Here is a 115,343-nt window from a genome sequence, read left to right as displayed (position 1 = left end):
GGCCAAACAGGCAACTGATTACTACCTAGTAGAGGCCTTTTCTATCCTCAAGGAAAAATTAGCGCCACTAAACCTAAATAAAATAGATGACGTGGATCTTATTTTTCTATCTACACACGAAAAATTGGACCAAGCCCTTTTGCCACTTTACTATAACAACCTACTGCCAGCTATTAAGCATAGGGTCCGACAGTCTGATGACCTATCACAATCAATGATTGACCAACTGGTTGCACAACACTTACCAACCATTGCCAAACCATTACAGGAAACCATTAGCATAGCGCTCTACAAGCAGATTACCGATGCCGTACGAAGCAAAAGAGAACGGGTTGCACAAGGATGGTACCTCTTTTTGCATACTGGTAAGCTGGAGAACTATGCAGATGGCACAGCCTTGTTGAATGATGTGATCACGCATCTTCCTACTTTTTCCTTAGCGCAACATAAAATACATGTGCGTCAACGGCTGATTGTACATTTTACCCATACGCAACTTATGCTATTGGTTCAAAGGCATAGTGAAATAGGCAAAACGTTAGCAGACTTTATAAAAGGGAGTTATCAATTATGGTGTACCACACAAGGTTCACTGGGCCAGCCCAATAGTACTAAAAATGTATTTTGGGATAGTGTATTGAAAACACTACCTCATACATCTATTTCTAAAGAGAATTGGCTTGCACAAATCACCACCGAATGGAGTAACGTTTTAGAAATCACCCCCACTACATTATTAGAAACTTTTCAACTCCTGGATACCGAGGGGATACCAGAAGAGTTAATCACTTCATTGAATAGATTACAAGAAAAATACCGACAAGAGATCCAACAACAAGCTATACAACGTGGCTACAAAGCACCTATTCTAACCAAGCTGTATCTACTGCTTAATGGTACCCTATCTCTTTGTGTCCAGCAGTACCATCTATCGATGCCTACATTAGGCAATGCATTGGTTCAGTTTATGGCGGACCAACCATCTACATTAGCAAATTTTTTAGAAGCGCAGGACAATCATCAATTAGTAGCCAGACGTATGGTGCACTACTTTAGCCAAGAAGTTACTACAAAGATTATAGCCTCTTTGGCAAAGGACAACGCTCGATTTGTAACGCATTACCTGGATCTGTTAAGCAATCCACTGCAACACGAAACTGTACCACTCTATCACCCATCAACCTGGAATAGGGCATTATACATTTCCATTATATATTATTTGATTACAAAAAAGCCATTTGAAGCAACGGAGTTTGTACACAGCACAGTATTGACCACTTGTTATCCCAAAGAAGCGATTTACAAAATCATTACTTCAATTGTGGCTACAAAAGCCATTAATCAAGAAGAAGATAAGATTATAACCTTGCTTAAGCCCCTTATAAAGCACATCAACCCACCTACCATGAGTCAGCCAGCTTTGGCCAATCATTCATTAGAAACGGTATCGGTAACCAAGCAAAAAGAACCATCCCCAAAAGTTAGTCTACCAGAAGAAGAGGTCCGGGTCTATACTAAAAATACTGGATTGGTCTTTCTATGGCCTTTCTTATACGATTTTTTTAAAGTGCACAACCTTATGGTTGGTAACCAATTTTTCTGTGACCAAGCAGCCCATAATGCGGTTTATCTCTTACAATACTTAGTTACTGGCCAGCTAAAGAGTCCAGAATGGCAGCTTACTCTTCCCAAGCTACTTTGTGGATTATCCTATGATGAAGTATTGTTACCCTATAGACCTATAAATGAAGGTTGCGATGCATATCGTCAAGAAGCAATGAAAGAAATGATAGCTGAGCCAGAACAACCGTCTCAACAGGCATCTACAGAAAAAATAGAAGAAAGTGGATCTATATCCAATAGTGCAATGGAAGTTATAGCTGTCAACAGCCAACTACTGATTAAAAAAGTAATAAAGCGCTGGAAAAGTTTAACAAAGCTTAAAGCAATGGCTTCATATCAAGGTTGTACTACGCAAGATATATTAAAAAGTTATTTCTTGAACAGACTAGGTATTTTAACTAGACAGAAAGCTAATGATGCTACCGAAAGCAAATTTTGGCATCTAACGATTATGCACCAGGAACACGATACAGGTGATTTAGTGCCTCCTTGGTCTATAACCAGCATTAAATTACCTTGGATGCAAGAAGCAATTATTTTATTTTGGATGCCTGCGTAGTATCATAATCCATGTAGTAATCCTATATAAAGAGGCCGTTTCAATAGAGTTTTAAGCTTTGGTATAAAAAGTGACTTTTAGTGTTATAAAATGGTTAAATTATGTTACTTCTTTAATCGTTTATACTTAAGATTTTTAATAGTATTGTTATGGTAATCAAAACAAATAATCAATTAAGTTTTGCAGATATTTCAGCCAGTCGACCTAAGGGCTCTGTCCAATTAAGTGTGTAGGTTCTGTCGCGTTTATTCTAAAAAATGATTATTTTAGTATCGGTATTTAAAAAAGTAGTTATTATGTTTAATATTTCTCCCGAGTTATTACCATATTTTAAAGGTTATTGTTCTTCATCAGAAGTCATCCTGTTATTTGTATACATGAAGTGTCGTTTTTCCTTGAGCTATAGAGATTTGGAAGAGATGATGCGTATGAGAGGCGCAAGAGTTGATCATTCTACGCTACAGAGATGGGTTATTAAGTTTGTTCCTCTGATAGATAAAGCAGTAAGAAAAAGAAAACGACCAGTTGGTAGTAGTTGGAGAATGGATGAAACCTATGTTAAACTAAACGGGAAGTGGATCTATTTATATAGAGCAGTAGATCGTTATGGTGATACAGTTGACTTTTTTCTATCTGAGCATAGAGACAAGTCTTCAACGCTTTCTTTTTTTCGAAAGGCGATCACAGAAAATAATATTCCTAAGAAAGTAGTAATTGACAAAAGCGGTAGTAATAAAGCTGCCCTTGATGCGATCAATACAGATCTTGATCAAGATCATACCATTCAAATATTGCAAAACAAATATTTGAATAATAGAGTTGAACAAGATCATAGGTTTATCAAAAAACGGATAAAACCTATGCTGGGTTTTAAGAATTTTTATTCTGCTTCCATTACTATTTCAGGGATAGAAAACATTCGTATGATTCAAAAAGGACAAGTAAGAGGAGCTAAAAATCATCTTTCTACTTTTGAGAACTTTGCTATCTTAATGGCCGCATAATATCCAAAATTTGACTTAAACGAAAAACCTATACTAAGAAAACTATAGACGCGACAGAACCAAAAATCAAGCCCCTTGTAAAAAGTTGCTGAAAGCCCCCCATACAGCTGGAAAAACAGAAGCCACCCTGTGCCCTCCATTAAACTGTTTTTCTGATCAGCTGCAATGGGGGGCTTTCAGCAACTTTTTACAAGGGGCGGTTTTTCTGTTTTTTCATAACATTGCCACAAGACTGAACGGTACATTCAGATTGCTAGTTTGTTAAAGGTAAACATTTAATTAGATACCATTTTTAAAATTGATTTTAATAACGTGAGTTCGGGATTTATTTGACTGATTTACAACAATTTAATATCAATTATTTAGTTAATATTTGCACCTATTTAACAAATTTTTATATCTAATTTTATAAATATAATATATATAATAAACTGATTACCAGAATTATTTGTTATTCAACTACCTATTTAACCGTCTAATAAAACAAATTTTATAAATTTTCATTGATATTGATTATCAAATGAAAAAATAATCTAATCCCGAACTCACGTTAATAAAACTATGATGAATGGTTTTGATATTTTACTCGTTATACCACTTATTTGGGGGCTTTATAATGGGCTTAAGAAAGGGTTTATTGTAGAACTGATTTCTTCTTCACTATTGGTATTGGGTTGCATAAAAGGTGTAACCTTATTTTATATATTTCTGCCCTGCATTCTAGAACGCAAATTACCTGCTTTAGCTACTTTTCTACCTATTTGTTTAGCCATTCTCATGCTTTTCATAGGCGGGCTGGTGATTTACTTGTTAACGAAATTGATTAAAGAAATTTTAGTGATTGGCTTTCTAGGTATATTTGATAACCTATTAGGGGGGGTATTGGGATTATGTAAAGTGGCATTTTTTATCAGTTTATTGATTTATTTTTTAGGTTGCGCAGGACTTACCTCCAGCAGGTATACAGATCATAGTCTCCTATTCCCACTATTAGAACCTATTGTTCCAAAAATCTTACAATCTTTCACATCTATACATCATATTTATCCATTCAAACCATGGTGTCAGCTTAAAACAGCGTGTCACTGATCGGCTGGTGGTGGGGATGAATGATGCGATTTAGCAGCTCTTTTGCGCTCATTAGGATCTAATATCGCTTTTCGCAAACGAATCGATTTTGGTGTCACTTCTACACGTTCATCATCCTTTATATAGGTAATGGCCTCTTCTAGTGTCATTACCACAGGTGGGCTTAATCGAATGGATTCGTCTGAGCTAGATGCGCGCATATTTGTAAGCTGTTTCCCTTTTAATAGGTTCACTTCTAGGTCATTATCCCTGTTGTGTTCCCCTACAATCATCCCACCATATACCTTCTCACCTGCACCGATAAACATTTTACCCCGATCAGCTAAATTAAAAAGTGCATATGCGACGGCGTTGCCCATACCCATAGAAATAAGTACCCCATTGCGTCGTCCAACAATCGTTCCACGGTAGGTACCATACCTATGAAAAGTCCTATTCATAATACCAGTACCCCTCGTTTCAGTAAGAAAGGTGCCATAATAACCAATTAAACCGCGTGATGGACCAATAAAAATAATACGTGTTTTGCCCCCCCCCATTGGACGCAGGTCCCTCATTTCTGCTTTTCGAAAACTCATAGATTCGATGACAGATCCTGAAAATGCATCATCCAATTCTATTTGAATCTCCTCTAGTGGCTCTAGTTTTTCACCATTAGGCCCTAGTTTAATTAATACACGTGGTCTGCTAATGGAAAGTTCAAACCCCTCCCTTCTCATCGTTTCTATTAAAACACCTAATTGTAATTCACCACGTCCAGCTACTTCAAAAGCATCCTTATTGGGACTTTCGGTTACTTGAATAGATACATTTGATTCCAGTTCACGCATTAGCCTATCACGTATCGCATTACAAGTAACCTTGCTCCCTTCTGTTCCAGCTAGTGGCGAATCATTCACTGAAAAGTTAATAGCCAACGTAGGTGGGTCTATAGGAATGGCAGGTAGGGCTTTTATCACCGTAGGTGCACAAATAGTATCGGCTACATTGGCGCGTTGCATCCCTGCAATAGCAACAATATCACCAGCATGTGCTGTTTCAATGGGTACTTGTTCCATACCACGGAAAGCCATAATCTTTGTAACCTTACCATTTTCTATTACTACATTGTCTTTATTGAGCGCTTTGATGGCTTGTTGAACTTTTAAGCTGCCTGTGAAAATACGTCCTGTTAGCATACGCCCTAGATAAGGGTCGTATTCCCTTGCCGTTATAAGCATGGAAAAGTCACTATTTAAATCGACTGTTGGAGCAGGTACATAGTCTAGAATGAGATCAAATAAGGGAGATAGGTCTTTTCGCTCCCCATCTAATGTTCTACTTGCCCAACCTGATCTTCCAGAAGCATAGACAACAGGAAAGTTAAATTGCGCTTCTGTAGCTTCAAGGGCCATAAAAAGTTCTAAGATTTCATCTTCCACTTCTCCTACACGCGCATCTGAACGGTCAATTTTATTGACTACTACAATAGGACGTAATCCTAGCTTTAACGCTTTACTTAACACGAACTTAGTTTGGGGCATAGTCCCCTCTGCTGCATCCACCAATAAGACCACACCATCTACCATACTTAAGATGCGTTCTACTTCTCCACCAAAGTCAGCGTGACCAGGTGTATCTACAACATTGATACGGGTATCTTTCCAAACTAAAGAGGTACATTTAGCCAGAATCGTAATGCCACGCTCTCGCTCTAAATCATTGGAATCCATGACCCGTTCCGCTACTTCTTGATGGGCTCTAAATGTTCCACTTTGTTTTAATAAGTTGTCTAATAAGGTTGTTTTCCCGTGGTCTACGTGTGCTATAATGGCAATATTGCGTAATGGCTGCATGAAATCTTTTAATTTAATGGGTTTTTAGGCTACTGGTATTTTAAATAATGCTAATCTAAAAAAGAGAAGTTGATGTATTAACGTGAGTTCGGGATTAGATTATTTTTTCATTTGATAATCAATATTAATAAAAATTTATAAAATTTGTCTTATAGACAGTTAAATAGGTAGTTGAATAACAAATAATTCTGATAATCAGTTTATTATATATATTATATTTATAAAATTAGATATAAAAACTTGTTAAATAGGTGCAAATATTAACTAAATAATTGATATTAAATTGTTGTAAATCAGTCAAATAAATCCCAAACTCACGTTATTATGTTGCTTTCTATGTTTAGAAAGGAAAGGGATAGACGCAAACATATAGACCAACTTCCTACAAGGATAACGAACAGATGACCACTTATCTATAGAGAAAGATGGTTGTTTGCATGTTATATATGGGGTCAAAGCATCCCTCCATCAGAAAAACTGAAGTATTTTCTATCTGTAAATATAATATGATCTAGAACCGTTACGTCAAGTAATTCCCCAGCCTTTGTAAGAGACTTGGTTAATTCAATATCAGTAGTGATTGGCGTAGTATTTCCAGAAGGATGGTTGTGTGCTAATACAATGGAAACCGTCTGATGATCTAGCACTAATCTAAATAGAAATTTAGAATCTACAATGGTTCTACTTGTACCTCCACTACTGATTTTTATTTTCTTGATTAGATAATTTGCCCTGTTGAGCAACAAGACCCAAAACTCTTCTACAGATTTATCGGTTAGATCTGGCTGTAGCAGCTTATAAGCTTTAAAAGAGCTGTTTACCAGTTCTCTTTTATGGGCAGGCTCATAAGGCCGCCTACGGGTAAGTTCCATGGCACAGACAATAGCAATCGATTTTACCTCCCCTATACCCCTAAACCGCCGTAATTCCTGCACAGAACGCTTGGCCAGTTCTTGAAGACTATTGCCATTCGTTTTTAAGACATGTTGAGCCAATACTACAACACTTGTGTTGCGCGTACCAGAGCCTATAAGCACAGCTAAAAGCTCTGCATCGGTTAAGCTAGAGGCCCCTTGTCGTAGTAATTTTTCTCTTGGCCGGTCTTCCGGTGCCCAGTCTTGGATTTTGAGTGGAGCAGTTACATATATCTCCCGTGCCATATCACTTAAATCATTTAGACTACAGCTACAGTGAGCCTATTTACATGTTTAGCAAGCTTAGCTTTACTATTGGCACTTTTGTTTTTGTGCATTATGTTTTTTGCTGCAAGCTTATCTAACATAGAAAAAACCTTAGGCAATAACTGCTCTGCAGCGGCTTTATCCGTACATTTACTAACCTTTTTCATAAAAGTTCTACATGTTTTTAGCTGATAACGATTGCGAAGATACTTGGTACGGTTCGATCTTATTCGTTTTTCAGCTGATTGATGATTGGCCATGTAAATATAATTGAATTAAATATTAAATATAATCTTATTGCATGCAAGATACTACTTTTTTATATATCATTCAATCATTTAATTACCATGATACGCCCAATCGAAACGCTGGTATTTCCTGATGACGAGCGCTGATGCCCACAAAGAAACGTTCTGTAAGCATATATTGCACATTTATAGAAAAATGATACTTCCTGTTCAATATACTTAATAACCTATCCTCGTTAGCAGTTTGTGTGGTAGGTTTTTTTAAATCGGTCATTTCATATCCTAGTTGTAGTTGCAACAAATAATGTCCGTAGCGTATTTCATAGCCCAATAATGCGGTAACCTCTATACCGCCTGCTGGCAGCATATTGTTTAACAAAGCTTTTTTATACCGGTTGTATCCTAACTCCATGGCGCATAATAAGGCATTATGGCTATTAATAGTAAAACTGAATAATGAAGATCCCCTAAAAATCAAATAGTATGCTTTGGTTGCTGCTAGCCTCCTACTGCTACCAGCTATACTACAGTCTACTCTACTGCTTTTTCGTTTTCTATAATGGATCGGGTGGTTACCCCGTCTTAAAAAAGGTTCTGTATGGGTTATATATCGTATCCCTATCGTGGCTATAGGAGCCAATTTTAATCTTATAGCATCATTTTCATTGTCTGCATTATGCAATGGCTGTGTGCGGGAATGAAGAGGATCAGTTGTGTTTGCTTGATTTATATTTAACCCTATGCCAAAGTTAAGTTGCCAAGATGGTGCCCATAACCAGTGATAGATAATTTCTTTTATGCCTATAAAACTATAGTGGGGTTGATCCTTTGTACCATCTTTGATTGCACCAATACTTATTCTATTCCCCCATGTAGACAGGGTAGGATGGGATTGATATAGTTCTATATAAGCCGAGATACCCCATATGTTCGGGAATCTAAGTGGCTGCTCTTTTTGAAGCGCATAGGGCATCAAAAAGGATAGTCCAACTCTTGGATAGGACTGGAATTGACTAGCAAAAAAGGAATGTATATATAAAATATCTAAATCAATGGTAGTTGGGATGACTATGATTGACTTTTCATTATAGTTGTGTACCATTAACCCAGACCGTAATTGTATAGAGCGCGGATAGGGATGGCAAGTCGTATTGATTGTAGTTGGAAATGTCGCTAACTTAACATTAGATTGCGCAGCAGCCTTTGTTACACAAGGAAGCAACCAGGTAATAAACAAAACAAAACGTAGTATATAATGATATAAGTTGGTTGGGTTCAAAGTATATACAATTAAAAATGAATAGGGCAATTGCATTATAAAATATGCTCCTGTCATCAGAGCAATGTATTAAGATTTTTTTGGTATCTGTTCAACTTTAAAACAGAGGAGTTAAAATTTTTAGAATATGTGTCATTTATCCCCTGCTAATATAATTATGCTAGAACAAGGGTTACAAATGTACAACTTAGACTAGATAAAAATTATAGTGCAGTAATAGCCATATTATTTAATGCTATGAAACATGAGCTCCTAAAATTAAGAAATAGTTCGGATGCAGATATAAAACAGAAAGGTATATTGTGGTGCATAACAGAGAAAAAAAAGTAATGATGGTGTACATTCTTACCGGGTTCTGTCGTTTCGGAAGTGTTCTATAAACTGTGTCACATCTCCTGTTCATCTCAACGTCTCTTTTAATCTACCGGAAAAAAAGATGTCTATCTGAGATATGGTCAACGCCCAGTTTCGCAGCGGCATAGTCCATTTATCCTCGATCTTCTTTATGGCACAATATACTAATTTATACAAAGCATTTATACTGGTAAACGCTCCTTTTGTCTTGGTAAACTTCCTAATCTGCCTATGCAAGCTTTCTATAGGATTGGTGGTATAAATTAGCCTTCTGACAGGATCTGAATACTTAAAATAACCAGACAAATGTTCCCAATTATTTTGCCGAGATTTGGTAACCATTGGAGGTTCTGTCGCGTTTATTCTAAAAAATGATTATTTTAGTATCGGTATTTAAAAAAGTAGTTATTATGTTTAATATTTCTCCCGAGTTATTACCATATTTTAAAGGTTATTGTTCTTCATCAGAAGTCATCCTGTTATTTGTATACATGAAGTGTCGTTTTTCCTTGAGCTATAGAGATTTGGAAGAGATGATGCGTATGAGAGGCGCAAGAGTTGATCATTTTACGCTACAGAGATGGGTTATTAAGTTTGTTCCTCTGATAGATAAAGCAGTAAGAAAAAGAAAACGACCAGTTGGTAGTAGTTGGAGAATGGATGAAACCTATGTTAAACTAAACGGGAAGTAGATCTATTTATATAGAGCAATAGATCGTTATGGTGATACAGTTGACTTTTTTCTATCTGATCATAGAGACAAGTCTTCAACGCTTTCTTTTTTTCGAAAGGCGATCACAGAAAATAATATTCCTAAGAAAGTAGTAATTGACAAAAGCGGTAGTAATAAAGCTGCCCTTGATGCGATCAATACAGATCTTGATCAAGATCATACCATTCAAATATTGCAAAACAAATATTTGAATAATAGAGTTGAACAAGATCATAGGTTTATCAAAAAACGGATAAAACCTATGCTGGGTTTTAAGAATTTTTATTCTGCTTCCATTACTATTTCAGGGATAGAAAACATTCGTATGATTCAAAAAGGACAAGTAAGAGGAGCTAAAAATCATCTTTCTACTTTTGAGAACTTTGCTATCTTAATGGCCGCATAATATCCAAAATTTGACTTAAACGAAAAACCTATACTAAGAAAACTATAGACGCGACAGAACCGAATGACTTCTGCTGAAGAACAATAGCCTTTAAAATAAGGTAATAATTTGGGCGAAATATTAAACATAATAACTACTTTTTTAAATACAGAAGAACGGAAATGCCTTATGTAGAGGAGAGTAGTCGGTTATAGACTGCCCAGTAACCCTCGTGATATTGGTCATCGTTTTCAACCCAAGGCAGCTCGTTTTCCTTAAATAAATCTTCGAATTCAATTGCATCCAGTGGTTCGCCACGCAATACTAGATCAGAATAGTCCATAGCAAGCTGAATGATGTTGCGAAAACCACCAGGGGTTAACCATACTACATCTTCCTGGGCAATACCTGCCTTTGCTATTTTTTCTGCCAAGCAGGGAAAATGGTACGAAAAAGTATTGTTATAGATGGTAAAAACCAGTTTGGCTTTTCTAAAAAGCAGATGGTCTTGGTAAAGTTTCTTCCAAAAAATAGGTATAAGACCCGTTATCCAATCATGACAATGTACAATGTCTGCCTCCCATTCTAATTTTTTGAGCGTTTCCATTACACCTGTGCAGAAAAAAATCATACGCAAGTCATTGTCCTCAAAAAAATTATTGTTCTGGTCCTCAAAAACCGATCTTCTACGCCCAAATAGATCATCGTTATCTACAAAATACACTTGTAACCGTGTACTAGGTATAGTACCTACCTTTACAGACATGTAATGATCTGTATCATTTATTGAAATAATAGAGCCTGACAAACGTAACACTTCATGTAGCCTATTCATACGGTCATTAATCGTACCAAACTTAGGTACTACAATCCGTACGTCAATCTGTTTGCTTTGCATGGCTTCGGGTAGCTTACGTACACAATTTGATACAAGGGAAGTCTCCAAAAAAGGAGCTATCTCACTTGCAACATATAGTATCCTTTGTAGAGGCATCATGGAAGATACTTTTGAATGATGGTATTAAAACAGGCGTCTTAGCAAACAGACCCTAAATTTAATCATTTTTTTGATTTTTAACAGAACTCATGTTCAATATTTTTTGTTTTAATTTTTTTGTAGATGTAGATTAAGTTGGTGTAAAATGTGTAAGAATTGTATAAAAACTGATTAAAAAATACACGTAAATGTACAAAGTAAAGCAAATAGGTGTGCAGAGAGTTGGCATGGTTCTGTCGCGTCTATATTTTCGTTAGTATAGGTTTTTCGTTTAAGTCAAATTTTGGATATTATGCGGCCATTAAGATAGCAAAGTTCTCAAAAGTAGAAAGATGATTTTTAGCTCCTCTTACTTGTCCTTTTTGAATCATACGAATGTTTTCTATCCCTGAAATAGTAATGGAAGCAGAATAAAAATTCTTAAAACCCAGCATAGGTTTTATCCGTTTTTTGATAAACCTATGATCTTGTTCAACTCTATTATTCAAATATTTGTTTTGAAATATTTGAATGGTATGATCTTGATCAAGATCTGTATTGATCGCATCAAGGGCAGCTTTATTACTACCGCTTTTGTCAATTACTACTTTCTTAGGAATATTATTTTCTGTGATCGCCTTGCGAAAAAAAGAAAGCGTTGAAGACTTATCTCTATGATCAGATAGAAAAAAGTCAACTGTATCACCATAACGATCTACGGTTCTGTCGCGTCTATATTTTCGGTTTCTGTCGCGTTTATTCTAAAAAATCATTATTTCAGTATCTGTAGTTAAAAAAGTAGTTATTATGTTTAATATTTCGCCCAAATTATTACCTTATTTACGTGAGTTGGGGATTATATTATTTTTTCATTTGATAATCAATATTAATAAAAATTAATAAAATTTGTTTTATAGACAGTTAAATAGGTAGTTGAATAACAAATAATTCTGATAATCAGTTTATTATATATGTTATATTTATAAAATTAGATATAAAAACTTGTTAAATAGGTGCAAATATTAACTAAATAATTGATATTAAATTGTTGTAAATCAGTCAAATAAATCCCGAACTCACGTGAAACTATTATAGATCAACTTAAAAATATTAGCCAGATAGAACATTCCAGATACAGAAGTATACCTAATTTTCTAGTCAATCTAATAACGTGAGTTCGGGATTTATTTGACTGATTTACAACAATTTAATATCAATTATTTAGTTAATATTTGCACCTATTTAACAAGTTTTTATATCTAATTTTATAAATATAACATATATAATAAACTGATTATCAGAATTATTTGTTATTCAACTACCTATTTAACTGTCTATAAAACAAATTTTATTAATTTTTATTAATATTGATTATCAAATGAAAAAATAATATAATCCCCAACTCACGTAAATAGCTGGAATTACAGCTTATGGACTAAAAGAGAAAAAACCTTCTATAACTAATATACATATGGCTGGGTTACAACAAGTTTAATCCAGAATTGACGTTATCTAGATCTAACTGTAGGTTATGCATTATTTTAGTCTTTTATTTTTTATATTAGCTTTTTGGCCACGCCAACACAGATAACTTTGTTTTGGTCTAAAACCAAGCCAACTTTATAGTACCACTAATAGCAAACAACCAAGAATATCCTTATTTTTTGAGTTGGGTTTGCATGCAACAAAATGGTTAGGTAAAGCCTGAAAGCATCATTTTTGTAAGAAGTATGAAAGCCATTGCAAGATTTTCAGCAGTGCTTATTGCCCTGCTCTCTATAGGCATCCATGGGGCCATTGTAGCAATACTCATGCTTACCGGGTATAAGCTTACCATGCTATTTATTGCCTTCTTACTTCCGTTTGTATCCATATTTCTTTAATAACCAAGCAAGTCTAGCATTTGTTTAATTAAATAGGTAGCAATAGCAAGAAAAAATTTTGAAAAAATGGAACCATTAGCATTGTAAAAAACAATTACAACCATAAAACATAGAATGTCAATTTTGTAAAAAAATCATTAATATGAAAGGTAATATGAAAAATATTGCAAGATTTTCAGCAGTGCTTATTGCCCTGCTCTCTATAGGCATGCATGCGGGCATTGTAGCAATACCCCTACTTGCTGGGTATAAGTTTATCATGCTATTTATTGCTTTCTTACTGCTATTTGCATCCATGCTTCTTTAAATAACCAAGAAAGTCTAGCATTCATTTAATAAATAGCTAACAATAGCAAGAAAAAATTTTGAAAAAATGGAACCATTAGCATTGTAAAAAACAATTACAACCATAAAAACATAGAATGTCAATGACCTATTATACAGAAGAAGGGCTAGAGCGCATAAAGAAAGAACTCAGTTGTTTAAAAAGCGAAGGTCGCATTCGAGTAGCCAATGATCTGGCAGAAGCGCATAAAAAGGGGGATTTAAGTGAAAATGCGGAATATGATGCGGCTAGGGATACGCAAGGCTTATTAGAAGCAAAGATTGCTGCCTTAGAAAGTTTAGTGGCTAATGCTAGAGTATTAAAAGAAAGTGAAATTGACGTATCCCGCGTTTCTATTCTCTCTAAAACACGCGTTAGGAATAAAAAAACAGGCAAAGAATCTGTTTTTATGCTTGTCTCGCAAGGCGAGGCTGACCTAAAGCAGGGTAAGATATCCGTTGAATCCCCTATGGGCAAAGGACTATTAGGTAAAAAGGTATCAGAGGTTGCTCAAGTTCATACCCCCTCTGGTATCATTGAACTGGAAATTTTAAAAATCGGTTTAGATCTTTGAAAGTTGTCAACCCAAACCTTACAAAAGGATTTGCTGTAATCTTTTATTTCTATTAATTTAGCCGGTAGATACAAACAACTTTAGAAGTTATGGCCTTACGGATAACAGAAGCATGTATCAATTGCGGTGCATGTGCAGTTGAATGCCCTAATACTGCAATATATGAGGGCGGAACAGATTGGCAATGGGCTGAAGGTACGCAATTGAAAACAGTCGAGGTAAAAGGAACAGCATTGGATGCAACCCTACCACAAGCACCCTATTCGGATGATACCTTTTATATTGTTACAGATAAATGTACTGAGTGTGTAGGCTTTTATGAAGAACCACAATGTGCAGCAGTTTGCCCGGTAGATTGTTGTGTATTGGACCTAGATCACCCAGAAACGAAAGAAGCATTGCTGGGAAAAAAGCAATTTTTACATGGGTGTTAAAGGCGTTAGCAGAATATATATAAAACTAATTATACAGTGGAATCACATAGAGGATTAGATGAAGTTTATTCGAAAAGAGTAAATGCAGGAAAAAGAGTTTATTTCTTTGATATAAAGTCAACCAGAGGTAAAGACTATTATCTGACCATCACAGAAAGTAAGAAAAGAACAGAAATGGATGGAATGGCTTACGAAAAACATAAAATCTTCCTATATAAAGAAGATGTGAATAAATTCATTCGTGCGCTTAATGAAGTGGTTGATCACCTTAAAACGACACTAATGGCTGATTATGCATTTGATCAATTTGATCGTAATGCAGAGCGAAATTCAAGCAAATAAAGGACCCAGATCTAGCCCGAGTATATTTAGATACTTGTAAGCACTCCATTCAGGTTTTTCATTCTATACATTTGATTCATGGCTTTAAGATGTGGTCTTGTTGGCTTGCCTAATGTGGGTAAATCTATGCTATTTAATAGCTTATCAAAAGGAAATGTAGCTTCGGCTAACTTTCCTTTTTGTACTATAGAGCCTAATGTAGGTGTAGTAGCTGTACCAGATCCACGTATGGAACTACTTGTCACATGGGTGCATTCTAAAAATGCGATACCTGCTGCTATCGAGTTTGTAGATATAGCTGGGTTGGTCAAGGATGCCCATCAAGGAGAAGGATTGGGTAATAAATTCCTTAGCCATATTCGAGAAGTGGATGCTATTGTACATGTAATCAGGTGTTTTGAAGATGAAGATGTAGTACACGTAGCGGGCAGTGTAGATCCTGTGTTTGACAAACAAGTTATTGACCATGAGCTACGGTGTAAGGATATTGATACCTTAACCAAAAGATTGGACAAAATGGAAAAACTTGCTAAACATGGCGCTAAAGCACAACAACGGACTTACGAACTGTTGAACCTATTTTTAACAGAGCTAAAACAGGGCCGTGATGCACGCACCATCCAAGTAGAAGCAACTGACCAGCCATTGATAGATGGTTGGCAACTATTAACCTTAAAACCTGTTATTTACTTTGCTAATGCAGATGAGGCAACTATAGTTGGCAACATAAACCCTCACTTGGCTGCCTTGAAACAGGCTATTGCAGAAGACAATGGTAAGGTGATCATTGGCTCCACGGCACTAGAAATGCAACTAAATGCATTAAATAGCGATGACAAAGCGTTTTTCCTAAAAGAATACAACCTTATGGAATCTGCATTAGATAAGTTGATTCAATCCGCTTATTCCCTCCTTCGACTTATTACCTACTTTACGGTAGGGCCACAAGAAGTACGGGCATGGACCATTCAAAAAGGCACAAAAGCGCCTCAAGCGGCTGGCGTGATTCATACAGACTTTCAACGTGGATTTATTAAGGCAGAAGTTATTACTTTTGACGATTATAAGACCTATAAAAGTGAAAATGGTTGTCGTGAAGCGGGCAAGCTACGCATAGAAGGTAAAGATTACATAGTGCAAGATGGGGATGTAATGCTTTTTCGTTTTAATGTGTAGGTTCTACATTGCTTATATAAAATGCATGCCACCTATCTTTTTTTCATGTCCACCATAGTGGCGGCTTTATCTTGTAAACAAAGAAGGCCTACTTACCTGTTGATAATGACTACCAATTTAGTAGGGTGGTACCAGGGTGTAATCAACACTATTGGAATCTGTTTTTTAGTGCTATTTACTTCTATTAATTATATCTATTTGAACCTTCGACTCAACAAGTTAGTAAAGATTTTATTACGTATAATAATATATGCATTTATATTAGCAGCTGCGCTTCATTGTCTCCCAGGTTTTTCTAATATACTGGTTATCAATGAAATAAAATTATCAACCTTATCCATACCCGTTTCAATGTATGTAAACTTTGATCAACCTATGGTTATACTAATGGTTTATTGTATGAGTGATCTATATTTTTTAGAAAAAAAAATAATCTAAGTTGTCAACAGTTCATAAAGCATACCGTTATTCCCTATGTATGGTCTATTCCATTAGTGTTTATTCCTGCATATATAAATGGCCATATATTATTTGAACCTCATCTGCCCAATATAGTATTGACGTGGGCAATGCATAATTTCTTTTTAGTCTGCATGGAGGAAGAAATAATTTTTCGTGGCTTCTTGCAAAACGCGTTACAAAATGCTTTAAAGAACTACACCAGTAAAAACGAGTTATGGGCCATTATAATCACTTCTTCAGTATTTGGTATGGTGCATTTTCAGGGAGGGCTTACCTATATTGGGCTTGCAACTATTGCTAGTGTCTGTTACGGATATACCTATTATAAAACAGGTAAAATATTATGCTCGATGATCGTTCATTTTGGGCTAAACTTACTGCACCTATTACTATTTACATACCCTATGGCAATTGGTTCTGCCGCGTCTATATTTTCGTCAGCTGTAGTAGTCAAGATTTAATCTGACAGGCAGTAAAAATGGTTCTGTCGCGTCTATAGTTTTCTTAGTATAGGTTTTTCGTTTAAGTCAAATTTTGGATATTATGCGGCCATTAAGATAGCAAAGTTCTCAAAAGTAGAAAGATGATTTTTAGCTCCTCTTACTTGTCCTTTTTGAATCATACGAATGTTTTCTATCCCTGAAATAGTAATGGAAGCAGAATAAAAATTCTTAAAACCCAGCATAGGTTTTATCCGTTTTTTGATAAACCTATGATCTTGTTCAACTCTATTATTCAAATATTTGTTTTGCAATATTTGAATGGTATGATCTTGATCAAGATCTGTATTGATCGCATCAAGGGCAGCTTTATTACTACCGCTTTTGTCAATTACTACTTTCTTAGGAATATTATTTTCTGTGATCGCCTTGCGAAAAAAAGAAAGCGTTGAAGACTTGTCTCTATGATCAGATAGAAAAAAGTCAACTGTATCACCATAACGATCTACTGCTCTATATAAATAGATCCACTTCCCGTTTAGTTTAACATAGGTTTCATCCATTCTCCAACTACTACCAACTGGTCGTTTTCTTTTTCTTACTGCTTTATCTATCAGAGGAACAAACTTAATAACCCATCTCTGTAGCGTAGAATGATCAACTCTTGCGCCTCTCATACGCATCATCTCTTCCAAATCTCTATAGCTCAAGGAAAAACGACACTTCATGTACACAAATAACAGGATGACTTCTGATGAAGAACAATAACCTTTAAAATATGGTAATAACTCAGGAGAAATATTAAACATAATAACTACTTTTTTAAATACCGATACTAAAATAATCATTTTTTAGAATAAACGCGACAGAACCGTCTATGTTGCTTTAGGTATAGATAGATCTGGCATAAAGGATGTTTTAGGGCTTTGGATGAGTGAAAATGAAGGGGCTAAATTTTGGTTAGGCAATTTAACAGAACTCAAAAATCGGGGTATGAACGATATGCTCATTGCATGTACAGATAATTTGTCAGGCATGTCTGAGGCCATTGCTGCTGTATACCCAAAAACAGAACATCAGCTCTGTATTGTTCATGCAATTAGGGGTAGTTTGCAGTATGTTTCTTATAAACATAGAAAGGTATTAGTTGCTGATTTAAAACCAATTTATACAGCAGTTACCGAGCAAGAAGCATTGATGGCCTTAGAAGCTTTTGCTACTAAGTGGAATCAACAATACCCACAAATAGCCCAATCTTGGTATGCTAACTGGGATAATCTGATGGTATTTTTACAGTACCCTAATGCCATACGTAAGGTCATTTACACAACAAATGTTTGGAATCTGTAAATAGCCAATTTCGTAGAGTTACCAAAAATAAAAAAGTGTTCCCTAACGATCTAGCTGTTTTTAAAACATTATATCTAACTATTAACTACATGACTAGAAAATGGACCACCTCTATTCATAACTGGAGCGAGACTATGGCACATTTTTTAATTAAATTTGAAAACAGAATTGAATAGAACCAAAAAAATAATTTACACACTTAAGTGGACAGAGCCATCTAGTATAGTATAATGCTGTATTTCAAAATTTTTTGGATTGTTTCGATAATAATTATAAATTAATATTGTTGCTTTTTATACAATGCTTTATTATTCTTTTGTCTATGATATCATTTAAAACAGGTTTTGCCATTGCCATAGCACTATACATGATTGCAATGAACTATTTGTTGTTTCATTACGTACGAGACAAGTACTTTCGTAAGTAGGTAAAAATTAAGGCAGGGTTGGTAATTATATGGCTTTGTGCTAGTACTAGATACTAGTTCTTTAGATCTATCCGTTCAACGAACGGTAGAGGTTTAAGGAAGTTATTCATGGCCATTGCAGGGTAACGCTACGAAAAAAGCGCTCCTTATAAAGGGTATCCTTGATTCAATGACCACACTGCCTAAAAAACAGAAAAACCGTCCCTTGTAAAAAGTTACTGAAAGCACACGGGGGAAAACAGAAGGTATCTGTTCAGGCTAGTAGTAAAAAAAGAATTTTTTGCACACCTTTTTCTTAATAAAAAAGGTGTGCAAAAAATCAAAACCTTACAGCTGGAAGAACAGAACTTGCCCGCTGCGCGGGCTTCAAGCATGCTGTCTTTCTGATCAACCGTAAAGTCTGCTTGCTCACCGCAACTTTTTACAAGGGACGGTTTTTCTGTTTTTTCATAACATTGCCACAATACTAAAAGGGCACACATAGCTACACTGCAATGATCATTGATATTTTTCCTTGAGGGTACTGTCTTAACGAATACAATTTTATTTCGGAAAAGGGCAACTTACTGCACTCCGTTCGTATACGCTTTCAACATTAGTTTTAAGCCATTTACCTTCTTTTAGGAAATTAGGTGCAACAGCATCCATACGCTTTAGCTCCTTAAATGAAAAAAACCTAAAATATTGAACGCTACCATCTTTGTCTGACCAATCTTTAGGGATAATATCAGACTTGATGCTGGCTGTAAAATACACCTCTACTTTGTGTGGGTAATTTTTACTACTGGCGTAGACCAAAAATGCCCATCATTACTTACTAAAAGGAGCTTACCTTCTTGTACGATCAACGCCCTAAGCGTTAAGCGTAACGTATACTTTTGTATAATGCATGCTTTGATGGTTATCCTTCTAGATAAAAATAACCTTCATTATTGAAAATGAAATTATTATCTATTATATCCATCTAAACATATGGAATATTGGTTTAAACTTTCTGTTGTAGCTAATTTTAGGTTAATTAAAAACATAGCCATATTTATTACCTAGCTTTCAACTACTAGAATAAAAATAGAAAGATAAAAAGGCACAAGATATTAAAAACCTTTAAAGAGCGCGCAAACAACATTTAAAACAAATGCGGTAAGAAGAGAGGGATAGCACTCACTCTATAAAAGAGATATTCCAGCCACACCTTCCGGTACGACTACCTTGTTACAACTTAGCCCCAGTCGCTGGTCTAACACTAAACAGCTCCTTTTACGGCCACTGTCTTCAAGCTCTACCAACTCCCATGGCTTGATGGGCGGTGTGTACAAGGTCCGAGAACGTATTCACCGCGTCATTGCTGATACGCGATTACTAGCGATTCCAACTTGATGAGGTCGAATTGCAGACCTCAATCCGAACTGAGACATGCTTTGAAGATTTGCATCTTGTTACCAAGTAGCTTCCCTTTGTACATGCCATTGTAGTACGTGTGTAGCCCTGGGCAATAAAGGCCATGATGACTTGACCTCATCCTCTCCTTCCTCCCGCTTACACGGGCAGTCTACTTAAAGTCCCCACCACTACGTGCTGGCAATTAAGTAAAAGGGTTTCGCTCGTTATAGGACTTAACCCAACACCTCACGGCACGAGCTGACGACAGCCATGCAGCACCTTGTATTCCGTCCCGAAGGAACCCTCAATTTCTCAAGGCAGCAAAATACATTCTAGCCCAGGTAAGGTTTCTCGCGTATTATCGAATTAAACCACATACTCCACCGCTTGTGCGGACCCCCGTCAATTCCTTTGAGTTTCACCCTTGCGAGTATACTTCCCAGGTGGATCACTTAACGCTTTCGCTTAGACACACATGAAGCATCATGTATATCGAGTGATCATCGTTTACGGCGTGGACTACCAGGGTATCTAATCCTGTTTGCTCCCCACGCTTTCGTGCCTCAGCGTCAGTTAAAGACCAGTAAGCTGCCTACGCTATCGGTATTCCTTATGATATCTAAGCATTTCACTACTACACCATAAATTCTACTTACCTCTTCTTAACTCAAGCCTAATAGTATCAATCGCAGTTCTAGCGTTAAGCACCAGGATTTCACAACTGACTTAATAAGCCGCCTACGCACCCTTTAAACCCAATAAAACCGGATAACGCTTGCACCTCCCGTATTACCGCGGCTGCTGGCACGGAATTAGCCGGTGCTTATTCTTACAGTACGCTCAAGAATCCCCGCAGGGATTTTTTTGCTCCTGTACAAAAGCAGTTTACAACTCAGAGAACCTTCATCCTGCACGCGGCATGGCTGGTTCAGGCTTGCGCCCATTGACCAATATTCCCTACTGCTGCCTCCCGTAGGAGTCTGGCCCGTATCTCAGTGCCAGTGTGGGGGACCTTCCACTAAGAACCCCTACCCATCGTAGCCTTGGTGAGCCATTACCTCGCCAACTAGCTAATAGGACGCACGCTCATTTTACACCGCCGGAGCTTTCATCTTTTTAGCATGCGCTAATAAGATTATATGGGGTATTAATTCCCGTTTCCGGAGGCTATCCCCCAGTGTAAAGTAGATTGCATGCGCATTACGCACCCGTCCGCCGGTCGCCGGCAACACTGAAGTGTCCCGCTGCCCCTCGACTTGCATGTATGAGGCCTGCCGCTAGCGTTCATCCTGAGCCAGGATCAAACTCTCCTTTTTATTATTTATTAACGTTATCCCTAATCATAAAACTAGGAATGATTTTTCTTGAGTCACACACTTCCCTCTCACTCATACTTAATGAGCTTCTTACCTACATCCATTTCAAAGAACTAAAGCTAAACCAGAACCAGCTTGTTTACCTTCTACTTGGCTACTAACTCATCCTGATCAACTCTGGTACAAAGGTACATACTTTTTTATAATTTGCAATACATTTATCAGAAATAAAGAAGGAAAAACCTTCTTTATTTTATAAACTATTTAATAATCAGATGATTAAATTTTATATATTTTAACGCAAACGTGCAAAAAGCACTTTATGGATGGTGGGTATGCCCCACCGCTGATGGCCTTCGATAAAACATTTGGCACGTAGTAAAATTATTATAAACCAATCTATTGTCCAGCGGGAAAATCATACACTCAGCCCGCTGCGCGGGTTGAAACAAAGGAATGCTAGGTTGATGGATAAACCGTGTGCGTGCATCCGTTGCAAATGGCATTTGAGCGCTTCAAGCAAAGTTATTTTTTGAAAATTAAATAAATTAACATACACTAACTAACAGTTTAGTATCCAGCTGAAGTAGTCGGAAATGTTGAACCTTAGAGTTGAGTAGCTATCATCTAAATGGTTAGGGGGTATGAAATATGAAAATAGTGCGCGCATTACAATCATTTCTAGGGTTTTAGTAGACTGATTATATGAAACATTGTAACTTACTTAGGAGGCATGATATGCTATAATCAAACAACCATTTGTAAATTGAGATGAAACTAAACCCATAAGATAACACAATAGGGTGAAGCGAAAGCGATGCTTAAGATAAGTTAGCATTTTCCTAAGCTTTATATTATGTGGTCTGGCATCATGCTATTATATAGTACTATTTTTTATTACAACAAACATTGGTATGGCAAAAAATCTAGTTATTGTTGAGTCACCTGCAAAAGCCAAAACGATCGAACGTTACCTAGGCAGTAACTATCAAGTAGCTTCCTCAAATGGTCATATTAGAGACCTTATGAAGGGCAATAATGCTATTAACATTGAGCAAGGGTTTTTGCCTAGTTATGAAATCAGCCCTGGAAAGGAAAGGGTAGTACAGTACCTTAAAAAGTTGGCCCATAGCTCTGATTGTGTCTATTTAGCTAGTGATGATGACCGAGAAGGAGAATCTATTTCGTGGCATTTAAAAGAAGCGCTGAAGTTAAAGGATGAAAAGGTGCAACGCATTGTTTTTAGAGAAGTTACTAAAATGGCTGTATTAAACGCATTCAAGCAGCCGCGTACCATCGACTTAGCTTTAGTTGACTCACAGCAAGCCAGGCGTGTTTTAGACAGATTAGTAGGCTATGATTTATCGCCATTATTGTGGAAAAAGATTAAACCAGGCCTTTCTGCAGGCCGTGTACAATCTGTTGCGGTAAGGATGGTCGTAGAGCGAGAAAGAGCGATTGATCGCTTTGTTGCAACTTCTAACTTTGCGGTGGCTGCTTTTTTTATTCTACCGACGGGACAATTATTGAAAGCAGATGGTGGAGAGAAGTTTAAAACGGAGGAAGAAGCTTTTGCATTTTTAGAAAAATGCAAAGGAGCAATCTTCTCCATTAAAGCATTGGATACGAAAGCATTAAAACGATCTCCCTCTCCTCCTTTTACAACCTCTACTTTACAGCAAGAGGCTAGTAGAAAGCTTGGCTATTCTGTCAACCGTACGATGGTACTGGCTCAACAGCTCTATGAAACAGGTAAAATTTCTTATATGAGGACAGACTCTGTAAATCTTTCACAAGAGGCCATACAAAATATATCGGAAATGGTCTCCACAACCTATGGAGCTGCCTATTTCCAGGCTAGAAGTTATACGACTAAATCATCCACTGCACAAGAAGCTCATGAAGCGATACGACCTACTGATTTTTCACTAAAAGTAGCCAGTAGCCGTAAAGATGAACAACGGCTATATGAACTCATTTGGTGTAGGGCTATGGCTGCTCAGATGGCTGATGCACAAATAGAAAAAACCATAGCAACCATTCAAATCTCTACTACAGACCAACCACTGATCGCAACAGGAGAAGTATTGAAATTTGAAGGCTTTCTAAAGGCATACATACGCGACCAAGTGAATGAAGAAGCGTCAGATGATGCCAAAACGATGTTGCCATCACTCCATATAGGCCAGGAACTTTGCTTAGAGAAAATGTTGGCCAGAGAACGATTCACTAATCCGCCTGCTCGGTATACTGAGGCCACTTTGGTTAGAGATTTAGAAGAAAAGGAAATTGGACGTCCATCTACCTATGCACCCATTATTGCCACTATTCAGAAAAGAGGGTATATTAAGATGGAGTCTCGTGAAGGCTTTCTACGCGCCTATAGGTTATTAACACTACAAAATAACCTGATTCATAAAGAAAAACTAACTGAAATCGTTCGCACAGAGAAACAAAAGCTTTTTCCCACCGATATGGCTGCGGTGGTCAATGACTTTTTGGTCAAACACTTTTCTGATATAACCGACTATAATTTTACCGCACATGTGGAAAAAGAGCTGGATAAAATTGCACAAGGTACTAAAATTTGGAATCAGATGTTAAGTGAATTCTATAGCGGCTTTTATCCTAAAGTTCAAGCTACGGCTGGTATAGACCGCTCTATGGTAAAATATACTAGACTTTTAGGAAAAGATCCAGTAACCCATGCTTCCGTAATGGTTCGATTAGGTAAATATGGTCCATTGGTTCAGTTAGGCATCGAAGCAGATGGCCATGAGGAAGCGCCTCGTTTTGCAGGACTACGGGCCAATCAGCGTATGGAAACGATTACGTTAGAAGAGGCCTTAGAACTTTTTAAACTACCACGTGTAGTGGGGACATTTGAAACGCTGCCACTGATGATCAACATAGGTAGATTTGGTCCCTACATTAAACATGGTTCCCTATTCTATTCCATACCCAAAACGGATGATCCATTTGCAATTAATGAACAGGGAGCCATAGCCATTATTGAAGCCAAACGGAAAGCAGATGCTGAAAAGCTGATCAAAACTTTCGCTGAAGCACCCACCATACAAATTTTAAACGGGAAATGGGGGGCCTATATTAAAAATGGTAAAAACCATACCCGTATTCCTAAAGACATTGCAGATCCTAGGTTACTCAGTTTCGAGGAATGTTTAAACATTTTGGGAAACAATACAAAATCAAAAAAAAGTAAAAAAAGCACTATGGCTTGCTGATAAAGCAGTGATTTTACTTTTATAATACATAAAACATTATATTAGGGTGTGTAGCAAAGAAAGCAAATTTAAAGTTGTTCAGCAACTCCAACAATACGTTTTATTTTTACCCACTATGAGACGCAATAGCAACTATATAAGAAGCATTATATTTATTTCACCTTATCGTTAAGTATTATGAGTAGCAACTGGGCATTTGCCCATCCAAAAGGAGGTCATGAATCGACTGCTGAAAAAATTTCAAGTTACTACCTAAGGTCTTTCCCCATTGGCTCGCGCGCTTCTACGTTATTGCCTTCAAAGATCAATCAGCAGACCCTTCTACAAATGGATAAAATAAAACTAGCTGAAAGTACGCAACGTAAAGTAGTACTACGTACGATATTTTCTGACATTGATGCCAGCATTCCGTCAGAACGTGGTGCTATATTGAACGATAATGTGTGGGTAGATTTGATGCTGTTTTGTGGTGGATCGAGTAATCCAACGCATCACTTCCTGTCACGCATTAACCGGACCGCTACTGTATTAGGTGAGTATGCGTTGGCTACACTCTTAGTAACCCCAACCAGCGATATTGCGACACTATCCAACCGTCAGCGCACTTTACAGGTATTATTGGAACACCCAACTTGGTTAGCAACTTTAAAGCAATCTTTAGAAGCCTACCGAAATGTAGAGAATAGTTTACTTTCTTCATGGACCCATACGGACCCACTTTATACCCATATATATAGAAGCTACGTGAATCAACGTTTCCTTTCATCCAATGCTGCTACAAATAAAATAGCTAATAAGCTTAAAGTTCGGATTCTCTTTAGAAACCTTCGAGACATATATGGAGAGTTTGTTGCACTCCCCATATTAGGTCTATTTTACTGCGAAGCCACTGCATGGATGGTTTCTATTACAAAAGGAGGTTATATTGAACGTGATAGACAAGCTACTTATGGTTCTTTTCCCTTATTTGTGCCCATTGTGTCCATCGGATGTGTTGTGGATAATTATAATCGTGCCGATGGAAAGCCATTGCTTTTACCCTTTTTAGGTGTGGCGGCTACGCATGCAGCGGCTATATGGAGAAGTTATCGTGGGATAAAAAGTTATCAAGAATACAGTGCTGTTGTTCACAATTTGGCCAACCGTATGCGAGATGTCCAAGTTTTTATGAAAATCATCCAACAGTTAAGTGCTATTATAGCAGGCCATCAAGCTTTAGAAGCCAATTACGGCTCCTCCTTGAAAGCGATAAGAGCCCTATTGGAAAAGCGTAAAGAATCGACAGAAATAGGAGTTATGGTAAGGAATCTTTTGGATATGAACCTTGCTAATTGGTCCTATATTCGTAGCAATAATGGCAAGTTATTGGCTACGTATAACCTGTTTATAGAACATAAAGATTGTTTAAAGGCTGCTATGTATGAATTGGGTCAATTAGACAGCTTTATAGGTATAGCTACTTTGGTACAGGAGGCACAAAAAGCTTTTCCAGCACACTGTTATACTTTCACTAAGTTCTTAGATCATTCTAAACAAAGCACACCATGCATAGAGTTAGAAGCTATGTGGCATCCAATGCTAAATCCTGCAACCGTTGTAGACAATGATGTAGACCTAGATGCGCATAAGACCCGCAACATGATCCTCTGTGGACCGAATGCAGGTGGAAAATCCTCTTACATTTGTGGTGTAGCCAGTAGTATCTTGCTTAGCCAAACATTTGGGATTTCGGCTACCAAAAATTCGGTTATGACCCCTTTTAATAAAATCAATACCTATATAGACCTCAAGGGCGATATTACATGTGGTGCTTCCCTCTTTATGGTAGAGGTAGCACGCATGCAACAGTATATGCATATGCTTGAGCAGTCTAAACCGGATGAATTTATTTTTACCATTGCCGATGAACCCTTTGCCCGTACCAATCCAGTTGAAGCTAGTACAGCAGCTTATAGTATACTCGCTTCTATATCTAAATACAGTAATACACTGCATATTGTTTTCACCCATTATCCCATTTTAATGAATCTAACCAATAAATTTAAGGAAAGAGGCATTAAAAATTTTAAGGTTTTTATAGATGAAAAACCTGATCAAAAGCTACATTACACTTATAAAGTTGTATCAGGTAAGACCGACCAAGCCATTGCTTTAAAAATACTTGCCCAGGAAGGGTATGATGCACCATTACTGGAACAAGCAAAAGCTATTGTTCAAAATCCCCAAAAGTGGCCTTTATGGAAGTACCTTCAAAATAAGAACAAAAAGAAGAGTTAATATAGTAACTGTATGATCTTAAAAAGTTCTTGGGGAGAACTCAAGGATATAGCTTACCGATTGTTAAACTATGCTGGTGATCATAGAATATGGCTACTAGAGGGTCCTATGGGATCTGGTAAAACCACCTTGATTAAAGAGCTTTGTGGGGCGCTGCAAACAGTTCATATCGTCAATAGTCCTACTTTTTCAATTATTAATGAATATGAAACGATAAACCATAGCCTTATTTACCATTTTGACTGCTACCGGCTGGGTCATGTAGATGAAGCGATTGCGTTAGATTTTGAAAGTTATTTCGCCTCTGGCTGCTATTGTTTTATAGAATGGGCCTCAAAAATTGAGGCGATTTTGCCTCTACATTATTTCTTGATTACTATAGAAGTAGAAACATCTACCAGTAGAAATTTGATTTGTAGACGTTATTAATTACTATTATCTTGCAATGCCATGCAATGACCCATCACTGGATGGAACAAAAAATGAAAGATGGCAACTACCTACTCTCCCGCGTATTATCGAAGTACCATCGGCGCTACTGGGCTTAACTGCTCTGTTCGGAATGGGAAGAGGTGCACACCAGCGCTTTCGTCACCTTTATTTTTAATCTTTTAACCTTATGGCCTTCTATACGACCATATATTATCCCAAAGGAAGTAATTGACTACTGTAAAAGCAAAACCAAGAAAAAAGCAAGAAACATTCGGGTAATTAGTATTGCTCAGCTTTGCCATTTCTGACTTTACACCTGCAACCTATCAAGGTCATCATCTTTAACCACCCTTATTGAAGTCTCATCTTGAGGCGAGTTTCGTGCTTAGATGCTTTCAGCACTTATCTCTTATAAACGTAACTACTCAGCAGTGCAACTGACGTCACAACTGATACACCAGAGGTTTACCCAACCCGGTCCTCTCGTACTAAGGTCAGCCCCTCTCAAACTTCTAACGCCCGCAATAGATAGAAACCGAACTGTCTCACGACGTTCTGAACCCAGCTCGCGTGCCACTTTAATGGGCGAACAGCCCAACCCTTGGAACGTGCTTCAGCTCCAGGTTGTGACGAGCCGACATCGAGGTGCCAAACCTCCCCGTCGATATGAGCTCTTGGGGGAGATCAGCCTGTTATCCCCAGAGTACCTTTTATCCTTTTAGCGATGGCCCTTCCATTCGGAACCACCGGATCACTATATCCGTCTTTCGACTCTGCTCGACTTGTTTGTCTCACAGTCAAGCACCCTTATGCTATTGCACTCTACGTACGATTACCATCCGTACTGAGGGTACCTTTGAAAGCCTCCGTTACTTTTTAGGAGGCGACCGTCCCAGTCAAACTACCCACCAAACAATGTCTCCTTCTTCAGAAGGATTAGACAACACATAGATAAAGGGTGGTATTTCAACGACGACTACTTGCGTAGTCTCCCACCTATCCTACACATTACCCACATATTATCAATGTTAAGCTATAGTAAAGGTTCATGGGGTCTTTTCGTCCCATTGCGGGTAGGCGGTATCTTCACCGCCACTCCAATTTCACCGAGCTCGTGGCTGAGACAGCGCCCAGATCGTTACACCATTCGTGCAGGTCGGAACTTACCCGACAAGGAATTTCGCTACCTTAGGACCGTCAAGGTTACGGCCGCCGTTTACTGGGGCTTCTATTCAGAGCTTTAATCTTACGACTTAACTCCTCTTATTAACCTTCCAGCACCGGGCAGGTATCAGACCTTATACTTCATCTTTCGATTTTGCAAAGTCCTGTGTTTTTGGTAAACAGTCGCCTGGGCCTTTTCACTGCGGCCTATTGACCCTCTTAGGAGGATCAATGAGGCACCCTTTCTCCCGAAGTTACAGGGCTATTTTGCCGAGTTCCTTGGCCACGAATCACTCGAACACCTTAGGATATTCTCCTCGACTACCTGTGTTGGTTTGCGGTACGGTTAGCTAGCACCTAACAATTAGAGGCTTTTCTTGGAAGTATGATTAGGGTCATTATCTACGCCCCCGAAGGATTGTAGTACTATCACCTTCGACAGGTATGGTGGATTTGCCTGCCATACCTATATCTACGGGCTTCAACCTCCTAAATTCGTCAGAAGGCAAACCTTTCACTCCTTCGTCCCCCCTTCTCTATTGCTAACTAGTATCGGAATATTAACCGATCTTCCATCGCTTACGCCGTTCGGCTTCAGCTTAGGGCCCGACTAACCCATGGATGACAACCATCGCCATGGAAACCTTAGTCTTACGGTGTAATGGTTTCTCACCATTATTTTGGTTACTCATGCCTACATTTTCTTTTCTAATCAATCCACCAAGCATCACTACTTAGCTTCAACTTTATTAGAATGCTCTCCTACCCCTTGCTACCTAAAGCAGCAAGGCCATAGCTTCGGTAATATACTTAATGCCCGTTCATCATCGACGCTTTGTCGCTCGATCAGTGAGCTGTTACGCACTCTTCAAATGAATGGCTGCTTCCAAGCCAACATCCTGACTGTCTAAGCAACTAAACCTTCTTAGTTCAACTTAGTATATATTTGGGGACCTTAGCCGATGGTCTGGGTTCTTTCCCTCTCGGATTAGGACCTTAACGCCCTAACCCTCACTCCTAAGTAAAACTGATAGTATTCGGAGTTCGTCTGGACACGGTAGGTTACCCCCCTAGTCCTATCGGTAGCTCTACCCCTATCAGTATAAACTTAAGGCTGTTCCTAAAAACATTTCGGAGAGTACGAGCTATCTGCCGGTTTGATTAGCCTTTCACTCCTACCCACAGCTCATCCAAGGACGTTACAATATCCACTGGTTCGGTCCTCCACGTTGTTTTACCAACGCTTCAACCTGGCCATGGGTAGATCACCGGCTTTCGCGTCTAACTCCTCTGACTAAAGCGCCCTATTCAGACTCGCTTTCGCTTCGGCTTTTCCTTTCAAAAGGATTTACCTTGCCAGAAAAGATTAACTCGTAGGCTCATTATACAAAAGGCACGCCGTCATTTTATAAACAAAACTCCGACTGCTTGTAAGCGTATGGTTTCAGAAACTATTTCACTCCGTTATTCACGGTACTTTTCACCTTTCCCTCACGGTACTTGTTCACTATCGGTCTCTTAGGAGTATTTAGCCTTACCGGATGGTGCCGGCAAATTCAGTCAGCCTTTCACCGGAACTGACCTACTCAGGATACTAACCAAATGCATACCAACTACCTTGACAGGGCTTTCACCTTCTATGGCTTACTTTTCCAAAGTAATTTAAGTTCTTGATATCAATTGTATTGTTAGTCCTACAACCCCATAACAGCCGAAACTGCTATGGTTTGGGCTAATCCACGTTCGCTCACCACTACTTATGGAATCACTATTTGTTTTCTCTTCCTCTGGGTACTTAGATGTTTCAGTTCCCCAGGTTTGCCTCTCTTATTTTATACCAAAGAGATACTCTACATAGGTAGAGTGGGTTGCCCCATTCAGAAATTTGCGGATCAAATCGTACAACCAATCCCCGCAACTTATCGCAGTTTATCACGTCTTTCATCGCCTCTAAGAGCCAAGGCATCCCCCATACGCCCTTAATTATTTCTTACTCACTCTTGAAATGGAAACAGGCTGAATCCTAAAAAAGGAATGCGCCTACCCTATTTTGCTTTTACAATAAGTCAAAGAACATCTTTCGAAACCTAACGCAGTTTGATGTAGCGCTTTTGTACCTTGATTTTAGTACTTGCAACACTTTGATCTTTTCTACGCCAAATCGTACTACAAAGGTATAACTTTTTTTTTTAACCGCAAATATTTTTTCAAATATAATGATCTATTTTTTGCCTCATACCGCTTTTTCAACCTTACCCCATCTATTTTTGAAAGTAATCGGCCAAAGGAATGTGTATCTGACTTTCTGCTTGATCAAAAATTAGGAAAAACATCAAGCCCTGATGCAAAAAGTTGCTGTAAATGTATGCTTAAAGATGACTAATCAGCATCCACCTGCCAATTTAACCAAGCTTATTTTCTAATCATCTTTAAGGGCACACTTCCTAATCACATGAGTTCGGGATTTGTTTGACTGATTTACAACAATTTAATATCAATTATTTAGTTAATATTTACACCTATTTAATAAGTTTTTATATCTAATTTTATAAATATAATATATATAATAAACTGATTATCAGAATTATTTTTTATTCAACTACCTATTTAACTGTCTATAAAACAAATTTTATAAATTTTTATTAATATTGATTATCAAATGAAAAAATAATCTAATCCCGAACTCACGTTAATCGCAACGTATTTTCAAAGCAAAGATGTAGAGATGAAGCGCATAAGCAATTTTTATACTCGAAAGATTATCAAAAAAAGCAAAAAGCTTGCTCCAAACTTGGAATTGGCATAAATTTCATGGCTAAACTAGCAAAGAATAGATCATATCGATGAAACAATATTTAAGATTGCTGCAACATATTTTAACAGAGGGGATTGACAAAAAAGATAGGACTGGTACGGGCACCAAGAGTGTGTTTGGCTACCAGATGCGTTTTAACTTAGATGAAGGATTTCCATTGCTTACAACCAAAAAAGTGCATTTGCGCTCTATTATCCATGAGTTACTCTGGTTTTTAAGCGGGGATACAAATGTATTCTATTTACAGCAACATGGAGTTACCATATGGGATGAATGGGCAACCAAAGAGGGAAGCCTAGGCCCTATTTATGGTTACCAGTGGAGAAGTTGGACTACAGCAACAGGCGAAAAAATTGATCAAATAAGCGCTATAATAAAGGAAATCAAAGAGAATCCTGACTCACGTAGACTATTGGTAAGTGCATGGAATGTGGGTGAAATGCCTAAAATGGCATTGCCACCTTGTCATGCTTTTTTTCAATTTTATGTAGCAAATGGAAAACTATCTTGTCAATTCTACCAACGTAGTGCGGATGTCTTCTTAGGCGTTCCTTTTAATATTGCCTCTTACGCACTGTTAACCATGATGGTGGCTCAAGTGTGCCAGCTAAAACCTGGTACGCTTATTCATACCCTAGGCGATGCGCACCTATACCATAATCACCTAGAACAAGCAAACTTGCAACTCAAACGTATGCCCTATGCATTGCCAACGATGCAACTCCGTGAGACCGTAAGGGGTCTATTTGATTTTGTATATGAGGATTTTACATTACTCAATTATATGCATCATCCAGCTATTAAAGCAGCTATATCTGCATAGATATAGGATCTAATTATAGATAAATAATACTGTATTAATGATTTAGATGAGCCTTTTCCAAAAACTTACTTTAATTTTAATGTAAAGTAAAAATATGGTTCTGTCGCGTCTATATTTTCGTTAGTAACGTCTTTTCTTTTAAGTGAAGTTTTGGATATATATTGGTTATTATTCGGCCATTAGCATAACAAAATTCTCAAAAGTAGAAAGATGATTTTTAGCTCCGATTACTTGTCCTTTTTGAATCATAGGAATGTTTTCTATCCCTGCAATGGTCCTAGAGTAAAGAAATGGTTGGACCACTTAAAATTAAGCATATCTATTGCTTCTGATTGCTCGCAATACAGTAGCTGACTAACTTGATTCTTCATTGTTTACCCATTCCCTTCTCATCCCACCGTACGTTCAGTTTTCCCGAATACGGCGGTCCGACAGTCTTCTTTATAAACCTTGCACAACTCTCTCAGGATACTTAATCATTCCACTACCAATGTACAACATCCCCATTGTATAGAGTTTGCTATTGGGACAGCTTTGCCACCCACATCCACGGCCTTTTCTTCTATGGGTTAAGTATCTGCGAAATCGGTTATTAATAAAGTCCTGCAATCTAACAAAAGCTTCACTCGCTCGTATGTTTAAAATAGTTAACCCATCCTAACACTACTGGTTTTATTTGCTCGATGAATGCTTGAGGTTTGATTGGTGCTCTTCTACAAGTCAGGTATTTTAGTCTGTTACGGATGCTTTGTTGGGATTGTTTCGTTGGAAATACATAAATGCTATTTCTGCCACTTGTTGGATTCTGCCACTTGTTGGACTCTTTCTTTTTACAAAGTAAAAACCTATGAACGTGAATTCGGGATTAGATTATTTTTTCATTTGATAATCAATATCAATGAAAATTTATAAAATTTGTTTTATAGACAGTTAAATAGGTAGTTGAATAAAAAATAATTCTGATAATCAGTTTATTATATATATTATATTTATAAAATTAGATATAAAAACTTGTTAAATAGGTGCAAATATTAACTAAATAATTGATATTAAATTGTTGTAAATCAGTCAAATAAATCCCGAACTCACGTTATGAAGTTAAAGCCTTCTTTCAGTTTCGTTATTCGTGTCTTTTGGTGGTTAATAATGAGCGATAACCTCTTTACTAATTCTGTGAATTTCTCCAGCGCTAAGCTAGCACTCTTACGACATACCAAAATTGCATCATCACAATACCTATGCAAGGTTGCGCTTAGCTTTTCTGGATACCCCCTTGAGTGCCACACTTGGTCTATAACATTTAGGTAGATATTACTATACAACGGTGATATTGGTGATCCTTGCGGTACTCCAACTTTCTTGCATGTAATTTTACCTTGTTTTGCTATTGACGTTGTTAGGGTTTGTTTAATTAGCTTCAACATACTGCCATCTGCTATCCTTTTAACGTGAGTTCGGGATTAGCTTGTTAAAAAATAGCTTTAAAAAGCTCCTTTGTGTTTTAAATTTGGAGATAAAAAAATACTAACCAGATTATCCAAAGGAGCCAGTTATGAATGTAGAAAAATTAGTTGAAATATATTGTGCTGTTAATGAATTTCTCATAAAGTTTATGCCGTATATGGAAAAACAACTGTTAACCAACTCTAAAAGAAAACCCACTAGAACTTGTTCATTAACTTTGAGTGAAATAATGACTGTTCTTATTGCCTTTCATGTGATTGGTTTTAGAAATTTTAAGTCTTATTATATTCATTTACAGCAATTTCATTCTGGTGAATTTGGAAAGTTAGTAAGCTAGAATAGATTTATAGAACTGATCCAAAGAACGTTAGTTCCCTTGTACTGTTTTACACAAAGTTTTTCTAAAACAAAAACAGGTTGTTATTTTATGGATGCAACAGCCATCAAGGTTTGCCATATCAAAAGAGCCTATACGCACAGGGTTTTTAAATCGATTGCTACTAAACTTGAGTTCGGGATTTATTTGACTGATTTACAACAATTTAATATCAATTATTTAGTTAATATTTGCACCTATTTAACAAGTTTTTATATCTAATTTTATAAATATAATATATATAATAAACTGATTATCAGAATTATTTTTTATTCAACTACCTATTTAACTGTCTATAAAACAAATTTTATAAATTTTCATTGATATTGATTATCAAATGAAAAAATAATCTAATCCCGAACTCACGTTACAAGGGAACTAACGTTCTTTGGATCAGTTCTATAAATCTATTCTAGCTTACTAACTTTCCAAATTCACCAGAATGAAATTGCTGTAAATGAATATAATAAGACTTAAAATTTCTAAAACCAATCACATGAAAGGCAATAAGAACAGTCATTATTTCACTCAAAGTTAATGAACAAGTTCTAGTGGGTTTTCTTTTAGAGTTGGTTAACAGTTGTTTTTCCATATACGGCATAAACTTTATGAGAAATTCATTAACAGCACAATATATTTCAACTAATTTTTCTACATTCATAACTGGCTCCTTTGGATAATCTGGTTAGTATTTTTTTATCTCCAAATTTAAAACACAAAGGAGCTTTTTAAAGCTATTTTTTAACAAGCTAATCCCGAACTCACGTTAAAAGAGAAAAAACCTTCTATAACTAATATATATATGACTGGTTCACAATACGTCTAATCCCGAACTGAGGTTAATAAGTTTTAATAACTTTTCGTGTGGGATGCCAGTAAAGTATGATTGAAAATCAATCTCAACTACGCCCCATGCCTGCTGGTATAGATCTTCTCGGATCACTAAACTCGCTTGTTTGGCTCCTCGTTTCGGTCTATAGCCGTATGAACATTCATGAAAATCAGCTTCGAAGATCGGTTCAATGACTATTTTCATTGCTGTGAGCACTATGAGATCTTCTACGGTCATTACCTCTAGTGGCCTTGTTCCACCTTTAGCTTTGGGTATTTCTACCAACCTGCTTGAGGTAAATTTGTATAGCTTTGCGCGTAGTTGCTGCTGCAATTTATTGATAATCTTTGCCTCACCTTGATCTATTATATCACTTATGCTTTTACCATCAATCCCTGCTGAACCTTGATTTGCTTTGACTTGACGCCAAGCTTCCCAAAGTACATCTTTTAGATAAATTTTATCATATATACTATAAAATCTGACTTCCTTACATTGCTTGGATTTGAGATATAGAGTTCTTTGGAGTTGCTGAACTTTTAATGTTCCGTTCATAGCTTTAGGGCAATCAGACATTCTCAACTCTTTTAAACTCGTTAACTGAAGTAGGGTCCCTTTCCTCTTGAGTGGTTTCCCAATCAATACGAACGGTATTATAGACCCCGCGGACTTCTGATATCACCCTTATTGATTTCGCTTTACTTATACAATAAAGTTTCCAGTGGCCTACTGGATTCATATCAGATCTCCCGGACTACGATGTGAAACATTCATAGCGTGCAACCCCTAACACCCCGGCACTTGTATGATGGTCATGGTCTATTTTTTCCATCCTACTATCAGCCTTCCTGTAGCCACTAGATAGTCGGCAAATGCGCTTAAACGGCTTAACGAGGCTAATTTAGGTTCACTTTTGTTGCAGCCCGCTATTTTGCAGATGCATTTAAAGGTAACTTAAACCTGTGAATCACCCCACAAATCCAACCTCCTGCTAGACTCCCGAAATAGACAAATTAGAGTCAGGGGACTTACACCCCATTTGTTGCACACCTGTGCCGGCGTGCAATGGCTGCAGACTTAAAACACTTAAAACTAAGCATAGGTTTTAGCCGTTTTTTGATAAACCTATGATCTTGTTCAACTCTATTATTCAAGTATTTGTTTTGAAATATTTGAATGGTATGATCTTGATCAAGTTCTGTATTGATCGTATCAAGGGCAGCTTTATTACTACCGCTTTTGTCAATTACTACTTTCTTAGGAATATTATTTTCTGTGATCGCCTTACGAAAAAAAGAAAAAGCTGCAGACTTGTCTCTATGCTCAGATAAAAAAAAGTTAACTGTATCACCATAACGATCTACTGCTCTATATAAATAGATCCACTTCCCGTTTAGTTTAACATAGGTTTCATCCATTCTCCAACTACCACCAACTGGTCGTTTTCTTTTGCTTACTGCTTCATCTATAAGAGGAACAAACTTAATAACCCATCTTTGTAGCGTAGAATGATCAACTCTTGCGCCTCTCATACGCATCATATCTTCCAAATTCTATAGCTCAAGGAAAAACAATACTTCATCTAGACAAATAACAGGATGACTTCTGCTGAAGAACAATAGCCCTTAAAATAAGGTAATAATTTGGGCGAAATATTAAACATAATAACTACTTTTTTAACTGCAGATACTAAAATAATGATTTTTTAGAATAAACGCGACAAAATCAATATTTTTCTTTATGAGATAAATAGTTAAATTTATATATTGTTCATACTTTGCTTATTATTGTAGGTATGTTATTTTAGGGCTATTAACGTGAGTTCGGGATTAGATTATTTTTTCATTTGATAATCAATATCAATGAAAATTTATAAAATTTGTTTTATTAGACAGTTAAATAGGTAGTTTAATAACAAATAATTCTGGTAATCAGTTTATTATATATATTATATTTATAAAATTAGATATAAAAACTTGTTAAATAGGTGCAAATATTAACTAAATAATTGATATTAAATTGTTGTAAATCAGTCAAATAAATCACGAACTCACGTTATTAGATATCATTTATATTTGCTTTATTTTGCAGCAGCCATATGTTACATAAAACCGGTCAAAAAACATGTTCATTTTTCGTACATTATTTTTTGGTTTATGCCATAGTTGTAGCCTATTTTCCCTGCGTAAGTTGCAGTGGAGTACGGCACGAACTTATGCCTAAGCGTAATAAACTTTTAGGTAGTCTACCTGGAAAGAGCAAAAAGGATTATTTAATTCTAATTCAGATGATGGATGATCGTGAAAGGGAACAGCTGGAACAAGAAGTTAAAACAATCAAAGACCTAGATGTTTTAAAAAACTTTATAAAAAAAAGTCTTCAAAATCGTAGAGCCTATGATAACTTACTGAAGCGCCTGCCCAAGCCTGAACGGATTGCGTTGGAACAAAAGCTTGCTAAAGTGGCTGACCCAGATGGTCAAGTAAAACTTATTGATCAACACTCAAATGAGCTGCAGGTAATCGAGAATGCGTTTATGCCAGATCGGCAGCACTATATCGATTTGGTTGAGGTATTACCAGACGATCAAGCCATTGCATTAAAAAATAAAATAGTCCAGGCGACTAGCCCAAACGAGGTAGGCCAACTCATTGCATCGTGGCTCCCTGAGTCATTCAAGCAGTTAAATGATCATGCTAAAGAAAAATTATCCAAGCTTCCAGATCATGAACGGCAAAAGATTCTTAAAGCTGCTATGAGCCAAAATGGTAAAAAAGGTGGTTTGGATATGCATACTGCAACAGTTACTGAGAAGACTTCAGTAGACCCAGCAGCGCTACCGCCTTCCTATGAGGAAGCTACTGGTCCAAATACTGATTCCATTTCTCAATTAGATATACATAAATTAATTGAACAAATGGATGGTGGTATACCACAAGATGGCTGGGGCCCCAAACTACCATTAGAGGGTGAGGAAAGAGAGGAATTTGTATTGCTTATAATGGAATTTTCTGAATCACATCAAAAAGTGTTAAAAGAGCTTTTTGATAAAGCAGATCGGCATAGTATTGCGAATTTCTTTGCTGTTTTCTTTGGAGGATTTAATGAGAAGGAACGTATTGAGCTGTTGGCTACAATTATTTACCTTTACAAGGTAGACCCGCTACTCACCATTAAATTGTGTAATAATCCTGCATCAGTGGGTTGGTGGGATAGGTTCAGTCTGTATAAAAAAACAAATCCTACCCAATTGAATCTATTAAAGAAACTTGATGAACTTTTAAGTCAGTGATATATTATAATCAACGTGAGTTCGGGATTTATTTGACTGATTTACAACAATTTAATATCAATTATTTAGTTAATATTTGCACCTATTTAATAAGTTTTTATATCTAATTTTATAAATATAATATATATAATAAACTGATTATCAGAATTATTTGTTATTCAACTACCTATTTAACTGTCTATAAAACAAATTTTATAAATTTTCATTAATATTGATTATCAAATGAAAAAATAATCTAATCCCGAACTCACGTAATCATGAAAAATATTGCAATCAATGGATTTGGCCGTATTGGCCGATTGGCCTTACGTAGGCTTTTATCTTATAGTGATGTAGCGGTAGTAGCGCTTAATGACTTGTCCAACAGTGCTACTTTAGCTCATTTATTTAAATATGATTCCAACTATGGTGCTTTCAAGGGTCAGGTTACATTTGATGATGCCAGCATAACCATAGATAACAAGCGCATGCATATCTATGCTTCAGCCCATCCATCTGAATTGCCCTGGAAAGCGCTAGGTGTGGATGTAGTTATAGAAGCTACCGGGCGTTTCTTAGACAGAGAAGGTGCCAGTAGCCATTTGACAGCAGGCGCCAAACAGGTAGTACTTTCTGCACCTGCTAAAGATAGCGCCATTCCTACCGTTGTACTCGGTATTAATGATGCTATTTTAAAAACAAAACCAGTGATTGTATCTAATGCTTCTTGTACAACCCATTGTTTGGCACCAGTTGCCAAAGTATTAGACGATCATTTTGGTATAGAACAGGGTGTGATCAATAGCATTCATGCCTATACAGCTGATCAATCGTTACAAGATGCGCCTCATAGTGATTTAAGAAGGGCAAGAGCGGCTGCGCTTTCTATTGTTCCTACTTCTACAGGTGCTGCCAAAGCAATAGGGCTTGTAATGCCTCATTTGGATGGAAAATTAGATGGGATTGCGATGCGTGTCCCTGTTTCGAATGGTTCAGCGGTTGACTTTACAGCTCTATTAAAACAGGAGACTACCAAGCAAGCTGTAAATCAAGTAATATGCCAAGCAGCGCAGGGGCCACTTAACCATATATTGGCCTATACGGAAGAGCCGATTGTTTCTGTAGATGTAATAGGCAGTACCCACTCTTCTATTGTGGATGGAAAGTTAACCTACGTTAGTGGTAAATTGGTCAAAGTCATAAGTTGGTATGATAATGAGGGGGGCTATGCCCATCGGTTGATAGATGTAGTAAGATCGCTCTAAAATGCTATTTTGTTCAGCCATCTCCTTGCAGAAAGTAGGTATCTGTTCAGCCTTCTGGCCACATTGCCTTCTGCGTTTAAGCTTCTGCTAAAGCTTCTGCGCCACTTGTAATTTGTGCTAGGGAATTGGTGATTAACGCTTGCCTGCTTCTGTTGTAGCGGACACGAAGTACTTTTAAAAGCTCATCTGTATTATCAGTTGCTTGGCTCATTGTGGCCATTCTTGCAGCATGTTCACTTGCACTAGATTCAACCAGCATATGCATGATTTTATGTTTCAATATTTCAGGAATAAGCTGCGCTATAAGCAGCGCTTGGGAGGGTTCATAAATGTAGTAGCGTGGCGGAGCAAGGGGTAATGGTGCATCTAGGTTAGGCAAAAAGGGTAAAAAGCGAACTATGGTTACTTCTTGCTTAGCGGAATTTTTAAAAGCAGTATAAGCCAATACAATTTCAGTATAACTATTTTTCTGAAAAGCTTCTATACAATAACTAGTAAGCTCAGCACTAGCCTGATCAGTTGGTTTTGCTGGCAGGTCAACATAGGCATCTATAATAGGTATATGATACTTTTTAAAAAACTGATGGGCTTTTTTGCCAATAACGAGTAGCTCTACAGCAGTAGATGCCCCTTGTTTGCGTGCGGTGATCTGTTCATAAGCTGCTTTGAGTACATTTTTGTTGAATGCACCACATAACCCTTGGTTGGAAGCCATGACGATCAATAATAACCGTTGACCTATTTTTTTATTTGTCAAAGAATGGGCTAGGTGTGCCTCATCCATATTTTGTAATGCAGTATGCAACAATACACTATATTGCGTGGTATACTCTTTTAGAGGTAATAGAATCTGTTGGACCTTATGCAATTTCGAAGCAGATACCATTTTCATAGCTTTAGTGATTTGCTGGGTGAAGGCTATCAGGCTAATTCGGTCTACTATTTCTTTAAGATGTGCCATAGCGATTGTTATTTGCTTGTATCTTTTAGTCTCCAACCCCATAAGGAAACTGCCTCTTTAAGCACTTCCTGAATACTGCATTAGAAGAGGCTTTGCTACCTCTATCAGTACCTGAGTCATTTGGTCTCCCCACGCGCCCTCTGCAATAGTTGCCAGCATAGTAGGATGTTGGATACGCAATAGTTCCAAAAATTGCTTTTCAAATATTTTTAGTTGATCTAGTGGAACGGTATCCAAGTACCCATTCATGGCTATATATAAAACAGCAACTTGCTCCTCTACAGCCATAGGGGCATGCAAGTTTTGTTTAAGTAGTTCTTGGTTTTTGCGGCCTCTCTCAATAGCTTTTTTGGTAGTAGTTTGTAAATCAGAGCTAAACTTTGAAAAAGCTTCTAACTCCGTAAATTGTGCCTGATCCAATTTTAAGGTGGCAGCCACTTTTTTGATCGCCTTAATTTGTGCGGCACCGCCGATTCGAGATACAGAAATTCCAACATTGATAGCAGGTCTGATGCCTGCATTAAACAAATTCATTTCTAGGAAGATTTGCCCATCCGTAATGGAAATAACATTGGTTGGAATATAGGCAGATACGTCACCCATTTGGGTTTCTATAATAGGCAATGCAGTAAGCGATCCTCCTCCTTTGACTTTTCCAATTAAAGCATCTGGAATATCATTCATAGAAGCAGCCATTGCATCATTGGCAATAATGTTCGCTGCACGTTCCAATAAACGAGCGTGTAGGTAAAAAATATCACCAGGAAAAGCTTCCCGGCCCGGTGGCCTGCGTAATAATAGCGATAACTCTCTATAAGCAACTGCCTGCTTAGACAGGTCATCGTAGATAATCAATGCATCTCTTCCAGTGTCTCTAAAAAATTCACCAATAGCTGCTCCTGCAAAAGGGGCAAAAGATTGCATGGGCGCGGAGGCAGAAGAGGGTGCGGCTACAATCGTGGTATAGGCCATAGCACCATGTCGGGTTAATGTTTCAAATACACCAGCTACAGCAGATGCTTTTTGACCAATGGCTACATAAATACAATAAATAGGTTTGCCTTGCTCGAATAATCTACGTTGATTGATAATCGTATCTATTGCAATGGATGTTTTACCAGACTGCCTATCACCAATAATAAGCTCCCTTTGTCCTTTGCCAATAGGGATCATTGCATCAATGGCTTTTAACCCTGTTTGGAGTGGTGCATCTACAGGTTGACGGTAAATGACACCAGGGCCATTGCGCTCTAGGGGCATCTCAAACGTTTCTCCAGCTATAGGACCATTTCCATCTATAGGTCGACTAAGGGTATCTACCACACGGCCTAGTAAGCCTTCCCCTGCTTGAATCGAAGCTACATGCTTGGTTCTTGTAACCACATCTCCTTCCTTAATGGCATTTGCATCTCCCAAAATAACAGCACCCACCATATGCTCTTCTAGGTTTAACGCTAAGCCTTTGCATCCATTCGAAAAAGAAAGCAACTCTCCTGCTTGTGCATTTAAGAGACCATAGATGCGCACTACACCATCACCAGATTGAATAACTAGACCTGTTTCTGTTCGTTCAGCTTCTGTTTTGAAGTTGGACAATTGTGCTTTGAGTATTGCAGTAACCGCATCTGTGTTTATTGGTTTCATTTTTTTAATTATCATTTTGTCTGCTTCATAGAAAACATATGTATTGTTTTCTATAGGAATGCTAAGCCATAAAAAATGGCTAGTGTAAAACGCTTTGTAGCACGTGCAGATGATGCTTTATACTTCTATCTAGTTTTAATTCGCCGATTTGAAGAATATAGCCTCCAATAATAGAAGGATCAATTTTCTGTTCCATCAAAACTTCTGTACAGGCAACCCACTTTTTTACCTCTTCTATCAATCGCTTGATCAAAACTTCTGGTAGCGCAACAGCGGTCGTTAAAATGGCAGATTGAATCCCTATATGGTTGCGATAGGCTATTGAAAAGGCAGTTAAAATTTTCTTCAGTAAACCGATTTGATATTGATCTATAATTATTTCAAGAAATCTCCAGAGCATAGGGCTGAGACCTTGGTTGCAAATTTTTTTAAGTAATTTCCGTTTTTCAGAGCCGGGTATGGTAGGATTATTGAGTAAGCTATCTAATGTAGGATGATCCCTAAACTGATTTTGCAAAAAAGAGAGGTCGCTATTGATGCGTTTAAGCCTACCACTCTGAATGGCTTGGGCTAATAAAACTCCAGCATATCGTTCTACTATTTTCTTTTTTTTGAACATAGATTAAGCTTTTGCATGCACTAATGTAGATGGGTTTTCACTGACCATAAGCCGTTCTACTAATGCCCATTGAGCCGGGTCTTGACTTAATTCTTTAACCAATAATTTTTCAGCCACTTGAACGACTAATGATCCCAGATGGGCTCTAACTGCTTCAAGTGCACGCGCTTCTTCTCTAGTAATTTCAATTCTAGCCTGTGTTAATAAATGTTCCTTTACCGTTAAGCTCTCTTGATGTGCTTGGTCAATAATGTCCTGTTTGGTGGCCAGTGCTTCACCAATAATACGCTTACGTTCTAGATGCGCTTCCCCTATTAATCTAGCTCGGTCATCTTCCACTTGCTTGATTAATGTTTGTGCTTGAGTAATTGTATCTATAGCATTGGCTACCGCATGCTCTCGTGCTTTCACGATTTCTAAAATAGGCCTCCAAGCGAATTTAGATAATACTAAAAGGACCATTAAGAAAGTGATAGTTTGCCAAAATATAATACCAAAATCGGGCGTTATTAAAGTCATGACAGCTATATGGTTGTGGGAAAAGAGGCTATGCAGGCTTAACTTAAAACAATACTACGACTAAAACAATATTACTTCATAGCGATCAAAGCACAAATCACTACACCAAAAATCGCAACACCTTCAATCAGTGCGCAAGCAATAATCATGGCAGTTTGAATCTTTGGGCTTATTTCTGGCTGTCTACTCATGGCTTCCATGGCCGCTGATCCAATTTTTCCAACGCCAATGCCTGCACCTAAGGCAATGATACCTGCACCAATACTAGCACCAACGTATGATAAACTTATGTCTAATAAAGTCAACATAGAAATTTTTGTTTAATCGTTAAAGACGTTAGGCAAATATATACAAAAAATAAATAATATTAACCTGAGTTCGGGATTAGCTTGTTAAAAAATAGCTTTAAAAAGCTCCTTTGTGTTTTAAATTTGGAGATAAAAAAATACTAACCAGATTATCCAAAGGAGCCGGTTATGAATGTAGAAAAATTAGTTGAAATATATTATGCTGTTGATGAATTTCTCATAAAGTTTATGCCGTATATGGAAAAACAACTGTTAACCAACTCTAAAAGAAAACCCACTAGAACTTGTTCATTAACTTTGAGTGAAATAATGACTGTTCTTATTGCCTTTCATGTGATTGGTTTTAGAAATTTTAAGTCTTATTATATTCATTTACAGCAATTTCATTCTAGTACATTTGGAAAGTTAGTAAGCTAGAATAGATTTATAGAACTGATCCAAAGAACGTTAGTTCCCTTGTACTGTTTTACACAAAGTTTTTCTAAAACAAAAACAGGTTGTTATTTTATGGATGCAACAGCCATCAAGGTTTGCCATATCAAAAGAGCCTATATACGCACAGGGTTTTTAAATCGATTGCTACTAAAGGTAAAACCAGCATCGGTTGGTTTTTTGGATTAAAGTTGCACTTGATAGTCAATGATTTAGGAGAAATTATGAATTTTAAACTGACCACAGGTAAAACTAATGATAGGCTTCCTGTAGAAAATTTGAGGTTGTTGCAATAGAGTTTTAAGCTTTGTTATAAAAAGTGACTTTTAGTGTTATACAATGGTTAAATTAGGTTGATTCTTTAATCGTTTAAACTTAAGCTTTTTAATAATATTGTTATGGCCGTCAAAACAAATAATCAATTAAGTTTTGCAGATATTTCAGCCAGTCGACGTAAGTGTAAGCATACTTTTTTCGATCAGCTTAATAAGCTGATTACTTGGAAAGTAATAGAAAAAGAACTTTTCTTGTATTATCCTAAAGGTTTGTGTTTATCAGGAAAGGCAGCTTATAGCCCGCTTCTTTTATTTAAAATGCTGTTGCTTCAAACATGGTATGCTCTGAGTGACTATCAAGTAGAAGAAGAAGTAAATGATCGTATCACTTTCAGCAGATTTTGTCGTATTTCCATGGATAGTTCTGTTCCAGATCATAGCGTATTAAGCAGGTTTAGGACTGCGCTTACGGAGAAGCAGGTCCTAGAAAGGTTATTGAAAATAATTAACGATCAACTATCTAGTCATGGTGTATTAGTTCAACATGGTGCAGTTGTTGATGCCTCTATTACGCCTACCCCTAGGCGCCCTAAAGGTAAAAAAAGCTATGATCTCCATGAAGATGGCACTATAACTGTAGCCGAAAGTTATCAAAAAGGTGTAGATCCAGAAGCGAGTTGGACAAAAAAAGGAGATAATCTCTACTATGGGTATAAGCGTCACATCCTTGTGGAAAGTAAAGAAGGCTTAGTCCTAGCAGTCAGTACCACAAAAGCATCTAGTCATGATAATGCTCATTTACAAGTCTTATTGGATAAAGTAGAGCTAAAAGTAGGTAGTAGGCTATATGCAGATAAGGGCTATAGCGGATCACCTAATGAAACCTTATTAAAGAATAAAGCCTTAAAATCAGCTATTCAGAAGAAAGCTACTAGAAATAATCCTTTATCACCTACTGCTAAACGGTTTAATACATTGGTAGCTAAAACCAGATATAAAGTAGAACGTGTATTTGGAAGTATTAAAAGTTGGTTCCGAAGCTCAGGAGCTCACTACATAGGACTTGCTAAAACTCATACGCAACACGTTATCGAAGCAATAGCCTATAACTTATACAGGTCGCCAAATATCATATTAAGAGGTCTTTAGGGGAATGGTCTGTCTAAAATGCAATAAAAGTACGTGAAAATCAATAAATAATAAAATTAATACCACTTTAATACCAAAAATCAGTCTAAACAACCCTAAAAATATTATAATAGAAATCTATCACAACGGCCTCAATTTATGTAAACACTTGATGGGTAAAATGTTTGCCGATAAAGGTTACATAAGCAAAGATTTATTTGAAAAACTGATCGAGAAAGGCGTGGAACTCATTACCCAGATCAGAAAAAATATGAAAAATGCTTTTATGCCACTCTGGGATAAACTGATGCTTAGAAAACGATCTATAATTGAAACTATTATAGATCAGCTCAAAAATATTAGCCAGATAGAACATTCCAGGCATAGAAGCATACCTAATTTTCTAGTCAATTTGATAACTGGAATTATAGCTTATGCACTAAAAGAGAAAAAACCTTCTATAACTAATATATATATGACTGGTTCACAATACGTCTAATCCCGAACTGAGGTTATAACCATATTAATGGGTTCCTTCATCAACAGTTTGCCCAAAATAAATAGCAGAAAGTAGTGTAAACACATAGGCTTGCAAAAATGCAACGAGTAGTTTTAGTAGGAACATAAAAGTTCCAAGTGGTACACTGACGACCAAGCCGATGCATGCACTTTTCATGCTAAAAATAATTCCTATAATACTTAATAAGATAATATGGCCTGCTGTAATATTGGCAAACAACCGAACCATTAGGGAGAAAAACTTAGTTAGAATGCCCAACATTTCTACTGGAATCACAATAGGCAATAACCAACTGGGCACGCCTTCTGGCTTAAATATATGGCGCCAATAGTGTTTGTTGCCATTAAAAATAGTAGTAAGAATGGTAAAAGCAGCTAGTACTAAGGTGATTGAAATATTTCCTGTTACATTGGCACCACCTGGTAGAAGCCCTAAAAGATTATTGAGCCATATAAAGCAAAAAATGGTTAATAGATAGGGAAGAAAGCTTGCATAGTGTTGCTTGCCTATATTAGGAATGGCTATTTCATTTTTTATAAACGATATGATAAGATCTACAAGTGCACAGCATCCTTTGGGTGGAGCAAGTGGGGCGCGCCGATACTTGCTTGTCATCCATAGCAGCCCGCTTACTAGTAGTATGATGCTTAAAAACATGGCCGCTATATTTTTAGTAATCGATAGGTCTAAGACCGATCTACTTGGATCTAAACAATGAATTTTTTGATACAAAAGGAGATAGCCACGATAGGACGTAGGCCGGTGGTTCTGATCATAAAAACGAGCAGAGGAAAAACACTCTATACCTTTATCTGAAGAATAAAGTATAATGGGTAATGGTAGTTCAATATGTTTCCCAGCAATGGTTGCAAAATGCCAGCTATGGGCATCTGCTATATGTTCCATGATACAATCCCCAGTTTCTTGTGGCGTAGAACGGGCGCTAAAAGGCGCGATAAAACCCAGTAGATATAACACCCAAGATGCCTTTTTTGCACGCATCGGCTGGCTCAGAATGGAATACAATAATCTAAATAATTTAAAATGCAACATAAGCACGTGAGTTCGGGATTAGATTATATTTTTCAATTTTATAATCAATATTAATAAAAATTTATAAAATTTGTTTTATAGACAGTTAAATAGGTAGTTGAATAACAAATAATTTTGATAATCAGTTTATTGTATATATTATATTTATAAAATTAGATATAAAAACTTGTTAAATAGGTGCAAATATTAACTAAATAATTGATATTAAATTTTTGTAAATCAGTCAAATAAATCCTGAACTCACATTAAGCAGTTAGATGCAACTATTTCACTGTGCTAAGGTACGCAGTTGCAAGGAATTTTTCAAAAGATGTTACATGATTGGGTATCTATTGGTCAGCAAACGCATAGGGCTGTTTTATTAGTCAAAGAAGGACCACTGTATACCAATATCAGCTGCTTTTTTGGGGCTAGGATAAAATGGTGTAGCAAAGTAGCCTCTTGGCTTATTAAAATATTCATTGATATAGCTCCATTTCAAAGAAAGCTTTAAATGATTGATGCGCACATTACAAAAAACGTCAACAATTGGTCTGCCTTGTACAGCGAATTTGTTTTGGCGGTAAAATTGCTGTGCTATTACATCGTAACCATCTCCATAGTAAAGGTCTTTAAAATGTATATTTAGACCCGTTTCTATATCCATATTTTTATCATAAGGTTGGTGTGCAAAATAATATCGGCCTGTATACATATAGGGAGGGACATAGCCTGTAAAAATTTTGCCCCCTTTGTTGCTTTCCTTTAGTATTAAAGTAAGGTTATGATCAAAATGGAAATAAGAGAAAAAGCAAAAATTTACATTGCCTTCTAAATAAAGCAGGTAAATAGGCGTCTTAGCTTGCATAGGCTCAGCTATACAATGGTCATCGTTATCCGTTCGAACGGCTTTCTTGTAGTAAATATGGTTATTTAGCTTTTTAAAGGATAGGATAGGATGAATGGCTATGTGAGACCAGTTATACCATACTTCTGCATCTATTGCACGTGTGGATGGTGTTACAAAATTTTTGTTCCATGGCCTGTGTCTGCTATAACCATAGGTTACTATATAAGGCGTTTTGTGCTTAATAGTATGGCAGGAAACCTTAAAAAATTTTTGTTGGTAAGCTACATTTAATTTATGATAACCTCCTTTCTGCAATAGATAGGCTCCATCTAAATGAAGCTTACTATGCTTTGCAAAGTACCATCGCGTATAACCACCTAGGTATTGTTCTTTTTCTTCTTTTTGCGCCTTTAAAAGACGATTGTATGGTAGGGTTTCAAGCTTAGAGAAATCATAGTTTAAATCAATAGCTTCAAGCCTATAATAGGCTGCATAGAATAGATGAGGGTGTTCTATAGCTCTTTTAATGCCTATTTCATTACCAAAGGATTTCATTACAACGCTGTTATCCTCCTTGTTATGCGCTTTATACCGTGGATCAGATATAAATCTCAGTAATTCCTCATCTGGTTTTTCAATGGTGCATATATTAGCTTTGCGATTGTAATCCAGTTCATGGTATAATTGTAGCGGTTTGCTAAACTCATAATGGTGGTAGAGGTAGAAATGACGTCTAAGGTCTTTATGCATGACTTGCTTTTCTTTGTCAATTTTGTTTTTCATGTGTTCTTCTTCTAATAGTGGAAAAGAAGATTTGTAACGCTGACTTGGATCTTGTACCTTAAATGCAAATTCTTTGTTATTGTTATGGAAACGTACGCCACCCGTCTCTCTAGTCACATACTGCATATTAGACCAACTTGTGAATAGATGATAGGACCCATCTGAGCTTTTGATATGCGTAAAAATGTCAAAAGAGGGGAAGGCGTTAACAATTTTATCATCTTTGTTATGCGACGGCCATTCTTTTTCTGTCATGGCACCATACCAATGGGTGCCTATATGCCAGTTTTCAAGCAGTCGTTGGGTATAACAGCCATTAAATACAAAACTACCCAAATTGGCTAGTACAATATTAAAATATGCATATGCTTTGTGTGTATAGTAGTAACGTATATCTTGGGGTTGCTGGAAGTAAAAATCATAGGCAGAGAGCCCATAGGTTGCACCTATATGTTGGGGTAACCTATAAAAGATGTGTTGAGCAGCTGTCCAGTGATTACCAAGATCTTGAAAGTTGTAGTTATGCCTTTCTGCCATCGTAAAACGGTCCATTTTGGTTATAGAGTGATCTATCCGATGATACTTTCTGTAATTTTGCTTTACATCTCGTGGTGTTATAAAAAAGGTAGAAGTTGCTTCAACTTTTTCTCCTTGAGGTTTTTCAAAGATATCTTCTGCGTTTGCCTTTCCATAAGTGCTAAGTGGTAGGCCAAAAGCTAAAAAAAACAAACTATATCGCCACCAAATTGAAAGATCTACCATTATGATTTACTACTTAAAAATTGTCTATCCGTTCAAGGAATGGCGTCAACTTAAGGGTGACACCCTTAGCAAATCCAAACTATTTTGTAAAGTATAATAAATTTTGTAGAAATGAGTTGTGTATATCATGCTAAAAAAGTACAGTGTCCATAATTTTTTTCTCAAAAACTTCTTGCGCTTCTTGTGCAAATCCGATCTCCATGGGAATATAAAATATAGATAATGGGAATAATAGCTTGCTCCAATGATGGCCTATTAATCTTACATAATCTTTTTCTGTTGTAACAATGGCTTTATCTGGATCACTTAATCTATCAAATAGACGGATGATATTGATTATATCAGCATCATTGAACCAGTGATGGTCTTGGAAAATCAGGTGTGTAACCTTGTGTCCATTTTTTTCTAAATAGATTCGTAAGGGTAGGGGATCTGCAATACCTGTAACCAGCAATAGTACAGTAGGCAATCTAATCTGTTTGCCGTCTCCCATCGCGATAGGGTTATGGTAGGTAATATGTGTAAAAAAAATCGGTATTTCTGTGGTACGGTATTTTTGTATGGCTGCTTTTATTGTATCCATTTTTGATTGGGTTAAGTTTGGTGGGCTTTTGGTTACCAATACTATATCAGCACGTGATGCCCCTTTACGTGGCTCACGCAATCGGCCTAATGGTAAGAGATGGTCTTTAAAAAAAGGCTGATGAAAGGTGGTCAATAAAATATTTAAATGAGGCGTCAGGCTAAGATGTTGAAACGCATCATCTAAAAGAATTACCTCGATGTTGGGCCTATATTCCATAATTTTTGCTACCCCTTTAGACCTATTTTCGCAAACTGCAATCGTCACATTAGGATTGTGTACAAAATGTTTATAAAAAAGGTAAGGCTCATCACCTACTGTTAAAGCAGATTCTAGCGCATCGATTACTTTAAAACCTATTGATGTGCGCTTATATCCTCTGCTAAGAACCGCTATAACGTGGTGCTTAGAAAGCAATTGGACCAAATAGCGCACTAAAGGTGTTTTACCAGTACCACCTAATGAGAGATTGCCTACACCAATCACTTTTGGTTTTTTGTAAAAAAAACTTCTTTTAATTTTTTTCTTGTAGAGAAAATTACGTAAGGCGACCACCCCACCATACCCCCAACTCAATACTTGTAGCCATAGCGAAAACATAAACTCTATCTTCTAATTAAAAATATACTGACTGTATTACACAAGTAATGATAAATTTCTTATATTCACTCCAATATAGTGTAGATCTAGCTGATTAGCCTATATATTGCATACTTTGTATATTGACCATCACGATGACCGTAAAAGAAGCGCCAAGTTATAGTAATACTGCTGTTGCTATATCCGATGTTATAAACTACTTAGAGCAAAAAGTGCAGTTGCCAAGCCAGAATGGTGTAGCCACATCTGGCATTGTAGTTGGTGATATAGGTAATATAGTGACTGGAATATTGATTGCTTTGGATATAACAGAAGCAGTATTGGATGAAGCTATTGAAAAAGAATGTAATTTTATAATTGTAAATCAGCCTATTTTTATTGAACCATTGGCGAAAATCATTCCAGAAAGTTATGCTGGCAAATGTGTAATCAAAGCGATAAAACATGAGCTTACTATTTACGTTTTAAATACCAATTTAGATCATCTGGGTCGGGGGGCTAGCCATAGAATCGCTAATTTGATTGAGTTACAAGAGATCTACCCCATTATTCCTCACAAAGCAATACTGTATAGGCTTACTACTTTTGTTCCACCTCATGCAGAAAAACATTTGGTTCAATCTTTATGTCAAGTAGGAGCTGTGTTGGCCACGCAAAAGCTAACTGGTGTAGCTCTTAATGTTCATTATGGAGCAGGATCAGAATCTTTACCACATTTTCCTACTGGGTCAAGATTAGAATTTTCACAAGAAAGCCAGCTTAATTTTATATTACCTACGCTTTGTAGGGAAAGAATCGTTCAAACTTTATTGCAGGTACATCCTTATGAAAAGGTTACCTATTATCTAGAACAGGCGGAAGTAGTTGTAAACAATGTGGGCAGTGGTGTAGTAGGTACTTTACCCATAGAGTTGCCAGGAAAATATTTTTTAAAGTATATCAAAACAAAATTAGCTTTATCCTATCTTCAACACACAAATTATTTCGACCGACCTATCAAAAACGTGGCCGTTTACGCTGGAAGTGGTGGTTGGTTGCTCAAGGAAGTACTCAGTAAAAAGATAGATGCGTTTATTACAACAGGTTTACAATATGAGCAATTTTTAGAAGCTGATGGTAAAACATTACTGATTGATATAGGCTATCATGCTGTTCGATTAGGTCTAAAAAACCTAATACTTGTACTATTATCAAAAGAATTTAATAATATTGTAATACTGCGCTGTAAGACTATTACCAATCCTGTTCATCATATTAACGACTAACTAATGGATAAAGATATTGCAATTAAATTAACAAAACTCTCTGAACTGCAGGAAACTGATACGCATCTTAATGATATCTTTAAGCTTAGGGGAACCCTTCCAGAGGAGGTATGTGCCTTAGAAGCGCATATAGAAACTTTATCTGCAACCATACAAGAGCGTGAATCACTATTGATTGCACTACGGGGGGAGGTGGCCAGTAAAGAATCATTTATCAAGCAAGCTGAAAAAAAGTTCCAGCAGTACGAAGCGCAGCAAATGGAAGTTCGTAATAATAGGGAGTATGATGCCATTACCAAAGAGCTTGAATTGCATAAATTAGATATCCAACTTGCAGAAAAATTTCTACATACTGCCTATGGCAATATAGAGCATAAACAGGCTAATTTAGAAGAGTTGTGTAAACTTTTAGAATCAAAAGAAGCTGATTTGGTTTTAAAAAAGGAAGAACTTCAAGTAATTTTAAAATCAAGTGAAGCAGAAGAGTGTGCCTTACATGAAAAAAGAAAAGCTATAATAGCAGTTTTAGGTGAACCTTTATATCTTGCTTACGAAAGGATTAGAAACAATGTGTCTAATAATTTGGCTGTAGTTCCTGTTAAAAAAGGAGCCTGTGGTGGGTGTTGTATAGTGATTCCGCCTCAGCAAAAAATAGGCGTATATGAGCGCAATAAAATAGTACTTTGCGAACATTGTGGTAGAATGTTAATTGCTTTGGAACAGCCTATAGATGCACTTCTATTCGTCCGCTAAAGCATAAGTGAATATTTTAAATTATTAAGGTAGTGTAATGTAATAGCCATTTTTAAAGCTGTTACGGTAGGTTACTTACCATTAAGATCAAAAAGTTATGGCAGAGGAAGCATACTCATCTGAAGATCTAAAGTTTTTTGAAAAGATTCTTTTAGAAAAATTAGAAAAAGCCAACCATGAACTCCAAGTATTGGAAAAGGTTTTGAGTCGTCAAGAGGCAGGCCTTGAATCTGCTGGTAAGCCATTTGAGGAAAATGCAGAAGTAATAGAGACAGAAAATGTAGGCCAATTGGCTGAGCGTCAACAAAAGTTTATCAAACAAATTGAGCTTGCCATTCAACGCATTAAAAATGGAACCTATGGCATTTGCGTGGTAACAGGTAAGGTTATAGATAGGGAACGTTTGAAAGTAGTACCGCATACGATGTATGCAGTGGATGCAAAGTTAAATACAAAAAAATAAGCGTAATGGCTAAGTTATATTAGTCATGTTCTTATGGAGGATCATTCTATTAAGCCTTGTCTTTCGTCTCTTATACGGTTAAACAAATTTATAAGTAATGCGGGTGTTTGTGCCAGAAGGGAAGCAGATCAACTGATTAAGTCAGGTTATATCGCCGTTAATGGTGCAGTTGTACAAAGGGTAGGTACAAAAATACCAATCGATGCAATAGTTACCTATAAAGGGGCTACTTTGCATCCAGAAAAGCTAAGGTATATACTTTTAAACAAGCCAAGCGGATATGTTACTACCGTGCAAGACCCGGAAGGTCGCAAAGCTGTTTTAGATCTTATTAGCAAAAGGTATTGTGCGGAGCGTATTTATCCCGTTGGCCGGCTGGATTATGATACCACAGGGCTATTGCTGCTGACCAATGATGGGGATTTGGCTCGTAACTTGTCGCATCCTTCCAATAAGGTTCAGAAGCTGTATCATGTAGTATTGAACAAGGCTATACAAATTGAGCATTTAAATGCTATACAACAAGGTCTTGTACTAGAAGATGGTCTGGCAAAGGTAGATCGGGCGGCTATAGTAGAAGAAGATGCAACACAAATAGGCGTGGTGATCCATATCGGTAAGAACCGAATTATTAGAAGGGTTTTTAAACATTTGGGTTATGTAGTCCATAAATTAGATAGAGTAGGTTATGCCCATCTCACTAAGCAGCATATCCCTCGTGGCAAATGGATCTTTTTGAAGGATAAAGAGATTCGTAAACTTAAAAATTTAGTATAGATACCCTTAAAGTTGGAAAATCAGAATCCGCCCTGAAGCCCCAATTAAGCTCATTTTCCGATCAGCTTTAGGGCTAGATTTTCTAATCGCAACTTTTTACAAAGGGGAGATGTTTTTTTTCTCAGCTATGCGTCTTCTTTGTTTTTTACAAGGGCGGGCTTGTTTTTAGGTAATCTTGTCAGAAAGCTGCATGATCCTAAATGGCTTTGTTTTTTTCTGCGTCTATGCGCACATTCAAACCACCTCATCCTGTTGTTTTATTGATCCTTGATGGTTGGGGCCATTCTTCAGAAACGCGTTATAATGCTATTGCAGGTGCAAAAACCCCATATTGGAACCATTTAATGCAGACCTGCCCACATACTTTATTGGATGCATCTGGTTGTTCGGTAGGTTTACCAGAAGGTCAAATGGGCAATTCAGAAGTGGGGCATTTGACGATTGGAGAAGGTCGCGTCCTGGATCAGGACTTAACACGTTTGAATAAGGCAATTGAAACGGGTGATTTCTTTACGAACAAGGTATTGTTATCCGCTTTAAGTAAGGCAAATCATGCGGAAGCATCCGTTCATATAATAGGGCTATTGTCACTTGGTGGTGTGCACAGCCATGAAAAACATATAGATGCCTTATTAGCATTGTGTGGGCAAGTGGCTATCAAAAGCTGTTATATTCATGCCATTCTGGATGGGCGGGATACACTACCGACTAGTGCAGCCACATCCATCCAGCTACTGCAAATGCAATGCCAGCAAATAGGATTAGGTCAAGTGGCTTCACTGACTGGTCGCTATTATGCCATGGATAGAGACCATCGTTGGGAACGTACCCAAGCGACTTATGATTGTATAGTAGCTGGTCAAGCAGCCTATAACGCTTCAACCCTTTTAAGGAGATTGCAAGCAGCTTATGCACGCGGTGAAACCGATGAATTTATACAACCTACTGATTTTTATGCACCAGGTAGGTCACCTGTAACGATTGATTCAGGGGATATTGTTTTTTTTATGAATTTTCGTTCAGATCGTGTAAGACAACTCAGTCGTGCTTTAACCGATCCTGATTTTAGACATTTTAAACGTACAGTTTTTCCCCGTTTAGGTGATTTCGTTTCATTAACCACATATGCAGCTGATATTCCTAGTCACGTGAGTTCGGGATTTATTTGACTGATTTACAACAATTTAATATCAATTATTTAGTTAATATTTGCACCTATTTAATAAGTTTTTATATCTAATTTTATAAATATAATATATATAATAAACTGATTATCAGAATTATTTGTTATTCAACTACCTATTTAACTGTCTATAAAACAAATTTTATAAATTTTTATTAATATTGATTATCAAATGAAAAAATAATCTAATCCCGAACTCACGTTAGTCGTATAGCCTTTCCGCCTCTATCTATACAAAATGGTTTAGGGGCCTGTCTGGCCCAAGCAGATTTGACGCAGCTGCGTATTGCAAAAACAGAAAAATATGCTCATGTTACTTTCTTTTTTAATGGAGGTATTGAACAGCCTTTTCCTGGTGAAACTCGTTTACTTATTCCTTCTAAAAAGGTAGCTACCTATGATGTAGTGCCCGAGATGGGCGTGTTAGACATTACCAATCAAGTGGTTAAAGCGATTGAACAACGGGCTTATGATGTAATCATTTGTAATTTTGCGAATCCTGATATGTTAGGCCATACAGGTAACCAATTGGCTACAGAAGCAAGTATTACAGTTGTAGATAGTTGCATGGGTAAAATGGTGGCTGCATTAAAGCAGCAAAGTGGTGAAGCCATTATTACAGCTGATCATGGTAATGCAGAATGTATGTATGATCCGCACATACAACAACCCCACACTGCACATACCCTAGCACCTGTGCATTGCTTTATATAGGTCGTCCCGCTAGCCTAACAGGGCCTGGTACATTGGCGGATGTTGCACCAACTTTATTAGCTGTATTAGGTTTACCGCCATCTAAAGAAATGACTGGAAAAAGTCTACTTGCTTTTAGATTGTAATGTTTTTTCAATACAATCGCTCCAACTGCCTATTTTTTGCATAAGCGCATTCGCTTTCTTTGTATCTGCTGCTTGCACTTTTAAATATTTTACCAGGCAATCAAATGCTACCATAGCCAATAGATCTTGTTGATCCTGGATGCCAAGGTTTTGTTGATAACCTCTAATCTGTTCTGTTAAAATTTTACTAGCTGTTCTTACAAAGGTTTCATCCTCTGGTTGCACCTTGATGGGATAGATGCGATCAATTATTTTAATTTTTATAGAGAGTGATTCCATATTTTTATGCTTGTTCAAAATAGGCTAAACAGAGATCTATTTCCTTGATATACTTATTAATCTGATTCACTAAATGGTTGTCGAATGGGAGAGCTTTATGGTTTTCTGCAGTGGAGCTGCTAAGGTTTGTTTTGGATGCTTCCAATAGGGACTTTAGTGTCTGATTTTCCTCTGTTAATTGGATGATTTGTTTTTGGTAGGCTGCATAAGCCTCTAGTAGCTGCATAAGCCTTTTTTCAAAGCACTCTATGATGCGTCGATCCTCTTGGTTATCTTCTAATGATGCCATTTAAGTCACGTTCAAAAGTTTGAATCAGCTTATGCATGATTTGGTCAATACTTTTGTCATCCAGTGTCTTTTCTCTATCCTGTATTGTAAAACGAATCGCATAAGATTTTTTATCTACTGGTAAATTCGGACCTTCATAGACATCAAAGAGATGGATCTCTTGAATATTTTTATCTCCTTGCTTTAGAATAAGCTCTTTTATGTTTTGGAATAAAACAGTCTTATCTACTATCAAAGAAAGGTCTCGTTTAACAGCAGGAAATTTAGAGATGGGTTCATAAACTTTTTCGGATCTACTGACCTTTAACAAATGACTCCAGTTAATATCTGCAAAAAAAACAGGTTGTTGAAGGGAAAAATAATCTATAATAGATGACTCCACCTGGCCAAAAGTTATTACCACTATATCTTTATGTACGCCTTGAACACCCTGTGTATAGAATGGATGCGTTACTGCTCTATAAGATAGATCTGTAATACCTAACTTTTCCATGAGTTGTTCTGTCGTGTTCCGCACATTCTGTAAGGTTACAGAACCCAGCTGACGTACCCAGTTGGGTGATTCTATCTGACCAGTAAGCCAAAGGGCTAATCTTTTTTCTTCGTTGTATGCTGCATTAGCTTGATTATAGATGGTACCCCATTCAAACAATTTCAAGTCATACTGGCGGCGTGTCAGATTATAGGCAATAACTTCTAGCCCACTAAAAAGCAGCGTAGGACGTAATATATTGGTAGATCCACTGAGTGGATTAAGAATAGGGACTGCTTTTTGAGTAGGCGCTATAGCTCCATAAGCCTCCTTGGTTAAAGAATTAGTGCATATTTCATAATAGCCATTGGCTACCAATACTTTACTAATTTCTTCTGCCACCTTATAGGCTTTATCTACTCTATTTTCAGGAGAGAGGTAAGGAGCAGCTAAGTGGCTGGGCATGCGATCATATCCATATATGCGTGCAATTTCTTCAATCAGATCAACTTTTCTGGTAACATCCACCCTATAAGGTGGTACCTTGGCCGTAAAACCTTTATCGGTTTCTGCTTCAATATCTATTTCTAAGTCTGTTATAATTTGTTTAATGAGGGTTGGACCAATCGTTTTACCCAAGCATCGGTTAATTTCTGCATAAAAAATGGGAATATTAAAATGTTCCAATGGCTTTGGGTAATATTCTATAACTTCATATGCTTGTGCAGATGGGACCAATTTTTGTAATAATAGCACAGCTCTTTTTAATGCATAAAGGGGAAGATTAGGATCTGTCCCGCGTTCAAATCGAAAAGAAGCATCCGTTTTAAGGTTATGCTGTTGGACAGCACGACGTATAACCGCTGGATTAAAATAGGCACTTTCTATAAAAACATGTTGCGTGACATCTGTAATACATGTGCGGAGTCCGCCCAGGATGCCAGCCATCGCTATAGGACCTGCTCCGTCGCAAATCATAAGCTCATGACCGGCCAATTTTCTTTCTATGCCGTCCAATCCTATAAATAAGGTAGCTGGAGCGCACAGCTGAACCTTAAGCGACTTTTCGATGATGGTGTCATAATCAAAAGCATGTAATGGTTGGCCCAGTTCATGTAATACCAAGTTGGTTACATCTACTACATTATTAATAAGTTTGACGCCAATGTGTGATAACCTGGTGCGCAGCCATTTGGGAGAAGGCTGAATGGAGATATTTTTAAGCAATAGTCCAGTATAACGTGGGCATAGCGCAGCATCTATGCTATCTATTTTTAATGGCGGGTCAGATCGTATGGGATGAAAGGCTTCAACGGAAGGAAGAGTGGTAGGAAGGTGCAAAATAGCTTTAAGCTCTCTGGCCACACCTAGGTGTGAGCAGGCATCTCCTCTATTGGGTGTAATCTCAATTTCTAAGATTTCATCTAGTAGATTTTTAAAGTAGTCTTTAGCAGGGGTGCCGGCAGGTAATGTAGTGTCCAATACTAGAACGCCATCATGTGCTGGGCCGATGCCAATCTCATCTTCTGCACACATCATTCCTTCAGATAATACCCCTCTAATGTTCACTTTTTTAATTTGAAAAGGAGATTGGTCTACATAATTATAAATTGTACTGCCTACTGGTGCAACCACTACCTTCTGCCCGACTTGTACATTAGGGGCACCACAAATAATGGTGCACAGCTTACCCGATCCAATATCCACTAAAGTTTGCTTTAACCTATCTGCATTAGGGTGGGGTAGGCAGGATCGTATGTCACCTATTATAAGCCGTTCTAAACCACCTTTAATAGTAGGATAGATGTGCGCCACTTCTAATCCCCTTTGGGTTAAAAGAGGTGCCAAATCAGAGGCCTTTAAAGAAAAATCAATATAGGACTTGAGCCAATTTAGGGATATTTTCATAGTGTGCAATCGTTCCATAAGGAATTTGTATCCTACTTTTTGCTCAAGCAAAAAGTAGGATACAAATCAAGCCCTGTGCAAAAAATAGGCCTACCCTTAAAGCTGGAAAATCAGAACCCGCTTTTCAGGTCTAAACAAACTGATTTTCTCGTCATCTTTAAAGATAGACCTTCTAATCGTAACCTTTTACAAGAGTGGTCTTTTTTTTTGTAGACTGCATCACTTTTAAATTTAATAATTTTACTTTCAATCTAAAACTAGATAAAAGAGCATGAATAGTTTGCCATTAATTTTGATGCCCTACGCGTTCTGATAGCTCTATTCTATAAGCATCCCAATCATGAATAGGATGTTTAGCCACACCAGAATCCATAGCGGCTTGCGCAACAGCTATAGAAACGGTAGAGAACAAACGTGTATCCATAGGCTTAGGGAGTAGATATTCTTTTCCAAAATGCATCGTTCCACCATAGTATTTACGAACATAAACGGGTACCTCTTCTTGTGCTAGTTGTTGAATGGCTTGTACAGCAGCTTGTTGCATAGCTCCATTGATGGCAGAAGCACGCACGTCTAAAGCGCCTCTAAAAATGTAAGGAAAAGCAAGTAAATTATTTACTTGGTTGGGGTAATCGCCACGTCCTGTGGCAAAGATCGCATCTGGTCTAGTAGTCATAGTATCTCGGTAAGAAATTTCTGGAACAGGGTTTGCTAATCCAAAAATAATAGGATCCTTAGCCATTGGCTCTATACTTTGACTCATTAATAGATTCCCAGAAGAGAGACCTATAAAAACATCTGCCCCAACCATTGCATCATGTAGGGTATGTACGGAACGGTCCGTAGCAAAGGGTGCTTTGATAGGCTCAAGATCACTTCTATCCTTACGAATGACCCCTTTTCTATCACACATAACGATATGGGCCGGATTGGCTCCTAAGGCAACTAAAAGTTTTGCCGTAGCAGTCGCTCCTGCGCCAGCTCCGCTAAAGACGATCTGTACCTGTGCAATATCCTTATTTACAATTAATAAGGCATTTAATAAAGCAGCAGCTGCTACAATAGCTGTAGCATGTTGGTCATCATGCATAATCGGTATATCCAATTGAGCCATCAATGCTTCTTCAATTTGGAAGCATTCAGGTGCTTTAATGTCCTCTAGGTTAAGTGCACCAAAAGTAGGTGCCAATGCTTTAATAACTTGTATTGCGTCTTCAGGACTAGTTGCATCAATTTCAATGTCAAAAGCATCCACGCCAGCAAACTGTTTTAAGATCATTGCCTTTGCTTCCATAACCGGTTTAGCAGCTAAAGGACCAATATAACCATAGCCTAATACAGCTGTACCATTGGATAGAATACCTACCAAGTTGCCTTTATTGGTATATTGGTAAACCTTTTCATTAGATTCAGCAATTTCTTCGCAAATAGTGCCCACACCAGGGGTATAGGCTGTAATGATATTACGAGGTGTATGGAGTGGCTTGGTAACGCAGGTACCTATCTTTCCAGCCGGAAATTTAGCGTGATAGGCTAAAATTTCTTCTTTAGTAACAACTGTTTTATTCATGATATTTGAACGTTTTTTGATAAATGTTGCATATTTTGGTTGCAATACCTTCTTGCTTTAAGCAAGTAGCTAAGCCAAGTTACTATTTTTTAACCATTTATACCAAAAGTAGCAGCGTGCATCAAGCCCCTAGCTTGTATGGCAGGTGCTTACTAACGTGAGTTCGGGATTAGATTATTTTTTCATTTGATAATCAACATTAATAAAAATTTATAAAATTTGTTTTATAGACAGTTAAATAGGTAGTTGAATAACAAATAATTCTGGTAATCAGTTTATTATATATATTATATTTATAAAATTAGATATAAAAACTTGTTAAATAGGTGCAAATATTAACTAAATAATTGATGTTAAATTGTTGTAAATCAGTCAAATAAATCACGAACTCACGTGACTACGCAATTGTTCACAAGCGGCGTCGATAGCTGTACCGTGTTCTGCACGCACGACTGCATGAGTCCCCTGTGCACGGGTTTTGTCGCGTTTATTCTAAAAAATCATTATTTTAGTATCTGTAGTTAAAAAAGTAGTTATTATGTTTAATGTTTCGCCCAAATTATTACCTTATTTTAAGGGCTATTGTTCTTCAGCAGAAGTCATCTTGTTATTTGTCTAGATGAAATGTCGTTTTTCCTTGAGCTATAGAGATTTGGAAGAGATGATGCGTATGAGAGGCGCAAGAGTTGATCATTCTACGCTACAAAGATGGGTTATTAAGTTTGTTCCTCTTATAGATGAAGCAGTAAGCAAAAGAAAACGACCAGTTGGTGGTAGTTGGAGAATGGATGAAACCTATGTTAAACTAAACGGGAAGTGAATCTATTTATATAGAGCAGTAGATCGTTATGGTGATACAGTTGACTTTTTTCTATCTGAGCATAGAGACAAGTCTGCAGCTTTTTCTTTTTTTCGTAAGGCGATCACAGAAAATAATATTCCTAAGAAAGTAGTAATTGACAAAAACGGTAGTAATAAAGCTGCCCTTGATGCGATCAATACAGAACTTGAACAAGATCATAGGTTTATCGAAAAACGGCTAAAACCTATGCTTAGTTTTAAGTGTTTTAAGGCTGCAGCCATTACCATTGCAGGGATAGAAAACATTCGTATGATTCAAAAAGGACAAGTAATCGGAGCTAAAAATCATCTTTCTGGTTTTGAGAATTTTGTTATGCTAATGGCCGAATAATAACCAATATATATCCAAAACTTCACTTAAAAGAAAAGACGTTACTAACGAAAATATAGACGCGACAGAACCCTTTGGCTACCCGAAAAGGACACAAATTGGTTATAGAGGCACTTAATGTTGTAAAAACAAAAAGATAATGCATGGATTTTTTTTTCTGATCTCTAAATAAAATTAACATTAATTGTACTATAAAAATTTAAATGATGCAAAAATATATTCGTACTTTTGTGCCAGTAGATTACGCTATCACAGACTGGGCTTCTATGCAACCTTTTTATAGTAATCTGCTGGCTAGAGACCTCTCTTCATTGGATGGTCTTACACAGTTTTTAGCCGATTGGAGCGAACTAGAAGGGGTACTAGAAGAAGATGCTGGATGGCGTTACATTCATACTTCTTGCGATACTACTGATGGAACGGCTAAAGATCGTTATGAGTACTATATTACCGCTATAGTTCCTCATGTAGCAGCTGTTACAGATCAACTACATCAAAAGGTTTTAGCCGCAAAAGAGGCGCATATCTTGCGTAAAGAAGCACAATATGATATCTTTTTTCGAAAGATTGAAAATCAATTGCGTTGCTACAAAGAAGAAAACATACCCATTCAAACTGAAATTCAGTTAAATACAAGACAATTCGGTGTTATTTCAGCTGTGATGGTGGTAGAAATAGCTAGGAAAGAATGCACCTTGCAGCAAGCTGAAGCCCATTTAGAATCGACCGATAGGGCCTTTCGAAAAGAGGTATATGATAAGATACAACAACGCAGGTTGCAAGATAAAGATGCACTCAATGCACTCTACTCCAAGCTGATTCAGCAACGTCATCAAGTAGCCCTGAATGCTGGTTTCAAGAATTTTAGAGATTATGCTTTTGTATCCATGAATCGCTTTGATTACACCCTAGAAGATTGTTTTACCTTTCATGCCGCTATTAAGGAAGAAATAGTACCGTTACTCAATGAGCTAGCAGAAGATCGCAAAGAGCAGCTTGGATTGACTATATTGCAGCCATTTGACCATGCAGTAGATGTACAGGGCAGAAAACCATTGCGTCCCTTTGTAGATGCGACAGAGCTGGTGGCTAAAACGATTACAGTATTTGAACGATTAGATCCTTTTTTAGCAGATTGTTTGCGTACCATGCAGCAGATGGGCCATTTGGAATTGGCTTCTCGTAAGGGCAAAGCGCCTGGTGGATATAATTATCCTTTGGATGAGACCGGGGTGCCTTTTATTTTTATGAATGCGGCTTCCACTGTAGGCGATCTATTGACCATGTTTCATGAAGGAGGTCATGCTGTTCATTCCTTTCTAGTGCATAGCTTGCGCCTAAATGCTTTTAAACATTGTCCATCAGAGATTGCAGAGTTGGCTTCCATGTCTATGGAGTTGCTTACCATACCGCATTGGGATGTTTTCTTTACCAATCAAGAGGATCTCAATCGTGCTAAAAAAGATCATTTGATCCATGTGATCAGTTGTTTGCCATGGATGGCTACCATTGATGCTTTTCAACATTGGGTTTATACGCACCCTGATCATACTTTAGCAGAAAGAGTAGAAAACTGGAACCGTATCTTTAGTAACTTTTCAGACAACCTAACAGATTGGACCGGTTATGAGCTAGTCAAAACCCATTTATGGCAAAAACAACTCCATCTTTTTGAAGTGCCTTTCTATTATATCGAATATGCTATTGCACAGCTTGGTGCGATTGGCGTATGGAAAAATGCGCAAGAAAACCCGAAACAAGCGTTGAATAATTACCTAAATGCATTAAGGTTAGGGCATACGGCATCCATGCATAAGGTCTACCAAACCGCTGGTGTTTTTTTTGATTTTAGCAGGCAACATATTCGTTCCTTGGCGCAATTTGTGCGTAAGGCTTGGAAGGAATTGTAAGGAATTTTTTTCTTACTTGTGGTTGGATCAACAAGTAGCCAAAAAATCAAAGTATCTTTTCAAGTCAGTGGTAAAAATTTATATCACACTTTTTTCTTGATAAAGCAGGGTTCTGTTGCGTTTATTCTAAAAAATCATTATTTTAACGTGAGTTCTGGATTTATTTGACTGATTTACAACAATTTAATATCAATTATTTAGTTAATATTTGCATTTTAAAGGCTATTGTTCTTCAGCAGAAGTCATCCTGTTATTTGTCTAGATGAAATGTCGTTTTTCCTTGAGCTATAGAGATTTGGAAGATATGATGCGTATGAGAGGCGCAAGAGTTGATCATTCTACGCTACAAAGATGGGTTATTAAGTTTGTTCCTCTTATAGATGAAGCAGTAAGCAAAAGAAAACGACCAGTTGGTGGTAGTTGGAGAATGGATGAAACCTATGTTAAACTAAACGGGAAGTGGATCTATTTATATAGAGCAGTAGATCGTTATGGTGATACAGTTAACTTTTTTCTATCTGAGCATAGAGACAAGTCTGCAGCTTTTTCTTTTTTTCGTAAGGCGATCACAGAAAATAATATTCCTAAGAAAGTAGTAATTGACAAAAGCGGTAGTAATAAAGCTGCCTTTGATACGATCAATACAGAACTTGATCAAGATCATACCATTCAAATATTTCAAAACAAATACTTGAATAATAGAGTTGAACAAGATCATAGGTTTATCAAAAAACGGCTAAAACCTATGCTTAGTTTTAAGTGTTTTAAGGCTGCAGCCATTACCATTGCAGGGATAGAAAACATTTGTATGATTCAAAAAGGACAAGTAATCAGAGCTAAAAATCATCTTTCTACTTTTGAGAATTTTGTTATGCTAATGGCCGCATAATACGGGTCTTTTGTTTTAAGTGTGTAAATATTTTTTAAGATTTATCTTTACCTAAATCATAACACTTAAAACAATGAAAAGAAAAGAGACAGTTAAAGATGGGATAAGCAAGGCCATAGATGTACTGATAGAATCAGGTGTAGATCTTTCCAGACTTTTTGATCAAGACGGCTTACTCAAACAATTAAGTAAGCGTCTTGTAGAAAAAACATTATAGTCAGAAATGGATGACCATTTAGGTTATAATAAGTATGTACGTAGTGATTCAGAGAATGTACGTAATGGATTATCCAGTAAGCAAGTTATTACTGATAATGGCGTTATATCGGTTGAAGTACCCAGAGGTAGAGCATCTACTTTTGAACCTATTTTATTGCCTAATCGTCAAACAAGAATTCCTGGTTTGGATGATAAGATCTTATCTTTATATGCTAAAGGTATGAGTCTGTCAGATATTCAGATTCAAATACAGGAATTATATGGCGCAGAAGTAAGTGAAAGCTTGATAAGTAACATCACAGACTTTGTTATTGAAGATGTTAAGATATGGCAAAATCGTCCCTTAGAATCAGTCTATCCTATTGTTTTTTTGATTGCTTTGTAGTTAAAGTTAGACAAGATAAGCGCATCATCAACAAGGCAGTCTATGTCGCTTTAGGTATAGATAGATCTGGCATAAAGGATGTTTTAGGGCTTTGGATGAGTGAAAATGAAGAGGCTAAATTTTGGTTAGGCAATTTAACAGAACTCAAAAATCGGGGTATGAACGATATGCTCATTGCATGTACAGATAATTTGTCAGGCATGTCTGAGGCCATTGCTGCTGTATACCCAAAAACGGAACATCAGCTCTGTATTGTTCATGCAATTAGGGGTAGTTTGCAGCATGTTTCTTATAAACATAGAAAGGTATTAGTTGCTGATTTAAAACCAATTTATACAGCAGTTACCAAGCAAGAAGCATTGATGGCCTTAGAAGCTTTTGCTACTAAGTGGAATCAACAATACCCACAAATAGCCCAATCTTGGTATGCTAACTGGGATAATCTGATGGTATTTTTACAGTACCCTAATGCCATACGTAAGGTCATTTACACAACAAATGTTTGGAATCTGTAAATAGCCAATTTCGTAGAGTTACCAAAAATAAAAAAGTGTTCCCTAACGATCTAGCTATTTTTAAAACATTATATCTAACTATTAACTACATGATTAGAAAATGGACCACCTCTATTCATAACTGGAGCGAGGCTATGGCACATTTTTTAATTAAAGTTGAAAACAGAATTGAATAAAACCAAAAAAATAATTTACACACTTAAGTGGACAGAGCCCATAATACCCAATATATATCCAAAACTTCACTTAAAAGAAAAGCCTTTACTAACGAAAATATAGACGCGACAGAACCTGATTTTTTGGCTACTTTTTGATCAAGCAAAAAGTAGCATATACATTCCATATTTACCACACTGACTTGAACAGATAAGGTAGCATGCACATTCTTTTTTACCACTGGCCTGAACAGATGTAATTGCTTCTAGTGCGTTTTTTGTTCCAATTGCCTTTCGATTAATTGCAACTCTTTTAAAATTTGTTGCGCAGAGTTTACCACATCCGTAATGACCTCTTTACCTGTGGTTTTAGCTTCGTTTACAATAGCATTTTTATTTCCTATAAGCTTTAGAATAAAAGCTTGTAACTGTTTTTTACATGATTTTAAGTTGTAAATCATTCCATCGCTAGTTATTTCCCCTTTTGTAGGTGCAGAAAGGATGCTTACAAAAGCACCTAAACAGAAACCTAAGCAAAGGATCATTAAATTTTCAGTTCTTTTTATCATGATTGAGCCGGTTAAGTAATTGGGTTCTTTTTATTTTTCATTTTCTAGTCCCTTTAAGATACCCTCTAGTACACCATTTATAAAGACACTGCTTTTAGCAGTGCCATACCATTTTGCTATTTCAATGTACTCATTTATAGAGACCTTAAAGGGTATTTCCTTACACTCAAGCAATTCTGCTAGGGCCAATTTGAGTATCAACTTATCTGTTAATAGGATGCGTTCACAATCCCATTTTTCAGTTTTTTCACCAATCATAGTCTCATAAAGAGTGCTGTTTTGTATAACAGTCGTTAAAAGGCGATTGTAAAACGCTGCTTCTATAGCCCATTTTTCCTCTAAGTTATGCCAAAATGTAGTAAATCTAGTAAAATCTTTTGTTGAGAGCATGATAAAGATACGGGTTAAAATTTTTTTTACCATGCGCTTATGTTCATCCCAGTATAGATCTGCCATAGCTAAAAAATCATTGATGGGACCTTCCTGGAATATAATATTTTGAAGGATGTACTCCAAAAATTTTATACTATTATTGGAATCTGATCTATATGATTTTGGCATTTCTGTAGGTTGGATGAATTGTTTATACCAGTTTTCTACTTGGTCTTGATCCTTAGCCCAGCTGACGCCATTTTTATAGATGGCATTAATCCAGTTGCTGTTGTGATACAACTCCTCTAGCAAGGGGTCTTGTGCCAGCTGGTTTTTAAGCAGATGATCTGCTGGTTTGGATGGGTCGTGCGATGCTTTTGCCAATTTATACCATTCTATCAGTAATAGCAAAGCATATAAAAGACCGATGTAGATAGATTCCTTAGACCGGTTAAATCCATTCTGTAAAAGGATTTGTGCTTCCTTCAATGCTGCTCCATAGTAGAAAAGATGCCTACGTACAGATTCCTCAATTTTTTTGTTTTCTCCATAAACAAAAGCATGAGTAGGAAGCATTGTGGCTACTGCTTCTGAGCAAAGTGCAACCGCTATACTTTGCTTTGCAGGGAGTAGCTCTTTTTGGTCCGGTGCATCTAGAAAGGGATCAAATATAAAGTCTTTTTTTACTTGTTCTACGGCCTCTTTTTGATAGACTTTTTGTGAAATAGCATAAGCATAAAAATTTTGTAGCGCTTTTATACGAACAAAACGCCGAGGAATAAGGAAATTTTCCATTATAATGGAGTGGTTTTATCGGCCAAGTTGCGCATTTTTTATGCTTTGAATGCGTGCTATAGCTATTTCTTGTGCTACTTCCTGGGTTGGGCGAAATGTTTTTGCAGCTTTATCTAATACATCCAGACAGATGATATAGAGCAGCTCTATACGTTTTTTGACCAAATCTTGCGACTTGGGTTCTAGTTCCGTAACGGCGTTGATTAAGCCGCCTGCATTGGCCAAAAAGTCTGGTGCATATATAATGCCTCTTTTAAGCAACAGTTTACCATCCCGGTCTTGATCTGCTAGTTGGTTATTGGCCGAACCGACTACAATGGAACAATTCAGCATGGGAATGGTTGCACTATTTAAGGTGGCACCCAAAGCACATGGTGCATATATGTCTAGTGGCCAGCTGTACAAACGTTCAGCTGCTACTACTTCTACTTTGCAGACTTCCGTTATGGCTTGAAGCCGTTTGGAGCAGATATCGGTTACGTAAACAATCGCTTGCTCTTGGCAGAGTAATTTGGCTAAAGAGTAGCCGACTTTACCTATGCCGGCTATACCAATTTTTTTGCCCGCTAAGCTATCTGTACCAAATGTTTTCTTTGCAGTGGCTTTCATGGCAATATAGACCCCATAAGCGGTATGCTCAGAAGGATCACCACTACCACCTAGTGTTACAGGAAGACCTATAACATGACGGGTTGATTTAGCAATATCTACCATATGCTCCATAGTGGTATTGTAATCTGGTGCAGTAATGTAATCACCGCCTAACCGCTCTATAAAAGTTCCATATTTTCTCAGCAGTGCTTCGGTAAGTTCCATGCCTTTTTTCTTCATAAGCACAGCTTTACCGCCGCCGAAGTCTAATCCAGCTATAGATGATTTGTAGGTCATGCCACGGGAAAGACGTAGTACATCCTTAAGCGCATCTCGCTCATCTTGGTATTCAAAAAAACGCAACCCACCAACAGCAGGCCCTAATGTAGTATCATGTATGGCCACAATGGCTTGCAAACCCGTTGCTTCATCTTGAAAATAGACCACCTGTTCATGTCCTTTTTGGGAAAAATGGGTGGAGTCATTTGGGTAGTTGCTAAAAATATAATTAGAAACAGTTTGTTCTGTTATTTTCATAGGGCCTAATCAAGGTTGTTGAGGTTAAAAGAATGGCTTCAATGTACAAAAAAGCCCTTAAATGGAAAGGGCTATTAAGTCAATAAGGTTCTGTCGCGTCTATATTTTCGTTAGTAACGTCTTTTCTTTTAAGTGAAGTTTTGGATATATATTGGGTATTATTCGGCCATTAGCATAACAAAATTCTCAAAAATAGAAAGATGATTTTTAGCTCCGATTACTTTTCCTTTTTGAATCATACGAATGTTTTCTATCCCTGCAATGGTAATGGCTGCAGCCTTAAAACACTTAAAACTAAGCATAGGTTTTAGCCGTTTTTTGATAAACCTATGATCTTGTTCAACTCTATTATTCAAGTATTTGTTTTGAAATATTTGAATGGTATGATCTTGATCAAGATCTGTATTGATCGCATCAAAGGCAGCTTTATTACTACCGCTTTTGTCAATTACTACTTTCTTAGGAATATTATTTTCTGTGATCGCCTTACGAAAAAAAAAAGCTGCAGACTTGTCTCTATGCTTAGATAGAAAAAAGTCAACTGTATCACCATAATGATCTACTGCTCTATATAAATAGATCCACTTCCCGTTTAGTTTAACATAGGTTTCATCCATTCTCCAACTACCACCAACTGGTCGTTTTCTTTTGCTTACTGCTTCATCTATAAGAGGAACAAACTTAATAACCCATCTTTGTAGCGTAGAATGATCAACTCTTGCGCCTCTCATACGCATCATATCTTCCAAATCTCTATAACTCAAGGAAAAACGACACTTCATCTAAACAAATAACAGGATGACTTCTGCTGAAAAACAATAGCCTTTAAAATAAGGTAATAATTTGGGCGAAATATTAAACATAATAACTACTTTTTTAACTACAGATACTAAAATAATGATTTTTTGGAATAAACGCGACAGAACCAATATATATCCAAAACTTCACTTAAAAGAAAAGCCTTTACTAACGAAAATATAGACGCGACAGAACCCCCCAAGCTATACCTAATTACTAACGTATCCATTCAGCTTGCTGGCAAGACTATTCTAAAAAAAAGAAAAAACGCTCCCTTGTAAAAAGTTACGATCAGCAAGTCTACGGTGAAAGAAGAGTAGAAAACCGGCTTGGTTGGGTTTGCAGGGTGCACGCTGATTTGCCATCTGTAAAGGTAGACTTTCAGCAACTTTTTGCGTCAGGGCTTGATTTTTTGCACATCATTTGATCAAGCCAAAAGGGCGATACATCATTCCTTTTTTGCTTACCCTTCACCTAAGCAGATATGTTATTGGATCAGGCTACTTCATTTGTAGAAGCGATTGTTTATCGATAATCTTCATGAGTTTCTCTTTAAGGTCTATCGCTTTAAAGCAGTTGGCAAAACCATTGGCTTCTGTTTGAAAACCATTTTCATCTGGGTTTTCGGCCGCATTTACACAAGTTACCAACATACCCAGTGCCAAATCTGCATTATTTGTAATAGATGTAAGCCACTTTTTAGCCTTCTTAAGCATTTCTTCCTTATAACTCACCACTTCACTCACCAGGCCCATGCGTTCTGCGTCTTCTGCATCAATACGCTTACCGGTCATGAGATACTCTAATGCTTTGGTCTTTCCTAATAATTGCGTCAACCGTTGTGTACCACCAAAACCAGGAATAACACCATAAGCAATTTCTGGAAAAGCAAAGGTAGCATTCTCAGAAGCAAATCGAAAATGGCAAGCCAATGCTAGCTCAAAGCCAGCGCCGAAAGCGTAACCATTCACAGCAGCTAGAATAGGTTTAGGACAATTTTCTATAAAAGCCAATACCTCTTGACCATTTTCTGCAAACTTTCTTGCATTCAACTCGCTTAACTTGAGCAGTTCAGAAACCTCTATTCCTAAGGAGAAAATTTCTTCTCCTTCTCCAGTAATAATTACGCCTTCTATGGCATCATCGTCATACACTTCTTGAATGACATTACGCAATTCCATAAGCCTTTTATCTGTTAAAGTAAAGGATTTTGAACCGGTTTGAAAAGTAATGGTTAAGATACCATCTTCTAGATTACTTTGTAATGATTCTGTTTTTTCCATGCTAGACGCAAATTTGTTTTATAGCTTAATTAACCAAACCGTATGCAATGCGCACATTGCACTTTTTCTATCTACGCAATTTAATATTCCATTTTATTCCAAAGCTAAAAACGATACTACCAAATATACAGGATATTTAAATAGTTCAACAATTTTTTTGGTCGTAGTTTGCATCCTATCGCAACCATTAAACGTGAATCACCTCTCCATAAGCAGCTGCCACTGCTTCCATAATGGCTTCTGACATGGTCGGATGGGGATGCGTACTATTTTGAATTTCATATGCAGTAGTTTCCAATTTACGTGCTACCACTACCTCTGCGATCATTTCTGTGACATGGGCACCCACCATATGTGCACCAAGCCATTCCCCATACTGGGCATCAAAAATCACTTTTACAAACCCTTCTGGTGCACCAGCTGCATGCGCTTTTCCAGAAGCAGAAAATGGAAATATACCTACTTTAATCTTATAACCGGCCTCTTTTGCAGATTTCTCTGTATAACCTACGGAGGCTACTTCAGGTTGTGCGTAGGTACAAGCGGGTAGATTATTATAATCTAACGGTTCTGGTGTAAGCCCTGCTATTTTTTCTACACAAATAATACCTTCTGCTGATGCTACGTGGGCTAAAGCAGGCCCTTTGATAAGATCGCCAACAGCATAGACCCCGTTGCAACTGGTCCTATAATAGGGATTTACTGCAATCTTACCTGTTTCCATAAGAATACCGTTTTCCTCTAAACCAATATTTTCTATATTAGGCTGCACACCAACAGCAGTAAGAACTAGGTCACTTTCCATCTGCAGATCGCCCGATTGAGTAGCAATATGTACTTTAGACGAGGTTTGCATCGCCTCCACTTTGGTAATTTCTGCAGCAGTATAGACCTGCATACCCTTTTTAGTAAAAGATTTTAGGATTTGTTTGGATACATCTTCATCTTCAAGTGGTAATAAATAGGGAGTATACTCCACCAAAGTAACTTTTGTTCCTATTGTATGGTAAAAGTAGGCGAATTCACATCCAATAGCGCCGCCCCCTACAATCACTATAGAGGCTGGTTGCGTAGTGCGTACCAGTGCTTCTCTATAGCCCATAATATGGGATCCATCAATAGGTAGATGGGGCAACTGACGACTTCTTGCGCCCGTTGCTAAGATAATATGTTGCGCACGATAAAGGTGGGTAGTACCTGCTGGTGTAGTAACCGAGGCAGTACTATGAGAGAGCAGTTTCCCACGCCCTTCTAGGATGGTAATGTTATGCTTTTTAAAAAGATGGTGAATGCCCTTGTTCATAGTAGCTACCACATCTCGGCTCCGCTTCATAATAGCCCCAAAATTGGGCCTAGCTTGGATGACCTCAATACCGTAAGATGCAGCATGGTTAAAATAATCAAATACCTGGGCACTTTTTAATAATGCTTTTGTAGGAATACAACCCCAATTTAGACAAACGCCACCAAGTGCTTCTTGTTCTATAACCGCAACCTGCATACCCAACTGAGCTGCTCTAATAGCGGCAACATACCCACCTGGACCACTTCCAATTATAATAAGATCATATTCTTGAGACATATTAGTTGTTTACTTGAGGCATATATATGCAAAAGCTATAGCTACCGGTATAGTAGACAATTATAGTTAAAAAACAGCTAATGTACTATACCCAGTTGCTCCTTTACGATATGAATGGCTTGCTTTTTTTCTGCTATAATCATGAGCAAGTCAAAGGCAATAATGACCGTATCACCTCTGGGAATAACATATGCACTATTGCGTTTTATAAGAGCAATCAATACATTCTCTGGCAAGCTTAACTGTACTATTTTTTTACCAATAGCAGGAGAGTCTTCTGGCACAATCACTTCTATTAATTCACTGTCCACCTCCTTGGATAACTGAATCGTAGGTTCATATTTTTCCACTTTTGGGGCTTCTAATTGTAGCCACTTGGCCAGCGGCGAAAGGGTTGTGCCTTGAAATAAAATAGAAGTAAGGACAACAAAAAAAACAATATGGTAGATGACATCTGCTTGGTGAATATTATCTAACAATGGGTAAGTAGCAAACACAATCGGAACAGCCCCTCTAAGCCCTACCCAAGAGATAAAAATTTTGTGGTTTACATTTAATGTTTTAGAAAAAAACAATGAAACAAACACACTCAACGGGCGGGCTACAAACATTAAAAAGATGGAAAGTAATAGGCCAATCCCAGCTATAGGTATGAGTTGACTGGGATAGACCAATAGCCCTAACATAATAAACATAATGATTTGCATCAACCAAGAAATGCCTTGACAAAATTGGATGATGCTTTTTTTATGTGGAAAATCTTTATTGCCTAAGATTAATCCGACCAGGTACACCGCAAGAAAGGCATTGCCATGCAAAAAGTGTGTGGCTGAGTAGGTAAAAATAACGACAGCCAGTATCAAACCTGGATAAAGCGAGCGATTGGCCAGGCGAAGGTTATCAAGCAATACAAGCATGATTTTACCAACTAAGAAGCCGGCTACCCCTCCTACAACCATTTCTTGAATAAAGGTAAAAATAGCTGCCATAGGACTGATGGCCTGTTTGTTGACGAGTAACCCTTTAAATAAAAACATTAAAAACCAAGCCATCGTATCATTACTGCCAGATTCTAATTCTAGCATGGGGCTAAGATTGGCCTTTAGGTTCATGTTTTTAGCCCGAATAATCGCAAAGACGGCAGCTGCATCTGTAGAAGCAACAATCGAACCCATGAGTAGGCCTTCTAATAAAGTGAATTGTATACTACTTCCCCAAAGGGCTGTAATACCCCAAATGAATAGGCCCACACTAAAAGTAGTAATTAAAATACCTACGGTTGCGAGTAATATACCATTCCAAAGAATGGGTCGTATATGCTTGTATTCGGTTTCTATACCTCCTGTAAAAAGAATCAAACTCAAGGTAATAGCACCCAATAATTGGGCAGCTACAGGATTGTGAAAGTCAATATTCCCTAATTTTTCATGACCTGCCGCCATACCTACCAATAAAAAAATAATCAACGCTGGAATTCCTAATCTGGTAGATAGCTTGGTAATGACAATACTCAGAAAAAGTAAAAAAGAGCCGGCAATAAGTAAGCTTTCTGGAACTAAATGCATGGATATCTATGTTACTACGTTAGTAATTATTACTTTAAGACCAAACAGATGCACTACACCTGGCATAGGTCGTATACTGGATGATGGCTAACTCCTCAAATCTAAGTAAAAACTGGCGCATCTTATTCAATAATACGTGAGTTCGGGATTAGATTATTTTTTCATTTGATAATCAATATTAATAAAAATTTATAAAATTTGTTTTATAGACAGTTAAATAGGTAGTTGAATAACAAATAATTCTGATAATCAGTTTATTATATATATTATATTTATAAAATTAGATATAAAAACTTGTTAAATAGGTGCAAATATTAATTAAATAATTGATATTAAGTTGTTGTAAATCAGTCAAATAAATCCCGAACTCACGTTAATAGACTTCGCTAATTCATTTAGTAGATTTCGATCTATACTTATTTGTTGTTGTTCCATTGCTTATTCTTCATTTAGCACTAGTGATTTAAGGCACTAGATTAGTTAATAATAAGCACTTACACAATTTTATTTACAGACTGAAATTAGTGAAAGTTTGTCCGGATAAATCAGTCCACTATAGTCTATCGCTTTACTTATCCCGTCTTTAGGTGTCTCTTTACTTTTCATCGTTTTAAGGGTAGGTAGTTAGATAAATAAATATACAACTTGAAAAATATTTACACACTTAAATCGAAAGACCCACTAAATAGGATCAAAGCAATCTCCATGAATCCTTAACTTGACGCCTATGGTTTACCGAACACTTCCAACGGATATGTATGGTTTAGCTTAGTTTATTATAGCTTCTTTTTCTTGGTAGCTTTAATGCTTTTAAAACATTTGCTTTGACACCTAAAGAAAAATCATATTTAGCTGGGTTTGATCGTGGATACCATTGATAACTCAATTGCCAGCAATGTAAATCTCGTTGAATGTAAATTTCTGTAGCAGATGGATCAGATTCATTTTTAGTAAAATTATAAGTGGTACGTAGGCTTACTTTCCACTTTTTAACCAAAGTAATAGTCCCATTAAAGGTTATATATTTTTCTGTATTATAATCTTTGTTACCTTGTTTATATTCATATAGTTTTTGATAGATCCAATTAAACTCTGAGCCAAAAGTCCAAGGTACTTCAAATTCTATCTTGTTCTCTTCCATTTTATGGGTCAAGTGATCACGATCATTGAATAGCTTTTTCTTTTTCTTTTTCTTTTTAACCGAATCGTCTGCAAAATCTATGGTTGCCTTGAATTTTACTTCTTTAACTTTCCCTAAATACTGACCATGGTTCCATGCAAACTCATTAGTAAATTCTTTTTTGATGTCACCACTATCTAATGGGTTAGGTAATGATCGATAAGGATCAAACTTTGTGGTTAAGTCAAAGCCAATCTTGCCCATTGCTCCTACTTTTGCTTCACTAGCGATATGCATATCAATGTCATCTAATGGGCGCTCTTTTGCTTGAAAATCATATTTTGTTTCAAAATCTAAGTTTTTTAATAAAAAGATTTTGCGGCTGGTTTGTTTTTTTTCTTTTTTTTCTGGATCTTCTTCTTTTTTTACCTTTAATTCAACCGTATTGTGTAGCTTACAGCTTAGAATAGATGTAGCATGACCGGCTAAATCTACGCGTGGCCGTAGTCCTTCAAATGCATATTTTTGTGCTTCTTTCCCTTGTGTTTTTTTTACTGTTTGGTAGTAGTATTTTCTAGAGAAATCAGGTGTATGGGTAAAGTCAACGCTAGGCTCCGTCTTAATACGAAAACCTTGCACCGATCTGGCTTCTTCAAAATAATGGGTGCAGTATAGTGTAGTGCCTAGCTCTGCACCGACATGCCAAGCATAGACTCTATTAAACCCTGGTACCGGTATAGGCCCTTTTGTGCCCTTTTTAAGCCAATACCATCCTTCATCATAGGTGAAATGAGGCTTTAAATTAATATATTCAAATAATTTACATTGCATGCTAAACGGTATGGTATGCTTTATACCAGTTTCTGTGTAATGATTCCATTGGTGGGTTGAAGGAACAACTAGTGAAGAAGAGCTATTAGATGATGGCTCAGGCTCTTTTTTTGCATTTTGAAAATGATTTTCAAAATCTATGTTATGCTTTAACTGAATGGCATGGAACCAACGGTTGACACCTTTAGATCGAACCATTCTAAACGGATACCAAGAAACACTACTTAGGGTACCCCTTGGAAGGGTCCAATCTTTAAAATTGGAAGTCATATTTTCTTTAAACTCTGCTCGTACAGTTAATCCATAGGGGAAGCCTATCAGTTGGTCCCGGTAAGATAAACTAGCAGCAGATTGTTCCTCCATCTTTTTTATATTTTTTTTATCCTCATAATCAAATTTTTCATAGGATTCGCTATGGAAGTCCACCTTTGCATTGAAACTTTTAGGGCCATGTGCAAGCGTTTTATGTGCCCATTTTAAAGACCACCCTTTCTTTTTTTCCTCTATATTTGTTGCATAATACACATTCCCACTGCACAGATATCTTTTTTTGTAACGCAGTTCATTATTGAGCTCTCTAATGCCAGTAGAATATATACTACCTAAAATAGAAATATCTGCATAATCATTAAAGTTTATGTAGTATCCCCCCTTACGGAGATAAAATCCATGGTCTCCTTCCCCTATTTCTGGTGGAATGATACCATGTGTGCGTTTTCCTTCTAGGAATAATGTGCCAAAAACACATCCCAGTGGGGTAGGCGAATGATCAAAGTAAAACTGAAAAGGTCCAGTAGTAATTTGTTTATCTTGAACCATTTTAGCGCGTTTGGTGCGTATGTAAAAATGGGGATGCGCTAATCCGCAAGTTGTATAAATGATATCTTCAGCATAAAATGTTTCTTCATCCTCTTTTTTTACCTGTTTACTTTTTACAATAGATTCTTTTTGCTTGGTCAGTAGGGTATCTACTAAAGCCCGTTTGGTTTCGATGTTATACCAGATTTTTTCCATAAAAAAAGTCCGTGTTTGGGTAGCACTATCTTTTCCATATTTGTTTTTTATTACATCCTTATAGGTAAAAATAGGGCTCCCTATTGATGTATTATGTAGATCCTTGGTTCCTTGTGCACGAATTATGTTGGCATTTAAATGCAAAGCGATTATATCTGCTTCTAGTGTCAGGTTACCATAAGTAAGCGCACTTGTGCCATGTAAAGCGAGTATATTCTTTTTAGCATCAAAAATAATTGAGTTACTTGACTGATAATGAGCAACATATTCTGGTTTTTCTTCTTCTTTTTTAGTACGAGGTGGTATGGCAAGCCACTGGTAACTTTTATTTAAAAAAAGGCGGTTGGTAAATTTTTTATAAGTGGCATAGGGCTTCTTTTTATTAAAGTAGCTATTTGGCAGTATCCAGCTTCTATACTCAGCGCTGTAGTCCTTATTAAAATAAAGACCACCATTAGAATATTCAGTTGCTTTTGATAAAATAGATACACCGCTAAGTATAAATGGCATTAAAGCAATGATACGCGGGAGATAAGACTTAGTCACACAAACAAATTTTACTTTTACCTTTTGATATAAGGATAGACAATTTCAAATATAAAAGTATGTATTTGTTTTTCATAGAGTAGGCTCCTAACTATTCTATTTATAGGGTGCGTTTTGCTACGGTAAATGGTAGAGCATCTAAAAAGGTTCTGTCGCGTTTATTCTAAAAAATCATTATTTTAGTATCTGCAGTTAAAAAAGTAGTTATTATGTTTAATATTTCGCCCAAATTATTACCTTATTTTAAGGGCTATTGTTCTTCAGCAGAAGTCATCCTGTTATTTGTCTAGATGAAGTATTGTTTTTCCTTGAGCTATAGAGATTTGGAAGATATGATGCGTATGAGAGGCGCAAGAGTTGATCATTCTACGCTACAAAGATGGGTTATTAAATTTGTTCCTCTTATAGATGAAGCAGTAAGCAAAAGAAAACGACCAGTTGGTGGTAGTTGGAGAATGGATGAAACCTATGTTAAACTAAACGGGAAGTGGATCTATTTATATAGAGCAGTAGATCGTTATGGTGATACAGTTAACTTTTTTCTATCTGAGCATAGAGACAAGTCTGTAGCTTTTTCTTTTTTTCGTAAGGCGATCACAGAAAATAATATTCCTAAGAAAGTAGTAATTGACAAAAGCGGTAGTAATAAAGCTGCCCTTGATACGATCAATACAGAACTTGATCAAGATCATACCATTCAAATATTTCAAAACAAATACTTGAATAATAGAGTTGAACAAGATCATAGGTTTATCAAAAAACGGCTAAAACCTATGCTTAGTTTTAAGTGTTTTAAGTCTGCAGCCATTGCACGCCGGCACAGGTGTGCAACAAATGGGGTGTAAGTCCCCTGACTCTAATTTGTCTATTTCGGGAGTCTAGCAGGAGGTTGGATTTGTGGGGTGATTCACAGGTTTAAGTTACCTTTAAATGCATCTGCAAAATAGCGGGCTGCAACAAAAGTGAACCTAAATTAGCCTCGTTAAGCCGTTTAAGCGCATTTGCCGACTATCTAGTGGCTACAGGAAGGCTGATAGTAGGATGGAAAAAATAGACCATGACCATCATACAAGTGCCGGGGTGTTAGGGGTTGCACGCTATGAATGTTTCACATCGTAGTCCGGGAGATCTGATATGAATCCAGTAGGCCACTGGAAACTTTATTGTATAAGTAAAGCGAAATCAATAAGGGTGATATCAGAAGTCCGCGGGGTCTATAATACCGTTCGTATTGATTGGGAAACCACTCAAGAGGAAAGGGACCCTACTTCAGTTAACGAGTTTAAAAGAGTTGAGAATGTCTGATTGCCCTAAAGCTATGAACGGAACATTAAAAGTTCAGCAACTCCAAAGAACTCTATATCTCAAATCCAAGCAATGTAAGGAAGTCAGATTTTATAGTATATATGATAAAATTTATCTAAAAGATGTACTTTGGGAAGCTTGGCGTCAAGTCAAAGCAAATCAAGGTTCAGCAGGGATTGATGGTAAAAGCATAAGTGATATAATAGATCAAGGTGAGGCAAAGATTATCAATAAATTGCAGCAGCAACTACGCGCAAAGCTATACAAATTTACCTCAAGCAGGTTGGTAGAAATACCCAAAGCTAAAGGTGGAACAAGGCCACTAGAGGTAATGACCGTAGAAGATCTCATAGTGCTCACAGCAATGAAAATAGTCATTGAACCGATCTTCGAAGCTGATTTTCATGAATGTTCATACGGCTATAGACCGAAACGAGGAGCCAAACAAGCGAGTTTAGTGATCCGAGAAGATCTATACCAGCAGGCATGGGGCGTAGTTGAGATTGATTTTCAATCATACTTTATTAGCATCCCACATGAAAAGTTATTAAAACTTATTAGTAAAAGGATAGCAGATGGCAGTATGTTGAAGCTAATTAAACAAACCCTAACAACGTCAATAGTAAAACAAGGTAAAATTACATGCAAGAAAGTTGGAGTACCGCAAGGATCACCAATATCACCGTTGTATAGTAATATCTACCTAAATGTTATAGACCAAGTGTGGCACTCAAGGGGGTATCCAGAAAAGCTAAGCGCAACCTTGCATAGGTATTGTGATGATGCAATTTTGGTATGTCGTAAGAGTGCTAGCTTAGCGCTGGAGAAATTCACAGAATTAGTAAGGAGGTTATCGCTCATTATTAACCACCAAAAGACACGAATAACGAAACTGAAAGAAGGCTTTAACTTCATAGGTTTTTACTTTGTAAAAAGAAAGAGTCCAACAAGTGGCAGAAATAGCATTTATGTATTTCCAACGAAACAATCCCAACAAAGCATCCGTAACAGACTAAAATACCTGACTTGTAGAAGAGCACCAATCAAACCTCAAGCATTCATCGAGCAAATAAAACCAGTAGTGTTAGGATGGGTTAACTATTTTAAACATACGAATGCGAGTGAAGCTTTTGTTAGATTGCAGGACTTTATTAATAACCGATTTCGCAGATACTTAACCCATAGAAGAAAAGGCCGTGGATGTGGGTGGCAAAGCTGTCCCAATAGCAAACTCTATACAATGGGGATGTTGTACATTGGTAGTGGAATGATTAAGTATCCTGAGAGAGTTGTGCAAGGTTTATGAAGAAGACTGTCGGACCGCCGTATTCGGGAAAACTGAACGTACCTTGGGATGAGAAGGGAATGGGTAAACAATGAAGAATCAAGTTAGTCAGCTACTGTATTGCGAGCAATCAGAAGCAATAGATATGCTTAATTTTAAGTGGTCCAACCATTTCTTTACTCTAGACCATTGTAGAGATAGAAAACATTCCTATGATTCAAAAAGGACAAGTAATCGGAGCTAAAAATCATCTTTCTACTTTTGAGAATTTTGTTATGCTAATGGCCGAATAATAATCAAAATTTAAGGTAAAGAGAAGAGCTATACAAAAAGAAAATATAGACGCGACAGAACCACTAATGTCCTTTAATAGGCAGCATATCATCTGTTGCCACACTAATACGCATTTGGGTATCTGCTTTGATATTTTGCATACGATAATAATCCATCACCCCAAACTGGCCATTTCTTAAAGCAACCGCCAAAGCCTGTGGTACTTCTGCTTCAGCTAAAATAACCTTAGCCCTTGCTTCCTCAGATTTAGCCTTCATTTCTTGCTCTAAGGCTACCGCCATAGTTCGCTTTTCCTCTGCTTTAGCTTCGGCTACACGCAAGTCGGCATTGGCTTGATCAATTTGGAGCTTGGCGCCAATGTTGTCGCCCACATCGACGTCAGCAATGTCAATGGAAAGTATTTGGAAAGCAGTGCCTGAATCCAAGCCCCTATTCAATACCAACTGCGAAATGGTATCAGGATTGGCCAATACTTCCTTGTGACTCGTAGAAGAACCAATCGAGGTAACAATCCCCTCCCCTACACGGGCCAAAATGGTTTCTTCTCCAGCACCACCTACCAATTGCTGAATATTGGCTCTAACCGTAACCCTTGCCTGGGCAATAAGCTGAATGCCATCCATCGCCACAGCTGCTACAGAAGGCGTATTGATCACCTTTGGATTAACAGAAATTTGAACGGCCTCAAATACATCCCTACCCGCTAAGTCAATAGCAGTAGCTTGCTTAAACGAAAGGCTAATATTGGCTTTGTCTGCAGAAATAAGCGCTTTAATAACAGATGGCACATGCCCACCAGCTAAATAATGGGTTTCAACCTCAATGAGGGTTAACTTAAGCCCAGCCTTAGTCGCTACTACAAGCCCATCTACAATAACAGCAGGCGGAACCTTACGAATACGCATAAAAACCAACTCAAACAACCCAACTTGCACGCCAGAAAAACGGGCTGTAATCCAAAGACCAACTGGAAAAAAATAAAAAAATATAAAACACCCAACGATAAGAAAAAGATACAAATAGAGCTGCGCAACGACCATGATGATACAATAAAGATTCCAAAAACAAATACGCCCCTACACCTAAGTTTAGCCTAAGCCTACATCAAGAGAAAGGCAATGGATCACCTGAATTTAATGCTTTATCATGAACCATCAAAATGTTTAACCATGAATTATGTATTAACGTGAGTTCGAGATTAGATTATTTTTTCATTTGATAATCAATATTAATAAAAATTTATAAAATTTGTTTTATAGACAGTTAAATAGGTAGTTGAATAACAAATAATTCTTATAATCAGTTTATTATATATATTATATTTATAAAATTAGATATAAAAACTTGTTAAATAGGTGCAAATATTAACTAAATAATTGATATTAAATTGTTGTAAATCAGTCAAATAAATCCCGAACTCACGTTAATACCAACATAATCAATCAGAACTCCTGTTGTATAACTAAGAAGCGCTCTACCTGAGCACTTATACCCCTAACGGGTTTAGTTCAAATAAAGAACATCCTATAAATCCGAGTCTTAAAAAATAGTATGATTGAAATAAACCTATTGATTAAGAATACTTCAGGGACGACTAAATAGTCAAAGCTTCATGATACGTCTTTGATTTCTTATAAAAAGTTTTGATTCATGCTTAGTTTTTTTTAAACTTGGGGGTTCAAATACCGAAAAGGAATTTGTATGATACTTATATCTTTTTTCTTGATAAGAAAATAGCCCACATATCCAAACCCTATGCAAAAAGCTGCTGAAAACAGGTCAGGAAAAACAGAAGCCGTCATGCGGTCCCATTAAACTGATTTGCTCCTCAGCTGTAAGGTCCATTTTCTCGTCGCAACTTTTTACAAGAGGAGGCCATTGTAATAGAAGATTCTACATGGTTTTACTATAATAATTCGGACATATTTGTAATGTTTCTAGACTAGAAATATTATTGTTTATGTATTTTTAATACTTAAAAGTAACTATTAGGCGATAATTACCTCTATCTTATAAAAACTTAGTTTTCTATTGCAACGGCCTCAAGAGGTATTTTTCTTGTTTCATGTTGCTAGAAGGCTGAACAAATGTAATCTGTGAGTTGGGCACCATTGATTGAACGGATACTGGCTTAAAGCAAAGCAGTAGATAGATAAAAAACAGAGGATGTGGTCATTGGTATACCACATATAGTATAAATATAAATAATGGAAACCAAGCAATTTAAAGTTGAGTATATAGGGTCCACCATGCTTACACCTAGCGTAGCACAGTTGACCTTTATACGTTCTGATAAGCTGCCTTTTCTATTTATACCGGGCCAATTTATTACTTTTTTGTTGCCACACGAGTCTGGTAAAATAGTACCACGTAGCTATAGCTTAGCCAATAGTCCTGAGCAAGGCAACAAATTGGAAATCGCAATCGCACCTGTTGAGGGTGGGTTTGCTACTAAAATCCTCTTTAATTTAAAAATCGGAGATGAGTTATGTTGTGTAGGGCCTAAAGGTAGATTCATCCTTCAAGAAACAGAAAGGCCCTCCCAGTATATATTAGTAGCGACTGGAACAGGTGTAGCGCCCTATCGTTCTATGTTGCCTACCATTGCCAAATGGCTAGAAGAAGACGAAACACTAAAAGTAACGTTGCTATTAGGTGTACGTTACGCCAATGACCTACTCTATGCAGAAGATTTTATAGCTTTTGCTAAAAAGTATAAAAATTTTCATTTTCGTAGCCATTTAAGTAGAGCAGATGCATTGACCACATCTTATCAATATTCAGGATACGTACAATCAGCCTTTGAAACACTTAACTTAAACCCAATCACTGATCTGGTATACCTCTGTGGTAATTCATATATGATTGATGATAGTATGGAAAAGTTGCAAAAAATGGGTTTTAATCCACAACACATAAGACGTGAAAAGTATATTTCTCGTGGTGTGTAAAAAAGAAATGTTTACCTTACTTTTGTCTTGATAAAAAAGTAGGCAAAAAAATCAAGATCTGATGCAAAAAGTTGTTGAAAATGTACCCTTAAAGTTGTAACATCAGCATCCGACCTGCAGATCTAGCGGTTCTGTCGCGTCTATAGTTTTCTTAGTATAGGTTTTTCGTTTAAGTCAAATTTTGGATATTATGCGGCCATTAAGATAGCAAAGTTCTCAAAAGTAGAAAGATGATTTTTAGCTCCTCTTACTTGTCCTTTTTGAATCATACGAATGTTTTCTATCCCTGAAATAGTAATGGAAGCAGAATAAAAATTCTTAAAACCCAGCATAGGTTTTATCCGTTTTTTGATAAACCTATGATCTTGTTCAACTCTATTATTCAAATATTTGTTTTGAAATATTTGAATGGTATGATCTTGATCAAGATCTGTATTGATCGCATCAAGGGCAGCTTTATTACTACCGCTTTTGTCAATTACTACTTTCTTAGGAATATTATTTTCTGTGATCGCCTTGCGAAAAAAAGAAAGCGTTGAAGACTTGTCTCTATGATCAGATAGAAAAAAGTCAACTGTATCACCATAACGATCTACTGCTCTATATAAATAGATCCACTTCCCGTTTAGTTTAACATAGGTTTCATCCATTTTCCAACTACTACCAATTGGTCGTTTTCTTTTTCTTACTGCTTTATCTATCAGAGGAACAAACTTAATAACCCATCTCTGTAGCGTAGAATGATCAACTCTTGCGCCTCTCATACGCATCATCTCTTCCAAATCTCTATAGCTCAAGGAAAAACGACACTTCATGTATACAAATAACAGGATGACTTCTGATGAAGAACAATAACCTTTAAAATATGGTAATAACTCGGGAGAAATATTAAACATAATAACTACTTTTTTAAATACCGATACTAAAATAATCATTTTTTAGAATAAACGCGACAGAACCATTGTCCTTATTTTCTTCCATGTCTAAAACCTTTAATGTTTATTTAATTAATTTATAACTTTTTATCGCCTTGACACAGTTTATAGAACACTTCCAACTTTACATTAGGGCTTGATTTTATTCCTACTTTTTTATCAAGTAAAAAGTTAGGCGCAACCATTCCTTTTACCAAACGAAAAGTAAACATACAAACTCCTTTTTTTAGGTTTCCACAAAACACTTACCCATCTATTCACTTATAAACGATCTCTTAAAGATCAACAATCTAAAAACACCTCTATCAATATTTATACTAGAGATATAACCAAAGTTATCAAGGACCTAGTTGCACACACTTTTATTCACATTTCCTACTATTTATTTACCATAGTATAGCACCGTACTAAAACACATTAATCCCAATATTGGCCCAAGACTAATTACATACTATTGATAATCAACCTATTCAGGAAAAAATGAATAAGGCGGTTTGCATCCAGCTATATCTTTTACAGAGTAATTGAAAATCAATATATATAATAGTATACTTAAACTAAATAGTTATTAAAATTGTAACCATTTAGGTATACAACTATCCTTAAAATCAACTACATTTAAAATGTTTTAGCTTCTAAACTAATCATAAGCTTACATACTTACTTCTAACATAAACCAATCGGTGGATAAACAAAGTATATTAATAAATAGATATCCACAATTCTGTTTTTAACTTATATCTTTCCACAAATCCACTTAGTAATAAAAGTAAGTTTTTTTTCATTTGTATTAAATTACTTATAATATCTTTTAAAATAGGTGTGGATAAATAGGAAAGGATCAATGTATCCTGAACAGATCTTATTATGGATAGTTTTTTCTCTAGAGATATAGGACTCCTTACAGAATTGGACAAAGCGCAATTGCTTAAGGATGAATTAGGTATACATACCTATGAAGACCTTTTAAAACATTATCCATTCCGATATGAAGATCGAAACAATCAGTTTACTATTGCCGCATTAATTCCTACTACCTCTAGTGTACAACTGCAAGGGTATATTAAAAGACTGCAAAGAATAGATAAAGGGAAAAAAAGATTGGTAGCGCTATTTGAAGACGGTACAGGACAAATAGAACTTATATGGTTTCATAACTTTTCTTGGATCATAAAGAAGATCAAGCCAAACGTACGCTACCGTATTTGGGGAAAGCCTCTCTTTTTGCCACAAGGCCAGAAACAACTTATCCACCCGGAAATTACTCTTGCAATTGGCAATCAAGGAAATACAATCAATTTGGTTCCTTTATATCATAGCACAGAAAAATTAAAGCGTAATCAGCTGGACACTAAGGGGATCGCTTTCTTACAAAAGAAGCTGTTGAGTCAGCTTGGTGCAATTGTAGAAGAAACATTACCGGACTATTTATTGACGCGCTATCAACTTGTTTCTTTAAAAGAGGCCTTTGGAAATATTCATTTCCCGAGTAGTCAAACCGTACTTAATCAAGCTCAAAGAAGGCTTAAGTTTGAGGAGTTATTTTACACTCAATTAAAACTACTTAAGGTAAGACAAGTTCGTGTGGAAAAGCAAAATGATAAAATTTTTAATAAAGTAGAATTGTTAAATGTATTTTACCACAACCATTTACCTTTTAATTTAACGAATGGCCAAAAAAAGACTATTAGAGAGATTTATCGAGATTTAAGTTCCGGTAAGCGGATGAACAGGCTTTTGCAAGGTGATGTGGGAAGTGGAAAAACGATTGTTGCTTTTCTTGCCATGCTAATCGTTATAGGAAGTAAAGCACAAGTGGCTATTATGGCGCCTACTGAAATTTTGGCTAAGCAGCATTTTGAACGTTTTCATGTCTTTGCGCGACAATTGGGTTTAAATATTGCTTTGCTTACAGGGAGTACTAAAAAGAAAGAGAGGGTACATATTTTATATCGACTCAAGGTAGGCCTATTGCATATTATAGTGGGTACACATGCTTTACTGAGTGATGACGTTTCGTTTAATGAATTGGGTTTTTTTATAATAGATGAGCAGCACCGTTTTGGTGTAGCACAACGTGCTGGCCTTTTAACTAAAAATCAAGTTTATGCGCCCCATATACTTACTATGACTGCTACACCTATTCCAAGGACCTTAGCTATGACTTTTTATGGTGACTTGGATCTTTCTACTATTTATGAATTGCCATCAGGCAGGCAGCCTATTAAGACGCAACACTACTATGAAAATGCTCGGTTAAAGGTTTTTCAGTTTATAAGAGAACAGCTAATCTTAGGTAGGCAGATATATATTGTTTATCCTCTTATTGAGGCCTCTGTTGCGTTAGATTACAGTAATCTAATGGCTGGTTACACATCTGTTTGCAGAGCTTTCCCAGATGTTCCTGTTGGAATTGTGCACGGTAAGATGGATAGTGCTGCCAAGGATATGGAGATGAAGCGTTTTGAAAAAAATGAAACACATATTTTGGTTGCTACAACTGTTATAGAGGTAGGTGTGAATGTACCCAATGCAACGGTAATGGTTATAGAAAGTGCGGAGCGATTTGGGTTGTCTCAGTTGCACCAGTTACGTGGAAGGGTTGGTCGTGGTAGTGCACAATCCTATTGTATTTTAATGACAGATTATCGTTTGAATAAAGCAGGAAAAAAGCGGATGGAAACTATGGTTAAAACAAATAATGGATTTGAAATAGCAGAACTGGATCTTAAACTCCGTGGTCCAGGGGACCTAATGGGATTGCAGCAGAGTGGTACCCTAAATTTAAAAATAGCTGATTTATCTAAGGATACTGCTATTTTGGAGGTAGCACGTAAACTAGCTAAAAATATTATCCAACAAGACCCAGACTTTCAGCATCCTGCTCACTTGCCAATTTATAAAGAATATGTTAGATTGCTTACTGTAGCTGGAGATTGGAATAGAGTAGGATAAGGTAGTTTCGTTTTAGTTTGCTTATGATGTCACCATACGAAAGTTGGTTCTGTCGCGTTTATTCTAAAAAATGATTATTTTAGTATCGGTATTTAAAAAAGTAGTTATTATGTTTAATATTTCTCCCGAGTTATTACCATATTTTAAAGGTTATTGTTCTTCATCAGAAGTCATCCTGTTATTTGTATACATGAAGTGTCGTTTTTCCTTGAGCTATAGAGATTTGGAAGAGATGATGCGTATGAGAGGCGCAAGAGTTGATCATTCTACGCTACAGAGATGGGTTATTAAGTTTGTTCCTCTGATAGATAAAGCAGTAAGAAAAAGAAAACGACCAGTTGGTAGTAGTTGGAAAATGGATGAAACCTATGTTAAACTAAACGGGAAGTGGATCTATTTATATAGAGCAGTAGATCGTTATGGTGATACAGTTGACTTTTTTCTATCTGATCATAGAGACAAGTCTTCAACGCTTTCTTTTTTTCGCAAGGCTATCACAGAAAATAATATTCCTAAGAAAGTAGTAATTGACAAAAGCGGCAGTAATAAAGCTGCCCTTGATGCGATCAATACAGATCTTGATCAAGATCATACCATTCAAATATTTCAAAACAAATATTTGAATAATAGAGTTGAACAAGATCATAGGTTTATCAAAAAACGGATAAAACCTATGCTGGGTTTTAAGAATTTTTATTCTGCTTCCATTACTATTTCAGGGATAGAAAACATTCGTATGATTCAAAAAGGACAAGTAAGAGGAGCTAAAAATCATCTTTCTACTTTTGAGAACTTTGCTATCTTAATGGCCGCATAATATCCAAAATTTGACTTAAACGAAAAACCTATACTAAGAAAACTATAGACGCGACAGAACCCCACCTCTATTCATAACTGGAGCGAGGCTGTGGCACATTTTTAATTAAATTTGAAAACAGAATTGAATAAAACCAAAAAAATAATTTACACACTTAAGTGGACAGAGCCCGTAGCGAATAGATTCTTTCGCAGAAGGTCTAAAGTATGACATAAGTGCCTTTTTTACCACTGACTTAAAACAGATACCACTAATCTTGGCAGTATACCAAAACATGCGGCCGTAGAACGGTATCTACGATTTGCTCGTAGCCCATTGCATACTTTGTTTGATTCAAATGGGCTACAATTTTTCCTTTAGTTTGTAAATAAAATGGTTCTATAAAAATATCCTTACAGGTAGAGATCTGTTGCTTATCTAAACGTTTATAGAGTGCTTCTTTAGCGCACCAATAGATGGCCAGCTTTTCAAGGCAATGATTGGTGTCTTTCGCTTCTTCTTCTGTTAAAAACCTTCCTTGTACTATATGCAAGCTAGGTTGAACCATCTCTAGGTCGATACCTATAGGCGCAGAGGTAGATAATGCTACAGCCGCTACGTAACGGGTATGCGTAAAGCTGATATGAAGCCTACCATCACCCAAAATAGGCCTACCTTGTTCATTTTTAGAAAGTGGTAAAATGGGTAAATCTAATTTTTTTAGCAAAGCGTAAAGCGCTATTCTTACGGCCATAGACTGCCGTATCCTATCCTTAGAGGATAAGCCCCCACTGTGGAAATCAGCTAAAAATTGAGAAGGTAATTGAGCGCATAGTGTTGCCAAACTTTCTTCGATCTTCCAAATAAGATAAAAGCTAGTGGCAGCATACATCGAAAAACTATAAACAGGCATAGACAAAAAGGACTATGTATCTGTTCAAACCAGCAGTAAAAAAGGAACCTATATCACACTTCTTTCTTGATAAAAAAGTGTACAAAAAAATCAAGCCCTGCGCAAAAAGTTGCTGAAGCCACACCTTACAGCTGGAACAACAGAACTTGCCCGCTGCTCGGGCTTCAAACAAGCTGTTTTTCTGATCAACTGCAAGGTGTGCTTGCTGATCGCAACTTTTTACAAGGGGCGGTTTTAATGTGCCGCATACAATCTAAGCAGTAGCTTTGCGATCCACAAAACTTTTACGTATCGCTTCTACATCTAAACATTTAATAATAGGCATAAACATCAAACGCTTAATGGCAGCTTTACGTTGTGCTGCTTTGACTTTATTTCTTCTTGCTTTACGTTGTAATCTAACGGGCATAGCATTTAAATGTTAAGTTCAATAGAGGGCAACCCTAGATTCATATTCAGTTACCTATTGTTATAGCTTCTTTGAAGCTTTTGCACTTTAGAAAATCCACAAGCAGCGTGGGCCCTGCAGGATTCGAACCTGCGGCCTTCTGTGTGTAAAACAGATGCTCTAACCAGCTGAGCTAAGAACCCCATTAAGGGAACAAATATAGTTATTTTTTTCTAAAAAAGCATTGATACCATGCTACACCTATTACTTATTAGGGCCATTTAGGTGGCTTCTCGGGTGATAATCTTGCATGATTTGTCTAAGATAGTTGGTATCTAGGTGGGTATATATTTCAGTAGTAGTGATAGAACTATGTCCCAACATTTCCTGTATGGCACGCAAATCCGCTCCCCCTTCTATTAAATGCGTAGCAAAAGAGTGCCTAAAAATATGAGGCCCAACGTCCACATGGATTTTAGCCTTTCTAGCAAGCGCCTGCACCATTAAAAAAATCATCACCCTGGTTAAGCCGCTGCCACGCCGGTTTAAAAAAAGCGTATCTAAGTATCCTGATTGTATACCCATATGGCTACGAACCTCCTGTACATAAAGTTTAATATACTTTAAGGCTATGGCACCAATAGGTATCAAACGCTCTTTATTACCTTTTCCAATTACGCGTACAAAACTTTCTTCGAAATAGATATGGCTTAGCTTTAAAGAAATGAGCTCAGAAACACGCACACCTGTACCATAGAGCGTTTCTACAATGGCCCGATTGCGCATGCCAATCGGTGTAGAATGGTCTATTGCATGAATGATCGCCTCAATTTCCGATACAGACAAAACAGATGGCAGATGTTGCACTAACTGAGGACTTTCTATAAGCTTAGTAGGATCCTTAGTGATATGCCGACCCAACCATAAAAATTTGTAAAAAACACGCAACCCAGAAAGGATCCTTGATTGACTAGTAGCCATCATACCCACATCATGTAGCACCGATAAAAACTCTTGAATATGAATGGAATCAACTGCAAGTGGGGAGACCCCCTTACCCAACAAAAACCGGGTAAACTTGGTTACATCAGAAAGGTAAGCTATAATAGAATGTTCAGAAAGCAAACGTTCTAAACGGAGATAGACTTCAAAATGAGACAAAAAAGATTTCCATTCTTGTTCCATTATAAGCGTTGGCAACCAATCATCATTTTAAGATACCAGCTGGATCACAAAAGGGAAAAGAACTAACCAATGCATCACCCACATAGACAAAGCTCCTCCTGCTGGACTCGAACCAGCGACCCTTTGATTAACAGTCAAATGCTCTAACCAACTGAGCTAAGGAGGATTATAACCAACACAATTTTACCATTTTTTTCTTTCATAAACAATAGATCGTCACAAAAACAATCCCATTAGCCTGTTGTGCATAAATGGTGCATGTATCATTACATGCACTTTAATCACTTGAAGCTGCTGGCTTGGGTTTTTAAATTTTTTCAAAAACAAAAGAAAATCATAACACTTGACTAAAATGATTGAATGATGCAACAACATACCTATCTTTAGATTAACTTTTTTATACTAAATTAGGCCCGATAACATAATGGCCGATTTGAACAAAGCGTATAAAATTATGGATTCCGAAGGTAGCGCAACCCAGCAAGCACATAGTTGGACCCAAAAGTGTGCCATTGCGCTCATTAAGTTTTTGGGTTGGAAAATTAACAACACTACCCCCCCCATCATTTGGAAAAAAGCAGTCCTGGTATTGGCGCCACATACCAGCAACTGGGACTTTTTTTATGGTATGTTATTTAAACTGGGTCATCCAGATGTGCCGATTAGGTTTGCCATAAAAAAAGAAGTAATGTTTTTTCCACTTTCCTGCTTCATGCAAATGTTGGGTGCTATCCCAATAGATAGAAATAAAACAGCCAAGCGCACCAATATAGTAGCGGTCATGGCAGAAATGCTCCATCAAGCAGATAGGCTTCTACTTGCGATTGCCCCAGAAGGAACAAGAAGCTATGTAAAGCGTTGGAAAACAGGTTTTTATAGGTTAGCTGAAACGGCAAATGTTCCGATTATTTTGGGATACATCAATTATGCAAAAAAAGAAATGGGATTGGGTCCAACCTTCCATCTTACAAGTGATATGGAGAAAGATATAACAAATATTCAAGATTTTTACCGAAAAATACCTGGAAAATATCCAGAACAGGGTGTGGTTTAATATGACAATTTGACATTATTAAAAGCATTTGGCAAAAAAATTGCATAAGCTGTAGTGTTAGCATTGTTCATTGCTTTTATATTGCCATAATGAGGCCATCTCATCATTATTTTATACCAGAAAACATGAAATTACAAGATACAGATACAAACAGAGCAGGTTGCTGCAAAGGGCCAGTAGACGAAAGCCAAACAAGTTGCTCTAATGAGGAGGCAACAACCCGCCAGCCATGCTGCTGTAGCGGTGAGGAAACAGAACCTCAACCATGTTGCTGTGGCCAGCAAGCGGCAGCGCCACAAGCAGATTGTTGCAACCAGCAAGCGGAAAATCCGCACACGAGTTGCTGTAAGTCAGCTGATACCCTAGACGACCGTCATAAGCAAGTGTGCACCCCTGATGTAGGTTCATTGGAACAGCTGCAAACGCTACTCATGGAGGCAAATGACAAATACGTTCGTCTTTATGCTGAATTTGATAATTTCAAGAAGCGTGCAGCCAAAGAACGTATGGCTTTTACCGATAGAGCCAATGAGCAAACATTAAAAGAACTTTTGCCGATTATAGATGATTTTGAGCGATGTATAGCGGCCCTACAAGGGACACAAGAAGCACTTCAACATATTGAAGGCATAAAACTGATTTATGATAAATTATGTGGCGGTTTAAAAAGATATGGTGTAAAAGAAATAGCCATAGAGCAAGGAAGTGTATTTAATGCCGATTTACATGAAGCCATTATGCAGCAGCCGGTAGATAATCTAGAAATGCAAGGGAAGATTGTAGCAGTAGTAGAAAAAGGATATATGATCCATGAATATGTGTTACGGTTTGCGAAAGTTATAATTGGAGTATAAATGGAAAAAGATTATTATAGTGTTCTGGGTATAGAACGTAGTGCTACTGCAGACGAGATTAAAAAAGCCTATCGAAAGATAGCCATGCAATACCATCCTGATAAAAACCCAGGAAACAAAGCAGCAGAAGAGAAGTTTAAAGCTGCTACAGAAGCCTATGATGTTTTAAGCCACCCAGAGAAAAGGAATCAATATGATCAATTTGGTACAAGTGGGTTCCAAGGGGGGGATAGCCCCTATGGAGATGACTTTTTCGAAGGTGATTTGAATGATTTATTTCAAGATTCTCCCTTTAGCAGTTTTTTTGCTGGTGGAAGGAGAACACGACGGGCATCTCAATATGGCGAAGATTTACGCATAAGAATCAAACTAAACCTTAAGGAGATTGCATTAGGTACTGAGAAAAAAGTAAAAGTAAAACGCTATACAAGTTGTGATGTATGTGGCGGTAATGGGGCAGAAAATGGACTTTCTGTAGAAAAATGTGGGCTATGTAAAGGGCATGGTGTGGTTCGTAAAACCACCCAAACTATGCTGGGCAACATGCTGACAGAGTCTATTTGTAGCTCCTGTGCTGGAACGGGTAGTCGTATTAAAACACCTTGCAGGGATTGCCATGGAGCAGGCAGGAAGTTTATAGACGATTTGATTACCTTTCAAGTACCTAAGGGGGTAAAAAAGAATATGGAACTTACACTACGTGGCAAGGGTAATGCACCACCCCGTGGCGGTATGCCAGGTAGTTTGATTGTCCAAATAGAAGAAGAAGAAGACGATCTTCTAAAACGTAAAGGCAATAATATTTGCTATACCTTACACGTCAGCTTTATAGATGCCACACTGGGTTGCGAAATGGAAGTACCTACTATATATGGAAAAGTTCGGCTTAAAATTCCACCTGGAACATCATGTGGCGAGGTCCTTAAATTAAAAGGAAAGGGTATTGCAGATATAAATAGTTATAACAAAAAGGGTGACCAATTGGTTTTTATTCAAATTTGGACACCACAAGAACTCACAAAAGAAGAAAAAGAACTTTTGCTTTCACTGCGCGACTCGCCTAACTTTATACCGAGGCCCAATAAGAAAGAAGAGAACTTTTTTGAGCGGATTAAATCCTTTTTTCAAGGATAGTCTAATGCGCCATCGTTTAAAATGCTAGCATGAGCCAATTTGTAGTTTCTGCAAGAAAATACCGCCCTACTACTTTTAAAGATGTGATTAGTCAGCCCCATATTACTACCACATTAAAGAATGCCATAGCATCTGGTCAGCTTGCACATGCTTTTCTTTTTTGTGGTCCGCGTGGTGTGGGGAAAACTACTTGTGCGCGTATACTGGCCAAGGCCATCAATTGCTTACAAGTTACGGAAGCAATAGAGCCCTGTAACCAGTGCACCAATTGTATAAGCTTAAGCAGCAACAGTTTTATGAATGTCCATGAGTTGGACGCAGCTTCTAATAATTCTGTAGAGGATATTCGTGATCTGGTGGGACAGGTTCGCTATGCCCCTCAACTGGGTAAATATAAGATATACATTATAGACGAGGTCCATATGTTGTCTAATGCGGCCTTTAATGCGTTTCTCAAAACGCTTGAAGAACCCCCTAGTTATGCCCTATTTATATTGGCTACCACAGAACGCCACAAAGTTTTACCTACTATTTTATCTCGTTGTCAAATCTTTAACTTTAATAGAATTAAATTAGAAGATATTGTCACACAACTCAAAACAATTTCCAGGCAAGAGTCTATTCCTTATGAAGAATCTGCGCTGCAGCTAATTGCACAAAAAGCAGAAGGTGCCATGCGGGATGCACTCTCTATGTTTGATCTGCTCACTACTTCTGCAGGCAGAGGAGGCACTATTACCTACGCCCACACATGCGACCATCTCCAAATTCTGGATTATGACTATTATTTTAAATGCACAGAAGCTTTCTTACAAGGAAATATTCCCGCTGTCCTCTCCCTCTATGACGCCGTCCTACGTGCAGGTTTTAATGGGCACCATTTTGTAGTAGGACTTGGAGAACATTTACGCAACCTATTGGTCTGTAAAGACAATGCTACCATCCCTCTTTTAGAAGTCACGGACAACATTCGTCCACGTTATGCTGAATATGCTTCTAAATGCACGATGCCTTTTTTATTACAAGCGTTAGGACGCTTAAACCAATGTGATGTAGGCTATAAATCTAGCCAACATCAAAGGTTGCATGTAGAACTGGCACTAATTGAACTAGCCACTAGCCATTTGTCTGTTCCAGAAAGCACTGTAGAACCATTACCAGATACACCGTTACCAAAAGCAGATGGTCAAAAAGAGCCTGTTATAGCAAAGTCTAAGCAAGCAGATGTTGTTGCCACTGGGTCATCTACGCCACTGGCTAAGTCAAGCCCTATTGCGGTCCATTCATCCTCCAAGCCAGTAGGGCCTGCTCAGAAACCAGAAACGATAACGATTCCTACCTTAGCAAACTTAAAATCTGGATTGACTGCAAGGAAAAAATCGAATGATACCGATAAAAAAATAGCAAGCCAATATGATATAAAAGTAAAAGAACCAGTTTCAGAAACAATGGTTCAATCTTTCCTTGCTGATTATAGCGAGCAACTTAAAAAAAATGGCCACATAACAGCTTATCACCTTATGAATCAGCCCATAAAGATTCAAGGTGCGGTGATTACCATTTCATTGATCAATCCCGTTCAAGAGCAGATGCTACAAAATCTCAAAGAGGAGCTTTTACCTGCACTTCGAAAAAAATTACATCACCCTGATATAACCATTCAAAGTGCTTTGATCGAGCAGACATCTGCCCAAACACCCTATACAGATCAAGAAAAATTAACCTACTTGAGTAAAAAAAACACTGCTATAGCACTACTCCAAGAACGACTTATGTTGGAGGTGGTGTACTAAAGGTATTTTTATCTTACTTCTTGTTTGATCAAAAAGTAGGTAAAAAATCAATCCTTGTGCAAAAAATTGCTGAAAGCACAATAGAAAAAACAGAACTTGCCCGCTACGCGGGCTGCAAACATACTGTTTTGCTTTTCAGCTGTAAGGTGTACTTGTTCACCGCAACTTTTCACAATGCGCGTTTTCTTTATTTCGTAAGCACCTCAGTTCTGGATTAGACGTATTGTGAACCAGTCATATATATATTAGTTATAGAAGGTTTTTTCTCTTTTAGTGCATAAGCTGTAATTCCAGCTATCAAATTGACTAGAAAATTAGGTATGCTTCTATGTCTGGAATGTTCTATCTGGCTAATATTTTTGAGCTGATCTATAATAGTTTCAATTATAGATCGTTTTCTAAGTATCAGTTTATCCCAGAGTGGCATAAAAGAATTTTTCATATTTTTTCTGATCTGGGTAATGAGTTCCACGCCTTTCTCGATCAGTTTTTTAAATAAATCTTTGCTTATGTAACCTTTATCGGCAAACATTTTACCCATCAAGTGTTTACACAAATTTTCTACAGGAAGCCTATCATTAGTTTTACCTGTGGTCAGTTGAAAATTCATAATTTCTCCTAAATCATTGACTATCAAGTGCAACTTTAATCCAAAAAACCAACCGGTGCTGGTTTTACCTTTAGCAACGTGAGTTCGGGATTAGATTATTTTTTCATTTGATAATCAATATTAATAAAAATTTATAAAATTTGTTTTATAGACAGTTAAATAGGTAGTTGAATAAAAAATAATTCTGATAATCAGTTTATTATATATATTATATTTATAAAATTAGATATAAAAACTTGTTAAATAGGTGCAAATATTAACTAAATAATTGATATTAAATTGTTGTAAATCAGTCAAATCAATCCCGAACTCACGTGGTTAGTATTTTTTTATCTCCAAATTTAAAACACAAAGGAGCTTTTTAAAGCTATTTTTTAACAAGCTAATCCCGAACTCACGTTAAAAGGATAGCAGATGGCAGTATGTTGAAGCTAATTAAACAAACCCTAACAACGTCAATAGCAAAACAAGGTAAAATTACATGCAAGAAAGTTGGAGTACCGCAAGGATCACCAATATCACCGTTGTATAGTAATATCTACCTAAATGTTATAGACCAAGTGTGGCACTCAAGGGGGTATCCAGAAAAACTAAGCGCAACCTTGCATAGGTATTGTGATGATGCAATTTTGGTATGTCGTAAGAGTGCTAGCTTAGCGCTGGAGAAATTCACAGAATTAGCAAAGAGGTTATCGCTCATTATTAACCACCAAAAGACACGAATAACGAAACTGAAAGAAGGCTTTAACTTCATAGGTTTTTACTTTGTAAAAAGAAAGAGTCCAACAAGTGGCAGAAATAGCATTTATGTATTTCCAACGAAACAATCCCAACAAAGCATCCGTAACAGACTAAAATACCTGACTTGTAGAAGAGCACCAATCAAACCTCAAACATTCATCGAGCAAATAAAACCAGTAGTGTTAGGATGGGTTAACTATTTTAAACATACGAATGTGAGTGAAGCTTTTGTTAGATTGCAGGACTTTATTAATAACCGATTTCGCAGATATTTAACCCATAGAAGAAAAGGCCGTGGGTGTGGGTGGCAAAGCTATCCCAATAGCAAACTCTATACAATGGGGATGTTGTACATTGATAGTGGAATGATTAAGTATCCTGAGAGAGTTGTGCAAGGTTTATGAAGAAGACTGTCGGACCGTCGTATTCGGGAAAACTGAACGTACGGTGGGATGAGAAGGGAATGGGTAAACAATGAAGAATCAAGTTAGTCAGCTACTGTATTGCGAGCAATCAGAAGCAATAGATATGCTTAATTTTAAGTGGTCCAACCATTTCTTTACTCTAGGACCATTGCAGGGATAGAAAACATTCCTATGATTCAAAAAGGACAAGTAATCGGGGAAGTGTTCTATAAACTGTGTCATATCTCCTGTTCATCTCAACGTCTATTTTAATCTACCGGGAAAAAAGATGTCTATCTGAGATATGGTCAACGCCCAGTTTCGCAGCGGCATAGTCCATTTATCCTCGATCTTCTTTATGGCACAATATACTAATTTATACAAAGCATTTATACTGGTAAACGCTCCTTTTGTCTTGGTAAACTTCCTAATCTGCCTATGCAAGCTTTCTATAGGATTGGTGGTATAAATTAGCCTTCTGACAGGATCTGAATACTTAAAATAACCAGATAAATGTTCCCAATTATTTTGCCAAGATTTGGTAACCATTGGATACTTCCCCCCCCATTTTTCTTCTAATTCCAATAGATAATGCTCAGCAACTTCCTTACTTGAAGCTTGATATATTTGCTTTAAATCAGTTAAAAAACGTTTTACGTCTTTGCTAGCTACATACTTGAGTGAGTTTCGTATCTGATGTACTACACAGACCTGCACTTGTGCATTAGGGAAAACGCTATTTATGGCTGAAGGAAAGCTTTTTAGGCCATCAACACAGGCAATAAGGATATCTTCTACACCTCTTTCCTTAAGCTCGTTAAGTACACCCAACCAGAAGTTAGCCCACTCACTTTCAGACAAATAAAATCCCAATACTTCTTTTTTACCCTCTTGATCTATGCCTAATAAGGTATACATGCATTTGCTTACACATCTGCCATCTTCTTTTACCTTAAAAAACATCCTATCCATGAAAACTATCGGATAAACTGATTGAAGAGGGCGGTTACGCCATTCATTTATTATCGGTAACAAGCTATCTGTAATAGATGATATTTCAGCAGCTGATACTTTATGATCATAGATCTCTTCAACATGAACGGCTATAGATTTATAGCTCATACCACTAGAAAATATGCTTAAGATCTTGCTTTCCAGCTCAGGATGTAGGCTTGTTTGACGCTTTTTAACTATTTGTGGATCGAAACTACCTGTCCTATCCCTAGGAATTAGCAGATCAAAGGAACCAGAACTTGTACGTAAAGTTTTAGAGCTTTTGCCATTTCTTCTATTATTTTCTGTTGAATCACTAGATAAATGGTGTGCCATTTCACCTTCTAGACTTGCCTCTAGAAGCTTTTTTATCAGAGGCGTTAAAGCACCACCTTTTCCTGTTAAAGGCTTACCTAAACGGATAGAGCACAAAATATTTTCCTCCAGAAATTTGTAATCTACTAAACCAACATAGGAATTGTTCTTATTTTCTTCCATGTCTAAAACCTTTAATGTTTATTTAATTAATTTATAACTTTTTATCGCCTTGACACAGTTTATAGAACACTTCCCACCTGCTCTAAAAAAAGCACTAAAAACGTGAGTTCGGGATTTATTTGACTGATTTACAACAATTTAATATCAATTATTTAGTTAATATTTGCACCTATTTAACAAGTTTTTATATCTAATTTTATAAATATAATATATATAATAAACTGATTATCAGAATTATTTGTTATTCAACTACTTATTTAACTGTCTATAAAACAAATTTTATAAATTTTTATTAATATTGATTATCAAATAAAAAAATAATCTAATCCCGAATTCACGTTATCTGATTGTATTTAATCAGCACTGCATTCACTAAATTTTCTTCTATGCCCTTCTTTAAGCGTACGGGATTGGTCACAAATAGATCATCCCCTACTAATTGTACCCGGTCCCCCAATGCTTGCGTAAGTTGCTTCCAACCTATATGATCGGTCAATGGCGTCAACTTAAGGGAAAATATGAGTAATTATTTGTTTAGTATTGTTTGGTTTTTCCCTTCAAGTATCTACCTATAATTGTCTTTTAATTCTATAAAAAATACTTTCCTTCTGTATTATTTGATGAATAAAGTTTAAAATGTACTTTTTTATATAAAGACATGGTAGAGAAAGGGAAAAATATTATTTTACGAATTAAAGATACCATACACTTGCGTAAGTTTCCAGTGAAGCATTGTTTGGCAAAAAATAGTTTCACACGCAGGAGAAAACTTACATTTCCAGTGGTATTTTCTATGATTTTGAGGTTAGTTAAAAAAGTTTAGGTATAGAGTGTGAACTTATGGAACCATCAACTTTTAAAATTCCCCCATCCAAGCAAGCTTTTTCAAAAGCAAGATATAAAATTGCTCATACAGGATTTAAAGAATTATTGGATTTAAGCCTTCAAACAGCTTATCAAGGTGATACCTCATATGGAACATGGAGAGGTTATAGAGTTATTGCTAGAGATGGCTCCTCAGTTCGCTTGCCTGGTTCTCAAGAAATCGTCTCTAAGTTTGGTCGCCTTAACCCGAATGGAACTACAGGTACTATGCCTTCATTGGCTAGAGGTTCCCTTTTCGTTGATTTATGTACTTCTCTGATTATCAGTGCACGTTTTGCACCTTGGCATGTGGGAGAGCAAACAATGGCAGAAGAACAATTACCTGAAGTAATTAACCAACTGCGTTCATTAGAGCAAGAAAAACTATTATTCATCTATGATCGTGGTTATATTTCAATAAAGTTTATTGAGCAACATAATGCTTGCCAAACAGACTTTATTTTTCGTGTGCAAGAAAAAAATTATACCAATCTATGGAAAATGGTTTCATCTGGTAAATCAGATTTTGATTTTATGTTGACAAATAATTCCAAGACAATCGGCCAAAAAGTAAGGGTCATAGCCCTTAGTTTACCCAACGACAAACTGGAAGTATTGGTTACCTCTCTTTTTGACCGAGAAGAATTTACTGCAGACGATATCAGCAAAGCATACCTATTAAGGTGGCACATAGAGGAGTGTTATAAACGACTTAAGATAGGTTCAGAATTAGAGAATTTCTCTGGAAAAAACTTAGATGCCGTACTACAAGAGTTTTGGGCACACTTAGTGATGTGTAATATACTATCACTTCATATGTGTGATAGACAAGGCGCTTGGAACCCAGACCAAATTGCTCAATATCGGTTAAACTTTTCCGTTTTATTTGGTGTAATGAGGCAGAAACTGTATCAGGTTCTTGTTGGCGATTGCTCTCCCAAGAGCTTTCAGAGACTTTTTAATAGAGCCAGTATACGTGCTAAAATTAAAATCCGGATAAGTCGATTATATAGTCGAGATAAGGTCGATAAACCTAGACGGAATCATGTTTTTAGAAGAGTTTGCTAACCAATAAACCCTTAAGTTGACGCTATTGAGTGAACGCCCCCCTTACAGCTCAAAAAATAGAAGCCACCCTGTGGCCTCCATTAAACTGTTGTTCTGCTCAGCTGCAAGGTGTGCTTTCTAGTCACAACTTTTTACAATGCGCGTTTTTGCTTGTTTTGTGTGGTTAGAAAGCAGAGCTGCATATAATCCTTAAGTTGACACCATTGGCTAAACGAATATCTACAGATAAGTCATGCAATTAGAAGCACAATACCTTTCAGGTCTTTTACTGTTTAAACCTACTATATATTACGATAGCAGAGGTTATTTTTTTGAATCTTACCATAAAGAAAAATATAAGGCAGTAGGCTTGGATGTTTCTTTTATACAAGAAAATCAATCTTTATCTAAAAAAGGAACCCTTCGTGGGCTCCATTATCAATTGGCGCCCTATGCACAAGCCAAATTGGTTCGTGTGGTACAGGGCGTTATATGGGATGTGGTAGTAGACTTGCGTAAGGCAATGGATACCTTTGGAAAATGGCAGGGCTTTTTACTTTCTTCAGAAAACCAGCATCAGCTTTTTGTGCCTAGAGGCTTTGCCCATGGCTTTATAGCCTTAAGCAACGAGGCTATAGTCGCGTATAAGTGCGATGCATATCGTTATCCAGACGCAGAGCAGGGCATTCATTTTCAAGATCCTACCTTAAATATTCCTTGGGAAGATTATGAAACACCCCAAATTATTTCAGCAAAAGATGAGGCGTTACCACTATTGCAAGAGGCAATCTATAACTTTTAACCTTGGAGGAAGTGTTCAATGAACTGTGTCACAGTACGGTTCTGTCTCGTTTATTCTAAAAAATCATTATTTTAGTATCTGTAGTTAAAAAAGTAGTCATTATGTTTAATATTTCGCCCAAATTATTACCTTATTTTAAAGGCTATTGTTCTTCAGCAGAAGTCATCCTGTTATTTGTCTAGATGAAGTGTCGTTTTTCCTTGAGCTATAGAGATTTGGAAGAGATGATGCGTATGAGAGGCGCAAGAGTTGATCATTCTACGCTACAAAGATGGGTTATTAAGTTTGTTCCTCTTATAGATGAAGCAGTAAGCAAAAGAAAACGACCAGTTGGTGGTAGTTGGAGAATAGATGAGACCTATATTAAACTAAACGGGAAGTGGATCTATTTATATAGAACAGTAGATCGTTATGGTGATACAGTTAACTTTTTTCTATCTGAGTATAGAGACAAGTCTGCAGCTTTTTCTTTTTTTCGTAAGGCGATCACAGAAAATAATATTCCTAAGAAAGTAGTAATTGACAAAAGCGGTAGTAATAAAGCTGCCCTTGATGCGATCAATACAGAACTTGATCAAGATCATACCATTCAAATATTTCAAAACAAATACTTGAATAATAGAGTTGAACAAGATCATAGGTTTATCAAAAAACGGCTAAAACCTATGCTTAGTTTTAAGTGTTTTAAGTCTGCAGCCATTACCATTTCGGGGATAGAAAACATTCGTATGATTCAAAAAGGACAAGTAATTGGAGCTAAAAATCATCTTTCTACTTTTGAGAATTTTGTTATGCTAATGGCCGAATAATACCCAATATATATCCAAAACTTCACTTAAAAGAAAAGACGTTACTAAAGAAAATATAGACGCGACAGAACCGTTATAGACAAGGATAATTGCAACTTATGGTCCCTAATATCTAACTATTAACTACATGACTAGAAAATGGACCACCTCTATTCATAACTGGAGCGAGACTATGGCACATTTTTTAATTAAATTTGAAAACAGAATTGAATAAAACCAAAAAAATAATTTACACACTTAAGTAGACAGAGCCTCCCTATCTGTTGTAAAGCACAGTTATGCATAACTTTTTTCTTTGGCAATTTCTATATTTATTATATAGATTGATTACCAATATATATTTTATAAACTTAACGATTTCCTTGCGTTATAGAAGAACACTAAGCTGGCCTACTTAGATCAGTTTGGGAATGGTTGCTTATCCTTAAAAAGCTATGGCTCAATTGCTTATCTATCGTGCTTCTGCAGGTTCTGGCAAAACCCATATATTGGTAACCCGTTATATTCAATGGGCTTTACGTTATCCAGATGCTTTTAAACATATCTTGGCGGTAACCTTTACCAATCGTGCAACCCAGGAAATGAAGCAGCGGATTCTGGCCTATTTGCATAGCCTATCTATTGGGGAAGAAACGACTTTACGAGAAATGCTGCGCCAAACAGGGTGGGCGCCTGCTCAACTACAGCTGCGCAGCAAGGAAATATTATCCATGATGGTACATCAGTATGGTGATTTGTCAGTTGTGACCATCGATGGTTTCTTCCATAAGATCCTTCAATCCTTTGCCCAATCACTCGGGTTACCCCACCATTTTGCTATTGAGATGGATGAGCCACTGGCTTTAAAAGAAACCATAGAGGAACTATCTATCTTAGATGAACCGTTGCTTCAACAATGGATGGTGGACTTTGCACTTACGAAACTATTGGTTGGTAAAAACTGGCATGTTAAAAGCCACATTCAGGAGCTGGGTAAAGCACTCTTTGATGAGTCATTTAAGTTACATGAAAAAGCATTATTAACTGCTTTTCAGCAGAAAGAGGAATGTCCTCACTTCGCATTAGCGACACAAGCGTCTTTGTGCTCCTTTGAACAAAGGATGCAAAAGATAGGGCAAACTGCCCTAAACATAGTGCAACAAGAGGGACTTACACCCAAAGATTTTACCTATGGTACCAAAGGAGTAATAGGCTATTTTTTAAAATTAGCCAGCAAAAAAGATCTGAAGCCCACCAAACTGGCTGCTATAGGCAACAATGATCTAACAAGTTGGTACCACAAGCAAAAAACCAATAAATCCGCCCATATCGCTAAAGTAGTAGAGACTTTACTCCATCCTTTACTGATGCAGGCAATGAACTTGTATGAAAAAGAAGGCTTAGCATATAGAACCACCATAGTGGGGAACCGTTTTACTTATGCCTTTGGTATGATCGGCGCATTACTTATAGGATTAGAGCGGTATAGATTCAAAAACAATCTCTTGTTTATGTCAGATATTGCCGCCTTACTCTACCAAGCCATTCAGGGCAGCGATACACCCTACCTATATGAAAAAATAGGCAATCAATTTCATCATTTTCTAATAGATGAATTTCAAGACCTTTCTCTTTTTCAATGGATGAATATCAAGCCATTATTACGCAATAGCCTGGCACAAGGATATACTAGCTTATTAGTAGGAGACGTCAAACAATCTATTTACCGTTGGCGTGGTAGCAATTGGAAACTCTTGAACCATCAAGTAGAAGCAGAATTTAAGGAAAGTACCATTTATGGTTTAACTACCAATAGACGTAGCCAAGAGGCCATTATATTATTTAACAATCATTTCTTTAAAAAAGCCGCCAACCAATTGGTTGATTATCTCGAATCTACCTTTCCCTCTATTGATCCACTCTCTTATGACTTGGCCCAAATGCGACGGGCTTATGATGACGTAGCACAACAAACAAACGCTACAAAAGGAGGTTATGTAGAACTTTTTTTACTTCGTTCTGACCAAACAGAGGGTTATCCTACTTCTTGGAAAGCGCATGCACAAAAAACCTTTATAGCCTTGCTAGAACGGTTACAACAAGAGGGCATTCCAGCAAAGGATATCGTTGTATTGATTCGGAATAATAGTGAAGCCGCTTTACTAACCCATTTGTGCAACCATACCATTGGTTCATATAAGTTAGTATCGGATCATGCCCACTCTTTATGGAGCCATATAGCCATAAAAGTATTGATACATGCATTATATTATCTTAATAATGAAGATGATTTAATTAATAAAGTATCCTGGATACAAGCTTATTGGCATGGTATAGATAACCATTCGGGGAATGGGCACCATGATAGATACTACCAAGCAGTAGATGGCGATATGCAAAAGCTATTGCCCCACTCGTTTTGGGCACAAAAAGACTTTTTAAAAAATGTATCGGTTTATACCTGTGTGCATCTACTGATCGCCTGTTTATTTAAATCTCCTCATGACTTTGGCGATGTTCTAGCTTTTTTTCAGAGTATTGTTTTAAACTTTTGTCTTACAGAATCGTCTTCTATAGAAGCATTTTTAGTTTGGTGGGAAAAAAGAGGTCGAGCGATACAACTACCTGCCAGTCATCATGAAAATGTGATCCGTGTAATGACCATTCACCAATCTAAAGGATTGGCATTTAAAGTAGTCATTATGCCTTTTTGTAATTGGGGATTAGACCATCCGCCACAAAATGGCCCCATATTATGGAGCCTATACCATCCACAACACCGATATTTTCCTATATGGCCAATAGGCTATGGTGCAGATTTAAAAGAAACCCATTATGCAAAAGACTATTACCTAGAACAGCTCCAAATACATCTAGATAACCTCAATCTACTCTATGTAGCCTTTACAAGAGCCGAAGCGCAACTCTATGTTATGGCCCCACTTCCAGAGAAAACAGAAGGTATGGCTACGATTGCTGATTTACTATATCAATCATTGGTAAAGCAGAAAATAGATCGTCCATGCGAGGAAACGCTACCATGCATAGCTGATATGCAAGAAACGGCTGTAGGCACTAAGTTTTGTTTTAGATGAACCGCTACCCTATTTTTATGTATTTGTTCAAGTCAGTGGTAAATAAGACATTTTTATCACACTTTTTTCGGTTCTGTCGCGTTTATTCTAAAAAATCATTATTTTAACCTAAGTTCGGGATTAGCTTGTTAAAAAATAGCTTTAAAAAGCTTCTTCGTGTTTTAAATTTGGAGATAAAAAAATACTAACCAGATTATCCAAAGGAGCCAGTTATGAATGTAGAAATAATTAGTTGAAATATATTATGCTGTTGATGAATTTCTCATAAAGTTTATGCCGTATATGGAAAAACAACTGTTAACCAACTCTAAAAGAAAACCCACTAGAACTTGTTCATTAACTTTGAGTGAAATAATGACTGTTCTTATTGCCTTTCATGTGATTGGTTTTAGAAATTTTAAGTCTTATTATATTCATTTACAGCAATTTCATTCTAGTGAATTTGGAAAGTTAGTAAGCTAGAATAGATTTATAGAACTGATCCAAAGAACGTTAGTTCCCTTGTACTGTTTTACACAAAGTCTTTCTAAAACAAAAACAAGTTGTTATTTTATGGATGCAACAGCCATCAAGGTTTGCCATATCAAAAGAGCCTATACGCACAGGGTTTTTAAATCGATTGCTACTAAAGGTAAAACCAGCACCGGTTGGTTTTTTGGATTAAAGTTGCACTTGATAGTCAATGATTTAGGAGAAATTATGAATTTTCAACTGACCACAGGTAAAACTAATGATAGGCTTCCTGTAGAAAATTTATGTAAACACTTCATGGGTAAAATGTTTGCCAATAAAGGTTACATAAGCAAAGATTTATTTGAAAAACTGATCGAGAAAGGCGTGGAACTCATTACCCAAATCAGAAAAAATATGAAAAATGCTTTTATGCCACTCTAGGATAAACTGATGCTTAGAAAACGATCTATAATTGAAACTATTATAGATCAGCTCAAAAATATTAGCCAGATAGAACATGCCAGGCATAGAAGCATACCTAATTTTCTAGTCAATTTGATAGCTGGAATTACAGCTTATGCACTAAAAGAGAAAAAACCTTCTATAACTAATATATATATGACTGGTTCACAATACGTCTAATCCCGAACTGAGGTTACTAAGCCAACGTAGTCATTATGCATTGTTTCTTCCATGTCTAAAACCTTTATCTGTTAAGTATGTAAATTATAACTTTTTAAAGGTTTGACACAGTTTAGTGAACACTTCCCAGCCATGACTAAATCCTACAACGCGTCTTAGGTGTTTAGTCCCAAAGTGTAGTGATATATTCTACGAAAGTGGTATATTTTACTTATCCTTAGCAAGTAGAGAACAATTATGGGACAATTATTACACGGCTGCGCCAAAACGACAATTAGAGTTCGTAAGACATACAAGAGAGTACACAGAGTCTAGCTTCCCTTGCACGACATTACGGCATCAACATAAAAACCGCTTCAAAATGGAAAAATCGTTCATTTTTTGAAGATGTAGTCATGGGACCTAAAGAGCGAAAATCAACAGTTTTAACCAGAGAGGAAGAAAGTATAATTATTCCTGTCGTAGGCATGCCCTTCTACCGTTAGATGACTGTCTATATGCTCTGCAAACAGTTATTCCGCATTTGACTCGTTCGAGTTTGCACCGTTGTTTACAACGGCATGGAATAAGTTTTTTGCTTGAATCTGTAGAGAAAGAACATACAGCTAAAAAGAAGTTTAAAGTATATCCTATTGGTTATTTCCATATCGATATTGCAGAAATGAGTACTGAAGGAGGCAAATTATATTTATTTGTAGCCATTGATCGAACCTCTAAATTTGTTTATGTGGAGCTACATCCCAAAATGACTAAAATGATAGCTGCAACTTTTCTCGAAAATGTGATTAAATCGACTCCTTATAAAATACATACTATACTCACAGACAATGGGATCCAGTTTTGTAATAGGCAAAAAGATCGCCACAGTTTTGTACATATTTTCGATCTAGTCTGTTTAGCCAATGGAATTGAGCATCGTCTCACAAAAGTGAACCATCCCTGGACAAATGGACAAGTGGAACGAATGAATAGAACTCTTAAAGATGCTACGGTGAAAAAATACTATTATCAATCTCATGAGCATCTAAAAACGCATCTTTATCATTTTATTATAGCTTATAATCACGCTAAACGGCTTAAAACACTTAAGGGGCTTTCACCTTATGAGTTTATTTGTAAGCAGTGGAAGAAAAAGCCTGAATTATTTCATACTAATCCTTGCCACTACACTTTGGGACTAAACACTATCTAATATTCAACGTATGATTAAAGTATTCTCTTCATTTACTGATCCAAATGAAAAGAAGTTCACCTCTGAAACTATTCAAATGCTAGATGCGGCACCAATGGCATCTATGAATGACAGATGATCACATCATAATTATATAACATAAGGACCTGTTTCCTAAAAAAATTAGTACCCGTCGTACGTTCATCGGTATGGCCATACTACGAAAAAAATAAAAACCCGCCCCTCGTAAAAGGTTGCGATCAGAAAGCACACCTTGCAGCTGATCAGAAAAACAGCTTAATGGAGGCCACAGGATGGCTTCTGTTTTTCCAGCTGTAAGCGGGAATTCTAGCAATTTTTTGCATCAGCGCTTGATTTTTTGCACACTTTTTTATCAAAAAAAAGTGTGGTATACATGCTTTTTTACCAGTGACTTAAACAGATACCGCAATTTATACTAAAATATAGTAAACAAAGTCTTACCAAGTAGTTTTTTAGTTATAAATTTAATACTGACACCTGTAAGCTGTTATAAGCTAGGTCAATCCCCTGGTTTCCAATGCATTAGTTAGTTCTACAAATTCAGCTACACTAAGTTCCTCTGCACGTTTATTCAACAAATCAGTGCAACCTATATTGGACACATTGAAAGCACGCAAAGCATTTTGCAACTTCTTTCTACGTTGCTGAAAACCACTTTTGACTATTTGAAAAAAAAGCAACTCATTACATGGTAGTTTTTGTACGTTATTGCGATGCATGGTAATAACCGCAGAATCCACTTTAGGTGGTGGCAGAAAGAGATGAGGCAGTACTGTAAAATGGTATTCTATGACATAGAATGCTTGTAAAAACAGACTAAGCATACCATAAGTCTTACTACCTGGTTGAGCAGCCATTCGTTCTGCTACTTCCTTCTGAACCATCCCTACTACTTCATGTACCATATGACGATTGTCTAAAATTTTAAAGAAAATTTGAGAAGAAATATTATAGGGGAAATTGCCAATAATAGTCAACCGTGCACCTTGAAACTGTTCTGTTAGGGACAGTTTTAAAAAATCTGCCTCTATGATACTATCCCTTAATTGAGCATATTTTTTTTTTAGATAGGGTACAAGGTCGCTATCTATCTCTACAAGATATAAACTAGCAATAGGCTTACAGAGCAACATTTCTGTTAAGCTACCCCTACCAGGTCCCACTTCAATTACCGTACCTACTAAGCTTGCATCTGTTAATAGATTGGCTATTCGACTGGACACAGCAGTGCCTATTAAAAAATGCTGGCCCAATGATTTTTTAATCCTTATAGACGTTGCCATAGTGGGCTGCACTTAAAAAGAAGAGGAGTTTATAAATTCTTTAATTTGCTTATGCAAGGCATGTTGATCAGCCTCATGTGATTTCTTCAGCAAAAACTTCAACAACCAATTATATCTTTCCAATAAACTTTTATATTTCTCCTCAAGTTGAAATAATTCTGCACGGACATCGTCTGGAAGCGCTTTATCTGACTTCATCTCAGGAAAATGTACAGCAAAATTATAGTGTAGCACCATCCCCAACGTCAATATAAAGTCATAACTCAAATTTTTCTCCTTAAACCTGTTGTAGAGTGTATTTGTACTTATACCCATTTTTCCAGCTAATACTGAAAGAGAGATACCGCTTCTTCTCACTACATTTTCAATAATTTCTCCTCTGTGTTGCATCTGGCATTAGCAAATTAATAAGTAGAAAAAGAACATGCTTATCAGTCCCTTCCATTGATTTTTTATGTTTGAATTTTTCAACATTCAAAAGAAGTACTAACCAATGGGAACCCTAAGCACAATATAAATATTTGGTACTTTATTTTAAATAAAAGCTTAATACAAAAATTATACAGTATTTAACTTATTTAGAATAATTTGCTCTAAAATGTATGATACAGCCATTATAGAAATAGATTTGTTAGATTCTTGTTGCATAGATGTGACTGCTTTAGGTATACCACAGGGTATAATTTGACCAAAAGGTGCCAGATCATTATTTACATTCAGGGCCAGCCCATGCATGGTTACCCACCTGCTTACTCTAATGCCAATGGCACAAATTTTCCGATCAAATTGTCTTGTAGTTGTATCTGCTTTTAACCATACACCGGTTAACCCAGGGCAACGCATTGATGGAATATTGAAATAGGTTAATGTTTCTATCACAGATGCTTCAAGTAAGCGAAGATAACGGTGTATGTCTGTAAAAAAACATTCCAAATCAACAATAGGATAGACCACTAATTGACCTGGACCATGATAGGTAATATCCCCCCCTCTATTTATATGATATACGGCAATCGCCTGTGTTTGCAAGGTAGCTGCATCTACCAATAAATGGCCAATAGATCCGCTTCGTCCCAGGGTGTATACAGGAGGATGTTCACAAAAAAGCAAGTAACCAGAAGGTGAGGATTGGGTAGGTTGCTGAACCGTAAAGCGCCCGCACTTTCGATCCACAATGGTGCTATAGCAGGCTTCCTGAATCGCCAATGCTTCTTTATAATCTATTAAACCCAATTTTTTTACAACTATTTCCCTATTTTGTACCATCTGTGCGAATTTATATTGCAATATAACCTATTTTTGCCACTTGGTTGAACCAGCCCCTTCCTAATGCGCCCTATTTAGCGCCTCCCTTTTGCACATAAGTCATGCACTGATCATTAGATATAAAAAAGAAGACATATAATATAGATATTAATATGTCACACCATTGTGCGCTACATCTGTTGCCCAGTGTTACAGAACCATAAATGGCATCAACTTATAGGGGAACGATCAGAGACCGTTGTGATAGATCGATAGTATAATTTTTACTATTTTTCTAGGGTTATTTTTTTGATTTTTAGTGTTATGGGTCTAAATATTCTTATTATTTATGGATTTTCAGGTTAATTTTATTCATTTTTTGACAGAGCATCCCCCTAAATACCTTTTAATATGATGTTTGGGGATCTATATAAGTTGTAGGCTATTGCTTCCATAATGTGTTGCGTATAGGCCTTAGCAAGGCCTATATAGCGGGCTCCTGAGCTTCGGAACCAACTTTTAATACTACCAAATACGCGTTCTACTTTATACCTGGTTTTAGCTACCAATCTATTAAACCGTATAGCAGTAGGTGATAAAGGGTTATTTCTAGTGGCTTTCTTCTGAATAGCTGATTTTAAGACTTTATTCTTTAATAAGGTTTCATTAGGTGATCCGCTATAGCCCTTATCTGCATATAGCCTACTACCTACTTTTAGCTCTACTTTATCCAATAAGACTTGTAAATGAGCACTATCATGACTAGATGCTTTTGTGGTACTGACTGCTAGGACTAAGCCTTCTTTACTTTCCACAAGGATGTGCCGCTTATAGCCATAATATAGTGTATCACCTTTTTGGGCCCAACTTGCTTCTGGGTCTACACTTTTTTGATAGCTTTCGGCTACAGTTATAGTCCCATCTTCATGAAGATCATAGTTTTTTTACCTTTAGGGCGCCTAGGGGTAGGAGTTATAGAGGCGTCAACAGCTGCTGAACCCTGTTGAACCAATACAACATGATTAGATAGCTGATCATTAATGATTTTCAATAACCTTTCTAAGGCCTGCTTCTCCGTAAGCGCAGTTCTAAATCTACTTAATACACTATGATCTGGAACAGAACTATCCATGGAAATACCACAAAATCTGCTGAAAGTGATACGATCATTTACTTCTTCTTCTACTTGATAGTCACTCAGAGCATACCATGTTTGAAGTAACAGCATTTTAAATAAAAGAAGTGGGCTATAATCTGGCTTGCCTGATAAACACAAACCTTTAGGATAATACAAGAAAAGTTCTTTTTCTATTACTTGCCAATTAATCAGCTTATTAAGCTGATCGAAAAAAGTATGCTTACACTTACGTCGACTAGCTGAAATATCTGCAAAACTTAATTGATTATTTGTTTTGATGGCCATAACAATACTATTAAAAATCTTAAGTATAAACCATTAAAAATGTAACATAATTTAACCATTTTATAACACTAAAAGCCACTTTTTATACCAAAGCTTGAAATTTTATTGCAACGGTCTCGATCAGTAACTACTGCAAGATATAGTTATATTGAAAACACTTCTTGATGAACATATGAATTTGATGGATAACCGGAGCAAGTTACCCACAAATACACATCATAGTTACCATTTAACCTGAGTTCGGGATTAGCTTGTTAAAAAATAGCTTTAAAAAGCTCCTTTGTGTTTTAAATTTGGAGATAAAAAAATACTAACCAGATTATCCAAAGGAGCCAGTTATGAATGTAGAAAAGTTAGTTGAAATATATTATGCTGTTAATGAATTTCTCATAAAGTTTATGCCGTATATGGAAAAACAACTGTTAACCAACTCTAAAAGAAAACCCACTAGAACTTGTTCATTAACTTTGAGTGAAATAATGACTGTTCTTATTGCCTTTCATGTGATTGGTTTTAGAAATTTTAAGTCTTATTATATTCATTTACAGCAATTTCATTCTAGTAAATTTGGAAAGTTAGTAAGCTAGAATAGATTTATAGAACTGATCCAAAGAACGTTAGTTCTCTTGTACTGTTTTACACAAAGTCTTTCTAAAACAAAAACAGGTTGTTATTTTATGGATGCAACAGCCATCAAGGTTTGCCATATCAAAAGAGCCTATACGTACGGGTTTTTAAATCGATTGCTACTAAAGGTAAAACCAGCACCGGTCGGTTTTTTGGATTAAAGTTGCACTTGATAGTCAATGATTTAGGAGAAATTATGAATTTTCAACTGACCACAGGTAAAACTAATGATAGGCTTCCTGTAGAAAATTTATGTAAACACTTCATGGGTAAAATGTTTGCCGATAAAGGTTACATAAGCAAAGATTTATTTGAAAAACTGATCGAAAAAGGCGCGGAACTCATTACCCAAATCAGAAAAAATATGAAAAATGCTTTTATGCCACTCTGGGATAAACTGATGCTTAGAAAACGATCTATAATTGAAACTATTATAGATCAGCTCAAAAATATTAGCCAGATAGAACATTCCAGGCATAGAAGCATACCTAATTTTCTAGTCAATTTGATAGCTGGAATTACAGCTTATGCACTAAAAGAGAAAAAACCTTCTATAACTAATATATATATGACTGGTTCACAATACGTCTAATCCCGAACTGAGGTGTTTACCATACAAAACACCATACGTAATGCAACCACACCATCTACCTAATGCTTGGCTAAGGCCTAAAAAGTATTATATTTGTCTTCCGAAGTATACCCGGAAAATGGTACCTTTGTAAGCATTTAACCTATTCAGATAGGCTGAATATACATTAGGGTTAATAAGATGTTTTTCAGTTATAACTTCTAAAAAACTTCAGGCCATGAAGCTTCTTCTTAGGGTATAGCCCACACTGTGGATCCGAGCTAGCAAACATGATCCCTTATAAATCACACTTAAATTAAGTTAAGAAAATGAACGGAAGATACACATTTTCAATGATTAAGCCTGATGCAGTGCGTAACAATTATATTGGTTCTATTCTTTCCATGATAGAAAAAGCAGGTTTTGCTATACACGCACTCTCTATGCTTGAGTTAACCCAAGCCGCCGCGGAACACTTTTATGCAGTACATGCACACCGTCCTTTTTATACAGACTTATGCAAATTTATAGCTTCTGGCCCTGTAGTGGCCATGGTATTGGAAAAAGAGCATGCAGTAACAGATCTACGCAAACTAATGGGTGCTACCAATCCAGCAGAAGCTGCTGAGGGTACCATTAGGAAGGTATTTGCTACTTCTATCGATTATAATGCTATTCATGGCTCAGATTCAGACGAAACAGCTGCTACAGAAATTTCCTTTTTCTTTCCCGGTCGTGATCTGCTTATAAAAAACACCTGTCATATAGGATTGCATTATATAAATGCACCACCACTAGAATATTGAAAATAGAATTATTCATTCAGCAATTATGCTGCCTATTAGTCTTATTGCGAAAGAGAAGCTCCTTTCTAAAAAGTTTCGATCAGAAAGCACACCTTATAGTTGGACAATGTTGTAAAAACAACGCACTTTGAAAAAAGTTGTGATAAGTAAGTGTGTCCTTAAAACTGATTAAAAAATCAGTTAAGTGGATTTGCAGGGTTGATTCTGATTTTCCAGCTTTAAAGGTGCACTTACAGCAACTTTTTTCATCAGTGCTTGATTTTTTTGTTTCTTCTTGATCAAAAAAAGTAGATACAACCATATCTAATGATGCGTGGGATGTTTCACGTGAAACATTTTTAAATCTATGTTACTTGAATACGATATTATTGTAGTGGGCGGTGGACATGCAGGTTGTGAAGCTGCTACAGCTGCTTCTAAACTAGGTGCTAAGGTTCTACTGATTACCATGAGCTTGCAGGCGATTGGTCAAATGTCCTGCAACCCAGCTATGGGAGGCATTGCAAAAGGACAACTTATTCGGGAAATAGATGCTTTAGGAGGATTTTCTGGCATTATAGCAGATCAATCAGCCATTCAGTTTAGAATGCTCAATACCTCAAAGGGACCAGCGATGTGGAGTCCGCGCACCCAAAATGACAGAAGGTTATTCTCAGAATGCTGGAGAAGAGCCCTAGAATCATTGCCCAATCTAGATTTCTGGCAAGATATGGTTGTATCCCTATTGATAAAAGATGGAAAGGTTAGGGGGGTACAAACCGAACTGGGCATCACGATAGAGAGTCAAGCGGTTATTTTGACCAATGGCACCTTTTTAAATGGAATCATTCATGTTGGCGCAAAAAAAATGTCCGGCGGTCGTTCTGCAGAAAAGGCTGCCACGGGTATTACTGAACAACTTCAAAAACTGGGCTTTCAAACAGGAAGAATGAAGACAGGGACCTCTCCTCGTGTAGATGGTAGAACATTAGATTACAACAAGATGGAAATACAACCAGGCGATCCACGGCCAGGCAGTTTTTCCTTTTTAAATACGGAGCCGCTTACGCGACAAAAAAGTTGTTATATTACCTATACCAACCCAACTGTACACAACCTTATTAAAGATAACGTAGCAGACATCCCCAGGTATAATGGCCAAATTCAAAGTACCGGTCCTCGTTATTGTCCTTCTATAGAAGATAAGGTGCATAGATTTGCAGAAAAAGAACGCCATCAAATCTTTGTGGAGCCAGAAGGTTGGCATACTATTCAAATCTATGTAAATGGATTATCTACTTCATTAACAGAAGCTATTCAATTAAAGATGCTAAGGGCTATAGTTGGTTTTGAAAAAGCCAAAATGATCTGTCCTGGTTACGCGATCGAATATGATTATTTCCCTCCTACGCAGTTGTACCATACACTAGAAACCCAACTGATTCACAACCTTTACTTTGCAGGACAAATCAATGGCACCACTGGTTATGAAGAAGCTGCTTGTCAGGGCCTAATGGCAGGGATTAATGCCTACAGAAAGATTAATGCATTGAGTCCAGTGGTATTCAAAAGATCTGAGGCCTATATTGGGGTCTTAATAGATGATTTAGTAAGTAAAGGAACAGAAGAACCCTATCGCATGTTTACTTCCCGGGCTGAATTTCGCATTTTACTAAGACAAGATAATGCAGACCTGCGTTTAACAGAATGGGGACATTCGATAGGATTAGCTGGTGACCAGCGGCTTCAAAAAGTATATAAAAAGAAAGAAGAGATGGCTTATATTTTTCATTTTTTAAAAAAATGGAAGATACAACCAGAAACCATTAATCCAACCTTAGAGGCAAAAGGTGCAAGCTTAATAGATGAAACACAATTTGCTGACACATTGTTAAAAAGACCAGAGGTTGACCTTAATGACTTGCTTCCATTAGATAGGCAGCAAGAAAATGCCCTATCTACTTATGGACAAGAGGTGCTTCAACAGGTGAGCATCGAGCTCAAATACGAAAGTTATTTTCTAAAAGAAAGGGAACTTGTAGAGAAAATGGAACGATTAGAGCATTATGCCATTCCACCTGATTTTGATTATACAAGGTTAAAAGCACTCTCTGCAGAAGCATTAGAAAAGCTTCAAAAGAAAAGACCTACTACGCTAGGACAAGCTTCGCGCATTAGTGGTGTACGTCCAACTGATATTTCCATTTTAATGGTTTACTTAGGGCGATAACCACAACCGTCATAGATCAAAATAGCTCAAAACCTCGAAATAATAGAAGCTATGCGTCCAGTTTCATTAAGGATAATGCCTTAAGTTGACGCCATTGTCCGTTTAGGCCCCCGGTTATATTTCAAAAAAGAAAAAATGCACCCTACAAAAGGAAGAAAGTAAGATACAAACGCTTTATGGATATACC

General features: G+C 36.9%; 79 protein-coding genes, 2 tRNA genes, 3 rRNA genes and 24 pseudogenes (1 of these 108 running past the window's edge). 54 read left to right on the top strand and 54 right to left on the bottom strand.

The features are described from left to right. The 3 genes from NBW36_RS00525 to NBW36_RS00515 all read left to right on the top strand — a co-directional run. Window positions 1–2,182, top strand: the 3' portion of a protein-coding gene (locus NBW36_RS00525) for a contractile injection system tape measure protein (protein WP_250238395.1). Its footprint begins 2,420 nt before the window's first position; the window shows 2,182 of its 4,602 coding nt (coding positions 2,421–4,602); its start codon lies beyond the left edge, outside the window; its stop codon occupies window positions 2,180–2,182. A gap of 296 nt (window positions 2,183–2,478) precedes the next feature. Beyond that, complete coding sequence (locus NBW36_RS00520; protein ID WP_250239030.1) at window positions 2,479–3,186, top strand: IS6 family transposase; 708 nt, start codon at window positions 2,479–2,481, stop codon at window positions 3,184–3,186. Between the two features lie 561 nt (window positions 3,187–3,747). After that, on the top strand, window positions 3,748–4,275 hold the full coding sequence (locus NBW36_RS00515; RefSeq protein ID WP_250238392.1) for a CvpA family protein: 528 nt from the start codon (window positions 3,748–3,750) through the stop codon (window positions 4,273–4,275). Here the strand turns inward: NBW36_RS00515 and typA are convergent. The 5 genes and pseudogenes from typA to NBW36_RS00490 form a co-directional block, all read right to left on the bottom strand. Further along, complete coding sequence (gene typA / locus NBW36_RS00510) at window positions 4,269–6,110, bottom strand: translational GTPase TypA (protein WP_250238391.1); 1,842 nt, start codon at window positions 6,108–6,110, stop codon at window positions 4,269–4,271. The two genes, NBW36_RS00515 and typA, sit on opposite strands and share 7 nt — an antisense overlap. A gap of 452 nt (window positions 6,111–6,562) precedes the next feature. Next, complete coding sequence (radC, locus tag NBW36_RS00505; protein WP_250238390.1) at window positions 6,563–7,270, bottom strand: RadC family protein; 708 nt, start codon at window positions 7,268–7,270, stop codon at window positions 6,563–6,565. Window positions 7,271–7,284: 14 nt separating this feature from the next. Then, window positions 7,285–7,551 carry a 30S ribosomal protein S20 gene (rpsT, locus tag NBW36_RS00500; protein ID WP_250238389.1) on the bottom strand — a complete coding sequence of 89 codons (267 nt, stop codon included), beginning with the start codon at window positions 7,549–7,551 and terminating at the stop codon, window positions 7,285–7,287. Window positions 7,552–7,633: 82 nt separating this feature from the next. Then, the gene (locus NBW36_RS00495) at window positions 7,634–8,854 is read right to left on the bottom strand and encodes a hypothetical protein (protein ID WP_250238388.1); all 1,221 of its coding nucleotides are present in this window, start codon (window positions 8,852–8,854) and stop codon (window positions 7,634–7,636) included. A 363-nt stretch (window positions 8,855–9,217) separates the two neighbouring features. Beyond that, window positions 9,218–9,526: pseudogene (locus NBW36_RS00490) on the bottom strand (transposase); the annotation flags it as partial. Window positions 9,527–9,582: 56 nt separating this feature from the next. Between NBW36_RS00490 and NBW36_RS00485 the strand changes: the two are divergent. Next, window positions 9,583–10,290 (top strand): annotated as a pseudogene (locus NBW36_RS00485) (IS6 family transposase). A 166-nt stretch (window positions 10,291–10,456) separates the two neighbouring features. Here NBW36_RS00485 and NBW36_RS00480 read toward each other — a convergent pair. Together NBW36_RS00480 and NBW36_RS00475 are read right to left on the bottom strand one after the other, a co-directional pair. Next, complete coding sequence (locus NBW36_RS00480) at window positions 10,457–11,263, bottom strand: glycogen/starch synthase (RefSeq protein WP_250238387.1); 807 nt, start codon at window positions 11,261–11,263, stop codon at window positions 10,457–10,459. Between the two features lie 293 nt (window positions 11,264–11,556). Continuing rightward, window positions 11,557–11,970: pseudogene (locus NBW36_RS00475) on the bottom strand (IS6 family transposase); the annotation flags it as partial. Between the two features lie 357 nt (window positions 11,971–12,327). Here NBW36_RS00475 and NBW36_RS00470 point away from each other — a divergent pair. From NBW36_RS00470 to NBW36_RS00435, 8 genes and pseudogenes are all read left to right on the top strand, one after another. After that, a pseudogene (locus NBW36_RS00470) lies at window positions 12,328–12,420 on the top strand (IS982 family transposase); the annotation flags it as partial. Window positions 12,421–12,975: 555 nt separating this feature from the next. Continuing rightward, complete coding sequence (locus NBW36_RS00465) at window positions 12,976–13,128, top strand: hypothetical protein (protein WP_250238386.1); 153 nt, start codon at window positions 12,976–12,978, stop codon at window positions 13,126–13,128. A 154-nt stretch (window positions 13,129–13,282) separates the two neighbouring features. Then, window positions 13,283–13,435 carry a hypothetical protein gene (locus tag NBW36_RS00460; protein WP_250238384.1) on the top strand — a complete coding sequence of 51 codons (153 nt, stop codon included), beginning with the start codon at window positions 13,283–13,285 and terminating at the stop codon, window positions 13,433–13,435. A 121-nt stretch (window positions 13,436–13,556) separates the two neighbouring features. Beyond that, on the top strand, window positions 13,557–14,027 hold the full coding sequence (gene greA, locus NBW36_RS00455) for a transcription elongation factor GreA (protein WP_250238383.1): 471 nt from the start codon (window positions 13,557–13,559) through the stop codon (window positions 14,025–14,027). A gap of 89 nt (window positions 14,028–14,116) precedes the next feature. Next, window positions 14,117–14,461 carry a 4Fe-4S binding protein gene (locus tag NBW36_RS00450; protein ID WP_250238382.1) on the top strand — a complete coding sequence of 115 codons (345 nt, stop codon included), beginning with the start codon at window positions 14,117–14,119 and terminating at the stop codon, window positions 14,459–14,461. A gap of 36 nt (window positions 14,462–14,497) precedes the next feature. Then, window positions 14,498–14,803: a DUF3276 family protein gene (locus NBW36_RS00445; RefSeq protein ID WP_250238381.1), complete on the top strand. Its 306-nt coding sequence runs from the start codon at window positions 14,498–14,500 to the stop codon at window positions 14,801–14,803. A 78-nt stretch (window positions 14,804–14,881) separates the two neighbouring features. Beyond that, window positions 14,882–15,979, top strand: coding sequence for a redox-regulated ATPase YchF (gene ychF / locus NBW36_RS00440; RefSeq protein WP_250238379.1), 1,098 nt, complete (start codon window positions 14,882–14,884; stop codon window positions 15,977–15,979). Window positions 15,980–16,548: 569 nt separating this feature from the next. Next, the gene (locus NBW36_RS00435) at window positions 16,549–16,902 is read left to right on the top strand and encodes a CPBP family intramembrane glutamic endopeptidase (protein ID WP_338140494.1); all 354 of its coding nucleotides are present in this window, start codon (window positions 16,549–16,551) and stop codon (window positions 16,900–16,902) included. An 80-nt stretch (window positions 16,903–16,982) separates the two neighbouring features. On the opposite strand, the gene NBW36_RS00430 is transcribed toward NBW36_RS00435, so the two are convergent. After that, window positions 16,983–17,690: an IS6 family transposase gene (locus NBW36_RS00430; RefSeq protein ID WP_250239027.1), complete on the bottom strand. Its 708-nt coding sequence runs from the start codon at window positions 17,688–17,690 to the stop codon at window positions 16,983–16,985. 82 nt (window positions 17,691–17,772) lie between these two features. On the opposite strand from NBW36_RS00430, the pseudogene NBW36_RS00425 reads away from it, so the two are divergent. Further along, window positions 17,773–18,407: pseudogene (locus NBW36_RS00425) on the top strand (IS256 family transposase). Between the two features lie 794 nt (window positions 18,408–19,201). Here the strand turns inward: NBW36_RS00425 and NBW36_RS00420 are convergent. Both NBW36_RS00420 and NBW36_RS00415 read right to left on the bottom strand, forming a co-directional pair. Further along, complete coding sequence (locus tag NBW36_RS00420; RefSeq protein WP_250238376.1) at window positions 19,202–19,456, bottom strand: hypothetical protein; 255 nt, start codon at window positions 19,454–19,456, stop codon at window positions 19,202–19,204. Window positions 19,457–19,828: 372 nt separating this feature from the next. Then, window positions 19,829–21,354 (bottom strand): 16S ribosomal RNA (locus NBW36_RS00415). Between the two features lie 914 nt (window positions 21,355–22,268). Here NBW36_RS00415 and topA point away from each other — a divergent pair. From topA to tsaE, 3 genes are all read left to right on the top strand, one after another. Beyond that, window positions 22,269–24,599: a type I DNA topoisomerase gene (gene topA / locus NBW36_RS00410; protein WP_250238375.1), complete on the top strand. Its 2,331-nt coding sequence runs from the start codon at window positions 22,269–22,271 to the stop codon at window positions 24,597–24,599. Between the two features lie 177 nt (window positions 24,600–24,776). Further along, complete coding sequence (locus tag NBW36_RS00405) at window positions 24,777–26,876, top strand: MutS-related protein (RefSeq protein ID WP_250238374.1); 2,100 nt, start codon at window positions 24,777–24,779, stop codon at window positions 26,874–26,876. Between the two features lie 12 nt (window positions 26,877–26,888). Further along, on the top strand, window positions 26,889–27,305 hold the full coding sequence (gene tsaE, locus NBW36_RS00400; protein ID WP_250238373.1) for a tRNA (adenosine(37)-N6)-threonylcarbamoyltransferase complex ATPase subunit type 1 TsaE: 417 nt from the start codon (window positions 26,889–26,891) through the stop codon (window positions 27,303–27,305). A gap of 58 nt (window positions 27,306–27,363) precedes the next feature. On the opposite strand, the gene rrf is transcribed toward tsaE, so the two are convergent. Together rrf and NBW36_RS00390 are read right to left on the bottom strand one after the other, a co-directional pair. After that, window positions 27,364–27,475: ribosomal RNA gene (gene rrf, locus NBW36_RS00395) — 5S ribosomal RNA — on the bottom strand. A gap of 92 nt (window positions 27,476–27,567) precedes the next feature. Then, window positions 27,568–30,465 (bottom strand): 23S ribosomal RNA (locus NBW36_RS00390). A gap of 850 nt (window positions 30,466–31,315) precedes the next feature. Here NBW36_RS00390 and NBW36_RS00385 point away from each other — a divergent pair. Then, window positions 31,316–32,110: a thymidylate synthase gene (locus NBW36_RS00385; protein WP_250238367.1), complete on the top strand. Its 795-nt coding sequence runs from the start codon at window positions 31,316–31,318 to the stop codon at window positions 32,108–32,110. Between the two features lie 168 nt (window positions 32,111–32,278). On the opposite strand, the pseudogene NBW36_RS00380 reads toward NBW36_RS00385, so the two are convergent. From NBW36_RS00380 to NBW36_RS00370, 4 genes and pseudogenes are all read right to left on the bottom strand, one after another. Continuing rightward, a pseudogene (locus NBW36_RS00380) lies at window positions 32,279–32,386 on the bottom strand (IS6 family transposase); the annotation flags it as partial. Between the two features lie 165 nt (window positions 32,387–32,551). Then, window positions 32,552–32,719 carry a hypothetical protein gene (locus NBW36_RS00375; RefSeq protein ID WP_250238366.1) on the bottom strand — a complete coding sequence of 56 codons (168 nt, stop codon included), beginning with the start codon at window positions 32,717–32,719 and terminating at the stop codon, window positions 32,552–32,554. 13 nt (window positions 32,720–32,732) lie between these two features. Beyond that, on the bottom strand, window positions 32,733–32,855 hold the full coding sequence (locus NBW36_RS05505) for a group II intron maturase-specific domain-containing protein (RefSeq protein ID WP_369127325.1): 123 nt from the start codon (window positions 32,853–32,855) through the stop codon (window positions 32,733–32,735). Window positions 32,856–33,195: 340 nt separating this feature from the next. Then, a complete protein-coding gene (locus NBW36_RS00370) occupies window positions 33,196–33,534 on the bottom strand; it encodes a reverse transcriptase domain-containing protein (RefSeq protein WP_250238364.1) in 339 nt (112 codons plus the stop codon). 128 nt (window positions 33,535–33,662) lie between these two features. On the opposite strand from NBW36_RS00370, the pseudogene NBW36_RS00365 reads away from it, so the two are divergent. Next, window positions 33,663–34,079 (top strand): annotated as a pseudogene (locus NBW36_RS00365) (transposase); the annotation flags it as partial. A gap of 286 nt (window positions 34,080–34,365) precedes the next feature. Here NBW36_RS00365 and NBW36_RS00360 read toward each other — a convergent pair. The 3 genes and pseudogenes from NBW36_RS00360 to NBW36_RS00350 all read right to left on the bottom strand — a co-directional run. Next, window positions 34,366–34,611 (bottom strand): annotated as a pseudogene (locus NBW36_RS00360) (IS982 family transposase); the annotation flags it as partial. A gap of 150 nt (window positions 34,612–34,761) precedes the next feature. Further along, entirely contained in the window at window positions 34,762–35,358 is a 597-nt protein-coding gene (locus NBW36_RS00355; RefSeq protein ID WP_250238363.1) for a reverse transcriptase domain-containing protein, read from the bottom strand. A gap of 488 nt (window positions 35,359–35,846) precedes the next feature. Continuing rightward, window positions 35,847–36,445 (bottom strand): annotated as a pseudogene (locus NBW36_RS00350) (IS6 family transposase); the annotation flags it as partial. A 552-nt stretch (window positions 36,446–36,997) separates the two neighbouring features. On the opposite strand from NBW36_RS00350, the gene NBW36_RS00345 reads away from it, so the two are divergent. Together NBW36_RS00345 and gap are read left to right on the top strand one after the other, a co-directional pair. Beyond that, complete coding sequence (locus tag NBW36_RS00345) at window positions 36,998–38,074, top strand: hypothetical protein (protein WP_250238361.1); 1,077 nt, start codon at window positions 36,998–37,000, stop codon at window positions 38,072–38,074. Between the two features lie 257 nt (window positions 38,075–38,331). Beyond that, complete coding sequence (gene gap / locus NBW36_RS00340; protein WP_250238352.1) at window positions 38,332–39,318, top strand: type I glyceraldehyde-3-phosphate dehydrogenase; 987 nt, start codon at window positions 38,332–38,334, stop codon at window positions 39,316–39,318. Window positions 39,319–39,394: 76 nt separating this feature from the next. Here the strand turns inward: gap and atpG are convergent, their stop codons facing one another. From atpG to atpE, 5 genes are all read right to left on the bottom strand, one after another. After that, window positions 39,395–40,279 (bottom strand): ATP synthase F1 subunit gamma, encoded by an 885-nt coding sequence (gene atpG, locus NBW36_RS00335; protein ID WP_250238350.1) that lies wholly within the window; start codon window positions 40,277–40,279, stop codon window positions 39,395–39,397. A gap of 57 nt (window positions 40,280–40,336) precedes the next feature. Next, the gene (atpA, locus tag NBW36_RS00330) at window positions 40,337–41,923 is read right to left on the bottom strand and encodes a F0F1 ATP synthase subunit alpha (protein ID WP_250238348.1); all 1,587 of its coding nucleotides are present in this window, start codon (window positions 41,921–41,923) and stop codon (window positions 40,337–40,339) included. Between the two features lie 79 nt (window positions 41,924–42,002). Next, window positions 42,003–42,542 carry an ATP synthase F1 subunit delta gene (atpH, locus tag NBW36_RS00325; protein WP_250238346.1) on the bottom strand — a complete coding sequence of 180 codons (540 nt, stop codon included), beginning with the start codon at window positions 42,540–42,542 and terminating at the stop codon, window positions 42,003–42,005. A 3-nt stretch (window positions 42,543–42,545) separates the two neighbouring features. After that, window positions 42,546–43,061 (bottom strand): F0F1 ATP synthase subunit B, encoded by a 516-nt coding sequence (gene atpF / locus NBW36_RS00320; protein ID WP_256465580.1) that lies wholly within the window; start codon window positions 43,059–43,061, stop codon window positions 42,546–42,548. Window positions 43,062–43,132: 71 nt separating this feature from the next. Next, window positions 43,133–43,369, bottom strand: coding sequence for an ATP synthase F0 subunit C (atpE, locus tag NBW36_RS00315; RefSeq protein WP_250238342.1), 237 nt, complete (start codon window positions 43,367–43,369; stop codon window positions 43,133–43,135). Between the two features lie 168 nt (window positions 43,370–43,537). On the opposite strand from atpE, the pseudogene NBW36_RS00310 reads away from it, so the two are divergent. From NBW36_RS00310 to NBW36_RS00300, 3 genes and pseudogenes are all read left to right on the top strand, one after another. Continuing rightward, a pseudogene (locus NBW36_RS00310) lies at window positions 43,538–44,082 on the top strand (IS982 family transposase); the annotation flags it as partial. A gap of 117 nt (window positions 44,083–44,199) precedes the next feature. Beyond that, complete coding sequence (locus tag NBW36_RS00305; RefSeq protein WP_250238340.1) at window positions 44,200–45,225, top strand: IS5 family transposase; 1,026 nt, start codon at window positions 44,200–44,202, stop codon at window positions 45,223–45,225. A gap of 133 nt (window positions 45,226–45,358) precedes the next feature. Then, window positions 45,359–45,703, top strand: a pseudogene (locus NBW36_RS00300) (transposase); the annotation flags it as partial. 24 nt (window positions 45,704–45,727) lie between these two features. Here NBW36_RS00300 and atpB read toward each other — a convergent pair. From atpB to lpxK, 3 genes are all read right to left on the bottom strand, one after another. Continuing rightward, window positions 45,728–46,726 (bottom strand): F0F1 ATP synthase subunit A, encoded by a 999-nt coding sequence (gene atpB, locus NBW36_RS00295; protein ID WP_250238331.1) that lies wholly within the window; start codon window positions 46,724–46,726, stop codon window positions 45,728–45,730. A 412-nt stretch (window positions 46,727–47,138) separates the two neighbouring features. Beyond that, window positions 47,139–49,151, bottom strand: coding sequence for a putative porin (locus NBW36_RS00290; RefSeq protein ID WP_250238329.1), 2,013 nt, complete (start codon window positions 49,149–49,151; stop codon window positions 47,139–47,141). A gap of 130 nt (window positions 49,152–49,281) precedes the next feature. Continuing rightward, window positions 49,282–50,334, bottom strand: coding sequence for a tetraacyldisaccharide 4'-kinase (lpxK, locus tag NBW36_RS00285; RefSeq protein WP_250238327.1), 1,053 nt, complete (start codon window positions 50,332–50,334; stop codon window positions 49,282–49,284). A 134-nt stretch (window positions 50,335–50,468) separates the two neighbouring features. On the opposite strand from lpxK, the gene NBW36_RS00280 reads away from it, so the two are divergent. From NBW36_RS00280 to NBW36_RS00255, 6 genes are all read left to right on the top strand, one after another. Then, entirely contained in the window at window positions 50,469–51,599 is a 1,131-nt protein-coding gene (locus NBW36_RS00280; protein ID WP_250238324.1) for a Nif3-like dinuclear metal center hexameric protein, read from the top strand. Window positions 51,600–51,602: 3 nt separating this feature from the next. Continuing rightward, complete coding sequence (locus NBW36_RS00275) at window positions 51,603–52,352, top strand: zinc ribbon domain-containing protein (protein ID WP_250238323.1); 750 nt, start codon at window positions 51,603–51,605, stop codon at window positions 52,350–52,352. A 97-nt stretch (window positions 52,353–52,449) separates the two neighbouring features. Beyond that, window positions 52,450–52,815, top strand: a complete 366-nt coding sequence (locus NBW36_RS00270) for a TraR/DksA family transcriptional regulator (protein ID WP_250238322.1) — start codon at window positions 52,450–52,452, stop codon at window positions 52,813–52,815. Window positions 52,816–52,848: 33 nt separating this feature from the next. Further along, window positions 52,849–53,592: a pseudouridine synthase gene (locus tag NBW36_RS00265; protein ID WP_250238320.1), complete on the top strand. Its 744-nt coding sequence runs from the start codon at window positions 52,849–52,851 to the stop codon at window positions 53,590–53,592. A 224-nt stretch (window positions 53,593–53,816) separates the two neighbouring features. Next, window positions 53,817–54,761: a 2,3-bisphosphoglycerate-independent phosphoglycerate mutase gene (gene gpmI, locus NBW36_RS00260; RefSeq protein ID WP_250238318.1), complete on the top strand. Its 945-nt coding sequence runs from the start codon at window positions 53,817–53,819 to the stop codon at window positions 54,759–54,761. A gap of 284 nt (window positions 54,762–55,045) precedes the next feature. Then, the gene (locus tag NBW36_RS00255; protein ID WP_250238316.1) at window positions 55,046–55,489 is read left to right on the top strand and encodes an alkaline phosphatase family protein; all 444 of its coding nucleotides are present in this window, start codon (window positions 55,046–55,048) and stop codon (window positions 55,487–55,489) included. A 104-nt stretch (window positions 55,490–55,593) separates the two neighbouring features. Here the strand turns inward: NBW36_RS00255 and NBW36_RS00250 are convergent, their stop codons facing one another. The 4 genes from NBW36_RS00250 to NBW36_RS00235 all read right to left on the bottom strand — a co-directional run bounded on the left by NBW36_RS00250 (window position 55,594) and on the right by NBW36_RS00235 (window position 60,132). After that, window positions 55,594–55,893, bottom strand: coding sequence for a cell division protein ZapA (locus tag NBW36_RS00250; protein WP_250238314.1), 300 nt, complete (start codon window positions 55,891–55,893; stop codon window positions 55,594–55,596). Between the two features lie 4 nt (window positions 55,894–55,897). After that, window positions 55,898–56,182 carry a hypothetical protein gene (locus tag NBW36_RS00245; RefSeq protein WP_250238312.1) on the bottom strand — a complete coding sequence of 95 codons (285 nt, stop codon included), beginning with the start codon at window positions 56,180–56,182 and terminating at the stop codon, window positions 55,898–55,900. Then, complete coding sequence (gene pheT, locus NBW36_RS00240; RefSeq protein ID WP_250238310.1) at window positions 56,163–58,580, bottom strand: phenylalanine--tRNA ligase subunit beta; 2,418 nt, start codon at window positions 58,578–58,580, stop codon at window positions 56,163–56,165. The genes NBW36_RS00245 and pheT overlap by 20 nt, the downstream gene beginning before the upstream one ends. 268 nt (window positions 58,581–58,848) lie before the next feature. Next, window positions 58,849–60,132: a malic enzyme-like NAD(P)-binding protein gene (locus NBW36_RS00235; protein WP_250238308.1), complete on the bottom strand. Its 1,284-nt coding sequence runs from the start codon at window positions 60,130–60,132 to the stop codon at window positions 58,849–58,851. A gap of 538 nt (window positions 60,133–60,670) precedes the next feature. On the opposite strand from NBW36_RS00235, the pseudogene NBW36_RS00230 reads away from it, so the two are divergent. From NBW36_RS00230 to NBW36_RS00215, 5 genes and pseudogenes are all read left to right on the top strand, one after another. Further along, window positions 60,671–61,324 (top strand): annotated as a pseudogene (locus NBW36_RS00230) (IS6 family transposase). A gap of 203 nt (window positions 61,325–61,527) precedes the next feature. Next, window positions 61,528–63,234 carry a M3 family oligoendopeptidase gene (locus NBW36_RS00225; protein ID WP_320412872.1) on the top strand — a complete coding sequence of 569 codons (1,707 nt, stop codon included), beginning with the start codon at window positions 61,528–61,530 and terminating at the stop codon, window positions 63,232–63,234. A 208-nt stretch (window positions 63,235–63,442) separates the two neighbouring features. Then, window positions 63,443–64,123 (top strand): annotated as a pseudogene (locus NBW36_RS00220) (IS6 family transposase). Between the two features lie 73 nt (window positions 64,124–64,196). Then, complete coding sequence (locus tag NBW36_RS05685) at window positions 64,197–64,340, top strand: hypothetical protein (protein ID WP_439099475.1); 144 nt, start codon at window positions 64,197–64,199, stop codon at window positions 64,338–64,340. Window positions 64,341–64,346: 6 nt separating this feature from the next. After that, window positions 64,347–65,418: pseudogene (locus NBW36_RS00215) on the top strand (IS256 family transposase). 245 nt (window positions 65,419–65,663) lie between these two features. On the opposite strand, the gene NBW36_RS00210 reads toward NBW36_RS00215, so the two are convergent. From NBW36_RS00210 to NBW36_RS00175, 9 genes are all read right to left on the bottom strand, one after another. Continuing rightward, a complete protein-coding gene (locus NBW36_RS00210; protein ID WP_250238306.1) occupies window positions 65,664–65,942 on the bottom strand; it encodes a hypothetical protein in 279 nt (92 codons plus the stop codon). A gap of 54 nt (window positions 65,943–65,996) precedes the next feature. Next, a complete protein-coding gene (locus NBW36_RS00205) occupies window positions 65,997–67,133 on the bottom strand; it encodes a transcription antitermination protein NusB (RefSeq protein WP_250238304.1) in 1,137 nt (378 codons plus the stop codon). Window positions 67,134–67,148: 15 nt separating this feature from the next. Beyond that, window positions 67,149–68,261 carry a Glu/Leu/Phe/Val family dehydrogenase gene (locus NBW36_RS00200; protein WP_250238302.1) on the bottom strand — a complete coding sequence of 371 codons (1,113 nt, stop codon included), beginning with the start codon at window positions 68,259–68,261 and terminating at the stop codon, window positions 67,149–67,151. Between the two features lie 158 nt (window positions 68,262–68,419). Further along, window positions 68,420–69,043: an IS6 family transposase gene (locus tag NBW36_RS00195; protein WP_439099474.1), complete on the bottom strand. Its 624-nt coding sequence runs from the start codon at window positions 69,041–69,043 to the stop codon at window positions 68,420–68,422. After that, window positions 69,044–69,190, bottom strand: a complete 147-nt coding sequence (locus NBW36_RS05680; RefSeq protein WP_439099473.1) for a hypothetical protein — start codon at window positions 69,188–69,190, stop codon at window positions 69,044–69,046. 369 nt (window positions 69,191–69,559) lie between these two features. Continuing rightward, a complete protein-coding gene (locus NBW36_RS00190; protein ID WP_250238300.1) occupies window positions 69,560–70,342 on the bottom strand; it encodes an enoyl-CoA hydratase/isomerase family protein in 783 nt (260 codons plus the stop codon). A gap of 187 nt (window positions 70,343–70,529) precedes the next feature. Then, on the bottom strand, window positions 70,530–71,924 hold the full coding sequence (gene lpdA / locus NBW36_RS00185) for a dihydrolipoyl dehydrogenase (protein ID WP_250238298.1): 1,395 nt from the start codon (window positions 71,922–71,924) through the stop codon (window positions 70,530–70,532). 77 nt (window positions 71,925–72,001) lie between these two features. Further along, entirely contained in the window at window positions 72,002–73,489 is a 1,488-nt protein-coding gene (locus NBW36_RS00180) for a potassium/proton antiporter (RefSeq protein ID WP_250238297.1), read from the bottom strand. A gap of 763 nt (window positions 73,490–74,252) precedes the next feature. Next, the gene (locus NBW36_RS00175) at window positions 74,253–76,964 is read right to left on the bottom strand and encodes a putative LPS assembly protein LptD (RefSeq protein WP_250238296.1); all 2,712 of its coding nucleotides are present in this window, start codon (window positions 76,962–76,964) and stop codon (window positions 74,253–74,255) included. Between the two features lie 245 nt (window positions 76,965–77,209). Between NBW36_RS00175 and NBW36_RS00170 the strand changes: the two are divergent. The 3 genes and pseudogenes from NBW36_RS00170 to NBW36_RS00160 all read left to right on the top strand — a co-directional run. Beyond that, window positions 77,210–77,809, top strand: a pseudogene (locus NBW36_RS00170) (IS6 family transposase); the annotation flags it as partial. Window positions 77,810–78,297: 488 nt separating this feature from the next. Next, window positions 78,298–79,611: a group II intron reverse transcriptase/maturase gene (gene ltrA, locus NBW36_RS00165; RefSeq protein ID WP_250238295.1), complete on the top strand. Its 1,314-nt coding sequence runs from the start codon at window positions 78,298–78,300 to the stop codon at window positions 79,609–79,611. Window positions 79,612–79,775: 164 nt separating this feature from the next. Beyond that, a pseudogene (locus NBW36_RS00160) lies at window positions 79,776–79,883 on the top strand (IS6 family transposase); the annotation flags it as partial. A gap of 63 nt (window positions 79,884–79,946) precedes the next feature. On the opposite strand, the gene floA reads toward NBW36_RS00160, so the two are convergent. After that, window positions 79,947–80,924 carry a flotillin-like protein FloA gene (gene floA / locus NBW36_RS00155; protein WP_250238294.1) on the bottom strand — a complete coding sequence of 326 codons (978 nt, stop codon included), beginning with the start codon at window positions 80,922–80,924 and terminating at the stop codon, window positions 79,947–79,949. A gap of 1,167 nt (window positions 80,925–82,091) precedes the next feature. On the opposite strand from floA, the gene NBW36_RS00150 reads away from it, so the two are divergent. Further along, window positions 82,092–82,835 (top strand): FAD-binding oxidoreductase, encoded by a 744-nt coding sequence (locus tag NBW36_RS00150; protein ID WP_250238293.1) that lies wholly within the window; start codon window positions 82,092–82,094, stop codon window positions 82,833–82,835. Between the two features lie 188 nt (window positions 82,836–83,023). Here NBW36_RS00150 and NBW36_RS00145 read toward each other — a convergent pair whose 3' ends face one another. Further along, window positions 83,024–83,731 carry an IS6 family transposase gene (locus tag NBW36_RS00145; RefSeq protein ID WP_250239135.1) on the bottom strand — a complete coding sequence of 236 codons (708 nt, stop codon included), beginning with the start codon at window positions 83,729–83,731 and terminating at the stop codon, window positions 83,024–83,026. A 906-nt stretch (window positions 83,732–84,637) separates the two neighbouring features. On the opposite strand from NBW36_RS00145, the gene recG reads away from it, so the two are divergent. Together recG and NBW36_RS00135 are read left to right on the top strand one after the other, a co-directional pair. Then, a complete protein-coding gene (gene recG, locus NBW36_RS00140) occupies window positions 84,638–86,725 on the top strand; it encodes an ATP-dependent DNA helicase RecG (protein ID WP_439099472.1) in 2,088 nt (695 codons plus the stop codon). Window positions 86,726–86,834: 109 nt separating this feature from the next. Then, window positions 86,835–87,542: an IS6 family transposase gene (locus tag NBW36_RS00135; RefSeq protein ID WP_250239146.1), complete on the top strand. Its 708-nt coding sequence runs from the start codon at window positions 86,835–86,837 to the stop codon at window positions 87,540–87,542. A gap of 250 nt (window positions 87,543–87,792) precedes the next feature. Here the strand turns inward: NBW36_RS00135 and NBW36_RS00130 are convergent, their stop codons facing one another. The 5 genes from NBW36_RS00130 to NBW36_RS00110 form a co-directional block, all read right to left on the bottom strand. Continuing rightward, window positions 87,793–88,275: a 4'-phosphopantetheinyl transferase family protein gene (locus NBW36_RS00130; RefSeq protein WP_250238291.1), complete on the bottom strand. Its 483-nt coding sequence runs from the start codon at window positions 88,273–88,275 to the stop codon at window positions 87,793–87,795. 412 nt (window positions 88,276–88,687) lie between these two features. Then, window positions 88,688–88,843 (bottom strand): hypothetical protein, encoded by a 156-nt coding sequence (locus tag NBW36_RS00125; RefSeq protein WP_250238289.1) that lies wholly within the window; start codon window positions 88,841–88,843, stop codon window positions 88,688–88,690. Window positions 88,844–88,951: 108 nt separating this feature from the next. Beyond that, window positions 88,952–89,025 (bottom strand) — tRNA-Val (locus NBW36_RS00120). Between the two features lie 61 nt (window positions 89,026–89,086). Continuing rightward, window positions 89,087–90,007 (bottom strand): site-specific tyrosine recombinase, encoded by a 921-nt coding sequence (locus tag NBW36_RS00115; protein WP_250239183.1) that lies wholly within the window; start codon window positions 90,005–90,007, stop codon window positions 89,087–89,089. Window positions 90,008–90,099: 92 nt separating this feature from the next. After that, window positions 90,100–90,173: transfer RNA gene (locus NBW36_RS00110), tRNA-Asn, on the bottom strand. Between the two features lie 258 nt (window positions 90,174–90,431). Here NBW36_RS00110 and NBW36_RS00105 point away from each other — a divergent pair. From NBW36_RS00105 to dnaX, 4 genes are all read left to right on the top strand, one after another. Beyond that, the gene (locus tag NBW36_RS00105; protein WP_250238287.1) at window positions 90,432–91,061 is read left to right on the top strand and encodes a 1-acyl-sn-glycerol-3-phosphate acyltransferase; all 630 of its coding nucleotides are present in this window, start codon (window positions 90,432–90,434) and stop codon (window positions 91,059–91,061) included. Between the two features lie 89 nt (window positions 91,062–91,150). Next, a complete protein-coding gene (locus NBW36_RS00100) occupies window positions 91,151–91,915 on the top strand; it encodes a nucleotide exchange factor GrpE (protein WP_250238284.1) in 765 nt (254 codons plus the stop codon). Continuing rightward, entirely contained in the window at window positions 91,916–93,049 is a 1,134-nt protein-coding gene (gene dnaJ / locus NBW36_RS00095) for a molecular chaperone DnaJ (RefSeq protein WP_250238283.1), read from the top strand. It abuts the gene before it with no gap. Window positions 93,050–93,078: 29 nt separating this feature from the next. Then, complete coding sequence (gene dnaX / locus NBW36_RS00090) at window positions 93,079–94,842, top strand: DNA polymerase III subunit gamma/tau (protein WP_250238282.1); 1,764 nt, start codon at window positions 93,079–93,081, stop codon at window positions 94,840–94,842. A 214-nt stretch (window positions 94,843–95,056) separates the two neighbouring features. Here the strand turns inward: dnaX and NBW36_RS00085 are convergent. After that, window positions 95,057–95,539 (bottom strand): annotated as a pseudogene (locus NBW36_RS00085) (IS982 family transposase); the annotation flags it as partial. 335 nt (window positions 95,540–95,874) lie between these two features. On the opposite strand from NBW36_RS00085, the gene NBW36_RS00080 reads away from it, so the two are divergent. Further along, window positions 95,875–96,597, top strand: a complete 723-nt coding sequence (locus NBW36_RS00080) for a reverse transcriptase domain-containing protein (RefSeq protein ID WP_250238280.1) — start codon at window positions 95,875–95,877, stop codon at window positions 96,595–96,597. 264 nt (window positions 96,598–96,861) lie between these two features. Here the strand turns inward: NBW36_RS00080 and NBW36_RS00075 are convergent, their stop codons facing one another. Both NBW36_RS00075 and eno read right to left on the bottom strand, forming a co-directional pair. Further along, window positions 96,862–98,088 (bottom strand): IS256 family transposase, encoded by a 1,227-nt coding sequence (locus NBW36_RS00075; RefSeq protein WP_250238278.1) that lies wholly within the window; start codon window positions 98,086–98,088, stop codon window positions 96,862–96,864. A gap of 340 nt (window positions 98,089–98,428) precedes the next feature. Next, window positions 98,429–98,578: pseudogene (eno, locus tag NBW36_RS00070) on the bottom strand (phosphopyruvate hydratase); the annotation flags it as partial. A gap of 168 nt (window positions 98,579–98,746) precedes the next feature. On the opposite strand from eno, the pseudogene NBW36_RS00065 reads away from it, so the two are divergent. From NBW36_RS00065 to NBW36_RS00040, 6 genes and pseudogenes are all read left to right on the top strand, one after another. After that, window positions 98,747–100,020, top strand: a pseudogene (locus tag NBW36_RS00065) (IS4 family transposase). Between the two features lie 232 nt (window positions 100,021–100,252). Next, window positions 100,253–100,801 (top strand): dTDP-4-dehydrorhamnose 3,5-epimerase, encoded by a 549-nt coding sequence (gene rfbC, locus NBW36_RS00060; protein ID WP_250238275.1) that lies wholly within the window; start codon window positions 100,253–100,255, stop codon window positions 100,799–100,801. Between the two features lie 101 nt (window positions 100,802–100,902). Continuing rightward, window positions 100,903–101,610 (top strand): annotated as a pseudogene (locus tag NBW36_RS00055) (IS6 family transposase). A 434-nt stretch (window positions 101,611–102,044) separates the two neighbouring features. Then, window positions 102,045–104,684: a UvrD-helicase domain-containing protein gene (locus tag NBW36_RS00050; protein WP_250238273.1), complete on the top strand. Its 2,640-nt coding sequence runs from the start codon at window positions 102,045–102,047 to the stop codon at window positions 104,682–104,684. A gap of 273 nt (window positions 104,685–104,957) precedes the next feature. Beyond that, a pseudogene (locus NBW36_RS00045) lies at window positions 104,958–105,779 on the top strand (IS982 family transposase). A 237-nt stretch (window positions 105,780–106,016) separates the two neighbouring features. Further along, window positions 106,017–106,971: pseudogene (locus NBW36_RS00040) on the top strand (IS481 family transposase). Between the two features lie 515 nt (window positions 106,972–107,486). Here NBW36_RS00040 and rsmA read toward each other — a convergent pair. From rsmA to NBW36_RS00020, 4 genes and pseudogenes are all read right to left on the bottom strand, one after another. Beyond that, window positions 107,487–108,275, bottom strand: coding sequence for a 16S rRNA (adenine(1518)-N(6)/adenine(1519)-N(6))-dimethyltransferase RsmA (rsmA, locus tag NBW36_RS00035; RefSeq protein WP_250238271.1), 789 nt, complete (start codon window positions 108,273–108,275; stop codon window positions 107,487–107,489). Window positions 108,276–108,287: 12 nt separating this feature from the next. Continuing rightward, entirely contained in the window at window positions 108,288–108,665 is a 378-nt protein-coding gene (locus NBW36_RS00030; RefSeq protein ID WP_250238269.1) for a hypothetical protein, read from the bottom strand. Window positions 108,666–108,833: 168 nt separating this feature from the next. Then, window positions 108,834–109,541, bottom strand: coding sequence for a lipoyl(octanoyl) transferase LipB (gene lipB / locus NBW36_RS00025; protein ID WP_250238267.1), 708 nt, complete (start codon window positions 109,539–109,541; stop codon window positions 108,834–108,836). A gap of 374 nt (window positions 109,542–109,915) precedes the next feature. Beyond that, window positions 109,916–110,943 (bottom strand): annotated as a pseudogene (locus NBW36_RS00020) (IS5 family transposase). Between the two features lie 338 nt (window positions 110,944–111,281). Between NBW36_RS00020 and NBW36_RS00015 the strand changes: the two are divergent. The 3 genes and pseudogenes from NBW36_RS00015 to mnmG all read left to right on the top strand — a co-directional run bounded on the left by NBW36_RS00015 (window position 111,282) and on the right by mnmG (window position 115,156). Next, window positions 111,282–112,162, top strand: a pseudogene (locus NBW36_RS00015) (IS982 family transposase). A gap of 308 nt (window positions 112,163–112,470) precedes the next feature. After that, a complete protein-coding gene (gene ndk, locus NBW36_RS00010) occupies window positions 112,471–112,947 on the top strand; it encodes a nucleoside-diphosphate kinase (RefSeq protein WP_250238265.1) in 477 nt (158 codons plus the stop codon). 346 nt (window positions 112,948–113,293) lie between these two features. Further along, window positions 113,294–115,156: a tRNA uridine-5-carboxymethylaminomethyl(34) synthesis enzyme MnmG gene (mnmG, locus tag NBW36_RS00005; protein WP_250238264.1), complete on the top strand. Its 1,863-nt coding sequence runs from the start codon at window positions 113,294–113,296 to the stop codon at window positions 115,154–115,156. Window positions 115,157–115,343 lie beyond the last annotated feature (187 nt).

Origin of the sequence: Cardinium endosymbiont of Oedothorax gibbosus (assembly GCF_936981045.1) — a bacterium.
Taxonomy (GTDB): domain Bacteria; phylum Bacteroidota; class Bacteroidia; order Cytophagales; family Amoebophilaceae; genus Cardinium.
This window is presented reverse-complemented; position numbering and strand designations above follow the sequence as displayed.

Coding starts and splice junctions, on each gene's coding strand:
- NBW36_RS00520 (WP_250239030.1), top strand. CDS start 2,479: ATGTTTAATATTTCTCCCGAGTTATTACCATATTTTAAAGGTTATTGT.
- NBW36_RS00515 (WP_250238392.1), top strand. CDS start 3,748: ATGATGAATGGTTTTGATATTTTACTCGTTATACCACTTATTTGGGGG.
- typA (WP_250238391.1), bottom strand. CDS start 6,110: ATGCAGCCATTACGCAATATTGCCATTATAGCACACGTAGACCACGGG.
- radC (WP_250238390.1), bottom strand. CDS start 7,270: ATGGCACGGGAGATATATGTAACTGCTCCACTCAAAATCCAAGACTGG.
- rpsT (WP_250238389.1), bottom strand. CDS start 7,551: ATGGCCAATCATCAATCAGCTGAAAAACGAATAAGATCGAACCGTACC.
- NBW36_RS00495 (WP_250238388.1), bottom strand. CDS start 8,854: ATGCAATTGCCCTATTCATTTTTAATTGTATATACTTTGAACCCAACC.
- NBW36_RS00480 (WP_250238387.1), bottom strand. CDS start 11,263: ATGCCTCTACAAAGGATACTATATGTTGCAAGTGAGATAGCTCCTTTT.
- NBW36_RS00465 (WP_250238386.1), top strand. CDS start 12,976: ATGAAAGCCATTGCAAGATTTTCAGCAGTGCTTATTGCCCTGCTCTCT.
- NBW36_RS00460 (WP_250238384.1), top strand. CDS start 13,283: ATGAAAAATATTGCAAGATTTTCAGCAGTGCTTATTGCCCTGCTCTCT.
- greA (WP_250238383.1), top strand. CDS start 13,557: ATGACCTATTATACAGAAGAAGGGCTAGAGCGCATAAAGAAAGAACTC.
- NBW36_RS00450 (WP_250238382.1), top strand. CDS start 14,117: ATGGCCTTACGGATAACAGAAGCATGTATCAATTGCGGTGCATGTGCA.
- ychF (WP_250238379.1), top strand. CDS start 14,882: ATGGCTTTAAGATGTGGTCTTGTTGGCTTGCCTAATGTGGGTAAATCT.
- NBW36_RS00435 (WP_338140494.1), top strand. CDS start 16,549: ATGCATAATTTCTTTTTAGTCTGCATGGAGGAAGAAATAATTTTTCGT.
- NBW36_RS00430 (WP_250239027.1), bottom strand. CDS start 17,690: ATGTTTAATATTTCTCCTGAGTTATTACCATATTTTAAAGGTTATTGT.
- topA (WP_250238375.1), top strand. CDS start 22,269: ATGGCAAAAAATCTAGTTATTGTTGAGTCACCTGCAAAAGCCAAAACG.
- NBW36_RS00405 (WP_250238374.1), top strand. CDS start 24,777: ATGAGTAGCAACTGGGCATTTGCCCATCCAAAAGGAGGTCATGAATCG.
- tsaE (WP_250238373.1), top strand. CDS start 26,889: ATGATCTTAAAAAGTTCTTGGGGAGAACTCAAGGATATAGCTTACCGA.
- NBW36_RS00385 (WP_250238367.1), top strand. CDS start 31,316: ATGAAACAATATTTAAGATTGCTGCAACATATTTTAACAGAGGGGATT.
- NBW36_RS00370 (WP_250238364.1), bottom strand. CDS start 33,534: ATGTTGAAGCTAATTAAACAAACCCTAACAACGTCAATAGCAAAACAA.
- NBW36_RS00355 (WP_250238363.1), bottom strand. CDS start 35,358: ATGTCTGATTGCCCTAAAGCTATGAACGGAACATTAAAAGTTCAGCAA.
- NBW36_RS00345 (WP_250238361.1), top strand. CDS start 36,998: ATGCCTAAGCGTAATAAACTTTTAGGTAGTCTACCTGGAAAGAGCAAA.
- gap (WP_250238352.1), top strand. CDS start 38,332: ATGAAAAATATTGCAATCAATGGATTTGGCCGTATTGGCCGATTGGCC.
- atpG (WP_250238350.1), bottom strand. CDS start 40,279: ATGGCACATCTTAAAGAAATAGTAGACCGAATTAGCCTGATAGCCTTC.
- atpA (WP_250238348.1), bottom strand. CDS start 41,923: ATGAAACCAATAAACACAGATGCGGTTACTGCAATACTCAAAGCACAA.
- atpH (WP_250238346.1), bottom strand. CDS start 42,542: ATGTTCAAAAAAAAGAAAATAGTAGAACGATATGCTGGAGTTTTATTA.
- atpF (WP_256465580.1), bottom strand. CDS start 43,061: ATGACTTTAATAACGCCCGATTTTGGTATTATATTTTGGCAAACTATC.
- atpE (WP_250238342.1), bottom strand. CDS start 43,369: ATGTTGACTTTATTAGACATAAGTTTATCATACGTTGGTGCTAGTATT.
- NBW36_RS00305 (WP_250238340.1), top strand. CDS start 44,200: ATGGCCGTCAAAACAAATAATCAATTAAGTTTTGCAGATATTTCAGCC.
- atpB (WP_250238331.1), bottom strand. CDS start 46,726: ATGCGTGCAAAAAAGGCATCTTGGGTGTTATATCTACTGGGTTTTATC.
- NBW36_RS00290 (WP_250238329.1), bottom strand. CDS start 49,151: ATGGTAGATCTTTCAATTTGGTGGCGATATAGTTTGTTTTTTTTAGCT.
- lpxK (WP_250238327.1), bottom strand. CDS start 50,334: ATGTTTTCGCTATGGCTACAAGTATTGAGTTGGGGGTATGGTGGGGTG.
- NBW36_RS00280 (WP_250238324.1), top strand. CDS start 50,469: ATGACCGTAAAAGAAGCGCCAAGTTATAGTAATACTGCTGTTGCTATA.
- NBW36_RS00275 (WP_250238323.1), top strand. CDS start 51,603: ATGGATAAAGATATTGCAATTAAATTAACAAAACTCTCTGAACTGCAG.
- NBW36_RS00270 (WP_250238322.1), top strand. CDS start 52,450: ATGGCAGAGGAAGCATACTCATCTGAAGATCTAAAGTTTTTTGAAAAG.
- NBW36_RS00265 (WP_250238320.1), top strand. CDS start 52,849: ATGGAGGATCATTCTATTAAGCCTTGTCTTTCGTCTCTTATACGGTTA.
- gpmI (WP_250238318.1), top strand. CDS start 53,817: ATGCGCACATTCAAACCACCTCATCCTGTTGTTTTATTGATCCTTGAT.
- NBW36_RS00250 (WP_250238314.1), bottom strand. CDS start 55,893: ATGGAATCACTCTCTATAAAAATTAAAATAATTGATCGCATCTATCCC.
- NBW36_RS00245 (WP_250238312.1), bottom strand. CDS start 56,182: ATGGCATCATTAGAAGATAACCAAGAGGATCGACGCATCATAGAGTGC.
- pheT (WP_250238310.1), bottom strand. CDS start 58,580: ATGGAACGATTGCACACTATGAAAATATCCCTAAATTGGCTCAAGTCC.
- NBW36_RS00235 (WP_250238308.1), bottom strand. CDS start 60,132: ATGAATAAAACAGTTGTTACTAAAGAAGAAATTTTAGCCTATCACGCT.
- NBW36_RS00225 (WP_320412872.1), top strand. CDS start 61,528: ATGATGCAAAAATATATTCGTACTTTTGTGCCAGTAGATTACGCTATC.
- NBW36_RS05685 (WP_439099475.1), top strand. CDS start 64,197: ATGAAAAGAAAAGAGACAGTTAAAGATGGGATAAGCAAGGCCATAGAT.
- NBW36_RS00210 (WP_250238306.1), bottom strand. CDS start 65,942: ATGATCCTTTGCTTAGGTTTCTGTTTAGGTGCTTTTGTAAGCATCCTT.
- NBW36_RS00205 (WP_250238304.1), bottom strand. CDS start 67,133: ATGGAAAATTTCCTTATTCCTCGGCGTTTTGTTCGTATAAAAGCGCTA.
- NBW36_RS00200 (WP_250238302.1), bottom strand. CDS start 68,261: ATGAAAATAACAGAACAAACTGTTTCTAATTATATTTTTAGCAACTAC.
- NBW36_RS00195 (WP_439099474.1), bottom strand. CDS start 69,043: ATGAAGTGTCGTTTTTCCTTGAGTTATAGAGATTTGGAAGATATGATG.
- NBW36_RS00190 (WP_250238300.1), bottom strand. CDS start 70,342: ATGGAAAAAACAGAATCATTACAAAGTAATCTAGAAGATGGTATCTTA.
- lpdA (WP_250238298.1), bottom strand. CDS start 71,924: ATGTCTCAAGAATATGATCTTATTATAATTGGAAGTGGTCCAGGTGGG.
- NBW36_RS00180 (WP_250238297.1), bottom strand. CDS start 73,489: ATGCATTTAGTTCCAGAAAGCTTACTTATTGCCGGCTCTTTTTTACTT.
- NBW36_RS00175 (WP_250238296.1), bottom strand. CDS start 76,964: ATGCCATTTATACTTAGCGGTGTATCTATTTTATCAAAAGCAACTGAA.
- ltrA (WP_250238295.1), top strand. CDS start 78,298: ATGTCTGATTGCCCTAAAGCTATGAACGGAACATTAAAAGTTCAGCAA.
- floA (WP_250238294.1), bottom strand. CDS start 80,924: ATGGTCGTTGCGCAGCTCTATTTGTATCTTTTTCTTATCGTTGGGTGT.
- NBW36_RS00150 (WP_250238293.1), top strand. CDS start 82,092: ATGGAAACCAAGCAATTTAAAGTTGAGTATATAGGGTCCACCATGCTT.
- NBW36_RS00145 (WP_250239135.1), bottom strand. CDS start 83,731: ATGTTTAATATTTCTCCCGAGTTATTACCATATTTTAAAGGTTATTGT.
- recG (WP_439099472.1), top strand. CDS start 84,638: ATGGATAGTTTTTTCTCTAGAGATATAGGACTCCTTACAGAATTGGAC.
- NBW36_RS00135 (WP_250239146.1), top strand. CDS start 86,835: ATGTTTAATATTTCTCCCGAGTTATTACCATATTTTAAAGGTTATTGT.
- NBW36_RS00130 (WP_250238291.1), bottom strand. CDS start 88,275: ATGGCCGTAAGAATAGCGCTTTACGCTTTGCTAAAAAAATTAGATTTA.
- NBW36_RS00125 (WP_250238289.1), bottom strand. CDS start 88,843: ATGCCCGTTAGATTACAACGTAAAGCAAGAAGAAATAAAGTCAAAGCA.
- NBW36_RS00115 (WP_250239183.1), bottom strand. CDS start 90,007: ATGGAACAAGAATGGAAATCTTTTTTGTCTCATTTTGAAGTCTATCTC.
- NBW36_RS00105 (WP_250238287.1), top strand. CDS start 90,432: ATGGCCGATTTGAACAAAGCGTATAAAATTATGGATTCCGAAGGTAGC.
- NBW36_RS00100 (WP_250238284.1), top strand. CDS start 91,151: ATGAGGCCATCTCATCATTATTTTATACCAGAAAACATGAAATTACAA.
- dnaJ (WP_250238283.1), top strand. CDS start 91,916: ATGGAAAAAGATTATTATAGTGTTCTGGGTATAGAACGTAGTGCTACT.
- dnaX (WP_250238282.1), top strand. CDS start 93,079: ATGAGCCAATTTGTAGTTTCTGCAAGAAAATACCGCCCTACTACTTTT.
- NBW36_RS00080 (WP_250238280.1), top strand. CDS start 95,875: ATGTTGAAGCTAATTAAACAAACCCTAACAACGTCAATAGCAAAACAA.
- NBW36_RS00075 (WP_250238278.1), bottom strand. CDS start 98,088: ATGGAAGAAAATAAGAACAATTCCTATGTTGGTTTAGTAGATTACAAA.
- rfbC (WP_250238275.1), top strand. CDS start 100,253: ATGCAATTAGAAGCACAATACCTTTCAGGTCTTTTACTGTTTAAACCT.
- NBW36_RS00050 (WP_250238273.1), top strand. CDS start 102,045: ATGGCTCAATTGCTTATCTATCGTGCTTCTGCAGGTTCTGGCAAAACC.
- rsmA (WP_250238271.1), bottom strand. CDS start 108,275: ATGGCAACGTCTATAAGGATTAAAAAATCATTGGGCCAGCATTTTTTA.
- NBW36_RS00030 (WP_250238269.1), bottom strand. CDS start 108,665: ATGCAACACAGAGGAGAAATTATTGAAAATGTAGTGAGAAGAAGCGGT.
- lipB (WP_250238267.1), bottom strand. CDS start 109,541: ATGGTACAAAATAGGGAAATAGTTGTAAAAAAATTGGGTTTAATAGAT.
- ndk (WP_250238265.1), top strand. CDS start 112,471: ATGAACGGAAGATACACATTTTCAATGATTAAGCCTGATGCAGTGCGT.
- mnmG (WP_250238264.1), top strand. CDS start 113,294: ATGTTACTTGAATACGATATTATTGTAGTGGGCGGTGGACATGCAGGT.